This is a genomic window from Tenacibaculum sp. MAR_2009_124, from assembly GCF_900105455.1.
GTDB lineage: Bacteria > Bacteroidota > Bacteroidia > Flavobacteriales > Flavobacteriaceae > Polaribacter.
Map to the genome: position 1 here is coordinate 57672 of NZ_FNSF01000003.1, position 115343 is coordinate 173014.

101 protein-coding genes and 5 tRNA genes (1 of these 106 only partly in view) are annotated in these 115343 nt (G+C 33.0%); 38 read left to right on the forward strand and 68 right to left on the reverse strand.

Annotated features, from left to right (window positions below; translation table 11 throughout):
- The 3 genes from BLW23_RS10250 to BLW23_RS10260 all read right to left on the reverse strand — a co-directional run.
- Positions 1 to 973: the beginning of a TonB-dependent receptor gene (locus tag BLW23_RS10250; protein ID WP_255362778.1), read on the reverse strand. It extends 1814 nt beyond the left edge of the window; only the first 973 of its 2787 coding nucleotides appear in the window; the start codon lies at positions 971 to 973; its stop codon lies off the left edge, out of view.
- 174 nt (positions 974 to 1147) lie between these two features.
- Complete coding sequence (locus BLW23_RS10255) at positions 1148 to 1627, reverse strand: thioredoxin family protein (protein WP_143032145.1); 480 nt, start codon at positions 1625 to 1627, stop codon at positions 1148 to 1150.
- On the reverse strand, positions 1628 to 3859 hold the full coding sequence (locus BLW23_RS10260; RefSeq protein ID WP_093669499.1) for a TonB-dependent receptor: 2232 nt from the start codon (positions 3857 to 3859) through the stop codon (positions 1628 to 1630). It abuts the gene before it with no gap.
- Positions 3860 to 3968: 109 nt separating this feature from the next.
- Between BLW23_RS10260 and BLW23_RS10265 the strand changes: the two genes are divergently transcribed.
- A complete protein-coding gene (locus tag BLW23_RS10265; RefSeq protein WP_093669501.1) occupies positions 3969 to 4637 on the forward strand; it encodes a metal-dependent transcriptional regulator in 669 nt (222 codons plus the stop codon).
- Between the two features lie 19 nt (positions 4638 to 4656).
- A complete protein-coding gene (locus BLW23_RS10270; RefSeq protein ID WP_093669503.1) occupies positions 4657 to 5493 on the forward strand; it encodes a ZIP family metal transporter in 837 nt (278 codons plus the stop codon).
- A gap of 146 nt (positions 5494 to 5639) precedes the next feature.
- Here the strand turns inward: BLW23_RS10270 and BLW23_RS10275 are convergent, their stop codons facing one another.
- On the reverse strand, positions 5640 to 6593 hold the full coding sequence (locus tag BLW23_RS10275) for a carbon-nitrogen hydrolase family protein (protein WP_093669505.1): 954 nt from the start codon (positions 6591 to 6593) through the stop codon (positions 5640 to 5642).
- A 202-nt stretch (positions 6594 to 6795) separates the two neighbouring features.
- Between BLW23_RS10275 and BLW23_RS10280 the strand changes: the two genes are divergently transcribed.
- From BLW23_RS10280 to BLW23_RS10305, 6 genes are all read left to right on the forward strand, one after another.
- Positions 6796 to 9927 carry a UvrD-helicase domain-containing protein gene (locus tag BLW23_RS10280; RefSeq protein WP_093669507.1) on the forward strand — a complete coding sequence of 1044 codons (3132 nt, stop codon included), beginning with the start codon at positions 6796 to 6798 and terminating at the stop codon, positions 9925 to 9927.
- Between the two features lie 49 nt (positions 9928 to 9976).
- A complete protein-coding gene (kbl, locus tag BLW23_RS10285) occupies positions 9977 to 11170 on the forward strand; it encodes a glycine C-acetyltransferase (RefSeq protein WP_093669805.1) in 1194 nt (397 codons plus the stop codon).
- Positions 11171 to 11290: 120 nt separating this feature from the next.
- Positions 11291 to 12649 (forward strand): OmpA family protein, encoded by a 1359-nt coding sequence (locus BLW23_RS10290; protein WP_093669509.1) that lies wholly within the window; start codon positions 11291 to 11293, stop codon positions 12647 to 12649.
- A gap of 179 nt (positions 12650 to 12828) precedes the next feature.
- Entirely contained in the window at positions 12829 to 14340 is a 1512-nt protein-coding gene (gene atpD, locus BLW23_RS10295; protein WP_093669511.1) for a F0F1 ATP synthase subunit beta, read from the forward strand.
- Positions 14341 to 14379: 39 nt separating this feature from the next.
- A complete protein-coding gene (locus BLW23_RS10300) occupies positions 14380 to 14673 on the forward strand; it encodes a F0F1 ATP synthase subunit delta/epsilon (protein ID WP_093669513.1) in 294 nt (97 codons plus the stop codon).
- A 96-nt stretch (positions 14674 to 14769) separates the two neighbouring features.
- Positions 14770 to 15051: a Sec-independent protein translocase subunit TatA/TatB gene (locus BLW23_RS10305; protein ID WP_093669515.1), complete on the forward strand. Its 282-nt coding sequence runs from the start codon at positions 14770 to 14772 to the stop codon at positions 15049 to 15051.
- Between the two features lie 14 nt (positions 15052 to 15065).
- Here the strand turns inward: BLW23_RS10305 and BLW23_RS10310 are convergent, their stop codons facing one another.
- The 5 genes from BLW23_RS10310 to BLW23_RS10330 all read right to left on the reverse strand — a co-directional run bounded on the left by BLW23_RS10310 (position 15066) and on the right by BLW23_RS10330 (position 18072).
- On the reverse strand, positions 15066 to 15707 hold the full coding sequence (locus tag BLW23_RS10310; RefSeq protein WP_093669517.1) for an O-methyltransferase: 642 nt from the start codon (positions 15705 to 15707) through the stop codon (positions 15066 to 15068).
- Positions 15708 to 15821: 114 nt separating this feature from the next.
- Positions 15822 to 16082, reverse strand: coding sequence for a hypothetical protein (locus BLW23_RS10315; protein ID WP_093669519.1), 261 nt, complete (start codon positions 16080 to 16082; stop codon positions 15822 to 15824).
- A gap of 3 nt (positions 16083 to 16085) precedes the next feature.
- Complete coding sequence (locus BLW23_RS10320) at positions 16086 to 16658, reverse strand: sigma-70 family RNA polymerase sigma factor (protein ID WP_093669521.1); 573 nt, start codon at positions 16656 to 16658, stop codon at positions 16086 to 16088.
- 15 nt (positions 16659 to 16673) lie between these two features.
- Positions 16674 to 17597, reverse strand: coding sequence for a TolB family protein (locus tag BLW23_RS10325; RefSeq protein ID WP_093669523.1), 924 nt, complete (start codon positions 17595 to 17597; stop codon positions 16674 to 16676).
- 1 nt (position 17598) lies between these two features.
- A complete protein-coding gene (locus BLW23_RS10330) occupies positions 17599 to 18072 on the reverse strand; it encodes a nuclear transport factor 2 family protein (protein ID WP_093669525.1) in 474 nt (157 codons plus the stop codon).
- Between the two features lie 126 nt (positions 18073 to 18198).
- On the opposite strand from BLW23_RS10330, the gene panB reads away from it, so the two are divergent.
- The 6 genes from panB (at position 18199) to BLW23_RS10360 (ending at position 21719) form a co-directional block, all read left to right on the forward strand.
- On the forward strand, positions 18199 to 19017 hold the full coding sequence (panB, locus tag BLW23_RS10335; RefSeq protein WP_093669527.1) for a 3-methyl-2-oxobutanoate hydroxymethyltransferase: 819 nt from the start codon (positions 18199 to 18201) through the stop codon (positions 19015 to 19017).
- A gap of 63 nt (positions 19018 to 19080) precedes the next feature.
- Positions 19081 to 20013, forward strand: coding sequence for a 2-hydroxyacid dehydrogenase (locus BLW23_RS10340; protein ID WP_093669529.1), 933 nt, complete (start codon positions 19081 to 19083; stop codon positions 20011 to 20013).
- A 30-nt stretch (positions 20014 to 20043) separates the two neighbouring features.
- On the forward strand, positions 20044 to 20508 hold the full coding sequence (locus tag BLW23_RS10345; RefSeq protein WP_093669531.1) for an iron chaperone: 465 nt from the start codon (positions 20044 to 20046) through the stop codon (positions 20506 to 20508).
- Positions 20505 to 20894, forward strand: coding sequence for a VOC family protein (locus tag BLW23_RS10350; RefSeq protein ID WP_093669533.1), 390 nt, complete (start codon positions 20505 to 20507; stop codon positions 20892 to 20894). The genes BLW23_RS10345 and BLW23_RS10350 overlap by 4 nt, the downstream gene beginning before the upstream one ends.
- Positions 20895 to 20924: 30 nt before the next feature.
- Entirely contained in the window at positions 20925 to 21236 is a 312-nt protein-coding gene (locus BLW23_RS10355; RefSeq protein ID WP_093669535.1) for a TM2 domain-containing protein, read from the forward strand.
- Positions 21237 to 21299: 63 nt separating this feature from the next.
- The gene (locus BLW23_RS10360; protein ID WP_093669537.1) at positions 21300 to 21719 is read left to right on the forward strand and encodes a hypothetical protein; all 420 of its coding nucleotides are present in this window, start codon (positions 21300 to 21302) and stop codon (positions 21717 to 21719) included.
- 63 nt (positions 21720 to 21782) lie between these two features.
- Here the strand turns inward: BLW23_RS10360 and BLW23_RS10365 are convergent, their stop codons facing one another.
- The 5 genes from BLW23_RS10365 to BLW23_RS10385 form a co-directional block, all read right to left on the reverse strand.
- The gene (locus BLW23_RS10365) at positions 21783 to 22265 is read right to left on the reverse strand and encodes an acyl-CoA thioesterase (RefSeq protein ID WP_093669539.1); all 483 of its coding nucleotides are present in this window, start codon (positions 22263 to 22265) and stop codon (positions 21783 to 21785) included.
- A 53-nt stretch (positions 22266 to 22318) separates the two neighbouring features.
- Positions 22319 to 22915 carry a TetR/AcrR family transcriptional regulator gene (locus BLW23_RS10370; RefSeq protein ID WP_255362779.1) on the reverse strand — a complete coding sequence of 199 codons (597 nt, stop codon included), beginning with the start codon at positions 22913 to 22915 and terminating at the stop codon, positions 22319 to 22321.
- Positions 22916 to 22964: 49 nt separating this feature from the next.
- Positions 22965 to 23336: a Fur family transcriptional regulator gene (locus BLW23_RS10375; RefSeq protein ID WP_093669543.1), complete on the reverse strand. Its 372-nt coding sequence runs from the start codon at positions 23334 to 23336 to the stop codon at positions 22965 to 22967.
- A 328-nt stretch (positions 23337 to 23664) separates the two neighbouring features.
- Positions 23665 to 24810 (reverse strand): cystathionine gamma-synthase, encoded by a 1146-nt coding sequence (locus BLW23_RS10380; protein ID WP_093669545.1) that lies wholly within the window; start codon positions 24808 to 24810, stop codon positions 23665 to 23667.
- A 131-nt stretch (positions 24811 to 24941) separates the two neighbouring features.
- Positions 24942 to 25397, reverse strand: a complete 456-nt coding sequence (locus tag BLW23_RS10385; RefSeq protein ID WP_093669548.1) for a DinB family protein — start codon at positions 25395 to 25397, stop codon at positions 24942 to 24944.
- A 48-nt stretch (positions 25398 to 25445) separates the two neighbouring features.
- On the opposite strand from BLW23_RS10385, the gene BLW23_RS10390 reads away from it, so the two are divergent.
- Entirely contained in the window at positions 25446 to 25793 is a 348-nt protein-coding gene (locus BLW23_RS10390; protein ID WP_093669807.1) for an arsenate reductase family protein, read from the forward strand.
- Between the two features lie 47 nt (positions 25794 to 25840).
- On the opposite strand, the gene BLW23_RS10395 is transcribed toward BLW23_RS10390, so the two are convergent.
- From BLW23_RS10395 to BLW23_RS10405, 3 genes are all read right to left on the reverse strand, one after another.
- Entirely contained in the window at positions 25841 to 28273 is a 2433-nt protein-coding gene (locus BLW23_RS10395) for a DUF4114 domain-containing protein (protein WP_176829792.1), read from the reverse strand.
- A gap of 390 nt (positions 28274 to 28663) precedes the next feature.
- Positions 28664 to 28734 (reverse strand) — tRNA-Gln (locus BLW23_RS10400).
- A 99-nt stretch (positions 28735 to 28833) separates the two neighbouring features.
- Positions 28834 to 28904 (reverse strand) — tRNA-Gln (locus BLW23_RS10405).
- 168 nt (positions 28905 to 29072) lie between these two features.
- Between BLW23_RS10405 and BLW23_RS10410 the strand changes: the two genes are divergently transcribed.
- Positions 29073 to 32195 (forward strand): glycosyltransferase family 117 protein, encoded by a 3123-nt coding sequence (locus BLW23_RS10410; protein WP_093669552.1) that lies wholly within the window; start codon positions 29073 to 29075, stop codon positions 32193 to 32195.
- A 3-nt stretch (positions 32196 to 32198) separates the two neighbouring features.
- A complete protein-coding gene (locus tag BLW23_RS10415; protein ID WP_093669554.1) occupies positions 32199 to 32840 on the forward strand; it encodes a polysaccharide deacetylase family protein in 642 nt (213 codons plus the stop codon).
- Here BLW23_RS10415 and BLW23_RS10420 read toward each other — a convergent pair.
- Positions 32837 to 33130 carry a thioredoxin family protein gene (locus BLW23_RS10420; RefSeq protein ID WP_093669556.1) on the reverse strand — a complete coding sequence of 98 codons (294 nt, stop codon included), beginning with the start codon at positions 33128 to 33130 and terminating at the stop codon, positions 32837 to 32839. The two genes, BLW23_RS10415 and BLW23_RS10420, sit on opposite strands and share 4 nt — an antisense overlap.
- An 84-nt stretch (positions 33131 to 33214) precedes the next feature.
- On the reverse strand, positions 33215 to 34438 hold the full coding sequence (locus tag BLW23_RS10425; protein ID WP_093669558.1) for a metallophosphoesterase: 1224 nt from the start codon (positions 34436 to 34438) through the stop codon (positions 33215 to 33217).
- A gap of 140 nt (positions 34439 to 34578) precedes the next feature.
- Between BLW23_RS10425 and polA the strand changes: the two genes are divergently transcribed.
- On the forward strand, positions 34579 to 37407 hold the full coding sequence (gene polA / locus BLW23_RS10430; RefSeq protein ID WP_093669560.1) for a DNA polymerase I: 2829 nt from the start codon (positions 34579 to 34581) through the stop codon (positions 37405 to 37407).
- 40 nt (positions 37408 to 37447) lie between these two features.
- On the opposite strand, the gene BLW23_RS10435 is transcribed toward polA, so the two are convergent.
- The 16 genes from BLW23_RS10435 to BLW23_RS10510 all read right to left on the reverse strand — a co-directional run bounded on the left by BLW23_RS10435 (position 37448) and on the right by BLW23_RS10510 (position 54704).
- On the reverse strand, positions 37448 to 38338 hold the full coding sequence (locus BLW23_RS10435; RefSeq protein ID WP_255362780.1) for a hypothetical protein: 891 nt from the start codon (positions 38336 to 38338) through the stop codon (positions 37448 to 37450).
- 19 nt (positions 38339 to 38357) lie between these two features.
- Positions 38358 to 39239 (reverse strand): hypothetical protein, encoded by an 882-nt coding sequence (locus BLW23_RS10440; protein WP_093669564.1) that lies wholly within the window; start codon positions 39237 to 39239, stop codon positions 38358 to 38360.
- A 16-nt stretch (positions 39240 to 39255) separates the two neighbouring features.
- Positions 39256 to 40140, reverse strand: coding sequence for a hypothetical protein (locus BLW23_RS10445; protein ID WP_093669566.1), 885 nt, complete (start codon positions 40138 to 40140; stop codon positions 39256 to 39258).
- Positions 40141 to 40144: 4 nt separating this feature from the next.
- A complete protein-coding gene (locus tag BLW23_RS10450; protein ID WP_093669568.1) occupies positions 40145 to 40996 on the reverse strand; it encodes a hypothetical protein in 852 nt (283 codons plus the stop codon).
- A complete protein-coding gene (locus tag BLW23_RS10455) occupies positions 40993 to 42252 on the reverse strand; it encodes a radical SAM protein (RefSeq protein WP_093669570.1) in 1260 nt (419 codons plus the stop codon). The genes BLW23_RS10450 and BLW23_RS10455 overlap by 4 nt, the downstream gene beginning before the upstream one ends.
- Positions 42253 to 42373: 121 nt before the next feature.
- On the reverse strand, positions 42374 to 42586 hold the full coding sequence (locus tag BLW23_RS10460; RefSeq protein WP_093669572.1) for a hypothetical protein: 213 nt from the start codon (positions 42584 to 42586) through the stop codon (positions 42374 to 42376).
- A gap of 99 nt (positions 42587 to 42685) precedes the next feature.
- Positions 42686 to 45103 (reverse strand): outer membrane beta-barrel family protein, encoded by a 2418-nt coding sequence (locus tag BLW23_RS10465; RefSeq protein ID WP_093669574.1) that lies wholly within the window; start codon positions 45101 to 45103, stop codon positions 42686 to 42688.
- Between the two features lie 359 nt (positions 45104 to 45462).
- A complete protein-coding gene (locus BLW23_RS10470; RefSeq protein WP_093669576.1) occupies positions 45463 to 46029 on the reverse strand; it encodes a uracil-DNA glycosylase family protein in 567 nt (188 codons plus the stop codon).
- Between the two features lie 336 nt (positions 46030 to 46365).
- Positions 46366 to 46728, reverse strand: coding sequence for a Na(+)-translocating NADH-quinone reductase subunit F (locus BLW23_RS10475; RefSeq protein WP_093669578.1), 363 nt, complete (start codon positions 46726 to 46728; stop codon positions 46366 to 46368).
- Positions 46728 to 48086 carry a DEAD/DEAH box helicase gene (locus BLW23_RS10480; protein WP_093669580.1) on the reverse strand — a complete coding sequence of 453 codons (1359 nt, stop codon included), beginning with the start codon at positions 48084 to 48086 and terminating at the stop codon, positions 46728 to 46730. Before BLW23_RS10480 ends, BLW23_RS10475 begins: the two co-directional genes overlap by 1 nt.
- Before the next feature lie 490 nt (positions 48087 to 48576).
- Positions 48577 to 49887 carry an NADH:ubiquinone reductase (Na(+)-transporting) subunit F gene (gene nqrF / locus BLW23_RS10485; RefSeq protein ID WP_093669582.1) on the reverse strand — a complete coding sequence of 437 codons (1311 nt, stop codon included), beginning with the start codon at positions 49885 to 49887 and terminating at the stop codon, positions 48577 to 48579.
- Complete coding sequence (gene nqrE / locus BLW23_RS10490) at positions 49887 to 50624, reverse strand: NADH:ubiquinone reductase (Na(+)-transporting) subunit E (protein WP_093669584.1); 738 nt, start codon at positions 50622 to 50624, stop codon at positions 49887 to 49889. The genes nqrF and nqrE overlap by 1 nt, the downstream gene beginning before the upstream one ends.
- Before the next feature lie 125 nt (positions 50625 to 50749).
- A complete protein-coding gene (locus BLW23_RS10495) occupies positions 50750 to 51394 on the reverse strand; it encodes an NADH:ubiquinone reductase (Na(+)-transporting) subunit D (RefSeq protein WP_093669586.1) in 645 nt (214 codons plus the stop codon).
- 2 nt (positions 51395 to 51396) lie between these two features.
- The gene (locus BLW23_RS10500; protein WP_093669589.1) at positions 51397 to 52137 is read right to left on the reverse strand and encodes a Na(+)-translocating NADH-quinone reductase subunit C; all 741 of its coding nucleotides are present in this window, start codon (positions 52135 to 52137) and stop codon (positions 51397 to 51399) included.
- Between the two features lie 2 nt (positions 52138 to 52139).
- A complete protein-coding gene (locus tag BLW23_RS10505) occupies positions 52140 to 53348 on the reverse strand; it encodes an NADH:ubiquinone reductase (Na(+)-transporting) subunit B (RefSeq protein ID WP_093669591.1) in 1209 nt (402 codons plus the stop codon).
- A 3-nt stretch (positions 53349 to 53351) separates the two neighbouring features.
- Positions 53352 to 54704, reverse strand: a complete 1353-nt coding sequence (locus tag BLW23_RS10510) for a Na(+)-translocating NADH-quinone reductase subunit A (RefSeq protein WP_093669593.1) — start codon at positions 54702 to 54704, stop codon at positions 53352 to 53354.
- Between the two features lie 160 nt (positions 54705 to 54864).
- Between BLW23_RS10510 and BLW23_RS10515 the strand changes: the two genes are divergently transcribed.
- The 5 genes from BLW23_RS10515 (at position 54865) to BLW23_RS10535 (ending at position 59002) form a co-directional block, all read left to right on the forward strand.
- Positions 54865 to 56091, forward strand: coding sequence for a type IX secretion system plug protein (locus BLW23_RS10515; RefSeq protein WP_093669595.1), 1227 nt, complete (start codon positions 54865 to 54867; stop codon positions 56089 to 56091).
- 53 nt (positions 56092 to 56144) lie between these two features.
- Complete coding sequence (apaG, locus tag BLW23_RS10520; RefSeq protein ID WP_093669597.1) at positions 56145 to 56531, forward strand: Co2+/Mg2+ efflux protein ApaG; 387 nt, start codon at positions 56145 to 56147, stop codon at positions 56529 to 56531.
- 4 nt (positions 56532 to 56535) lie between these two features.
- Entirely contained in the window at positions 56536 to 57654 is a 1119-nt protein-coding gene (locus tag BLW23_RS10525; protein ID WP_093669599.1) for a DUF3667 domain-containing protein, read from the forward strand.
- 17 nt (positions 57655 to 57671) lie between these two features.
- Complete coding sequence (locus BLW23_RS10530; protein WP_093669601.1) at positions 57672 to 58472, forward strand: AraC family transcriptional regulator; 801 nt, start codon at positions 57672 to 57674, stop codon at positions 58470 to 58472.
- Between the two features lie 149 nt (positions 58473 to 58621).
- The gene (locus BLW23_RS10535; protein WP_093669809.1) at positions 58622 to 59002 is read left to right on the forward strand and encodes a VOC family protein; all 381 of its coding nucleotides are present in this window, start codon (positions 58622 to 58624) and stop codon (positions 59000 to 59002) included.
- A gap of 30 nt (positions 59003 to 59032) precedes the next feature.
- Here BLW23_RS10535 and BLW23_RS10540 read toward each other — a convergent pair whose 3' ends face one another.
- The 5 genes from BLW23_RS10540 to BLW23_RS10560 form a co-directional block, all read right to left on the reverse strand.
- Positions 59033 to 60535: an alpha/beta hydrolase gene (locus BLW23_RS10540; RefSeq protein WP_093669603.1), complete on the reverse strand. Its 1503-nt coding sequence runs from the start codon at positions 60533 to 60535 to the stop codon at positions 59033 to 59035.
- Positions 60536 to 60603: 68 nt separating this feature from the next.
- Positions 60604 to 61929 carry a hypothetical protein gene (locus tag BLW23_RS10545; protein WP_093669605.1) on the reverse strand — a complete coding sequence of 442 codons (1326 nt, stop codon included), beginning with the start codon at positions 61927 to 61929 and terminating at the stop codon, positions 60604 to 60606.
- Positions 61930 to 61933: 4 nt separating this feature from the next.
- Positions 61934 to 63646: a hypothetical protein gene (locus BLW23_RS10550; protein WP_093669607.1), complete on the reverse strand. Its 1713-nt coding sequence runs from the start codon at positions 63644 to 63646 to the stop codon at positions 61934 to 61936.
- A gap of 96 nt (positions 63647 to 63742) precedes the next feature.
- On the reverse strand, positions 63743 to 64414 hold the full coding sequence (locus BLW23_RS10555; protein ID WP_093669609.1) for a hypothetical protein: 672 nt from the start codon (positions 64412 to 64414) through the stop codon (positions 63743 to 63745).
- Positions 64415 to 64501: 87 nt separating this feature from the next.
- Complete coding sequence (locus BLW23_RS10560; RefSeq protein ID WP_093669611.1) at positions 64502 to 65212, reverse strand: NRDE family protein; 711 nt, start codon at positions 65210 to 65212, stop codon at positions 64502 to 64504.
- 127 nt (positions 65213 to 65339) lie between these two features.
- On the opposite strand from BLW23_RS10560, the gene pruA reads away from it, so the two are divergent.
- On the forward strand, positions 65340 to 66965 hold the full coding sequence (pruA, locus tag BLW23_RS10565; protein ID WP_093669613.1) for an L-glutamate gamma-semialdehyde dehydrogenase: 1626 nt from the start codon (positions 65340 to 65342) through the stop codon (positions 66963 to 66965).
- Between the two features lie 83 nt (positions 66966 to 67048).
- Here pruA and BLW23_RS10570 read toward each other — a convergent pair whose 3' ends face one another.
- The 3 genes from BLW23_RS10570 to BLW23_RS10580 form a co-directional block, all read right to left on the reverse strand.
- Positions 67049 to 68152 carry an Omp28-related outer membrane protein gene (locus BLW23_RS10570; RefSeq protein ID WP_093669615.1) on the reverse strand — a complete coding sequence of 368 codons (1104 nt, stop codon included), beginning with the start codon at positions 68150 to 68152 and terminating at the stop codon, positions 67049 to 67051.
- Positions 68153 to 68324: 172 nt separating this feature from the next.
- Positions 68325 to 68951 (reverse strand): PAQR family membrane homeostasis protein TrhA, encoded by a 627-nt coding sequence (trhA, locus tag BLW23_RS10575; protein WP_093669617.1) that lies wholly within the window; start codon positions 68949 to 68951, stop codon positions 68325 to 68327.
- A gap of 81 nt (positions 68952 to 69032) precedes the next feature.
- Positions 69033 to 70109, reverse strand: a complete 1077-nt coding sequence (locus tag BLW23_RS10580; protein ID WP_093669619.1) for an Omp28-related outer membrane protein — start codon at positions 70107 to 70109, stop codon at positions 69033 to 69035.
- 169 nt (positions 70110 to 70278) lie between these two features.
- Between BLW23_RS10580 and BLW23_RS10585 the strand changes: the two genes are divergently transcribed.
- Together BLW23_RS10585 and BLW23_RS10590 are read left to right on the forward strand one after the other, a co-directional pair.
- Positions 70279 to 70758 carry a TlpA family protein disulfide reductase gene (locus BLW23_RS10585; protein WP_093669621.1) on the forward strand — a complete coding sequence of 160 codons (480 nt, stop codon included), beginning with the start codon at positions 70279 to 70281 and terminating at the stop codon, positions 70756 to 70758.
- 22 nt (positions 70759 to 70780) lie between these two features.
- A complete protein-coding gene (locus BLW23_RS10590; RefSeq protein ID WP_093669624.1) occupies positions 70781 to 72433 on the forward strand; it encodes a DUF6029 family protein in 1653 nt (550 codons plus the stop codon).
- 34 nt (positions 72434 to 72467) lie between these two features.
- Here BLW23_RS10590 and rsmG read toward each other — a convergent pair whose 3' ends face one another.
- Complete coding sequence (gene rsmG, locus BLW23_RS10595) at positions 72468 to 73097, reverse strand: 16S rRNA (guanine(527)-N(7))-methyltransferase RsmG (RefSeq protein WP_093669626.1); 630 nt, start codon at positions 73095 to 73097, stop codon at positions 72468 to 72470.
- Positions 73098 to 73241: 144 nt separating this feature from the next.
- On the opposite strand from rsmG, the gene BLW23_RS10600 reads away from it, so the two are divergent.
- Entirely contained in the window at positions 73242 to 74333 is a 1092-nt protein-coding gene (locus BLW23_RS10600; protein ID WP_093669628.1) for a fatty acid desaturase family protein, read from the forward strand.
- A gap of 22 nt (positions 74334 to 74355) precedes the next feature.
- Positions 74356 to 75543, forward strand: coding sequence for a pyridoxal phosphate-dependent aminotransferase (locus BLW23_RS10605; RefSeq protein ID WP_176829793.1), 1188 nt, complete (start codon positions 74356 to 74358; stop codon positions 75541 to 75543).
- Between the two features lie 57 nt (positions 75544 to 75600).
- Here the strand turns inward: BLW23_RS10605 and BLW23_RS10610 are convergent, their stop codons facing one another.
- The 6 genes from BLW23_RS10610 to ruvB all read right to left on the reverse strand — a co-directional run bounded on the left by BLW23_RS10610 (position 75601) and on the right by ruvB (position 81840).
- Positions 75601 to 75870, reverse strand: a complete 270-nt coding sequence (locus tag BLW23_RS10610; protein WP_093669630.1) for a heavy-metal-associated domain-containing protein — start codon at positions 75868 to 75870, stop codon at positions 75601 to 75603.
- A gap of 61 nt (positions 75871 to 75931) precedes the next feature.
- Positions 75932 to 76312, reverse strand: a complete 381-nt coding sequence (locus BLW23_RS10615; protein ID WP_093669632.1) for a rhodanese-like domain-containing protein — start codon at positions 76310 to 76312, stop codon at positions 75932 to 75934.
- Positions 76313 to 76316: 4 nt separating this feature from the next.
- Complete coding sequence (locus BLW23_RS10620) at positions 76317 to 77726, reverse strand: MBL fold metallo-hydrolase (protein WP_093669634.1); 1410 nt, start codon at positions 77724 to 77726, stop codon at positions 76317 to 76319.
- A gap of 27 nt (positions 77727 to 77753) precedes the next feature.
- Positions 77754 to 79484, reverse strand: a complete 1731-nt coding sequence (locus BLW23_RS10625) for a SulP family inorganic anion transporter (RefSeq protein WP_093669636.1) — start codon at positions 79482 to 79484, stop codon at positions 77754 to 77756.
- Between the two features lie 17 nt (positions 79485 to 79501).
- The gene (locus BLW23_RS10630) at positions 79502 to 80803 is read right to left on the reverse strand and encodes a hypothetical protein (protein WP_093669638.1); all 1302 of its coding nucleotides are present in this window, start codon (positions 80801 to 80803) and stop codon (positions 79502 to 79504) included.
- 14 nt (positions 80804 to 80817) lie between these two features.
- Entirely contained in the window at positions 80818 to 81840 is a 1023-nt protein-coding gene (gene ruvB / locus BLW23_RS10635; protein WP_093669640.1) for a Holliday junction branch migration DNA helicase RuvB, read from the reverse strand.
- Positions 81841 to 82168: 328 nt separating this feature from the next.
- Here ruvB and BLW23_RS10640 point away from each other — a divergent pair, with 328 nt between their 5' ends.
- Entirely contained in the window at positions 82169 to 84847 is a 2679-nt protein-coding gene (locus BLW23_RS10640; protein WP_093669642.1) for a GEVED domain-containing protein, read from the forward strand.
- Between the two features lie 47 nt (positions 84848 to 84894).
- Here the strand turns inward: BLW23_RS10640 and BLW23_RS10645 are convergent, their stop codons facing one another.
- From BLW23_RS10645 to BLW23_RS10685, 9 genes are all read right to left on the reverse strand, one after another.
- On the reverse strand, positions 84895 to 85266 hold the full coding sequence (locus tag BLW23_RS10645) for a hypothetical protein (protein ID WP_093669644.1): 372 nt from the start codon (positions 85264 to 85266) through the stop codon (positions 84895 to 84897).
- A 96-nt stretch (positions 85267 to 85362) separates the two neighbouring features.
- Positions 85363 to 87132, reverse strand: coding sequence for a cytochrome c oxidase subunit I (locus BLW23_RS10650; protein ID WP_093669646.1), 1770 nt, complete (start codon positions 87130 to 87132; stop codon positions 85363 to 85365).
- 36 nt (positions 87133 to 87168) lie between these two features.
- A complete protein-coding gene (locus BLW23_RS10655; protein WP_093669648.1) occupies positions 87169 to 88176 on the reverse strand; it encodes a cytochrome c oxidase subunit II in 1008 nt (335 codons plus the stop codon).
- Positions 88177 to 88205: 29 nt separating this feature from the next.
- Positions 88206 to 89822 (reverse strand): quinol:cytochrome C oxidoreductase, encoded by a 1617-nt coding sequence (locus BLW23_RS10660; protein WP_093669650.1) that lies wholly within the window; start codon positions 89820 to 89822, stop codon positions 88206 to 88208.
- A 22-nt stretch (positions 89823 to 89844) separates the two neighbouring features.
- Positions 89845 to 90393 carry a c-type cytochrome gene (locus BLW23_RS10665; RefSeq protein WP_176829794.1) on the reverse strand — a complete coding sequence of 183 codons (549 nt, stop codon included), beginning with the start codon at positions 90391 to 90393 and terminating at the stop codon, positions 89845 to 89847.
- Between the two features lie 10 nt (positions 90394 to 90403).
- Entirely contained in the window at positions 90404 to 90931 is a 528-nt protein-coding gene (locus BLW23_RS10670) for a DUF3341 domain-containing protein (RefSeq protein ID WP_093669652.1), read from the reverse strand.
- Positions 90921 to 92321, reverse strand: coding sequence for an NrfD/PsrC family molybdoenzyme membrane anchor subunit (gene nrfD / locus BLW23_RS10675; RefSeq protein ID WP_093669654.1), 1401 nt, complete (start codon positions 92319 to 92321; stop codon positions 90921 to 90923). The genes BLW23_RS10670 and nrfD overlap by 11 nt, the downstream gene beginning before the upstream one ends.
- Before the next feature lie 26 nt (positions 92322 to 92347).
- Positions 92348 to 95503 carry a TAT-variant-translocated molybdopterin oxidoreductase gene (locus BLW23_RS10680; protein ID WP_093669656.1) on the reverse strand — a complete coding sequence of 1052 codons (3156 nt, stop codon included), beginning with the start codon at positions 95501 to 95503 and terminating at the stop codon, positions 92348 to 92350.
- Between the two features lie 31 nt (positions 95504 to 95534).
- Positions 95535 to 96830 carry a c-type cytochrome gene (locus BLW23_RS10685; protein WP_093669658.1) on the reverse strand — a complete coding sequence of 432 codons (1296 nt, stop codon included), beginning with the start codon at positions 96828 to 96830 and terminating at the stop codon, positions 95535 to 95537.
- 218 nt (positions 96831 to 97048) lie between these two features.
- Between BLW23_RS10685 and BLW23_RS10690 the strand changes: the two genes are divergently transcribed.
- A complete protein-coding gene (locus BLW23_RS10690; protein WP_093669660.1) occupies positions 97049 to 97411 on the forward strand; it encodes an SPOR domain-containing protein in 363 nt (120 codons plus the stop codon).
- 37 nt (positions 97412 to 97448) lie between these two features.
- On the opposite strand, the gene BLW23_RS10695 is transcribed toward BLW23_RS10690, so the two are convergent.
- On the reverse strand, positions 97449 to 97985 hold the full coding sequence (locus BLW23_RS10695) for a CvpA family protein (RefSeq protein ID WP_093669662.1): 537 nt from the start codon (positions 97983 to 97985) through the stop codon (positions 97449 to 97451).
- A 101-nt stretch (positions 97986 to 98086) separates the two neighbouring features.
- Between BLW23_RS10695 and BLW23_RS10700 the strand changes: the two genes are divergently transcribed.
- Both BLW23_RS10700 and BLW23_RS10705 read left to right on the forward strand, forming a co-directional pair.
- A complete protein-coding gene (locus BLW23_RS10700; RefSeq protein WP_093669664.1) occupies positions 98087 to 98458 on the forward strand; it encodes a hypothetical protein in 372 nt (123 codons plus the stop codon).
- Between the two features lie 183 nt (positions 98459 to 98641).
- Positions 98642 to 100021, forward strand: a complete 1380-nt coding sequence (locus BLW23_RS10705) for a TlpA family protein disulfide reductase (protein ID WP_176829795.1) — start codon at positions 98642 to 98644, stop codon at positions 100019 to 100021.
- 34 nt (positions 100022 to 100055) lie between these two features.
- Here the strand turns inward: BLW23_RS10705 and BLW23_RS10710 are convergent, their stop codons facing one another.
- From BLW23_RS10710 to BLW23_RS10720, 3 genes are read right to left on the reverse strand one after another with little or no spacing between them, the layout of a single operon-like run.
- Positions 100056 to 100415 (reverse strand): YraN family protein, encoded by a 360-nt coding sequence (locus tag BLW23_RS10710; protein WP_093669668.1) that lies wholly within the window; start codon positions 100413 to 100415, stop codon positions 100056 to 100058.
- Positions 100416 to 100417: 2 nt separating this feature from the next.
- Positions 100418 to 101404: a S66 peptidase family protein gene (locus BLW23_RS10715; protein ID WP_176829796.1), complete on the reverse strand. Its 987-nt coding sequence runs from the start codon at positions 101402 to 101404 to the stop codon at positions 100418 to 100420.
- Positions 101404 to 101847, reverse strand: coding sequence for a GNAT family N-acetyltransferase (locus BLW23_RS10720; protein WP_093669673.1), 444 nt, complete (start codon positions 101845 to 101847; stop codon positions 101404 to 101406). The genes BLW23_RS10715 and BLW23_RS10720 overlap by 1 nt, the downstream gene beginning before the upstream one ends.
- 189 nt (positions 101848 to 102036) lie before the next feature.
- Between BLW23_RS10720 and metG the strand changes: the two genes are divergently transcribed.
- The 6 genes from metG to BLW23_RS10750 all read left to right on the forward strand — a co-directional run bounded on the left by metG (position 102037) and on the right by BLW23_RS10750 (position 111818).
- Positions 102037 to 104100, forward strand: a complete 2064-nt coding sequence (metG, locus tag BLW23_RS10725) for a methionine--tRNA ligase (protein ID WP_093669675.1) — start codon at positions 102037 to 102039, stop codon at positions 104098 to 104100.
- Positions 104094 to 104996 (forward strand): histone deacetylase family protein, encoded by a 903-nt coding sequence (locus BLW23_RS10730; protein WP_093669677.1) that lies wholly within the window; start codon positions 104094 to 104096, stop codon positions 104994 to 104996. Before metG ends, BLW23_RS10730 begins: the two co-directional genes overlap by 7 nt.
- Before the next feature lie 245 nt (positions 104997 to 105241).
- Positions 105242 to 107365 (forward strand): Tex family protein, encoded by a 2124-nt coding sequence (locus tag BLW23_RS10735; RefSeq protein WP_093669679.1) that lies wholly within the window; start codon positions 105242 to 105244, stop codon positions 107363 to 107365.
- A 150-nt stretch (positions 107366 to 107515) separates the two neighbouring features.
- The gene (locus BLW23_RS10740) at positions 107516 to 109579 is read left to right on the forward strand and encodes a PAS domain-containing sensor histidine kinase (protein WP_093669681.1); all 2064 of its coding nucleotides are present in this window, start codon (positions 107516 to 107518) and stop codon (positions 109577 to 109579) included.
- Between the two features lie 270 nt (positions 109580 to 109849).
- Positions 109850 to 111106 carry a transposase gene (locus BLW23_RS10745; protein ID WP_093668298.1) on the forward strand — a complete coding sequence of 419 codons (1257 nt, stop codon included), beginning with the start codon at positions 109850 to 109852 and terminating at the stop codon, positions 111104 to 111106.
- 238 nt (positions 111107 to 111344) lie between these two features.
- Entirely contained in the window at positions 111345 to 111818 is a 474-nt protein-coding gene (locus BLW23_RS10750; RefSeq protein WP_093669683.1) for a hypothetical protein, read from the forward strand.
- 139 nt (positions 111819 to 111957) lie between these two features.
- Here BLW23_RS10750 and BLW23_RS10755 read toward each other — a convergent pair whose 3' ends face one another.
- The 5 genes from BLW23_RS10755 to BLW23_RS10770 form a co-directional block, all read right to left on the reverse strand.
- Positions 111958 to 113052 (reverse strand): slipin family protein, encoded by a 1095-nt coding sequence (locus tag BLW23_RS10755; protein WP_093669685.1) that lies wholly within the window; start codon positions 113050 to 113052, stop codon positions 111958 to 111960.
- A gap of 1083 nt (positions 113053 to 114135) precedes the next feature.
- A complete protein-coding gene (locus BLW23_RS10760; protein ID WP_093669687.1) occupies positions 114136 to 114612 on the reverse strand; it encodes a ribonuclease H-like YkuK family protein in 477 nt (158 codons plus the stop codon).
- Between the two features lie 31 nt (positions 114613 to 114643).
- Positions 114644 to 114714 (reverse strand) — tRNA-His (locus BLW23_RS10765).
- A 6-nt stretch (positions 114715 to 114720) separates the two neighbouring features.
- Positions 114721 to 114791, reverse strand: a tRNA-Gln gene (locus tag BLW23_RS23190).
- Between the two features lie 246 nt (positions 114792 to 115037).
- Positions 115038 to 115110, reverse strand: a tRNA-Lys gene (locus tag BLW23_RS10770).
- Between the last annotated feature and the right edge of the window lie 233 nt (positions 115111 to 115343).

Genomic DNA, 115343 nt, shown 5'->3' on the forward strand with positions numbered 1-115343 from the left:
TATCAAATGATCCTACCGCAAAGAAACTAAGTTTAGTATTATCTGATAAGCTATAAGAATCTCCTCCTTTTAAAGATATAGAAGAATTTACTGGAGCTTCTCCTGCTTGTCTATCCCAGCTTGTTGTGAAATTGTAATTATTCAAAGGAAATGCAGGATAATATGTTTTGTAAAATCCTAAATAACCAGGACCGTCAGCTCCATAAAATTGACTCTGGCCGCTAGCTATAGTATTTAATCCCGAACCTATTTTTACCTCGGCAAAACCTTTTCCTTTATATACTTTTGACGCAATATCAATATTTGCACCTCCAAAATCTCCATAATTTTTTGCTGCATAGGTCTTATCAATACCTACATACTCAACAATATCAGTAGAGAAAATACTCAAGTCGATGTTTTTTCTTGAAGGATTGTTAGATGGTAATGGTAAACCATTTAATGTAGTAACATTATATCTATCACCTAAACCTCTTACAAAAACACTTCCCGAACCTTCTTGTTTAGAAACCCCTGTTGTTTTTGTTACAGCCGTTGCAACATCGCTTACACCTTTTCTTGCCAGCTCTTGCTTTCCTATTTTTGTTTCAATAGCAACTGCCTTCTTTTGCTCTAGTAGTAAAGCACTTTCTTTTTCTCTGTTTACAGAAGCACTAATCTTTACTTCCTCAAGCTGAACTCCTTGGTTAGCTCCTAAAAGTTGATTAACAGTAATAGTTTGTCCTTCTTTTACAACAACCGCTTTTTCTACAGTTTCATATCCAACAAAACTAAATACGATTGTTTGATTTCCAGCAGGCACATTCATAGAATACTTACCGTCAATATCTGTAGTCCCTCCAATTGATGTTCCTTTTACAAAAACATTGGCAAATGGTAACGACTCACCGCCCATTTCCTTATCGGTAACCGTCCCTGAAACAACACCTTTACCTTGTGAAAAGACTAGATTACATAGGCTTAAAAAAGCCATGAATAACATTTTTCTCATTACTAACTTTGAATTCTGTTTAATTATCCCGCAAAATTCAACGTAAGCTGTAAAGCTAATGTTAGCTGTAAATTATTCTTCTATTATTAGAATGTTTTTTTAATGTTAAGAACCCTTCTAAATGTTACCTTAACATTAATCGTTAAATAACGATTTTTATTTTTGAAGATACCTTTTCAAGCCCTTTACCAACTGATTATCTGAAAGATAATAGTCAATTTGCTCATCAATTGTGCGGTTAGAGTCTAAGATTACCGTAGTTGGATATGAAATTCCTTTTTCTGTAGTAGCTAATATTTCTGCGAGTTCATGTATTCCTGAAGAAGATGTTGTCTTTCTATATTTAAATTCATGTCCCATATAATTTATGGGCATTTTAAACTCAGCATCAAGCGATATAAAATAAAATTTCTCGTTTAGTAATTTAATCACGTTAAGATTTGTAAATGTTTTTTCTTTCATAGCGAAACAAAACTTACACCAAGCAGTATGAATAAAAACAACAACAGGTTTTTCGTTACTTTTTTGTAGTTGTTGCACCTCTTCAAACGTATACGTAAGAAGCTTCACATCATTCGTTTGAGAGAACAAATGATGTGAAACAAAAAACATTAATATGATGAATACATATCTCAATTAAAATAATTTATATCGCAATCCTAAGAACATTCTTACACCTTGATTGGAAGCATACACATACGCCGGATCAAATGTTAAATTAGGCTTGTTTGGGTCAATATCTTGATCAAAAGGATCAAAACTCCTTAAAATACTATTTGCCGCTGGAGTAAAGTTAAGGAGATTTTTCACCCCTCCAAAAAGCTCAAAGTTATTCGTAAACTTTTTGGATAATTGAATATTTTGAATGCTATACCATGGAGATTTAGGTGCTCTAGGATCATTATCTCCCAACAAGGGCAAATCCATTGGAGCATATACATTTCCGGTATAATCAATTTTTAAATCTATATTAGGCAGTGTATATGAAATACTCCAAGTACCACTAAAACTTTCCGTTAATAATTGACGTTCTGTTACTCCATTTTCAGTTACTGAAACATCCATTAATGTTGCCCCTGCAATAATAGACAATCCATTTTGCCATGTAATATCCGTACTCAATGAAACCCCTTTAGAAACCGAGTTTCCGTCTAAGTTACCATAGATAATTTTACTAGTATCTGTTTCGTAATCAGGGATAATTTTGTTTTCAAAATAGGTGTAAAAAGTACTTGCATCTATATTGATTATTGTACTATTATCTGTTGTAATTTTCTTTACATAGTTAACATTCGCATTCCATGAAGTTTCAGGCTTTAATTCATCTTCAAAGAATAACTCTCTATTCCCTGTTAAAGCAGCATGATCTTCCGTAAAAACATTTGCCACTCTAAATCCATTACCTAAGCTTAATCTTATTACATCGACATTATTCTCAGAATTCCATTTATAATTAATTCTTGGAGAAAAAATCCCGCCATGAACACTATTATAATCGTATCTAGCTCCTAATAGAAGTTTATTGTTAGCAGCCAATGTAATTTCGTCTTGAACAAACACTCCTGGCAAATGCGTTATTGACGGCTCATTATTCAAATCATTAGCTGTCGCTGGTGTGTTATCGTCATAGTACGTATACCTATAAGCTGCTCCCAAAAGAAGGCTATGGTTTTTACCTATTGAAGTATCCCAAAGTAATTGGCCAAAACCAATGTACTGATCGGCTTGATAAAAAGTATCACCATAATAAGAGTTTTGTTCATGACCATTCGCACTAAACTGAATACTTAGCTTTTCATTAGTTGGCAAATCGTAAGTTCCAAAAGTTTCCCATCTACTCGTATAAATACTCTCTCCATAAACTTCACTACCACCTCTATATTTAGGTGCCCAATTTGTTTCACCTCCCCACCTATCTTCATAAAGATAACGACCTGCTACAGTAAAAACCCTATTATTCTTTCTCGAAAAAGAAAACTTGTTAAATATTGAAATTCGATCTTGTAAAGTTAAATCCGTAAATCCATCGTTGTTATTGTCAATTGGGTTTTGATAATTAAAATAGTTAACACCGAGTAAACCATTCGTCTCTCCTAAATTATATTTAAGCCCTAAATCTGCATTAATTTCTCCCCAAGAACTCCCAAAAGACTCTAATGTTAATTTTGGTGCCGTTTTAGCTGTTTTAGTAATAATATTAATAACTCCACCAACAGCCTCAGAACCATACAATGTAGAGGCTGGTCCTTTTACAATTTCCACTCTTTCTATTAAAGATTGAGGCAACCCAGTTAAACCATAAACAGTAGACAGCCCACTAACAATAGGCATTCCATCAATCAACACAAAAGTATAAGGCCCTTCTAGCCCGTTAATATGAATGTCTCCTGTATTACAAACACTGCAATTTACCTGAGGACGAATTCCATTCACATTGGAAATAGATTCGAAAATTGAAGGTGCAGGATTCTTTTTAAAGAAAACTGGCGAATATACTTCAACTGGTACAGGACTATCTAATTTTTTCACTGGCTTCATGGTTCCCGAAACAACAACCTCTTCCAACGCCGAATTAACTTCTTTTAACTGAAAATTCAATTCTAAAGTTCCTCCCTTTATTAACTGAATCCTTTTTAATCGAGTATTAAACCCAATGGATGACACTTCCAGCTTTTGTTTCCCAAAAGAATCAGTTTTTAAGTAATAGTTCCCATTCTTATCTGATAGTGTCCCAATACTAGTTCCTTTTAAAACAATATTAGCCATTTCCAATGGCTCCCCATTAAATGTTATTTTACCTTTTATTATACTTTGAGATAAAACAACCTTAGCACTACATAGTAGCAGTAGTAGCGAAAAATATTTCATTCTATTTTATTCTTATTTTTTGAGCAAAGGTAAAATATTTTTTAGACTAACCTAAAAATATGTTTATATAAAACAAAATTTGTATGTTTGCACAACCCAACAAAGCCCAATGTTTAGTCAATCCGAAGAAAACTATATAAAAACTATATTCCACTTAGGAGGAATATCTACCAAAGGAATTAGCACCAATGCTATCGCGAAAAAGCTGAATACCAAAGCATCTTCTGTTACAGATATGATTAAAAAATTATCTGAAAAAGAAGTTGTACTCTATAAAAAATACCAAGGAGTAAGCTTAACTAAGTTAGGTAAAAAAACAGCGGTAAACATCATTCGAAAACACCGTCTTTGGGAAGTTTTTTTAGTTAAAAAATTGAATTTCTCTTGGGACGAAGTTCATGAAGTAGCAGAACAACTCGAACATATTAATTCTCCAAAACTAATAAACGAGTTAGATGCTTTTCTTGATTACCCGAAGCGAGATCCACATGGCGACCCTATTCCTGATAAAAACGGAAATCTTCATGTTGTTGAAAAAAGTCTTTTAGCAACATTAAATATTAACGAAAAAGGCATATGCATAGGCGTAGAAGATAGCTCTTCTGAATTTCTTCAATTTTTAGACAAACATGAAATAGCATTAGGAAAAAGCATTGAAATAACTGAAAAAGAACCTTTCGACGGTTCGTTTACAATTAAAATGGATAATAAGTTACTCAGTATTTCGAATAAAATTGCTAACAACTTATATATTCAAAAAACACAAAAACAAGATTAAAACACATTATTAAATATTTATGGAGTTATTCGATCAGATAGTTGCATTTTGTAAAGAACACCCTATTCAAGGGGCTCTTTATGCATCATTATTCACATGGGGACTAACTGGGCTAGGAGCTAGTTTGGTGTTTTTCTTTAAAAAATTAAATCGCGCCGTACTTGATGGGATGCTTGGTTTTACAGGAGGCGTTATGGTAGCTGCCAGTTTTTGGAGCTTACTATCTCCTGCTATTGAAAACAGTCCAGGAGAAGGGTTTATGAAAGTAATTCCTTCAGCTATTGGTTTTGCTCTTGGAGCTCTAGCCTTATTTGGCATGGACAAATGGTTACCTCACCTTCATATTAATTTTAAAGACAACGAAGCAGAAGGTGTAAAAACAAACTGGCATAAAACTACCTTATTAGTATTAGCTATTACACTGCATAATATTCCTGAAGGACTTGCTGTTGGTGTTTTATTTGGAGCTGCTTCAACTTTAGTTGGTGTAGAGCAAACTGAAATGGTAATCGCTGCTATCTCTTTAGCAATTGGAATAGGAATCCAAAACTTCCCAGAAGGTTTTGCTGTTGCAATGCCGCTGCGTCGTCAAGGAGTCAGTAGACGTAAAAGTTTTTGGTATGGCCAACTTTCTGCAATTGTTGAACCTATTGCTGCTGTAATAGGCGCTGTAGCAGTATCTTTTTTTGTTCCAATTTTACCTTACGCCTTAGCTTTTGCTGCTGGAGCCATGATTTTCGTAGTAGTTGAAGAAGTTATTCCAGAAACACAGAGAGACAAATATACCGATATTGCCACTTTAGGGTTTATCGGAGGATTTATTGTAATGATGTCATTAGACGTTGGTCTTGGATAATCAATAAGTCAAAAACAATAAAAGTTTAATTTTGAAAAATCATTCCGTTTTAGATTCTTATCTAAGGAATGGTTTTTCGTTTTCGACAATTCACACCCCTATACTAATATATTTTATCAGTTAAAATTAAGGCAAAAAAATAACGCTTAAGTTTTAATAACACTCAACACAGATTGTCGTTCAGTATTTAAAACAAGTTTCGTAACATCTGGTCTAGAATAATGACCTACACCATCGAAATTATGACGTTCTTCTAACACCTTTTGATAATCAACCACCCCAGTAAACAGTCCCTCCTTCCCAATAACTGGTGGAATGATCCATTCTCCATCGGGACCAGCAATACATGAACCACCGTTAGCAAGAATTTCTGGTGAATTCTCAATTATTTTCTCAAAATGAGGTGTTTCCTTTGGAAAATCTTGAATAGACATAAAACCACTAACCGAAACTACAAACGATCTACTTTCCTTAGCAATAAACTTAGTAATATCAAACGTATTTTTGTCCGCACCAGGCCAAACGGCTATATGCAAATTCTCTCCCTGAGCATATAGGGCGGTTCTCGGTAAAGACATCCAATTTTCCCAACAATTTAAACCTCCTACTGTAAATGCTTTTAATGGATGTACCTGCAACCCATTTCCATCACCTGGAGACCATGTTAAACGCTCTTCATAAGTAGGCTGTAATTTTCTATGAACCGATTTTATCTCTCCCTCTTCATTAATATAAACCAAAGAACAATATAAACTATGCCCTCCCCTATTTTGAGCTCGCTCAATAACACCTAAATAAATAGCTATATGGTACTCTTTAGCTAACTGACAAATTTCCTTTAGCTCACCACTTTCAATTTGAATCGAATTCTTTACATAATGTGCATGAATCTGTTTTTGAACTTTTGAATTAAATTCAGAACCGTTGGTTATTGACAACCAAAAAGGATACCCCGGTAACAACCCTTCTCCAAAAACGACTAGGTTACACTCTTCTTTCCCTGCTTGTACAATATACTTTTTCACTTTTTCTATAGTCTTTTCCTTATTAAGCCAAACGGGAGCTATTTGCGCCATCCCTATTTTTATAAGAGTATCCATTTATTGTTGATTTTCAGATAAATATAAAGAAAATGAGTTGATTAAATCTACTATACTTATATTCCGTAGCTCTAACTTAACATATCAGCTATATATATGATTTTTAACTCAGAAAAGATTAACTAAGGATTTGTATCATGCTTTTTGCTAATACATGGAGGAAAAAATAATAAAATAAGTTACTTTGCATAAAACTTATAGAATGCAAAACTCTTCATCTTTTCAAGTTTATAATGCTTCTGCGGGTAGTGGAAAAACCTTTACGCTTGTAAAAGAGTATCTAAAAATATTATTACTATCTGAAGATATTTTTCTTTTCCAAAAAATTCTTGCCATTACCTTTACCAACAAAGCAGCAGGTGAAATGAAAGAAAGAGTTTTGAACAACCTTCAAACTTTTGCCGATCGAAAAGAAAATGACATTTTACCGTTAATTCTGGATGAAACGAATTTAGACAAAGAAATTATTGAAAAGCGTAGCAAAAAAATTGTTGATGCGATTCTACAAAATTATGCTGGTTTTTCCATCACCACAATTGATAGTTTTACCCATAAAATCATCAAAAGTTTTGCTTTTGATCTTGGTCTGAGTCTTAATTTCGAAGTTGAAATGGATGCCGTTTCACTTCTTAGTGAAGCTGTTGATGTTTTAGTCTCAAAAATTGGTAGTGACAACGACATAACGAAACTACTAATTCACTTTTCATTAAGTAAAACTGATGACGACAAATCCTGGGATATTTCCAAAGAATTAAATGATATCTCCAAAATTCTTCTCAACGAAGATGATGCCAAACATATAAACTTATTAGCCTCAAAAGAACTTAGCGATTTCAATGGCTTACAAAATAGATTATCAAAAAGCAAAACCGACCTACTTCAAGAAATTAAAAACAAAGGAATAAAAGCTCTTGACATTATTGAGAATGCAGGACTAGAAGCCAAAAACTTTACACGTGGTACTTTTCCGAAATTTCTAAAAGACCTAAGCGAATTCTCCTCTTCTTTCGATTTCAAAAAAAGGAGCGAGACCATCGATAAAGCTATCGAAAACCATAATTTCTATACAAAAACGGCTAAACCTGAAATCCAAAACTCTATTGAAGGTGTTCTACCTGAATTGATTTCCTTATTTGAAAAGAGTAAAGAAATATATGGACAGTTAATTTTGTGTGAATTAGCTTTAAAAAGTTTAATTCCTCTAGCAGTACTAAATAATATTAACACAGAATTAAACACCATAAAAGAAGATAATAATATTCGTTTAAATGCCGAGTTCAACCAACTAATTGCGAATAACATTAAAAACCAACCTACTCCTTTTATTTATGAACGTATTGGACAACGTTTCATGCATTACTTTATAGATGAAATGCAAGATACCTCGACCTTGCAATGGAAAAATTTAATTCCTTTAATTGATAATGCTTTAGCTCAAGAAAACAGCAATCTCTTACTGGTAGGCGATGGAAAACAAGCTATATATCGTTGGAGAGGTGGAAAAGCAGAACAATTTATCAGCCTAGGCTCTAACGATGAAAACTCTTTAAACCCATTCCAAATACCCAAAGTATCTGAAACACTAGAAACCAATTTCAGAAGCTATGATGAAATCATAAATTTTAATAATGATTTCTTTCAACATTCAGCCAACTTTTTACAAAACACCAGCTACAAGCAATTATTCATTGAAGGTAATAAACAATCAGCAAATAAAAGGGTAGGAGGATGCGTATCGATAACTTTCTTAGAGAAACAAAACGAAAAAGAAACAGAAGTCTTAAAATACCCAATCAAGGTTCTAGAAAAAATAAACGAATTGCAAACACAATTCAGACTAGATGAAATATGTATTCTTGTTCGCAAAAAAAGTGACGGAATTGCTGTAGCAAATTACCTGTCTGAAAATTCAGTACCTATTGTTTCTTCTGAAACTCTGTTACTAAAAAGTAATACAAAAATAAATTTTATTGTTGATGTACTTCAGATCCTGCAACACCCTACTGATAAAGAAACACTTATTAATGTTTTATACTTTCTTCATGGCCATTTAAATATTAAAGACAAAAAACATCTTTTTATTTCCAAACATATTCATTTAACCAATCATAATTTATTTGAAAGTTTAGCTTCTTATAGTACTTCTTTTAATCTGATAGATTTTAACCTACTACCGTTTTATGAAAAAATTGAAAATATTATTAGAGGTTTTCATTTAAGCACTTCTTCTGATGCATATATTCAGTTTTTCCTTGATGTTGTTTTAGAACAGCAAAGAAACGATACGGACATCCAAAGTTTTTTAGACTATTGGGATCGCAAAAAAGACAATCTCAGTATTGTTGCTCCAGAAAGCACCAATGCTGTTCAAATAATGACCATACACAAATCGAAAGGCTTAGAATTCCCTGTGGTCATATTCCCTTGTGATCTGGATATTTACCAGCAGATAAACCCAAAAATATGGCTTAATAAACTTCCAGAAAACTACACTCCTTTTAATGAATTGCTACTTCCTTTTAACAAGAGTTTAAATTTCATTAGTAATAGAGGTAAAGAAATTTATGAACAACAGCGAGAAGAATTAGAACTTGATAATTTAAACTTACTTTATGTAGCTTTAACAAGACCCATTGAACAACTACATATTATAACTGATAAAAGAATTTCAAAAACTGGAGAAAACACTAATTATTACTCAGGAATATTTATCAACTATCTCAAGAAAAATGGCCTTTGGAATGATACTGATCTAGTTTATTTATTTGGAAACGACACGAGGAAAAGCGAAATAAAAATCTTAGAGAATAAAACAAAAACACAAGACAACTTTATCTCCTCTCCTTGGCAAGACCATAACATTTACATGCTGGCAAGCGCTTCCAAACTTTGGAACACAAAGCAAGAAGAAGCTATTGAATACGGTAACCTTATTCATGAAATGATGTCTAAAATCATAACGGCAAAAGATATACCTCATGTTATTACTGAATATACAAATCAAGGTATTATTCAAAAAAAGGACACTCATTTTATAAAAGAAACTATTTCCAATATCGTTAAACATCCTCTTTTAAAAGAATTCTTTGCGGAAGACGTCACTGTTTTTAGTGAACGAGAAATAGTTACTATTGACAATCAAATTATTATCCCAGACAGGTTGATTATTAAAAACAACATAGCCACAATTATAGATTATAAAACAGGGAAGGCTTCCACTCAACATCATCAACAAGTTTTAAAATATGCTAACGCATTAAAAGAAATGAACCTTGAAGTGCATAAAAAACTCTTGGTATATATTGGTGAAGAAATTTTGGTTGAAAAAGTTTAACCCACTAAATTTGACCCTAACAAACATTCAACCTAATAAACAGAATAAAATGTACGGAAAAATAAAGGAACACCTACAAAAAGAAATCCAGGACATAAAAGATGCTGGTTTATATAAATCAGAACGAATTATTACTTCTTCGCAAGATGCCGTAATTAAGATATCTACTGGTGAAGAAGTAATTAATTTTTGCGCAAATAACTATTTAGGCTTATCGAATAACCCTGAAGTTATCCAAGCTGCGAAAGATACTATGGACACACATGGTTTTGGAATGTCTTCAGTTCGTTTTATTTGTGGTACTCAAGATATTCATAAAGAATTAGAAGGTAAAATAGCTGAATTCTATCAAACTGAAGACACCATATTATACGCCGCTGCTTTCGACGCAAACGGTGGAGTATTTGAACCTCTTTTAACTAAAGAAGACGCTATTATTTCTGATAGCCTAAACCATGCTTCCATTATTGACGGTGTAAGACTATGTAAAGCTGCACGTTATAGGTACAATAACAATGATATGGCTTCTTTAGAAGAACAGCTAATTGAAGCTAATAAACAAAATCACAGATTTAAGGTTATTGTTACCGATGGAGTATTCTCAATGGATGGTATTGTTGCTGAATTAGACAAAATTTGTGATTTGGCAGATAAGTACGACGCTTTGGTAATGATCGATGAATGCCATGCAGCAGGTTTTATAGGAGAAACAGGAAGAGGAACCTTAGAACTTAAAAAAGTAATGGGACGTATCGACATCATTACTGGAACTCTAGGAAAAGCTTTAGGTGGTGCCATGGGCGGATATACTACTGGTAAAAAAGAAATTATTGAGATATTACGTCAACGTTCTCGTCCATATTTATTCTCAAATTCCTTAGCCCCTGCAATTGTGGGAGCTTCATTAAAAGTATTTGATATTCTATCTAATGACACCTCACTAAGAGACAAACTTGAATGGAATACCACATATTTCAGAACAGAAATGGAAAAAGCTGGCTTCGAGTTAGTTGGAGCAGATGCAGCAATTGTTCCTGTTATGCTATATGATGCTAAACTTTCTCAGTTAATGGCTAACAAACTTTTACAAGAAGGTATTTATGTTATAGGCTTCTTTTACCCCGTAGTCCCTAAAGAACAAGCGAGGATTCGCGTTCAATTATCGGCCGCTCATGAAAAAGAACACCTTGACAAAGCAATTAATGCATTTATTAAGGTAGGAAAGGAACTGAAAGTGATATAAATGATTGCGACAAAAAACTTGCATTTCTGGTAAGTTTTTGTAGATTTGTTTTTGTAAATAAGTTTTAACAACTTACATTTGCGTTATATATAAACGAACTTTTAATTTAAATTTTTAATAATGAAACAATTAAAATTAGCTGTGATGGCTTTGTTTGCGTTCGCAACAGTGGGAACGGTAAGCGCACAGGATTCAGACAACCCATGGGTAGTTGGTTTCGGAGTTAATGCTGTTGACTTCAGAATTCCTACTGAATTTGGAGACTACGCAAAAGACTATATCGGTACTAGTGACTGGAATATCTTGCCTTCAGTTTCAAGAATTTCTGTTGACAGATATTTAAACGACGGATTCAGCTTACAAGTAGCGGGTTCTTTAAACAAAATCGAAACTTTCAGAGCTGAAGACGATATGGATGAGCTTTATTGGGCTATCGATGCTAACGTAAAGTATGACTTAAACAACTTGTTTGGGGATACTTCTTGGTTCGATCCATATGTATACTTAGGTGGTGGTTATGCTAACCTAGGTGACGCAGGTGAAGGAACTTTAAACGCTGGTTTAGGTTTTAACACTTGGTTCAACGATAACTTAGGTTTAAACTTCCAATCTGGTGGTAAGAAAGAATTTGCTGACAAAGTTCAAGATCACTTCCAACATTCAGTTGGTTTAGTTTTCAAATTCGGAGGAAAAGATACTGACGGTGACGGTATATATGACAAAGAAGATGCTTGTCCAGAAGTTGCTGGTTTAAAAGAATTCAACGGATGTCCTGATACTGATAACGATGGTATTAAAGATTCTGATGATGCTTGTCCAGAAGTTGCTGGTTTAGCTGCATTAAACGGTTGTCCTGATGCTGACGGTGACGGTATTGCTGATAAAGATGACGCATGTCCTTCTAAAGCTGGTTTAGCTTCATTGAATGGATGTCCTGATGCTGATAGCGATGGAATTGCTGACAACAAAGATAAGTGTCCAAACACTGCTGGTCCAGCCGCTAATAACGGATGTCCTTGGCCAGATACTGACGGAGACGGAGTATTAGACAAAGACGATAAGTGTCCAAGCGTTAAAGGTGTTGCTTCTAACAACGGATGTCCTGAAGTTATCATTAAAGAAGAGGCTGTTAAGAAATTAGAGAATTTCGCTAAAGCTATCTACTTTAACTCAGGAAGAACTTCTTTCAGACCAGGCGTTCAAGGTAAATTAGACTTAATGTCTGCTATCATGAAAGAGTACCCTAAAGCTAACTTTAGCATTGAAGGACATACTGATAGTCAAGGTAGAGCAGCTTCTAACTTAAGATTATCTGAAAAAAGAGCTAAAGCAGTTGTTGACTATATCGTTAGCAAAACTGGTATCTCTGCAAACAGATTATCTTCTAAAGGTTTTGGAGAGGATTACCCAATCGCTTCTAATAAAACTAGAGACGGAAGAGCTCAAAACAGACGTGTTGAAATCAAAGTTGTAAAATAATTTTACTTCAACCATATAAAATCAAAGCCTCACCATGCGTGAGGCTTTTTTTATTATAATAAAAAACTAAAAATAGTTAGAAACATTTTTAAAATTGGCTTTAAAAAATTACCTTTGCGCCTTGAAAAAATGAGTTAATTCTCACTTAACAAAATAAATAACTTTAATTACATATAGTAATGTCTACAATAACAGGTAAAGTTTCTCAAATTATTGGTCCAGTTATCGATGTTGAGTTTAATACAGAAAACGCTGAACTGCCAAAGATTTATGATTCATTAGAAATAAATAAAGCCGATGGTTCTACTTTAGTTTTAGAAGTTCAACAACATATTGGTGAAGATACAGTACGTACAATCTCAATGGATGCGACTGATGGTTTACAAAGAGGGCAAGAAGTAATTGCTACTGGTAACCCAATTCAAATGCCAATAGGTAAAGATATTTACGGACGTTTATTTAACGTTACAGGTGAAGCTATTGACGGATTAGGTGATTTACCTAAAACTGGAAAAGATGGTTTATCTATTCACCGTTCTGCACCTAAATTTGAAGACTTATCTACTTCTACTGAAGTATTATTTACTGGTATTAAAGTAATCGACTTAATTGAGCCTTATGCAAAAGGTGGTAAAATTGGTTTATTTGGTGGTGCCGGTGTTGGTAAAACCGTATTAATTCAGGAGTTAATTAATAACATTGCAAAAGGTCACGGTGGTTTATCTGTATTTGCTGGTGTTGGAGAAAGAACTCGTGAAGGTAACGATTTATTGAGAGAGATGTTAGAGTCTGGAATTATCAAATATGGTGATGACTTTATGCACTCTATGGAAGATGGTGGATGGGATTTATCAAAAGTTGATAGAGCTGGAATGCGAGGTTCTAAAGCAACTTTCGTTTTCGGTCAAATGAATGAGCCACCAGGTGCACGTGCACGTGTTGCTTTATCTGGATTAACAATCGCTGAATACTTCCGTGATGGTGCCGGAGAATCTCAAGGAAAAGACGTATTATTCTTCGTTGATAACATTTTCCGTTTTACACAAGCTGGTTCAGAGGTATCTGCACTTCTTGGACGTATGCCTTCAGCGGTAGGTTACCAACCGACTTTAGCAACAGAGATGGGAGCAATGCAAGAACGTATTACTTCTACTAAAAAAGGATCTATTACTTCTGTACAGGCCGTATATGTACCTGCAGATGATTTAACCGACCCTGCTCCTGCTACAACGTTTGCCCACTTAGATGCAACTACAGTATTATCTCGTAAAATTGCAGAATTAGGTATTTATCCAGCCGTAGATCCATTAGATTCTACATCTAGAATTCTTTCTGCAGATGTTCTTGGTGATGAGCACTACGGATGTGCACAAAAAGTAAAAGAGCTTTTACAGCGTTATAAAGAATTACAAGATATTATTGCCATTTTAGGTATGGAAGAATTATCTGAGGAAGATAAATTAGTAGTACATAGAGCACGTCGTGTACAACGTTTCTTATCTCAACCATTCCACGTAGCTGAGCAATTTACTGGTATCCCAGGAGTTTTAGTTGATATTAAAGATACAATCAAAGGATTCAACATGATTATGGATGGTGAATTAGATAAGTATCCAGAATCAGCTTTCAACTTAAAAGGATCTATCCAAGAAGCTATTGATGCAGGAGAAAAAATGTTAGCTGAAGCATAATTCAATTAACAATTATTAATTAAATAATCAATTTAATTTATGTTTTTAGAAATTGTTACTCCAGAAGCTATCTTATTTTCATCGGATGTTGATTCTGTAACTGTACCAGGTATTGATGGTGAGTTCCAAATGTTGAATAATCACGCTCCTATCGTTTCTATTTTAGATAAAGGAACTATAAAAGTTCACGTTCATACTCAGAACAATTTATCTTTTGATGATTTACATGGTAGCATTGAAAGACTTCCAGCGGATGATAAAGTTTTAACTCTAGACATCAAGTCGGGTACTATTGAAATGAAAGATAATAAAGTAATTATTCTAGCGGACTAATTACTTTTAACATAAACAAAAAAGCCAAACCTAATTTAACACGGTTTGGCTTTTTCTTTTATTAAAAAAATAAGTCTTTTTAACTATCTTTGCTACATGAATACTATTTTTTTATTTATCGGAGGTCCTGAAATATTTATTATACTTTTAATTGTAGTAATGTTTTTCGGTGCCGACAAGTTACCTGAAATTGCTAGAGGTTTAGGTAAAGGAATGCGCCAAATAAAGGATGCCACCAACGATATTAAAAGAGAAATAAATGAAAGTGTTCAGGAACATGGCTTGGACTCCAACATTGTTCAAGACATTAATAAAGAAGTTAATGATGTTAAAGATAATATTGACGACTTAACAGGCCCTATTAAAAGAAACAGGTAATAAAACCGATAGTTTTACTTTACCCTACTTATTGTTAACCCATCTCTAATTGGCAATAAAACCGTTTCTAAGCGATTATCTTCATTTAATAAGCGATTATACTCTAATAGAACTTTTGTGTCGGTATCTTTAGGATTTAACTCTTCTACCACTTTACCACTCCATAATACATTATCAGAAAGAATTATTCCTCCTGAATTCATTTTCCCTATGATCAACTCAAAATAGTTTAAATAGTTAGACTTGTCAGCATCTATAAAAACCATATCAAACCTCTCCTCTATTTGAGGTATAATTTCGATAGCATTACCAACATATTGCTTTATTTGATCTTTGTATTCCGATTTTTCAAAGTACTTCGTTTGAAGTTCTTCTAACTCTTCATTCTTATCAATAGTTAACAACAATCCATCATTTCTTAGGCCTTCAGCTAAGCAAAGCGCTGAATACCCAGTATAGGTTCCTATTTCCAATATTCTCTTTGGTTGAATTAATTTAGAAATCATTGACAAAACCCTTCCTTGAAAAGCACCACTTAACATTCTTGGATTTAATACCTTTTGCCAAGTTTCTCTGGTTAATTCCTTTAAAATTGCAGGTTCTTTCTGTGAATGCTCTACAGCATAATTGTCTATTGATTCTGGTAAAAAATGCATGCTTACTATTTAAGTACAAAATTAAAAAAACGGAATTTATCTTTACAACAAATTCCGTTTCAATCTAACAAAAAATCAAAAAATGGTTTTTTTCAAAAAAAACCTAAAAGCTCTTTATATTATTTCTTTAATTTTTTCCTGCAAGGCTAACTTGTCCTTGTCTGTCATTGAATGTTTTTTAGCTCTACACTCAGTGGCTTTTTCCTTATAAACTCCAGTTAACATACCATTCTGTTTTGAATATAATCTACATATTTTACAAAACATGATATGCATATTCAGTTTTATTTTTTCCAATGTAGTAGCCTCTCCATATTGTGCTTTATCACAAATTGTTGTAGCCTCGTCACAAGATATTTTAAACTTTCCAAACATAAATTAATTATTAAACCAGTTCTTTTCCAAACAACCTCTTAATTGAGTTCTAGCTCTATGGATGATTACCCAAAGATTAGACGGAGTAATATTTAGTGCCTTACAAATTTCCTCAGTCTCAAACTCCTGCATAGTTTTCATTCTAAAAACCATAGCGTATTTTTCCGGTAAGCTATCAATGCATTTATCAATTTGTTCCTTCAGTTCTTGGTTTTCAATATACTCTTCAGCCTCATTCTTCCATGTCTGTGGAACTCTTTCTTCTATCCAATTACCTTCATTATCACCCCCATCATAAAAACTCATTTTTACTTCAGCCTGACCTTTCTTCGAATTAATCTTTCTATAATAATCGATCACTTTTCTTTTTAATATAGAAACGAGCCATGTTCTTTCCGTAGATTTCCCTTCGAAATTCTTGGCTGATTTTAAACCTGCAAAAAAAGTTTCTTGAACTAAATCTTTAGCTAAAGCCTCATTATTAACTCGCACAACAGCATAGTTAAACAAATAATCAGCATATTTATCTACCCACTTATCAGGCGATAAACTATTTTTCTCTTTGTTTGGGTTCATTTGGTCAAATATACACTAAATTTTATTTAATGGCGTACAGTAAATTCGACTTAAACCATTAGGTAAAACCTCAATTTTTTTTAGCATGCCCTTTAAATTTCTTTTTGGTTCTAAAACATCAATTGTTTCAGTTCTCACCGACGTAAAATACAGCATTTTATTTTCAAAATCAACAAACGGGCAATATTCTTCTCGTTTTGTATTAATATTATTTCCCATGTGTTTCGCAGTCATCCAACTACCTAAACTATTCTTTTTACTGATATACATATCTCCTCTACCCAAATCATCTTTTCTCCCATATGAAGTAAATATGATGTAATCTTCATTAGGAGAAACAAAAGCGTTATATTCAAATTTGTCGCTATTTACAGCATCATTTAAAGGTTTTGGTTTTAAATACTCTCCATCAACTATTTCGCTAACATATATATCTTCTTTCCCTTTACTATCTTCTCTTTCGGAAGTAAAATATAAATTTCCATTTTTAGAAACGGAAGGATAGAATTCATCCTTATCACCATTTATTGTTTCTCCTAAGTTAATTGGTAAAGACCACTTTTGCAGCAAACTTTCTCTCTCTACATACCATATATCCATATCTTTCTTTGCCCCAGCTCCTATTCTTTCTCGATTAGAAGCAAAAAACAACTTTAGTCCATCTGGTGATAGAAACGGTTCCAAATCCTTTATTCCTTTTTGACCAGAAAAACTGACAATTTCCAATTCCTTCCAATTACCATTAATTTTTTTCGATGAAACTATATACGAATACTCTTTTAAATACCCTTGAGCCGTAAAATAAATTTCAGTACCATCATTACCTATGGATATATCTCGAACATGCCCAAAATCACGAAACAATTCTGGTAAAAAAAGTTTTGATTCTTGACCACTAACCGCAAAAATTAACAGATAAAAAATAGCTACAAATCTCATTCTAATTTCTAGTATTATTACAATTCTTTCGTCTTCTCATATCGACTATATAAATAATCTCCCATTTACCATTATTATTAAACAATTGAAAAGAATTTGCACCACAATGGCTTAATTTTCCATTATAATAAAACTCATAAGGCGTCCAAACTGAAGCCAAATTACCATCTACATGAACTTCGTAGGAAAGTAACTTTTCAAAGTATATATCTTCCTTCTTTTTACTTGCAATAGCCTCCAATAATTCATTTCTCTTTTGGGTTCTTAATTGAGCATTCAACTCTTTATCCATAAAAGTAGTTTGCAGCTTTAACGATGTATGAATAGAAGACTTAACAATTGAACTATCCCCTTTATGCAAGCCTTCAAAAAAAGTATCAATGGTACTTTTTATTTTATTTTCTTCAGAAGAACTTTGCGCTTTAACGACCGCCGAAAGTGTTAAAATAATAAGGACAGTAATTATTTTTTGCATAATTATTGAATTTAGATGTCTAAAACTATTAAAAATTAATATTCAAAAAATTTAATTAACAGAAGATTAACGACATATTAATCTCGGCAAAATGTCTATTTTTACATCATACAAATAGATTATAAAATGTCAACAGCAATAAAACAGTACAAAAGAGTAACGGTAAAATCATTGGTTGAAATGAAAGCCAATAATGAAAAAATATCAATGCTTACAGCCTATGATTATACCATGGCGAAAATTGTTGATGGAGCAGGAATTGATGTTATTTTAGTTGGAGACTCTGCCTCAAATGTTATGGCAGGACATGAAACAACATTACCAATAACTCTTGATCAAATGATTTATCACGCAAGTTCAGTTATACGCGGAATTGATAGGTCATTAGTCATTGTTGATCTTCCATTTGGAACCTATCAAGGAAATTCAAAAAATGCTCTCGACTCTGCCATCAGAATAATGAAAGAATCAGGAGGGCATGCGGTAAAGTTAGAAGGTGGAAGCGAAATCTCTGAATCTATATCACGTATACTAACGGCAGGGATACCTGTTATGGGGCATTTAGGATTGACTCCTCAATCGATTTATAAATTTGGAACTTATACAGTAAGAGCTAAAGAGGAGGAGGAAGCGCAAAAGCTAAAAGAAGATGCTAAACTCTTACAAGAACTAGGCTGTTTTGCTCTTGTATTAGAAAAGGTACCAGCGAAACTGGCGCAAGAAGTGGCCGAAAGTTTATCTATTCCTGTTATTGGTATTGGTGCTGGTGGAGGTGTTGATGGTCAGGTATTGGTTACTCATGATATGATTGGAATGACACATGAATTTAGTCCAAGGTTTTTAAGAAGATACCTAGATCTTTATTCAGAAATGACAAAGGCTTTTCAACAATATATAAGTGATGTTAAATCTCAAGATTTTCCAAACGAACAAGAGCAATACTAACATAGAGTCAAACATACATCCGCTTTACCTAAAACCTTAAATAAGACGATTAAATTCATTCGCATGAAAGTATTACATTTAGATACAAATCATTGTATTTTGATCAACCAATTAAATGAACTTGGTTATACTAATGACGAAGATTACACTTCAAACAAAGAGGAAATTGAAGCCAAAATACATCAGTATGATGGCATTGTTATACGCAGCCGATTTACAATTGATCCTTCCTTTATAGACAAGGCTACCAATTTAAAATTTATAGGAAGAGTTGGAGCTGGTTTAGAAAATATAGATTGTGATTATGCAACTACAAAAGGCATACATCTAATTTCTGCTCCTGAAGGAAATCGAAATGCCGTTGGAGAACATACCTTAGGCATGCTTCTTTCTTTATTTAATAAATTAAATAAAGCTGACAAGGAAGTTAGAGAAGGAAAATGGCTTCGTGAAGACAATCGAGGTATTGAATTAGATGGTAAAACGGTTGGAATTATTGGCTATGGAAACATGGGGAAAGCTTTTGCTAAAAAGCTTAAAGGTTTTGATGTAGAAGTAATTTGTTACGACATTAAAGACAATGTTGGTGATGAAAACTGCCTACAAGTAAACTTAAAAGAATTTCAAGAAAAAGCGGAAATCGTTAGCTTACATACCCCTCAAACGGAACTCACAATGAACATGATTAATTCAAACTTTATTGATGGTTTCAAAAAACCTTTCTGGTTATTAAATACGGCAAGAGGTACATCAGTTGTTACAGAAGACTTAGTAAACGCTTTAGATAGCGGAAATATTTTAGGAGCTGGATTGGATGTACTGGAATACGAAAAAAAATCTTTCGAAAACTTATTTACTACAGAGCTACCAAATGCCTTTAATTATTTAATTAAATCTGAAAAAGTCATACTATCTCCACATGTAGCCGGCTGGACTACAGAAAGTAAAGAAAAACTAGCTCAAACCATTGTAGATAAGATCAAAAAAAAATTTTAGTAAATTGTAGCTTCTAAATTCATCATAAACATGAAATACGAAGCTACTTCTCCTGAAGACTATATCTCTCAAGTACCAGAAGAGAGAAAAGAGGTTTTGGAAAAACTGAGAAAAACTATTCGAAAAAATATTCCTGAGGGGTACGAAGAAGGAATACAGTACGGCATGATTGGTTATTTCGTTCCTTTAAACAGCTACCCAGAAGGCTATCATTGCTCGCCAAATGAGCCACTTCCTTTTATGAGTTTTGCTTCACAAAAAAACTCTATAAATCTTTATCACAGCGGCATTTATGCCATCCCCGAAATTCATGATTGGTTTGTAAAAGAATACCCAAAATATTCATCACGAAAATTAGACATGGGAAAAAGCTGTATTCGTTTTAAGAAAATAGATGAAATTCCATATGTTCTAATTGCTGAATTAGTCAAAAAAATATCCGTAGATCAATGGATTACGGTTTATGAGAATAACATAAAAAAACACAAGAAATGAAAAAAGGGAAAGTAACTGGTATTGGCGGTGTTTTCTTTAAAACAGATAATCCAGAACAAACAAAAGAATGGTATAAAAAGAATCTTGGTCTAAACACTGATCAATGGGGCTGCACTTTTTGGTGGAATCAAGAAAATGGTAAAAAAGGATCGACTCAATGGAGTCCGTTTGATAAAGCCACCGATTATTTTAATCCTTCAAAAAAAGACTTCATGATCAATTATCGTGTTGAGAATTTAATAGAATTACTAGAGGAGCTAAAAGAAAACGGGGTTACCGTAATTAATAAGATTGAAGAGTACGACTATGGTAAATTTGGCTGGATAATTGATTTAGATGGAAATAAAATTGAATTATGGGAACCAAAAGACGAAGCTTTTTTATAATTTTAAAGCAAATTAATAATAACAAACTATATGGAAATTGTAAATGAACACGGAAAACCAGTGGTACCTCAACACATGGAAAGTAAACGAATTGTAGCAGGAGTTCTTGCCATTGTTTTAGGAGGAATAGGCGTACATAAGTTCGTGTTAAATTATAATAAAGAAGGCATCATACTTTTATCCGTAACAGTAGGCTCTTTCATATTAATGTGTTTAATCATTGGCATGTTTACAGTATGGATCCCTGGTTTAATTGGTTTTATTGAAGGGATAATATACCTAACAAAGTCAGATGAAGAATTTATTGAAATCTACCAAAAAAATTATAAACCTTGGTTTTAATTTTATTTTTCACTCAATTTCATTTAGTATAAATAATTAACTAACTCTTAAATCAATTTAACGATGTCAGAAGAAAACAATAAACCATTGGATAATAAAGAATCAAATAATGAGAAAGACTTTGTTAAAAAGGCTGAAGACAAGGTTCAAGAATTTATAAACAGTGATGAAGTTGAAAATATAAAAAACAAAGCCTCGGAAGTTATTGGTAATGCCGGTGAAAAATTAGCCGATTTCACTGAGGATGCAAAAGAAAAGGTTAGTGAATTTCTTGAAAGTGAAGAGGTTCAAAACATAAAATCGAAAGCCAAAGAATTGTCTGAAGACGCTAAAGAAGGGCTAGAAGATGTAACTGAAAAGGCTTCTGAAATTGCAGGGAAAGCAAGTGAGCATATTGCTGATTTCGTAGAAGAGGCAGAAGAAGAGATTAAAGAAGCTTCTAAAAAAACAAAAGGCTTTTTTCAGCGATTATTTGGAAAATAATAAAAAGAGGTTAGAAATACCTTCTAACCTCTACTCTATTCTTATTTAAACAAGAATAGAAACTTACACTTTTTGAAAACGTAAACTTTGCGTTCTTTCTTCAAAAGTTGTTTGTTTAACTGGCAAAACAACATTCTCAAATAAGGTAAGCAGGTCTTCAGGATGTTTATCTGAAGACAACGTTAACAAATTAAAATATACAAAAGAGCTCCACATTATAGCTTTGAGCTCTGTTTTAGCTTCGTTAAACATTCTAATTTCAACGAACAAGTTTTTAGCCCCATAGTTAATCAATTGTGATTCTATAGTAACCGTTTCCATTAAGGTTGCAGGTTTTAAATAAGCTATTTGATGAGAGCCTACAACCCAACTCTTTCCTGTTTCTTTGCCATGATCGTAAATATCAAGCTTATAGTTAGCTAAAACTTGGTCTTCACGAGCATTAATTAAGTAATTAAAATATGATGCATTATTTAAGTGATTAAAAGGATCACAATCTTGAAACCTAATCTTTGCTTTACTTTCTAAAATTTTCAATAATTCCATGAATTTAATTTTAAAATATACCAATTGGTATATTTATGGTTAAAAAAATATTGTTATACTTCTTGTAATTCTTTTTTTATAATTTTCGTCATTGTATCACTCAAGTCCATTAAATACCATTCATCTCTCATAATATGCGACATATAAACTGCTCCCTCAATCATGTAAAAGAACCGTTTGGCATACGTCATACTATCAATTGAATCTGCCACTTCATTACTATTCTTTGCTTTATCAATGAGATCCGCTAGTTTCTCTAAAATTCTATAATTATAGCTTCTTACCAAATCTGAAATTGAACCATTTTGATGATCTGAATCCACTCCAATATTCAATATTGGACATCCACCAAATTTCTTATTGTATTCATAGTAATTCCTATAAAACTTAGGAACATTTAACAACATTTCTAGTGGTGTTTCTCCTTTATTAACAACATAATTCAAGTCTCTCAAAACTCTTCGAACAGAAAACTTAAAAGCCTCTTGAGCGAGTTCTTCTTTATTTAGAAAATGTCCATATATCGCTCCTTTCGTTAAGCCTGTTGCTTCAGTAATTTTAGATAAACTCATTGCCGAATAACCATTCCTATTAAAAATAGGCGCTACCGTTTCAATAATGAATATTTTAGTTCTTTCAGACTTTAACATCAAGTCAAAGGTACTAAAAAAATATACTAATCGGTATATTAATTAAATTTTACTGACAGTTCTTACACAATCCTACTAATAAAACTCTTGCTTCCTCTACCTTAAAGCCATCAGTTTCAGGAGTCTTTAATTGAACTTCTGTACATGACAGCTCTCCACATTTTTTACACTGTTTGTGAACGTGATTATGATTGTGATCATGCTCACTGCATGTAGAACTACATGTAGCATAATAAGTATTGGCATCATTCCCTAATACTGAGTGTATTTCACCCACGTTTTCTAATCTAGTTAACACACGATAAATTGTTGTTTTATTAAATCTGTCAGAAAAATGATCTACTAATTCAACGGCACTAATTGCCACATCTGTGTTTTGCAGGTAATTTCTGATAGCCAATAATGAAGTTGTATTTCTCATGTTATCTGTTTTACGAAGAAATGAATACTAAACCATACACAATATAAAACTGTATATCGTAACGCAAAAATAGTAATTCTATTTTTTTAAAGAAAAACGAAAAGTGCCGACGAGTCGGCACTTATATAAGACAATAAATTTTAATAACTTCAAACCCAAACAAAGCTAATTAATGAGGTGCATTGTCTTTTAAAAAACATTAAATTAAATGATTGCAAATTACTGCAACACTGTTGCAAGATATAACTTATTTCACAATACTGCAAGTAAGTTGCAATAAAAAAGACATGCTATGTAGCATGCCTTTATAACATATTAATTTAACAGTCTAATTAAGAGCCTGTTCTATATCTAAAATTAAATCATCAATATCCTCAATTCCTACGCTTAAACGTATCAAAGAGTCTGTAATACCAATTTTCTCTCTTTCTGGTTTTGGAATTGACGCATGAGTCATAGTACTAGGATGATTCACTAAACTCTCAACTCCTCCTAATGATTCAGCAAGCGTAAAAACTTTCGTACTTTCTAAAAACTTAAATGCAGCTTCCTTACTTTCGTCTTTTAACCTAAACGAAACCATTCCTCCAAAATCATCCATCTGCTTTTTAGCAATATCGTGATTTGGATGATCTTTTAAGCCTGGATAATACACTTCTCCTACCTTTGAATGATTCAAAAGATATTTTGCAATCGCTTTTCCGTTCTCACAATGACGTTGCATACGTATGTGCAATGTTTTTACTCCTCTTAAAGCCAAAAACGAATCCATTGGACCTGCAACGGCACCTCCAGCAAATTGAATAAAATGTAAATCTTCTGCAAGCTTCGCATTTTTTACCATTAGTGCTCCCATTACTAAATCTGAATGCCCTCCTAGATATTTCGTTGCAGAATGCATTACGATATCGGCTCCCAAATCCAAAGGTCGCTGTAAATATGGTGTTGCGAAAGTATTGTCAACTGCTACTAAAATAGCAGAATTTTCATTTTTTACACCCTTCACTATTTCGGTAATATCAGCAATTTTCATTAAAGGGTTTGTTGGAGTTTCCAACCATATTAATTTTGTAGATTCGGAGATCGCATTTGTAACGTTATCAGTATTATTCATATCAACAAACTGAAATTTCAACCCATATTTACTAAACAGCTTAGTAAACATTCTATAAGTACCTCCATATAAATCATCACCTGCTATCACTTCATCTCCAGGCTCCAACAACCTCAAAACACAATCAATAGCCGCAAGTCCGGATGAAAAAGCCAATCCATGCGAACCATTTTCAATAGAAGCAAATGAATTCTCTAATGCAGTTCTTGTAGGGTTTTCACCTCTTGAATATTCATATCCTTTATGCACTCCTGGGCTGGATTGAGCATACGTTGATGTTTGAAAGATTGGAGGCATGACAGATCCTGTTGCTTCTTCATGTTTTTGCCCTCCATGTATGGTTTTTGTGTTAAACTTCATGCGTACTTAAATTTAGTCACTAAATGTGATATTATACTTCAACACTTTAAAAGTGCTAATATTATTATTTAAATATTTCAACGCTTCACTACTCTAAATGAAGCAATTGAACTACTACAAATCTACAAAAGTTATACTAATTTTCTCATTGCCATAATAACTCCTAAATGCAAACCTTCATGTAAGTTGTTAAAGGCAATTGCATGCTCAAAAGAACTTAACACAAAGCCTGTGCTTGTCTCGTACTCTGTATATTCATTAAAAATTCCAGCTTCATAATCTTCTTTTAAAGTGTCTGGCAATCCGATAAGTAATTCTTTAACCTCATCAAACTCTTCTTCTGATAAAGGTTCACTCGGCTTTGTACCTTTTCTATAATTATCAACCAGCTCGTCAGAGACTAAACATTGTAATCCAGATAATTTGTAATGTAGTAACTGTTGAGTTACCACAAGATGAGCAACATTCCAGGCAATATTATTATTAAACCCTTTTGGTATTGTATGTAATTGTTCAAGAGTCAACCCATCAATAAATTTTAAAACTAACTCTCTAGATTTTTTTAATGCTTCAAATTGTATATTCATTTTTCTGGTTATTTTAGCTCAAAGATATTATTAAACATTGTATATAAAATGAAGAAAGTTTATTTTTTACAGACTTGTGACACTTGCAGAAGAATTTTAAAAGAAGTCAATATTGAAGGGTTTGAGAAACAAGAAATAAAAACAAAACCAATTACCATTGAGCAATTAGAAGCTATGCATTCTTTAAGTCATAGCTATGAGGCTTTGTTTAATAAAAGAGCCAAACTTTACAGAGAAATGCAACTTAACACCTCAGAATTATCTGAAACTGACTATAAACAATATATTTTAAAAGAGTATACTCTTTTAAAACGTCCAGTTTTTATTGTTGATGAAGAAATTTTTATAGGTAACAGTAAAAAAGTTATAGAGAGTCTTAAAGAAAAAATAGGATAAAAAAAAGGCGCACAAAGTGCGCCTTCCCATTTTTGTTGTTATATTTTTTAGTTCTTCAACACAAACCTTCCTTTGAAGATATTACCTTGATCGTCTTTTAACATATACAAATAAATACCTGACACCATTGTAGGAGAATAATATTCCACTGATTTTCTATCTGCAGATGTTGGTAAATATTCGTTAAAAACTGTTCTACCTAATACGTCATACACCTCCAGCTTAATCTGGTTTGATTCTTTTGGCAATATAAAGGTTGTACTAGAATTGAATGGATTAGGGTAGTTAAATACTTCATTACTATCTATTGTAAAATCATCAGTAGATAGAGTAGCTGATGGTTTGAACGCAATTTCTTTCACATCTAAGCTAAAATCAATCGGGCTTCCGCTTTCTCCTTGAATAGAAAACATGATCATTTTCACCTCGTTAATAGTCCCATCATTGGCACCGTTTCTACTAGTAAATTCATCAAAATTAATAGACACTAAGTTCTCCTCGTCATTTTCGGAAAGTTCAAACGTCCATCTATCTTCCCAAGATAAATCTGGTGTTACTATTGAAACCGTGAGAGGTGTGTTATTCTTAATATAAAACTGAATTCCTTCAAATTCTTGGGTATTCAAAGACAGGTCTCCAGGTAAAGGATATCTAAATAAATTAAAAGCTCCTTCTGTTGTTCCAGAAATCGAAGCACTTCTTTCTAATTGGTACATATCCGAACTAAGATCCTCGGTTTGCTCGTTTACCGTGTATGTATTCAGTATTGAGTTATCGGAAGAATAATCTATTCCCCAAGTACCATCTGCTAAATAAACATTATCACTCGTGTTGTTATCTGTATTTATTAAAGCAAAACCTCCATCAAACATAAACCCAGTTTCTATTTCTACTGATTCGTAAAAATCACCTGTTAAACTTATTGGCATTTGTATATTGTAAAAATCTGTTTGCTCCGTTTTTCTCACATTTGCATTTAACGTAATTTCATTATTTCCTGATTTATTTACAAAATCAATCTTAAGTTTCTGATCTCTATAAACAGCTGAACTCACAAATACTGTAGGAATATACCTTTCTATATCTTCATCAGAAGTTAGCTCTTTTTCTACCTCTAACTGCTCAATTACATGATTGACTAAAAATGCAACTTGTCCCATTGACTTACCCCATATTTGGAAATTCAAATAATCCCCCTCTGGGTAATCACCTATATTCCAGCGACTAACCAACTCATTTTCAGTCTCTCCTTTTTTCACTGAAAAACTAATGGTATATTCTATATATCCATTATCTCTTTCAATAATAGAAAAAATCATACGATGATTCTTAATCATTAAAGGTCTAACGTCCTGTAATACTGATCCATTTAAACGATCACATATATGTTTAGAGTGATCATAGATCCTTGCTTCAGTAACTGTTAATAAGGCAGCTGACACTCTTTCTTCTTGTAAATAGTAATCTATTGAAAATACGTCATTTGCATTCGAATAATTCACAGGATCAAGAGATGTTGATATAAATGCTTCTTCTACTTCAAACATACCATGCTCAGGAAAATAATTAGCTAACTCTTCACTTGATCTTGACCTTGACGCGAAAGACTGTTGCATTCTTTTTGACGACGCTTCGTTATTAAACTTTAAGCGATTAATATTTTTTAAAGCCATTTTTCCAGTTAAGTCTCCCTTACTTTCAAACCCTCCTAAATTTGCAGAATAAACATCCGTTGATGTATTTGAACTTACAATATTTGTAGTTGTTATGTCAGTATACTCCGTAGCGGTTATATAATAAAGTGCATCATTAAAATCGTGATCACACCAAGAGTGTTCTCTATGGATGTCTTCAAATCCCATTATCACCAATTCATTTGCATCATCTTTTATTAATACATTATGGTGTCTTTTAGAAATATCTGATTCTGGATTAAAGTTTGGGTTAGAATGTAACCTCCAATACCCATTAGTTACTTGAGTTCCGTTCCATCCATTACTCAACACAACAAATCCAATTCCTGTTCCCGCCGTAAAAGTCCCAAGTTTCACTTTATCACCAGCTACTAATCCTCCTCCACTCCCTAGTTTTGAATTGTTTGGAAAAATAATAGTAATATCCTCATCAGCTGGTGCTGAAGAAGGAGGATTGTTTAGATCATAAGAATAAAAACCTAAAACATTGCGAAAACCTGCTCCTTCATCTACGAACGTCATGTAAACATCTGTCGTTGTATTCACAAAAATATCACTATCATATCCTGACGTAATATAATGTGGATTGTATGATGGCACTTGAAAAGTTTCAGGAAGTGCGCTATTAATTAGCTCTAGCGTTGATACTGGAATATTATCACCAGGGCTTTCTAAATAATCTGGAGTTCCGTTCGAACTATATGTTCCTAAGTAATTAAAATTTTGACCTAATGATGTTATAGACATCATAAATATCATTAAACTTGAAAGTAATTTTATCTTCATAATAAATTGGGATTTGGTCATCTTAAAATTACACTCTAACCTTACTTCCAGTATTAACTTTCGTTAAGCTGTGGCACATCTTCTTTAAAACGCTTAAAAACCAAGCTAAACAACTAACAAACAACACCCTAAACAACAAAACCCCTAAATCTCTTATTAAATTATGGTAAAACAGATTTGTTAGATCCAAATAAACATTGTAGTAAATTAAACTTCATTACTTAACAATTCAATGCAGTTTTTAACCGTTAGAAATCGAATGAGGTTTTCACTAAAAAAGTTATCAAGCTCTCGTTTATTTTGACAGTAATAGAACCTACCCAACCGTTAATGTTTGCAAAAAATTTCTAAACAAAAAAAATCTCAGTAAATAATTACTGAGATTTTCTGTTGGCCTACAAGGACTCGAACCTTGAATATCGGTACCAAAAACCGGTGTGTTACCATTACACCATAGGCCAATTTTACTTTTGCAAAGATAAAAATTAAAATTAAAATTCCCAAAATTTGCAACTAACAAATGAAGGAACACAGCTTCTAATCTAGATTTTAACTTTTTGTTGGCCTACAAGGACTCGAACCTTGAATATCGGTACCAAAAACCGGTGTGTTACCATTACACCATAGGCCAATTGCTTTAATGCGGGTGCAAATATAATGCAGAAATTTGTTTTGGCAAATTTTTTTTACGATTTCTTTTAACAGAACTTTATTCAATATAAAAAATCAAAATTATATTTTTGCTACACTTAAAACACACTAGTTATTAGTACATTCGCAACAACTTATTAAAACTAATATGAACGAATTCAACTACAAAAAATGGAACATTATTTTAGGATGGGTTTCATTTGCCGTGGCTTTAATTACCTATACCCTTACATTAGAACCAACTGTGAGTTCTTGGGATTGTGGTGAGTATATTTCTACCTCAGTTAATTTAGAAGTTGGACACCCTCCTGGTGCTCCTCTTTTTCAAATGCTAGGCGCCTTTTTCGCTATGTTTAGTACTGATCCTAGCCAACTAGCTATTATGGTTAACTTCATGTCTGGATTGGCAAGTGCATTTACGATACTTTTTATGTTTTGGACTATCACCAATTTAGTCAAAAGAATTACTGAAAAGAATGGAAAACTTGATAATAATGCAGCTTTTGCTGTTTTAGGTAGTGGATTGGTTGGAGCATTAACTTATACTTTTTCAGATAGTTTTTGGTTCAGTGCTGTTGAAGGCGAAGTATATGCAATGTCCTCTTTTTTAATGGCTTTACTTTTTTGGCTCGGTCTGAAGTGGGAAAGTGAGTTAAAAACACCTCGCGGAAATAAATGGTTAGTTATTATAAGTTTCGTAGTAGGATTATCCTTTGGGGTACATATATTATCACTTTTAGTTATTCCTTCTATTGTTTTATTATACTTCTTCAAAACATATAAAAACATTACGGTAAAAACAACCGCAATAGCAACGGTTATTTCTATTTTTGTTCTCGCTTTCGTATTCAAAATTTTATTTCCGTATACTCTAAAGTTTTTCAGTGCATCTGAATTATTTTTCATTAATCAAATTGGACTCCCTTACAATTCAGGAACCATTATTGCAGCTATTATTTTAATAGGTCTGTTTTATTTTGGACTGTCTTATAGTCGTAAAAAAAATCTTGTTACCGTAAATACATTAATACTTTCGGTTTTATTCATTATGATTGGTTTTTCTTCTTGGTTAATGCTGCCAATTAGAGCAAATGCTGATACTGTAATTAATGAGAATAATCCTTCAAGCGCAAGAGAATTGCTAGCTTATTACGAACGTGAACAATATGGCGATGCCAATGTGTTTTACGATAAGTATTATTCTTTCGCTTATAAAAGAGAGCAAGATAGATTAAATCCGAACAAGGACGACAAACCTAAATATGAGAAAAAAGATGGTAAATATGTTATTGTAAATAAATACAAAAATGTTTTACCAAACTGGTCAAGTAAACATAAAGGATTCATTCCAAGAATGGTTGATCCAGGGGCTCAAGAGCATTACAAACGAATTGCAGGAATACCAGCGAATAGTTCTCGAAGACCAACATTTGGCGAAAACATAAAGTTCATGATTGATTTCCAATTTGGATATATGTATGGACGCTATTTTATGTGGAATTTTGTTGGAAGACAAAATGATATTCAAGGTCACTTAGATTTTGAAAATGGGAACTGGTTGAGTGGTATTAATTTCGTTGATGAGATGCGACTGGGTTCTCAACAAAACTTACCTGATGATATTAAAAATAATAAAGGAAGAAATACCTATTATTTCCTTCCCTTGATTTTAGGATTAATAGGACTATTCTACCAGGCTGGCAAGGACAAAAAAAGCCTTTACACTTTAGCACTATTTTTTGCTTTTACGGGTTTTGCTATTATATTTTACACAAATCCAAAACCCTTTGAACCAAGGGAACGTGATTATGCCGTAGTAGGTTCTTTCTATGTATTTGCTATATGGGTAGGTTTTGGTGTAATTGCCTTATACGATTACTTTAAAAAGTACGCTAATCATAAAACTATAGCGCTCGGAGTTTCTATAATTTCCTTGCTTGCCGTACCCGTTTTAATGGGGGCTCAAAATTGGAATGATCATGACAGATCGGATCGATATTTAGCTCAATTAAATGCTCAGACCTATTTGGAAAGTTGCGATCCAAATGCCATAATTTTTACCATTGGAGACAATGACACTTTCCCATTGTGGTATATGCAGCAGGTTGAGGGCGTTAGAAAGGATATAAAAATTGTAAACACAAGTCTTTTTCAAACAGATTGGTATATTGATCAAATGAAAAAGAAGACTTATGATGCTGATCCAATTCCTTCAAAATTAACGCACGATCAATATAAGTATGGAACGCTTGATTTGGCATATCATATTCCTCATCCAAGATTTAAAGATTCTATCATCTCCATTAATAACTTTATGAGGTGGATAGAGAGTGATCATGAAGCTACATATTATATTGATGAAGAAAATGATGTAAAAGAAAAGTTTTATCCTACAAATCATATTAGGATCCCTGTAAATAGAGCAAACGTATTGAAAACAGGAGTAGTTGCCGCAAAAGATGCTAACAAAATTGTTGATTATATCGACATTACAATTGATGGGCAAGGCATTGCTAAAAACCGAATTTTAATGCTTGATATCTTAAACAATTTTGACTGGAAACGTCCAATTTACTTTACGGGAGGCGCAAGTGCAGATGAAGAGTATATCTGGTTAAAAGATTACCTACAATTAGATGGTATGGCCTATAAACTTGTTCCTATAAAAACGCCAAACAAAGATAAATCGATGTTTGAAATGGGAAGAATTGATCCAGATAAAATGCTTGAGAATGTTAAAAAGTGGAATTGGAAAACCATTAATAACGGAAAGATTTATTTAGATGAACAAAGTAAACGTAATGCTATTTCGTTACGTAATAATTTAATGAGATTATCTGAAGAATATCTTGTTCAAAAAGATAGTTTAAAAGCAAAGGAAGTTCTTGACTTGTCACTGAATAAAATGCCTATTAGAGATTTTGATCACTTTAGCCTTTCTCTTGGTTACCCTGAATTATACTATAAAATTGGTGACACCGAAAAAGCTAGAGAAACAGCAGAAACTTTAATTAATATTTTCAAACAACACTTAAAATATTATAGCACTTTTTCTGAGGCAGACATTGATCTTGTTATTGAAAACATTGACACAAAATTATATATGTATCAAAATGTTGTTAGACAAATAAACCAATACGACTCCAAAGAATATTCCGACGAAATTTTCAAAGGCTTTGTTAATGTAGGTAGATTGTTTAAACATTTAATGCCTGAAGAGGATGAAGACTTAAATCCTTTTATCGATGAATTGGATACTATAAAACCCTAATTAATGAGGTTTTACTTTATAAAAACACCACGTATTATCAAGATTCTTTTTTCGAGATATACGTGGTGTTTTAGCTCTCGCAAAAACGAAATCTATCTTACTTTTGACGATGGCCCTATCCCCGAAGTAACCAAATTCGTTCTCAACGAACTTGAAAAACACAAAGCCAAGGCTACTTTTTTTTGCATTGGAGATAATATTCGAAAATATCCATTCATTTTTGAGAAAATTATTAAGAACGGTCATTCTGTAGGAAATCATACATTCAACCATTTAAACGGCTGGAAGACTCCATCGGAAAGTTATCTGAAAAACACGCTAAAAACAGAAGCTCTCATTCATAAAACTCAAGGTAAAAAAAACATAAAACTCTTCAGGCCTCCTTATGGTAAAATCAAGCATTCTCAAGCCTCTCAATTACTAAAAAAAGGCTATAAAATAATTATGTGGGATGTTCTTTCTGCTGATTTTGACAAAACAACAACCAAAGAACAATGTGCTCAAAATGTACTTCAAAAAGTAAAAAATGGAAGTATTATTGTTTTTCATGATAGTATCAAAGCAAAAGAAAAGCTCTATTATGCGCTACCAATTGTTTTAGCTGAATTAAGTAAAAAAGGATACAGCTTTAAGGGAATTATCTAAACATATTGCTGCACTAGACCTATAAGCGTATTTGCATCCTGCTCACCAGTCTGACGCCATTTCATTTCACCATCTTTATAAATCATAAAAGTAGGATTCCCTTTTACACGTAACGCCTCTGCTAAGATTTCATTTTTTCTAATATCAATCTTAATTACCTTAGCTTTATCTCCTAACGCTGCAGCAACATCTCGAAGAGTCTCCAAACTTGGTTCAGACTCACTCCAGTCCGCATAAAAATCAATTAACACGGGTTTGTCAATGCTTATAATTTCACCAAATTTTGTCATAAAAACAATATTATTTTATAAACTGCTTAAAAATACGAATTTTTATTATTAATACTGTGATATCCCTAATAAAAACAGCTAATCTCACCCTTTTTTCAGTTCTATTACAGAAATTTCGGGCCAAATACCAACTCTACCAGGAAAAGCGTGATATCCAAACCCTCTGTTTACATTTATATACCTTCCAAATTCTTCATATAAACCTGCCCATTGCTTATAAACATATTGAGAAGGACTCCATCTAAAAAAACCAGGAATTTCAATTCCAAATTGAAGACCATGTGTATGTCCACTTAACGTCAAATGGTAATTAAAATCATCACTCTTCACTTTATATTCCCAATGACTTGGATCATGACTCATTAAAATTTTAAAATCTTCCTTTTTCACTCCTTGCGAGGCCTTTTTTAAATCACCTGCTTTATTAAAGCCTTTCCCCCAGTTTTCAACACCGACTAAAGCCATTTTCTGCCCATCTTTTTCAATATACCTATGCTCATTTAGCAATAAATCAAAACCTATTTGTGGGTGAATATTTTTTATTGCTTTAAAGTTATCGTCCTTGGCTTCTTCACTTTTCCATTCCGAATAATCTCCATAGTCGTGATTTCCTAGTATCGAGAACTTTCCCATAGGTGCTTTTAATTGAGAGAAAAGAGGAATCCAGTCGTCCATTTCATTTGCAAAATTGTTTACAATATCACCAGTAAAGAGTATAATATCTGAATTTTGCTCATTAATTAAATCGACTCCGTAGCCTATTTTTTCTTTATTATCAAAACTCCCAGAATGGATGTCCGTAATCTGAGTTATTTTAAATCCATCAAAAGCGTCAGGTAAATCTTTAAAAGTTAGCTGATATTTAATCACTTTATAATTGTACTTCCCTTTAAAAATACCATATAAAATTCCAGCAAAAGGAAGTGAAGCTAACCCTAAAGCTATTTGAGAAATAAATTTTCTTCGACCAGTCAAACTCTTCGTTTCACCAGCAGAAAAATAAGAAATACCTTTCTGGATCCATCTTACAATGTCTTCTCCCAACATAAAAACTAACATAATTAACTTAGGAAGTAAAACCAACAGTAGCATTCCAAAAGCCCATTGAAACTGCCTTGTTTGCCCTGAGCTTCTATCAGAACTCAAGATAACATAGAAGAAATTAATATAAGCTAAGGCCCCTAAAAGAAGCCATCCATAGCGAATCATTTTATTTTTTACTAGCATTTTAATTGTTTGAAAAGCATAAACTTCAAAAACAATAATTAATGTCGATATTACTAACAGAGAAATTAACCAACGAGGCATAAATTTATTTTAAATAACAGGTAAAGATACACTTATTAAAAAAAATGAATTTTTAACTTCTTGTTAAAGTTTTGTAATTTTACCAACCACGATTCTAACTAAGAATACTCAATACTTAATTTAAAAGACTCTTTCAGAAAATGGCAAACAGAAAACGACTTTTTTTACTTGATGCATATGCTCTAATATTCAGAGGTTATTATGCTTTTATTAAAAACCCCAGAATTAATTCAAAAGGGCTTGATACGTCTGCCATTTTAGGCTTTACCAATTCTTTATTGGATGTTATTAAAAGAGAAAAACCAGATTATTTAGCAGTCTGCTTTGATAAAGGAGGAAGTGCTGATAGAGTTGAAGTTTTCCCTGAATACAAAGCAAATCGATTGGAAACTCCAGAAGCCATTAAAATTGCAGTTCCTTATATAGAAAGAATACTGGAAGCAATGAAAATACCTGTTATCGTTAAAGAAGGTTTTGAAGCTGATGATATTATCGGTACTCTAGCAAAAAAAGCTGAACAAGCCGGTTTAGAAACCTATATGGTTACTCCTGATAAAGATTATGCTCAGTTAGTTTCAGAACATATTTTCATGTTCAAACCTCCAAGAATGGGTAATGGATATGAAAAGTGGGGTGTTGAGGAAGTAAAAGCAAAATTTGAAATAGAAAGACCAGAGCAGGTGATTGATTTTCTTGGAATGATGGGTGATTCTGTAGATAATATTCCTGGGTTACCTGGTGTAGGTGAAAAAACTGCTAAAAAATTTCTAGCAGCTTATGGTAGCATGGAGGGTTTGTTTGAAAATACTCACGAGCTGAAAGGAAAGATGAAAGAGAAAGTTGAAGCAAACAAAGAGTTAGGATTACTTTCTAAAAAGCTAGCCACCATTATGCTAGATGTTCCTGTTGAATTGGAAGAAGACAAACTTATTTTTGAGCAACCCGATGTTCAAAAAACTATAGCCATTTTCGACGATCTAGAATTCCGAAGAATGTCTGATAATTTCAAAAAGACTTTTGCTGTTTCTACTACCGATTCACAAGTTGAAAACTCCAGTAAAACTTCGGCAAGTGCAAATTCTCAACAATTTGATTTATTTGCTACACCAGGCGGTGGTAACATCAACTCCACCAATGATGAAAGTATAAGTGGATATAGAACCATAAACAACACCAATCATTTATATCAAATTACCAATACACCTTTAAGTAGAAAGTTGTTGTTAAAAAAGCTACTGCAACAGAACACTGTTTGTTTCGACACCGAAACCACTGGTTTAAAAGCATTAGAAGTTGAACTTATTGGAATTGCCTTTTCATGGGAAATAGGAAAAGGATATTACCTAGTTCTTCCTGACAACCAAGAAGAAGCTCAGGAAATAATTAATGAATTCATTCCTTTTTTCGAAAATGAAACCATCGAAAAAATAGGTCATAATATAAAGTACGATATTAAAGTGCTTTCTAATTACAACATCAAGGTAAAAGGAAACTTATTCGACACCATGATTGCTCATTATCTGATTAATCCAGATATGAGACATAATATGGATGTATTGGCAGAAACATACCTAAATTATCAACCCGTTTCAATTACGGAATTGATAGGTAAAAAAGGTAAAAATCAATTATCAATGCGAGATGTTGATTTGGACAGACAAAGCGAATATGCTGTTGAAGATGCCGATATCACATTACAACTGAAAGAGCACTTTACAAAGGAACTCGAAAGTGGTAATGTAACGAAGTTATTCCATGACGTTGAAACCCCAATTGTTTCTGTACTTACCGCTATGGAAATAGAAGGTATTAATTTGAATACTGATTTTCTTAAATCTTTATCAGGTGAGCTTAGCACAGATATTAAAGATTTAGAACAACGCATATATGAACAAGCGGACGAAGAGTTTAACATTGCTTCTCCGAAACAACTAGGTCCTATTCTTTTTGAGAAACTCAAATTAGTTGACAAGCCAAAAAAGACAAAAACGGGTCAGTATTCAACAGCTGAAGATGTATTGTCATATTTAGCCAACGATCATCAAATTGTAGCCGACATACTTTTATATCGTCAATACAAAAAACTTCAGAGTACCTATGTTAATGCACTTCCTGAAGAAGTTAACCCAAAAACTGGAAGAGTTCATACTGTTTATGCGCAAGCAGTTGCAGCAACAGGAAGACTAAGTTCAAACAATCCTAACTTGCAAAATATTCCTATTAGAACTAAAAGAGGTCAGGAAATCAGAAAAGCTTTTATTCCAAAGAACGATGACTATGTATTACTTGCTGCCGATTACAGTCAGATAGAATTACGAATTATAGCTGCTTTAAGTGAAGAAGAAACAATGATTGAAGCTTTTAAACAAGGGGAAGATATTCATGCTTCAACCGCGTCAAAAGTTTTCAAAGTACCTATTGAAGAGGTTACTCGTGAACAAAGAAGTAATGCAAAAACAGTAAACTTTGGAATCATTTATGGGGTTTCTGCTTTTGGCTTAAGTAATCAAACTAGTTTAGATAGAAAAGAAGCTAAAGCGCTTATTGAGGCTTATTATGAAACTTACCCGAAGCTTAGAAATTATATTTCCAAGCAAGTCGATTTCGCCAGAGACAATGGATATGTCGAAACCGTGCTGAATAGAAGACGTTATTTAAAAGATATTAATTCTAGAAACGCAATTGTTCGTGGGGCTGCTGAAAGAAATGCGGTTAATGCACCTATTCAAGGAAGTGCCGCCGACATTATTAAATTAGCTATGATAAATATCGACAGTCGATTTAATAAGGAAAATTTCAAATCAAAAATGCTACTTCAAGTACATGATGAATTGGTTTTTGACGCCCATAAAGACGAATTAGAAACTATTAAACCAATTATAAAAGAAGAAATGGAAAATGCCTTTAAACTCTCCGTTCCTCTTGATGTAGAAATTGGTATTGGTCAAAATTGGTTAGAAGCTCATTAAACACTAAATTATATTAGCTTTTATTGTTAAACAATAAAAGCTAATGGTTTTGGTGATTAAAATTTCCGAAATAAACCATATTGATATCAAGGCTGGTATTTCCTAGTGTAGAGCCATCATGAAAACAATTGTCTGTTGGAGCAATATAGTACTGATATCGACCTTGTTTAATCTTAATAACAGGGTAATTAGGATAGTACTTAAAAAAACATTCAGCTACATTGTAAACGTTTAATTTACTCGTATCCATTTTCTTCTTAAGCATATTATGAACTTGAATCATTGATAAATTCACATACACAAAATGTCTCGCTTCGGCTCCTAAATTGATACAAATTCTATTACCAAACTTATAGGTTGTATGCAACTTCATAAACTTTGTACCATCATTGTGAAGCCCCATGTACTTGCGTTCCTCTACAGTGAAATTTTCTGGTAATCTACTGATATCACATGCCACCATTTCAAGATTTGGCAGATTCGTTGTGATACAGTTTAAATGAAAAGGTTTAGAATTTGAGATAGAGTTTAAAAATTTATTTAATTCTTCATTCAATTTTTCTGTAACCTCTTGATTTTTGGCAAAACTCTCAATAACATCTTCTCTAGTTTTGCAATGACTAAAATCAATTCTCTTAAGATGTTTTTTTACACTTTCAGGGAGCTCTCCTAGGTAAATATTATTATGATCCTTTAGTTTTGCTTGAGGATGTAAACACTGTTTTTCATTTTTACTCAACATTTTCCAATCTCTCTTCGGAATATAAGCTTCATCAATATAAAGTGGCAAAAAGGAACCTCCTCCATAAGTTATCTTCGACCCTCTATGCTCCGAATGATGGACTACTCCTGAATTTATTTGTATGTTTTCAAAAATATTTGGAAGATTACTATGAATTCCAATACCTTTTTTAATTGCTGTTATACTCACCTTTTCTTTTTTAAGTTTATTAATATTGAAAATTCCCAAAATACACGATACAAACATCTAAGTGTTGAGTACCTAAAGTAGAGCCATCGTGAAAACAATTATCTGTTGGGGCTATGTAGTACTGATAGGGTTTTTGTTCAACCCTTATTACTGGATAATCCGAGAAATGTCGAAAGAAATACTTTGGAATATTCGAAATTGAAACCTGTTTTATTTCTTCTGAGCTCAACTTTTCTCTCAGCATAGCATAGGCTTCCTTTAAAGCCAAATTCACGAACAAAAAATACCTCGAATCCTTTCCTAAGTTAATACTTATTCTGTTTCCAAATTCGTGAGCAGTATCTATTGTCATTACTTGAGTTCCATCATTATGAATTCCAAGAAATTTTTTATCTGATTGTTGATACCCATCGGGAAGCATTGTTGTATTACAGGCTACTAATTCCACATTTGGATAGTTAACTCCCATACAATGAAAATTGAACTTTTTGTTATTCGAAATTGGCTCCAAAAATTGATCGAGCAGCTCGGTTACCTGTTGAACATCTTCGGGGTTACTGCCTAGTTTTGAAAAAACCTCTTCTCTATTGACACTTTCGTCTAATTTTAATCGCTGAAAACAAACTTTCAAATTTTCAGGAATTACTCCGAGATATATTGTATTAAAGTCAGTTCTGTTTTCATCAAACTTTAATAGTTTTAATTCCTTATCTGTTAAACTACGCCAATCTCTTTTAGTAACGTAAGCATCGTCTACAAACTCTGGTATAAACTTTTCTTCTAAGTAGTTCACTAGAGCAGCTTTTTGATTGCTATGGTGTACTGTTCCTGAATTAATCTTTAAAGCCGTTTCACCTTCAGTAAGTGTATTATGAATCATTAATTGCCTTTTCATTTCCATGGATAAATTTTTTAAATTAGTATTGGAATTTCCCGAAGTATATCATCACAACATCCAAATTTTTCATACCATAAGTTGAGCCATCATGGAAACAATGATCCGTAGGAGCAATATAATATTGATAAGGTTTTTGCGGTATTCTTATGACGGGATAATCAGGAAAATGCTTAAAAAACAACTCTGAAATATTTACTAAATTTATTTTTTCTTTTGCTATATTTTTCTCTTTTCGAAGCATGTTGTATGCCTGTGTTAAAGACAAGTTTACAAATAAAAAGTAGCGAGTTTCCGCTCCTAAATTAATAGTAAAACGATTTCCAGATTTATAAGAACCATGAACTGTTGTTGGTTCCGCCCCGTCATTATGAATCCCCATGTACTTTTTATCTTCCTCAGTATATCCTTCGGGTAAAACAGTAGTGTCACAAGCCACCATATCAATATTTGGTAAATTAGCCCCTATAAAATGAAAATGAAATGGTAAATTGTTTGCAAAATCCATCAAATAGCGCTGCATATAACTACTCAATTTCATCGTCAATTCTTGATGCTGCTTCATTTTCCCAAGCACATCATCAGGATACAATGATTCTGCAAACTTTAATTCTTCAAAAACACCCTTTAACTCTCCTGGAAGATCTCCAAAATAAATAGTATTGTAGTAATTTCGCTCTTCACTAGGCTTCGGTTTTAGAACTTCAATTTCTTTAGCTAACAGTTTTCTCCAGTTCCTTTTTGCCACATAAGCTTTATCTTCATAATTCGGAACAAAATTCCAATCCAGATAACTGACACTACTTTTCTCTTGATTTAAATGATGTGTTGTTCCTGAATTTATTCTAATATCATTAAACACATTGTCTATGGTACTGTGAAGTCGTATTCCCTTCCTTATTTCCATTTTTTTAGTTCTTTCTATGCGGTAGTTGATCAAATACCCCTGTATATACTATTGTGACATCAATTTCTTTTCTTCCATACGTTGAAGCGTCATGAAAAAAATTGTCGGTTGGAGCAATATAAAACTGATATGGTTTGATTTCCATTTTTATTACTGGATAGTTGGGAAAGTGTTTAAAGAATACACTAGTAATATTATTTGGGGTTAGTTTTATTTTACTCAAATCTGTTTTCTGTCCTATAAGATTATAAACCTGTATTAGCGTTAAATTTGTAAACAATAGAGTTCTCGTTTCTTTACTTAAATTAATTGATATTCTATTCCCTGATTTATATGCAGAATGGATTTTAAATGGCCTACTTTGATCAATGTGTAAACCTATATAGATAAAATTGTTTTCTATATAATGACACGTAATTGTTTCTCTATTAGGCATTGCTCTTGTTATCCGATGAAATTTGTAATCGTTACTGGAAGAGAAGTCTCCTAGAAAACTATCTAATTCTTCGTTTATATTTTTAACTAAATTTTTATTTTTTTCAAAAGTGGGATATACATCATCAGGATGTTTACATTTTTCGAGTCCTAAATCATAAAATAACCCTTTAATATTTTGAGGTATTTCTCCCAAGTACAAGCTTTTACTATAGTTCGTAAACTTTTCATCCTGTTTAACTAGTAATCGAAGCTCTTGTTTAGTTAAGTTTCTCCAATCTTGATTGGGCACAAACGAGTCTGCATCATATTCCAACCCATTAAGTGAATCTACAGCCCTTACACCGGTATCATTTATACTTAATTGTCCATATACAGGAATTTTATCACCATAAACGCTAATCCCTTTAATCAGTTTCATGCGATTACCTCTTTTTTAAATGAACTTAGTTTTTTCTGAGTTTCTGTAGTTATCTTCAAATCATTATTTCGACTGAAACCTTTTATAATATTCTCATATTTTAAAATATCGACATCCAATTGTTTAATCGTATTTTCAGGTAGCGAATCCAGAATATCATTTTGAATAAAAGAGATAAGTCTTACCATGTCTTTACAATACATTGTAGGATTATCAAAACCGTTTTCATTGGAATATCTATGCCCTAAAAATCCACCTCCACATATATCGTACACTGGACAATTTAAGCATTGCTCGCACACATTGTCATGCGCACTATAATACACTTGAAATGTATCGTTTTCGAAAAGATCTTCTAATTTATTCGAATGAATATTGATTTCGTTCCTTGTTATCCCTTCAAAACAAGCTCTAAGTGAATCTACAACCTCTATACTACCATCGGTTTCTAAAACAAGAACCCCATTGGTTCTTCTTCCAATAAGTTGATTCCCCAAGCCTTCTTCTCCCATTACCATTTTTATCAACGATTCAAAAAAGTATATACTAGGCCTATCTTTATCATATTTCCATATTTTATAAAGTTCTATAAACCAATTCGCATAAGGTGTGTAATCCGCTTCATCAAATCTATTTTCATCAAGTCCAAAAGGAGCCTGATCATAATGACCATCAGGAAGTAGTAAGTTTAATCTTTCAACGCCTAGTTTTTTCATCTCAGAATACAACTCTTCAATAGGAATATGAATATTAACTACCAATAGCAATCCCATTAAGTTATATTTTTTACCAAGCTTAACGGCTTCGACAACCTTATCATATGAACCTTTTCCATTATGAAAAACACGATACTCATCATGATACTTCTTTGGTCCGTCGATGCTTATACCTACGGAAATATCATTTTTTTGAAGTAGTTTATACCATTTTTCATCTAAAGTAACACCATTGGTTTGTACGGTAAAATTATACTCTAAATTAGGCGCTGTTTCTTTAAAAATTGCGATGCAATCCTCAAAATAATCAGGTTGCAATAACAAGGGTTCTCCTCCATGAAATACAATTTGAACATATTCAATAGTTGCCTTTTTACAATAGTCTCTCAGTTTTTCTGCAAAGATTTTCACTGTGTCTAGAGACATAAATTTTGGTTGATTCATATACGTTGAATCTCCCATATTGTACATATAGCAATAAGAACAATTTAAATTACATCTGCTTGCTATTTTTAAAACAAAAGAAGATACTTTATACATAAGCAAAATAATATTGGTTTTCAAGTTTTAAGAAAACTAGATAACCTTTAAAAAGGATACCTAGTTAACATCTTATTGTTTGTTTTCAAATCATATTAATGTATTTGAAATCCAAACAATATTAAAGTGCTGCTTGTAAAAATGTATCATGCTTATCGTAAGCAGACATTCTTTTTGCAGTTCCTCTCACTGCAACAACAGCACATGAACCAGGACCTCTTTTTCCAAAGATTGCTTTGTAAAGATCTAATTTGTCGTCGTTAAAGTCTTCTAAAGTTTTGTTTAAAACTTCTTTTTCCTTTGAACTCGAAGCGATTTTAGATTTTTTTTTCATGATTAAAAATTTAAATTGATAAATATTGCCATCAGTTAGGACATGGCATTCGCCCTTCATTTTATAGTAAAATGAAAACTTTTAAATAAGTTCCACGATTTACAATCGTCTTTGAATATCGCTATTCCCCGTATCTCTATAGCGTTGATCTTTTACTGTTGATTTCCCGAAACTGTAACGCAGTGCCAAGGCTACACTTTGAGTATCATGATAATTGGTGTCTTTTATATTAATATCACCTAGTCGTATATTATATCTGTCCTTATTACTTTTAAAAATATCTCTAGCGGACAAGGATATATTTAAATCGCCCAAACTCTTCCTTAATACTAATTCCGTTTCAAGTCTATTACCTATCTCGGTATTAACGATCGTAACTGGAAATGTGTTTTTTGCAAATACGGTAAGTGACAAATTTTTGGCTTTTGATAAAACGAAACGTTGATTCATAGAAACATTAAACAATAGAGTTTTACTATCAATTCCTATATCATTTTCAGCGTAACTTCCTTTAGTTTGGATATGCCCTAATAAAGAAGAAGAATTCATACTCCACCAAGGTTTTAATTTGGTTGATAACGAGCTGCTCATGAAATAAGCATATTTATTTCCATAATTTATTTTTCTATTTACAATAACCCCTTCCTCAGAATTAAAAGGGAGCGCATAAAACTCATCGAATAACTGGCTTGCTCCTATTTGAGTAGTTAGTCTAATTTTACCATAACTCTGAGTGTAATTAAATTCCTGTCGGTAATATTTTGATGGATTTAAAAACGGGTTTCCTTCGAAATAGGTTTTATCAGTTGTATACTCTCTGAAAGGATTTACATCCCAAAAACTTGGGCGAGTTATCCTACTAGATACGGATAACACATAACTTTCTTTCTTATTTGGCGCAAATCGAACAAAGGAAGTAGGGAATACATTTAAATAATTTCGATCAACCACTTTGTTTCCTTCAAGCCGTCCTGTAGCAATGGTGTTTTCGAACCTACTACCTATTTGGTATGACCATTTAGAATTTAATTCATGATCAATTACCGCATAAAAAGCGCTAATGTTTTCATCATACTCGAAACTATTACTTCTTAATGGATCATTTTCCCAGCTTAAATAATCTATTGTTCTATTCTCAAATTTTACATCATTATAATTTTCCGAAAGTGAAAATTTAACACCAGTTTCCAAAGTTAATTTCTCGTTAAGTGGAAATGTAAAATCTAACTTTATAGTTTTATTCGAGACCGTTTGAAACGCAGAGTTTCTAAACCAATCTCTTGTATAGAGAGTATTTGCAGGGTTGGTTTGGGACAATACATTTGTTTTACTCATTCCATTATTATCAGAGCTAAACTTTAAAAAATCAACATTAACGGATAAATGTTCTCCGCCGTCACCTAACTTTCCTTCGTAATTAAAATTAATAGAATAATTATGATTTCTTTGATTGTCATTATTATCGGTAATTGTAAGTGAGTCACTGAGCATGTAAGAATCTATGCCTTGTGCTTCTCTTTTTTGTTTATCATCCGAACCAGTATACTCAAAAAGCAGTCCTACTACATGATTCTTTCCCATTTCATAATCCACTCCAAAACTGGCTCCAGAATACAATGCTTTTGTTTTATTTTCTCTATCAATAAACCTTGTCATAATTCCGTTAGAAATATCTTCGGCATAAAAGATATCCTTCTCAAAAGATGTTTCCCTTTCTCTATTACTCAGATAGGTTGTTGAATAGAAATTCCATTTCGATTCACGATAATTTAAATAAACACTTCCTGCTTCTGAAAACACGCGAGTTTTCCTTGCACTTAAACCCGCATTACCAACAAGCCCCTCTTGCTTATTTTTCTTAATTATAATATTTAATATACCAGCACCTCCCTCTGCTTCAAACCTGCTAGATGGTGTTGTAATAACTTCAATTGCTTCAAGATTATCTGATGGAATACTTTTTAAATAATTCATTAAAACAACTCCTGAAAGCCTTTTCTTTCTATTATTAATATATACTACGGCTCCCTGCGTTCCAGCAATTTCAATTTTTCCATTTTCCGTCGTTGAAACGAAAGGTGTTTTATTTATTACTTCCCATAAACTACTTCCAATAACTAAATCGGAATTAGTTAAATTAAATCTTAATCTATCGGTTTTCCGTTCAATGATACTTTTATTTGCTGAAATCTCAACATTCGATAATCTATTATCTTCCTTGAATCTGAGATTTAGCTGTTCATTCTGGGTTAACTTCAATTGAATGATTGAATCTTTAAACGATACGTGGTTAAATTGAATAGTATAATTCCCTCGTTTCAGCCCTTCTAGTTTATAACGGCCTGAACTATTAGTTACTGCTCCTTTAAGAAGAAGAGTATCTTTTATTACACTAATAAAAACGTCAGGAATAGGAGTGGAATTATCATCAATAACTTCGCCTTCAATTAAAAATTGGGCGAATATCTCTTTCCCACCAAAAATGGTTAAGATTAGGGTTAGTAGTAGTTTTCTCATTCGGTTTTCATATCAAGTAAAATCGCACTCTCTTGAGTATTACCGAAAATAAACTATACCTAGCCCACACCAAAATTCTATAATCAATACTAGCAACAACTAGCTCCGATTATATACTTCAATAAATGTTATGGATAAGCACTTTTTTCTGGGGGACTCAAAAGAAAGTAGCGCAACTTTACTACGTTTTCTCCGTGTCTAACTTACAACAAATTAACTATAAGACCTAAGATTAATTTAAAAAATTACCTTAAAAAATAACAATATCATATTTTATATATGCAATAACTACAAAAAACACATTACAAAATCCTTTTTACATTCCCTTAAATTACAGACAGTTAGAAGAATTAAGGCTGCTATGATATTACAGTAAGTACTCTACTCTGTATGTCAGGAATAACATGTTTTTCGAACCAAGGGTTTTTACTTAACCAAAACCTATTTCTTGGCGAAGGGTGAGGCAAAACCAAATATTTAGGCAAGTAATCCTTATAGTTATTAACCGTTTCTGTTAACGTCTTTTTAGCCTTGTTTTTAAGATAGTAGTTTTGAGCATACATTCCTATTAGTAGTATTAGCTCCACATTCGGCATTCTTTCAAGTAAAGGTTCATGCCATTTTGGAGCACATTCTTTTCGAGGAGGCAAGTCTCCTGATTTACCCTTTCCAGGATAACAAAACCCCATAGGTACAATTCCAAAATTTTCAGTATTATAAAAATCCTCGTTAGAAACATTTAACCATTTCCTTAATTGTTTACCACTCGCATCATCCCAAGGTATTCCAGATGCATGAACTTTTGTTCCTGGAGCCTGACCTACAATTAATATTTTGGAATTTTCGTTTGCAAAAACCACGGGTCTAGGATTGATATGCTGAATACAGATTTTACAGCTCCTTATTTCTGCCAGAAGTTTTTTCATAAAATAAAGCTAATAAAAAAACACTCGTCTTATCCTAAAACGAGTGTTTTTCTTCAAAATCTTTTTTTAATTTCTTTAGTGATTGATTGCGTATCCCGCGCCTTTACCAAATTCAGCTAAAATTAATGATACATTTTTGAAAAGATTTTGAATCCCCTTAAGTAGTTTTTTTCCCATTTTATTTATATTAAAATTCCCAATTACAAATTTAGCACATAAACACCTGAAAACCACCATGTTTTGTGCTATTTTGTATTTTCGGAAGGGAATTCTATATAAATGGTGTTATATAGACTATAACGAAGCTGAAAAATCGAATAATTGGTCTAAAAACCACTATAAAATCTCAGTAAAACCTTCGAAAGCAAGGTAATAAGGCTTGTTTTTAAACACTGGAAGCTCAGTGCTTTCCGAATTTGCTATTCCAATTTTAGTAAACCAAACTTTAGCATTTTGTTTTTTTGCATGTTCCTTAAAAGTTTCCATCCAAAGCACATCATATTCCTCAGTCGTTTGAATGTTATTCGTAACTTTTACTAAAACAAAAATAGTCGGCTCTCCTTTTTTGAATAAAACGAATTGAGGATGTTTTTTTAAAGTACTATTAATGGCAACAAACTCATAGCCCATTTTTTGTAGTTCTTTACCCGCAATATTCATTCCCAAGTTATGCAATTCTTGCTCAGTAAGTACTTCCATTATTTCCTTTTCTTATTGCGTTTGTTAAAGTTTTTATCTCCTCTTGTTTTAGGTTTTTTATACTTTTTAGCAATCTCCCTACGATACGATCCTCCAAGATTTACCTTTTTGTTTTTTGCTTTTTTCTCATGAAAAGATTCACCAGATACATATTCTTGAGAAGTTCTATTTGTAGATTGTTCTCTATCTTCTTTGGGACGTTCTTCATCCGTCAATTGACTTGATATATCAACCCCCTCAGGAATAGTCAGTAAAGGAATATCAACTTTCATCAATTCCTCAATATTTTTCTTTGCTTCTTGCTCTTTCTCAGTCGCCAACAAAATTGACTTTCCTTTTTTATCAGCCCTACCAGTTCTACCAATTCGATGCATGTAGTTTTCAGGATACTGTGTGGGATTGAAATTAATTACATGTGAAATTTCATTTAAATCTAACCCTCTCGCAATAACATCGGTTGCTAATAAAATTCTATGGTTTCCGTTATTAAACTGCTCAATTGATCGTAAGCGATAGTTTTGAGTTTTATTTGAATGAATCACACAAACCTGACCAGGAAATTCATCTTCAATTAGATCAAAAATTAAATTGGCATTTCTTTTATTCGGAGCAAAAATCAATACTTTACTAAATTCGGACTTGTCAAATAACAAATTATTTAACAGGTTCATTTTTGTGTAAAAATTTGGTACGTTATACGCTACTTGATCAATATTTTCTAGTGGTGTACCGCTAACGGCTATTGCTATCTTTTTAGGCGATATAAAATAGTCATCGATCAAATATTCCACATCAACCGTCATCGTAGCAGAAAACATAATGTTTTGTCTTTTCTGAGGTAATAAATCGAAGATGTTTAATAACTGGAATCTAAATCCTAAATCCAGCATTACATCAACTTCATCAATTACTAACTTTTGAATTGACTTCAATTTCAAAACATTACTCAATGCCAAATCATACAAACGTCCTGGAGTGGCTACCAAAATATCTGAGCCTTGCATCACAGCTTCTTTATGTCGATTTAAATTCACTCCTCCATATACGCCTACTACACGTAAAGTCATGTATTTAGCCAATTTCTCAATCTCATCGACAACCTGTACCACCAATTCTCTTGTAGGCACTAAAATTAACACTCTGGGATGTTGTTGCTTGGAGAACTTTAAGTCTCTAAGAGTAGGCAAGAGATAGGCAAACGTTTTTCCTGTACCTGTTTGAGCAATTCCAACCATATCCTTCCCCGATCTTACTACAGGAAAAGCCTGTTGCTGAATCGGTGTTGGATTCACTAATTCGAGCTCTTCAATTGCATTACGCAAAGCATTCGATAAATCTAAATCTTGAAAAGAAACCATTCAAATAAAAATTTACGCAAAGGTACGCTTTCTATTTCTTAGTAAGATAAAGTTTCTGCCTTATGATGATAGTTTATATGCTTTATTTACAATACCTACATATAAAAACGTAGTTCTACAATTAAAGCATTTATATTTTCTACTAGAAATTATCAATCGCTGAAATGCAGACCTCCTTTCTCTTCTAACATGTTTAGAATGACAATTTGGACAATTCATATTTATTAGTTTTTACCCCCACTAAACTAGTAACCTGAATTAATTTAACGAACACATAGTGCGAGTCATTTAATATAATTCAGATTTAAATACTTTGACCTATTTATTAGTTTGGCTTCATATTTCACGGAATTCAAATTACTTATAACACTATTATCAAAACGTTCCTAAATCCTTAAGTTTATGTTATATTATTTAGAAATTAAATTTAAGGTAATAAAAAAACCGGCACATTTTAATGTACCGGTTTTTAATATTATTTGATAAGATTTTATCCTCCGAAATCATCGAAACGAATATTTTCATCTGGAATACCAAAATCTTCTCCCATTTTTTGAACTGCTTTATTCATTAATGGTGGTCCACAGAAGTATAACTCAATATCTTCTGGTGAATCGTGTTTACTTAAGTAATTATCGATTACACAATTATGAACAAATCCAACAAAACCATCACCTTCAGCTTCCATGCTATCTTTAACTTTCCAATTATCTTCTGGTAAAGGCTCAGATAAAGCAATATGAAACTTAAAGTTAGGGAAGTTTTTCTCTAAATCATAAAAATGATCTAAATAGAATAACTCACGTTTAGAACGACCACCGTACCAATATGATACTGTACGCCCAGTTTTTAATGTTTTAAATAAGTGGTATAAATGAGAACGCATTGGTGCCATTCCAGCTCCTCCACCTACATATAACATTTCAGCATCAGACTCATTAATAAAGAACTCACCATATGGTCCTGAAATAGTTACTTTATCTCCAATTTTTCTTGAGAAAACGTAAGAAGAAGCAACTCCTGGATTTACATCCATCCAACCACCCTTAGCTCTATCAAAAGGAGGTGTTGCAATACGAACGTTTAACATGATTTCTCTTCCTTCAGCTGGAAAAGAAGCCATAGAGTATGCTCTTTCCACGACCTCAGGGTTTTTCATTACTAAAGGCCATAATTTAAACTTATCCCATTCTTCTTGGAATTTGTCTGGTGTATCATGTTCTTCAGGGTGCGCTGTGATATCCATGTCTGAGAATTTCACCTCGCATTCAGGAATTTCAATTTGAATATATCCTCCTGCTTTATATCCCATGTCTTCAGGAATTTCTACTACGAATTCCTTAATAAAAGATGCTACGTTATAATTACGAACAACCGTTGCTTCCCATTTCTTAATTCCAAAAATTTCCTCTGGGATAGAAATATCCATGTCTTGTTTAACTTTAACTTGACATGCTAAACGAATACCGTGTTGTAATTCTTTACGTGTAAAATGAGGAGTTTCCGTTGGTAAAGCTTCTCCTCCACCAGTATTTACGTGACACTCACACTGTACACAAGATCCACCACCTCCACAGGCAGATGGTAAAAAAATCTTTTCATTACCTAACGTAGATAACAATGTACCTCCCGAAGCAACTTCTATTGTTTTGTCACCATTAATTGTAATTTTTACTGGTCCTGATGGTGCTAATTTTTGCTTTACAAATAATAATAACCCTACTAAAACTAATACAATTACTAAGAATGCTACTACAGTTACAGCTACTGTACCTCCAGTATTTACTTCTAAAAATATCATTATTCTGTAATTTTTTTAGTGTTATCAGCTAATTTAGCTTCGGCTTCTTTCTTCGCTTTTTCTAAATCTTCTTTAATAATTTCAGCTTTTGGAGCCTCTTCTTTCTTCGCTTCTTCATCACCTCCTGTTAACATTCCTCCGAAACTCATAAATCCAATTGCCATTAATCCAGTTGTAATAAAGGTTATCCCTAAACCTCTTAAGGCTGGAGGGACTTGAGAATAACGAATTTTCTCGCGAATTGCAGCAATTGCAAGAATTGCTAAAAACCATCCAATACCTGAACCAATTCCATAAACAAGAGAAAGTCCTAGTGTAGGTATTTCTCTAGATTGCATGAATAATGATCCTCCTAAAATCGCACAATTTACCGCGATAAGTGGTAAGAAAATTCCTAAAGAGTTATATAATGCTGGTGCAAATTTCTCAACAATAATTTCTACCAATTGTACCATGGTTGCAATCGTTGCAATAAACATGATAAATGACAAGAAACTTAAATCGTAGTCAGCATATTCAGCTCCTAACCAACTTAACGCTCCAGGTTGTAATATATATTGATCTAACAACCAGTTTATAGGTACTGTAACCGCCAAAACGAAAATTACAGCGGCTCCTAAACCTACAGCTGTAGATACTTTTTTAGATACTGCAAGGTACGAACACATCCCCAAGAAGGTTGCGAATACCATGTTATCTATAAATATCGACTTGAAAAATAATTCTAAATGTTCCATATTTTTTTCAGTTATCAGTGCTCAGTTATTAATTATCAGTTTTTCAATTATAAATATTCAGTTATCCCTGCATATCTAGAATTGTCTTATTTACTTTTAATTGATCTCTGTTCACTGCTCATTGATTAATCTTCAATTAACGCTTTATTTCTACTACGTTGCACCCAAATTATAATTCCAACAACTATTAATGCCATTGGAGAAAGTAACATGAATCCATTGTTTTCATATCCTAAAGCATACAATCCAGTTTTTTCAATTGGATCACCTAACACTTTAAATCCTAATAATGTACCAGAACCTAATAATTCTCTAAAGAAACCAACAATAATTAATATTACTGCATATCCAAGAGCATTTCCAATACCATCTAAGAACGACTTCCATGGTCCGTTTCCTAAAGCAAAGGCCTCAAAACGTCCCATGATAATACAGTTTGTAATAATTAATCCTACAAAAACCGATAATGTTTTACTTAATTCATAAGCAAATGCCTTCAGTACTTGATCAACAATAATTACTAAAGCTGCTACTACGATTAACTGTACAATAATTCTAATTTTAGAAGGAATGATGTTTCTCATTAAAGAAATAACTACATTTCCTACTCCAAGTACAAACAATACAGAAATAGACATTACGATAGACGCTTTCAATTCTGCAGTAATTGCCAAAGCTGAACATATACCTAATACCTGAATTGTAATTGGGTTGTTATCCGCTAATGGATCTTTGATTAACGCTATATCTTTTTTTGATAATAATCCCATAACTATTTTAATGTTTTAAAGTAAGGTACATATAATGCTAATTCTGATTTAATCATTGCAGCTACACCGTCACCAGTAATTGTTGCTCCAGCAATTGCATCAACCTCATTATCATTTTTATCTTCATTCTTAGGGTCTGCATTCGATTTAGAAACAGTGATTCCTTTGAATACACCATTGCTCATTAAATCTTCTCCTGCAAAATCATCCATAAAGAAGCGTTGCTTAATGTTTGCTCCTAATCCTGGAGTTTCACCTTTATGATCAAAGAATACACCTTGAACTACCATGTTTTTATCCATGGCAACATATCCCCAAATAGCATCCCAAAGACCTTTACCTCTAATTGGTGCTATATAGAAAGTTTTACCTTCTTTTTCACCAATAAACAATGGTAATTTTCTTGTTTTACCTTCTTTTGCTAAAGTTTGCTCTTTTTTAATATCAATCAAATAAGCCTTGTCATTTTCAGTAACATCAGATCCGCTAATAACAAGTTGCTTTTTTATGTTTTGAGTGAATGCCTCAGCTACTTTATCTTTTGAGATAAATGTTGCACTGGTTTCATCATTTTCGTTTACTCCCATAGCATACAAAATATTTTGCTGCTTTTCAATACGCTTGTTAGCGTTGATCATTGGGCTAAGAGACGATGCTGTAAAAGCTAATAACGCCCCTACTACTAATACCATTCCTATGGCGAATAGTAGCGTATATCCATTACTATCTGTCTTTTTACTCATAATTAGGCAGTTTTAGCTTTTAAACGTTTTAATCTTTTCTTTACATTTCCTTGAACCACATAGTGATCAATAGTTGGAGCAAAAACATTCATTAATAAAATTGCTAACATTACTCCTTCTGGATAAGCTGGATTGAATACTCTAATCATAATTGAAATAAATCCAATTAAAAATCCGTATATCCATTTTCCTTTTATTGTTTGCGCAGCTGTTACTGGATCAGTAGCCATATAAACAGCACCAAAAGCAAAACCTCCAATCATTAAATGTTTCCAGAAATCTAAACTCATTAATCCATAAAACTTACTTGTTTCTGTAATCCATCCCATATCTACTACTTGATTGAAGATGAATCCCATTACTAAAGCTCCTATTACAGATGAAAGCATAACCCTCCAACTACCAATTTTAGCAAAGATTAAGAATAGTGCTCCTAATAAGATCAAGAAGGTTGAAGTTTCTCCAACCGATCCAGGGATAAACCCAAAAAACATATCCGAAACAGAGTAATTTAGAGGCTGTGATTGAGCCAAGCTCCCTAAAATTGTTTCTCCTGAAATTGCGTCAGCGGTACCAGCTCTTTCTACTGCTTCATGAATCCATACTTTATCTCCTGACATCCATGTTGGATATGCGAAGAATAAAAATGCACGAATTGTAAGTGCAGGATTTAAAATATTCATTCCTGTTCCTCCAAAAACTTCTTTACCAATTACAACTCCAAATGCTACCGCAACAGCAAGCATCCAAAGTGGTAAATCTACAGGAACAATTAAAGGCACTAACATTCCAGTTACCAAGTAACCTTCTTCTATTTCATGTCCTTTAATGATACAAAAAACGAATTCAATAGCTAAACCAACAACATAGGAAACAATTACTAACGGTAAAATTTTAATGGCACCGATTAGTAAGTTATCTAAGTTCCAGAAATCTGTACTAAAGAAAGACATTCCTGAAACAAAACTATCGTTAATAGCTGCGTTATGTTGATACCCTGCGTTAAACATACCAAAAATTAAACACGGCACTAATGCCATGATTACGGTATTCATAGTACGTTTTAGGTCATCTGCCGATTTAACATGAGTTCCTCCGTGAGTTGTCTCATTTGGCATATATAAGAACGTATGAAAACCATTAAATAGCGGAGCCATTTTAGTTCCTTCATACTTCTTTTTTAAATTATCTAATTTTTGTTTTAAGCTCATGTCTTATCCTAATTCTGCTCTCATTAAATCTAATCCTTCACGAATGATTTTCTGATGAGGCTGTTTTGAAACACAAATAAATTCGGTTAATGCAAAATCTTCTGGTGCTATTTCATAAGCTCCAAGGCCTTCCATTTCATCAAGATCTTTATACATACATGCCTTTAATAATTGCATTGGGTATATATCAAGAGGGAATACCTCTTCATAAGCTCCAGTCACTACAAAGGCTCTATGCTCTCCATTCGTATTTGTATTTAAATCATACTTTTTCTTTGGAGTTAACCATGAGAATGTTAAAGCTCTAGTAGTAGATACTTTATTGAAAATAGGCTTATTCCATCCAAAAAGTTCGTAATCGTTACCTTCTGGTATCGCTGTAAACTGATTCTCATAGTATCCTAAGAAACCATCTTCCGCCACTTGCATTCCTGACAACACGTTTCCGCTTATTACACGCGTATTATCTGAATTTAAATTACCTTTTACAACGTCAGCAACTTGTGCTCCTGCCAAAGCAGTAACATATTGAGGCTTTTCAAATTTAGAACCTGTTAAAGCCACAGTTCTAGTTAAGTTAAAGTTTCCAGTTAACAATAATTCTCCAATAACCACTAAATCTTGCGGAGTAACAACCCACACAACTTCTCCTTTGTTAAGAGGATCAATATGCGCAATTTGTGTACTCACATTACCAATTGGGTGTGGTCCTGAAACTTTATGTAGTTCAACGCCTTTCACATCTCTAAATGGAGATATATTTGAGCTTTTTGCAACAGAAACATGCACTTTTCCAGATGTTAACTTTGTTAACGCTGTTAATGCAGTTTGAAGCTCAGCTTCTTTTCCTTTGAGCGCATAATCATAATCAGCGGCCAATGGTGCACTTGCATAAGCGGACACAAAAATTGCTTTTGGCTCTTGATTTGGATTGGCTACCACATCATATGGACGTTGTTTGATAAATGGCCAACATCCAGAAGTAAACAGGTGATTTTTCACCTCTTCTCCCGACATTGAATCAACGTCTTTTTTACCAAAATCTTTGTATTCCTGCTTTCCATCAGCAGTGATTTTAATTGATAAAACTTTTCTTCGTGCTCCACGAACGATTTCAGAAACTTTTCCGCTTACAGGACTAGGAAATAACATACGTTCATCACTTTTGTTATAAAAAAGTGCTTCTCCAGCTTTTACTTCAGTACCCTCTTTTGCTATAATTTTTGGAATTACGCCGTGAAAATCATCTGGTCTAACAGCAAAAACACTACCTAAAGGAAGTTCGGTAGTTACTTGTTCTGCTTCACCAACAAGCCTGATATCCAGACCCTTTTTAATACGGATGTCTTTTGACATAGTAACAGATTAATTTGATTTTCTTAAAAAACATGCAAATTTAAATATTTTGAAAACCACTTAAGAGCAATTCCTTTTTTATCTTCCTTAAAACAGTTTATTTATATTTGTTCTAAATAAAATAAGGTATTTTGGCGTATATTTTGATATTTTTGTCATCATGAACAAGATTATACTTTCTTTTTTAAGCCTTGGTTTTGCAACTTTTTTAAATGCTCAAAACATAAAAAGCATACTGCTAAGACCTGCCAATAATCCGAAGCAATACAACTCAATTGTTCGACTTGGCAATGTGTTAGAATTATCGTTTGACGACCTCGAAGCAGACAACAAAGATTACCACTACAAAATAGAACATATGACCTATGACTGGAAGCCCAGCAGCTTAACCAGTAGTCAATACATTGATGGATTTGATCAAAACTCAATTATCGACGTTACCAACTCTTTCAATGCACTACAAGCGTACACACATTATTCGGTTCGTTTACCTAATACAAATACTGTTATTACTAAAAGTGGGAATTACCTAATCTCAATTTTAGATGAAGATTACGAAACTGTATTCACAAGAAGATGTATATTTTATGAAGATAAAAGCATTATCGGTGTGACAGCCCTGAGAAGCAGAGCTGTTAACACAAACCAAACGCATCAAACTGTTCAATTTCGAGTAAGCCACCAAGACATTGTTCTCAACAATCCCAATCAGGAAATTAAAGCTACTTTAATTCAAAATAACGATTGGAACACCATGATAAACGACATTCCGCCTCTATTCATTCAGCCAAATCTTCTGGTATACAACCATGTTAATTACACTAATTTTCCAGGAAATAATGAGTTCTATTTTTATGACACAAAGTATGTCAGAAACACAAGTTTAAATATTAACAAAGTTGAAAGAGAAGACATATATCACACATATTTGTTTACGGACGAACCCAAAGCCAACAGATCTTATACATTCAACCCCGATATCAACGGTCAATTTGTAATTAATTCGCTAGATCCAAATACACGCGATTCTAGAACTGAAGCCGACTACACCTTGGTTCATTTTTCTTTAAAGCTAGACGCTCCTATTAAAAGAAAAGAGCTGTTTGTTTACGGTGCTTTCAATGATTTTAAGCTTTTGGAGGAAAATAAAATGACATATAACGAAGAAGCCGGAGTTTATGAAGCTTCTATTCTATTAAAACAAGGCTTTTATAACTATACTTATGCTGTAGTCGATGAAGAAAATAACATTGACTTAAAAAAGATTGGCGGTTCCTTTTTTGAAACTGAAAATGAATACACTGCCATTATTTATTATCGTCCAATTGGTGGTTTTTACGATAGAGTTATTGGTGTTGGATATGGCTATTTTAATCAAAACAGGTAAGAAAACCGCAGTATTTCTATAAGAATTCAAATTTTATAAGTATTTTTATTTTCATGTTTCAACAAATAACTAAAGGAATAAAAATTTCAGTCAAGACCAAATACATTGGAACGAGGTATAGAGGCCATATGACATACTATGCTTTTAGTTATTTTATTTCAATAGAAAACTATTCTTCACAAACCGTACAATTACTCGAAAGATTTTGGGTTATTTTTGACTCTTTAAATACTATTGAAGAAGTTAACGGCAAAGGTGTAGTAGGTGAAACCCCTACGTTAAAACCGCGTGAAGTACATAACTATCAATCAAATTGTTTTTTAGTTTCTTCGATTGGCGCTATGAGCGGAAAATATAAAATGATGGACACCTCAACCCTAGAGGAATTTTTTGTTACAATCCCAACTTTTCAACTAACTACAACTCCTAGGCTTAATTAATATAATGATTAAGAAAAATAAAGCTTTAACAGTAAAAGACCCTAATTGCTTAAACTGCGGGCATCCATTTACTGGACACGAAAAATATTGCCCAGAATGCGGACAAGAAAACAAAGGAAGCAAAATTACTTTTGCTAATTTTATGACCGAAATGTTTCGCGGATTCTTTTCATGGGATGCCAAATTCTGGAGGACTTTGTTTCCATTATTGATAAGTCCGGGTAAAGTTTCTTATAATTATATTTCAGGTAAACGGAATCATTACTCAAACCCTTTTCGTTTCTATCTCACAGTATCCATTATGTTTTTCTTACTACTGAGCGTTAACGAAACTTATAAAAAAATAAACAAACTAAACACAGCTGGTCAAAACAAACAACAAAGCTTCAATATCAATTTAGATACCGATAAAATTGATAAAGATTCATTGACCCAAGCAATAATCCATGATATTCAGAATCAAAAATACATTGACCTCCCAGAAGATGCCGAAAAAAATATTCAAGACTCTTTAAAGAAAACGGATTCTATTGTTAAAAACACAAAAGACGATATTAACTTTTTTACGGGTAGTAAGTACATAAATAAACTTACCATGTACAACAAAGTAAACCCTGATATTAGTCCTGACGAAGCACTTAAAAATTTAGAATTACCTCTAAATTTTTCCAATCGCTTTTGGTATTCAAGAGCAGTTAAAATAAATAAAATAGCCAAAGACAAAGACGAGCTGAATAATTTCTTAAAACAAATGATTTCAATGGGCTCTATTTCTCTATTTGTGTTACTACCACTTTTGTCCTTATCTCTAAAATTTATCTACATAAGACGAAAATACACCTATGTAGAACATCTTGTTTTTGTTTTTCATGTTCAAACCGTATTCTTTATTCTGCTCACCATATTCCTAATAATTAGTATGGTTAGTTCAGCAGAAATTGAAGACATTAGCATAATCTTTTTCTGCTTATTTGCTATCTATTTATATTTAGCAATGAAGAAGTTTTATAAGCAAGGGTATTTTAAAACATTTTTTAAATATATAATTGCAAATTTCTTCTTCATGATTCTAACCGTTCTGGGTATCAGTTTAATTTCTGCAATTGCCTTTGCTATTTATTAGAAACCCAACAATTAGCCTTGAAAGAACTAAACCTTATAAGAAATTACTACACTCCTATACAACCAAGTGTTAAGAGTATAAGCAACGTTTCTTATAAAGAAATAACACCAAACCCAGCACTAAAGAATTATATTCATTGCTTTTGGTATTTAAAAACAAAAAACCGCTTAAACAAACCCTTTAGTTATCGTGTGGTATCTGATGGGTGTATTGACATCTTTTTCAACTTAAACAATACCGAAGAAAACTTTATAATGGGTTTCTGTAAGGGATTTAAAGAATTTTCTATAGCTTATGAATTCAGCTATATTGGTATTCGATTTTACCCTTCAATCTTTCCTTTCTTATTTAAAACAGCAGCTAAAAATATTAGTGATTTAGACACCTCCTTATCTAATATAACTCCTGAATTTTCCTCCTTTATATCATTACTTCGAAACAATGATTTAATCAACACAATTAAAGAACTAGAAGATTACATTTTTTCAATTATTAAAGCCTCGAAAACAAGTATTGACCTGCGTTTCTTTAATGCTTTTATTGCTATACTTAGAGCAAACGGAAATATAGCTACAGACAGTGGATTAAATACAGGATTAGGACCAAGACAGCTACGGAGATTATTTAATTACTATATAGGCACAACTCCAAAATCGTTTTGCCTAGTTGTTAGATTTCAGTATGTTTTAAATCAACTCTTAAACTCAAAAACTCCTAAAAATCATTTTTTTTTAGATGTAGGATTTTACGATCAAGCACATTTTATTAAAAACTTCACTCAATTTTATGGTATTTCTCCTATGAAAGCGCTTCTATAAAATGACCGTTTTCTACAATACTCTACTACTTTTCAGTAATAACTTTGTCTTTAAGAAAAACCTATATTATGAAATATATAAATATTCTTATATGCTTATCACTTACTCTAATGACGGGTAATAAAACAAACACTAAAAACAAAAGACATATGAAACTTAATGCTGGTATAATTACAGAACATTTTACTGAAACAAAGAAGTTTTACACAAAAACCTTAGGTTTTGGGATTTCCTTTGAAAATGAGTTTTACCTACTATTACACACTCCAAACCACGAAGCAGAAGTAAGTTTTTTAAAACCAAATCATGAAAGTCAAAAACCTATTTTTCAACCTGCTTTTCAAGGAAAAGGAGTATACTTTACTATAGAGGTCGATGACGTAGATTCACTGTATAACGAGCTTCAAAAGAAGGACACAAAAATAATAACACCCATTCGAAACGAACCTTGGGGCGACAGGCATTTTACAATTGTTGACCCTAATGGAATCGGAATAGATATCGTAACCTATACAGACCCCAATAAATAATAAAAAGGTGCTAAAAGCGCCTTTTTTATCTTATAATCTCAGTTTATTTAAAAACTCATTTGTAACTCTATCAACTTGCCTTGAATTTTCACCAAACCAAATGAAATGATTCGCGCCTTTTACGACATGCAGCTCAATATCATTCCCTATCTTTTTCATTTCGTCATAAAAATATTGTGTAGCCTCTAGCTCACATCTTCTATCATTTTCTCCATGAATTAATAAAAATTTAGTTGATGTTTTCGCTACTAAATGATTTGGAGAAATAATTTTAATCTCATCCTTATTATCCAACTTCTCACTAACCCAACTATTACTTCTAGTTGTTAAATCGTATACACCTCCGTTAATAATTACCACATTTGGAACTGGGCTTATACTTAAATCATCATTTGACTCATTCCAATCTTTATTTAACACAGAAGTCATTGCCAGATGCCCTCCAGATGAGTTTCCAGTAACCACAATTTTATCAGCATCAAATCCGTATTTTTGAGCGTTTTTCCTCAACCATCGCAATGCAGATTTTGCATCTTTCACAGCTTCAAAAGGATAAGTTCCATGCCTTCCCTTTAACCTATACTCAACTGCTGCGACTACCCAACCTTCCTTTTTATAATCTTGCGCTGTTGTAAAAAACCAATCAGGTTTACCATAATCCCAACTTCCTCCATGAAAATGAACTAATAAAGGTTTTTCTTTCTTTATATCTGGCTTTTCAGGCAAAAACAAGTGCATTTCTAATTGATGACCATCTACTAATTTATAGATTTCAATTAAGTGCTGCTCTCTTCCTTTTTTATGATTATCATATAATTCCTTAACCTCATTCAAATACTCGCTATTCTCACATGATAAAACAAACTCGTCATAAATACTCTCAATATTTTCAATTCCAAAATCTCTTATCTGCTTTAACAAATACTCTTTTCTCCAGTAATCTTTAACCGTATTGTTTTTAAATAAGTTATTAATGAGCTTCCAATTAGCTCGTAATTTTTGGTTATCCAAACCTAAGAATTCATTTTTCTGTAAAATCTCATTAGACTCAAGCTCTATATACGCTCTAAGATATCTTTGGAAATCTTGATTTTGAATACTACTAAGTTTATTAAATTCGGAAAGACTATTGTCTATTCTCAATTGATTTTCTATTGATAAAACTAGCTGTTCTCCTGTAAAATTATAATGAAGACTAGGGTACCTTAAAATAAACCAATCAAAAAGCGATTGTATCCCTAACTTTTCACTTGCGTAGAGTTTTTTACTGATAATTTCTTTGTTTGACTTTCTATGATTTTCATAAACCCTTCTTAAAGAATCTATTTTAAAAGTAAATTCCTTTTGGTTTAAACTATAAATCTTCACAAAATCTTTTCCCAAAAATTCATCGACCCCTTTTGCAAGCTTAAATTGCTCCTTTAAAAAAGCCTTATCATTCAGCACATAATCGGATGATTCTTTCTTACAAGAATGCACGATTGCAAGTAATAACAATAAAATAATTAATTTTGGAATGGTTAAAGCTCTCATTTTTAGGTTTTAATTGATAACACTAAAAATACACATTATTCTATTAGTAAGCGTTTTAGCAGAAGACTTTAAAACGGACTTCCTTTCAGTAAGGAGTTAATCGGTGTTTCTGAAAAAGACAAGTTTACTTTAAACATATTGTTCATGTCTATTTTAATAGAACCTCTTTTAAGATTCTTTAAAACATTGTTTCTGAAAGAAAACTCCTCGTTCAGGCTCTTAAAATCAGTCTGAAGTATAAACTTTGTTTCTGCTAATTTGGTTTCTTGAAACGCATACAAACTATCAATCTCCCCAGAAGTCAATAAAACCCCTGTATTTGACGGCATTACTTTCGTTTCAAAAAACGGATTCAATGTTAACACTTCTGTTGCTTCAATACTTTTAATAAACGACTTTCTTTTTAAATAAGAATAAAGTTCAACTCCTCCTAAATAAGCCTTAGAAATTGGCACTTTCTTTTCCTGAACCTCTTTCTTTTCTACCTTATTAAAATCATCATCGTAGTCGTAACTAACAATAGTATCATATTGACTTTTTATCTCTAAAACTTGAGTTTTTAACTCGCCGTTCCAAAACTCAGTGATAGAATCTAGCTCTATTGTTGTAATTTTTTTTAGCTTCTTTTTTTGCTCGTCAGAAATTAATTTAGCAACCTCTTTTGCGTTAATTTTACCATAAAGACCGACTATGGTATTTTCAGAAGCCTTCACTCTTTCAGGATATAACAGACTTTCAAACTTACTCCACTTTCCAGTAAGATTAAGACTAGTCCCATCCTTTAACAACTTAATAAAATCACCTTCAACCGTACCTCCTGAAATCAACACTTCATTACTTTGGATTGATTCTAGCAGCAAATCTTTTTCACCTAGATATTCCTGTTGACTTAAGAGCCTTTTTAAAACTTCACTTACATCGCTTTGTTCGGTTAAAATCAACACCAATTTATCTTTATAGACTGTATAAATTAGTCTTCCTACTCTATAGGTTAAAATGTTATTATAAGTAGTTTTTTGTATGCTTTGTTCCTTAAAAAAAGCTTCTAACTTCTTTTTATCATTAATAACAATCTCGCTACTATACCACGCATCATTCAATTGATTTGAGAAACTGTAAAAAAACAAGTTTGGAGGAATTTCAATTTGCTTAAACAGTGAAATCTTTTTCTCTTTTTTCTTCCCTCCTTCTCCCTTTTGAAAAATTAAAGAAGGGTTGAAAACATACTCCATTAACAAAGTATATTCTAACTCACGTAAATTCATCCGTACAACTTTCTTTGCTGCTTTCGGTATTGTATTACTAATATTTACGGTTGGATTATATCTAAAATATCCAACCGTAAATACTATTATAATTATAACAAATAAACTATATGTTATTTTCTTAATCATTGATTTATTTAGCCACTTGATTGATAAATTCAAACAACAATTTTAAGGTATTTTCTTCTATTCCCCTTGTATTTAATTTTAACTCAGAAGATATAGTACTCCCTTTTATTCTCGACACTCTTAATACCGCATCTTTTAAATTTTCTTTCGAAAAATTAAGCATTTTCTTTTCACTTCTACCAACGTATTCTTTAGGAAACTTATCTAACAAAGCATTAACATCAGCATACAATACCGAAGTATTGTTTCTTATTAATTTTCCATATTTATTTGACTTTCCTAATGATCTTCCCACAGCAAAACTAACGGCTCCAAGCTTAGATGTTGTAATATACAGAATGTCATTTTTAACAACAGCATATATTTCAAAAGGTAAATCTTTTGTTTTTTCTATGAATTCATAGACATTATTATTAGCTCTTAATACTTTGTATTTCTCTCCTATTTTCAAGGCCTTTTTCCAAACTCCTTGTTCTTTAGAACCAATCATTAACGTAAAATCAGGAACAACAGTTTCTTTAGTTTTAGTAACCTCCTTACGTTCATAATTTTCGTCATATTTATATGATTTATAGGATACTTCTTTTTTTCCAAAATCGTTCAATACAAATAACGCATCACCAGTAATTAAATCACCAACAGCCTCTTCATCAATTAGTATTGATAATAAATCTCCAACAATATCGATCTCATTTTTAAAAGAAGGAATAATGCCTCCGTACATTTTAGTAAGCATATCAGGATATTGAAGTAACATTTCTTCTGTATTTATTGACATACTCCAGAATGCTAAAGCCTTTTCATGATCAAAACCATTAATTAACTTTTTATCCAATCTTTTGTTATAGATCTTCTTCATATATTTCTTCATGTCAGGATTTACTTCCATATCTAAAGATATACTAGCATTGTCTTTATCAAAAAACAAGTTTGCCGAAACCTCATTAACTCCATAAATATTCGAATCATTTAAGTTAATCAGATTATTCGAAAGAAGCTTTTTATACGACTTCATAAAATTTCCCATTAAGGAACCATAGCTAGGCAACCACAACGTCACAACAGAGTTTTTCTTTTTACTTTTTTGAAACGATGAATTAGAACTTAGATTATTACTAATATTTCCTTGAAAAATATTCTCGGCATAATCTCTAGCCCAACCATTTGCTACTCTTCTCTTAAACTTATAACTAGCTTCTCCTTCTTTTTTTTGCTTTTCTAATCGCTCTTTATGTTCATTAAAATAAGAATACGAGCGGTCGCCGTTTACCAAAAAGAGCATTTCATCATTCCAAATGGTTAAATTACTATATCCTTGAAGAATGTTATATCCATTTTTTCTTTCAATATCTTCGCGCTTAGACTCTTTAAGTGTAGACTCAAATTGTTTTCTATCTTTTAATTCAACCATAATGTTATGATAAGAAATACTATCTGTTTGCTTAAAGAAATAATAAGCATTCGATTTCAAATCAATTCCGACATTATCAAGTGAGTTAACCTGGTTATTGTCTTCTCTTTTTCTATTAATATCTTTTAATATTTCTTTGCCTAAAGCACTTGAATTAATTTCTGAAAAGTTAATCAGTTTAAATACGTTATCAGCATTTCCAGCAACAACCACACTTGAATTGCTTGGTATTTTATTCTCAATTTTTTGAGCTTTTCCAGTTAAAATTGCACCTAGTAAGGCTAAGGTGGCTAATGATTTTTTCATTTCTATTATTTTTTCGGTAAGGTGTCGCTTTTTAGTTCTAGTGTTATTAAGGGGTTGTCGGATAAACTATAACGCAAAAGCTTCGATTTTTGGTTTTTAATTATATAATTGAATACTATTTTTAATAGTCTGTTTATTCGTAATAATATCTTGAGCCATTAATCTTAGCATAACAGCTTTTTTATTCTTGGAAATTCTTGATTGTTTGTTTGTACAGGAGGCTACAGGAGTTGAAAAACGATATATTCCAGTATAACTTGCCTTTTCAAACACTTCTCTATCTTGGGATTTCGTTTTCTGAAATTCTCTTCCTATATTAAAATGATGACTTCTAACAAACTCATTTTTTGCTTTATTAAAACTAAAATGTTTATGATTTTTAATTTTTTGAGCTTCGGTTTTTGAACTAAAACTTACTAATACCGAATTTATGGCTTCAACATTTTTAAAATCGCATGAAATTGTCACAATAAACTCATCAAAGTCTATCGATTTTTTAACATTGCTAATCCCTGAAATTTTATTGATTTTTGTAACAGCTTTAGACACATGATTCTGAATATCTGCTTTAGAAGGAATCTTATATCCATTAACACTATCTAAAAGCATTATGGAAGCCAACTTTGTTTTACTTTGACTTAAATTAACGGTGATCACCGCACTTCCTGTACCATCTTTATTAAACGTAATTTCTTCTACAAACTCAAAACAGCTTGTAAACAGGAATAAGGTTAAAATTGAGATTATAGTTAATTGTTTGTAACTCATAATAATTTTTTACAAACATACCAAAATTTGAAATCATTACCTCAACAAACCCATAAGTGTTCTTTAAAGTTTATTATTCGTTATAGATTACAATTGCAATTCTTTTTCTAGCAGTTCTGAACTAATTTCTGAAATATATTCAAATGAAATTTTAGCGTCGCTTTTTAACACACATGTTGTGCTCACAGTTTCTACTAAATCTCGTTTCATCTTAACTGCTATTTCAGGGGTTCCTTTCGAATCATCTTGATGAAAGGCTATAATATTTTCTTTTTCAAAAGCTTTATTTTCATTTAGCCATTCCGTAAACCATTCTTTTCGCTGTCCTTTCATTACCTCGTCATACAAGGTTGATGATGACCATATATGTGGCTTATTATCAATTTTTTCGAAATATTTCTTACCTCCATCCCAAACCAATTCATATATTTCAAGCGCACTTGACCATTCTACCAAAACAATCGTGAAAGGCTCTACTCCATCAAATGAAAATTTATTTACTTCACTTATTGCATTTTCACTGGCAAGCAAATGCTTTACAATAACACCACGACTCATCTTATAAGATTTCGCTCTGCGATGTTTTTTAAATCCACCGTTTAAAAGACAAATTAATCGATTCTTTTCACTTAACCCAATCCAGGTACCTCCAGCGATTTTATCTTTTGGATATGTCAGCTCAACTCCGTTTTCTAAATAGTCTTTAGGAGGTACTGTTTCTCTCTCAGGATTTTCATCTCTATTTGAGGTTAAAATAAAATTATTTCCTCCTAAAGGCAAAAAGGTTACTGTACACATATTGCATCGTTTTTGGGTAAATAAGACGTATAAACCACTCTATTATTACTAAAAATAACCGTAACTTTGTTGTTTCTAAACAGAATACAAACAAAGGAATAATTTTAATAACAAACAACACATAAAAATGGGAAAAGGTTTTTTTCATGTACCAACTGCCATTAACGAACCTGTGAAAGGATATGCTCCAGGTTCTCCTGAAAGAGAAGCGGTTTCAAAACAGTACAAAGAATTTTTTAACGGATCAGTTGACGTACCAATGTATATTGGTAGTGAAGAAGTAAGAACTGGAAACACCCAAAACATGACTCCTCCTCATGATCACCAACATGTAGTAGGTCAATATCACATAGGAGGTAAAAGTCATGCAGAAAAAGCTATTGAAGTAGCTTTGGAAGCGAGAAAAGAATGGGCTCAAATGCCATGGGAACAAAGAGCTGCTATATTTTTACGCGCTGCCGAGTTAATTGCTGGTCCTTACCGTGCAAAAATAAACGCAGCTACAATGATTGCTCAGTCAAAAACTGTTCACCAAGCTGAAATTGATGCTGCTTGTGAGTTAATTGACTTTTTACGTTTTAACGTAGAGTATATGACTGACATTTACAACGAACAACCAAACTCTGATGACGGAATTTGGAACCGTGTTGAATACAGACCTTTAGAAGGTTTCATATACGCAATTACACCATTCAACTTTACAGCAATTGCCGCTAACTTACCAGCTTCTGCTGCTATGATGGGGAATGTTGTTGTTTGGAAACCATCGGATAGTCAAATTTTCTCAGCTAAAGTAATTGTTGATGTATTTAAAGAAGCTGGAGTTCCTGACGGAGTAATTAACTTAGTTTATGGTAATCCAGTTGAAATTACTGATGCTGTATTAGCTTCGCCTGATTTCGCAGGAATACATTTTACAGGGTCTACCTATGTATTCAAGGAACTTTGGAAGAAGATTGGAGAAAACATACACACGTATAAAACTTACCCAAAGATTGTAGGTGAAACAGGTGGTAAAGATTTTATCATTGCGCACCCTTCTGCGAATCCTAAGCAAGTTGCTACGGGTATTTCAAGAGGAGCCTTTGAATTCCAAGGTCAAAAATGTTCTGCTGCTTCAAGAGTATATCTTCCAAAATCAATGGCAGACGAAGTTTTAAATTATGTAAAAGAAGATGTAGCTTCATTTAAAATGGGATCTCCAGAAGACATGAGTAATTTCATTACTGCTGTTATTCATGAAGGTTCTTTTGATAAATTAGCTAAATACATTGACCAAGCAAAACAAGACACCGATGCTGAAGTTATTGCTGGTGGAAACTATGATAAATCAAAAGGATACTTTATTGAACCTACGGTTATCTTAACTACCAATCCAAAATATACTACTATGGAAACTGAATTATTCGGACCTGTAGTAACTATTTATGTATACGAAGATGCTGATTGGGCTGAAACTTTAAAGTTAGTAGACAGTACTTCTGAATATGCTTTAACAGGAGCTGTTTTTTCAACAGATAGATATGCCGTTGCTGAAGCTACAAAAGCTTTAGAAAACTGTGCTGGAAACTTCTATGTTAACGATAAGCCAACAGGTGCCGTTGTAGGACAGCAACCATTTGGTGGAGCAAGAGCTTCAGGAACTAATGACAAAGCAGGATCTGCACAAAACTTATTACGTTGGGTATCTCCACGTTTAATCAAAGAAACATTTGTTTCTCCATCTGATTATCGTTACCCTTTCTTAGGTTAAGATACTTAATTCTATAAAAAAAAGAATAGCTATTCAGAAATGAGTAGCTATTTTTTTATAGTATGTATATATACTCTAAAGTATTAATTTAAAAATTCAAATTCGTTACTTTCACCAGCCTTAACGAACCTAGCATTAAGTACTTCATTTGTCTCTGAATCCAGCACCATTGCAACAAAATTAACCTTAGAAAGGTTATTTATGTTTAAAGGAACTTCTATTTGAAAATTCCTTTCAAAAATATTGTTACTTATAAATTGATTATTTTTCATTTCATCTCCCCTAACATCTGTAAGAGCGTACCTCAAAACATAATCATGAACAAAATCTTTGGCTATACCTTCTGTAGTAATTTCAGGATAATAGGCTGTGTAATTTGCCTGATCTTGAACAATACCATCCTCCGTAGCAAAAACCACGAGTTTTGTTTTGTTAGAATACATGTTACCAAACAATACGTTTATATTTAAAAGAATATTATTATGGTCTATTCTCGAAATAAGTTTTAGCCCAAGAAAAGATTTTCCTTCTACTCGATTTGTTATTTTATCTAACATCTCTGTTTCATCGATATCACCGGCCTCTCTCCAAACCCCTTTCCTATCAATCATAGCTGAAGGGAACCCTATAATATCGAAATATCTAATTAGCTGATTTCCGTATGCGTTAGTCATAACATCGTTGTCATGAACGGCAATCGGAATAAATTGATCTGTTTTCGACTTTAATAATTCCATTGCATACGATACTCTCGGACAATACCCGCACCAATCTCCTGTATAATCTTCAATAACAATATTCTTCTTAAAGCTCACATTCCCTCTAAGTTGTGCTCCTAACTGTAAAACCATACTTTCTTCACCTTCATAAATGGCTTTTACCTTATAAGTACTGACATCTGTAGGGATAAACTTATTCCCTTGAATTCTTTCTTCATTAACATAAATAATTGCCTCCTCTGAAATATCTTTATCAATGTAATAAGGCGTATTTCCTTGAGGACTCGTTTTCACCTTCTTTTTAACTTCCAGTACTACTTCTTCACCTACAAAAACAATGTTTCCAGAATTATAATTTACTACCTTCAATTCAGTCTTGTCTTTTTGGATGTTCTCATTAGAACAGGAAAACATAATAATTACAATAGCAATGATTGCTACACCTATATTTTTCTTTAAGAATTTCATGCTAATCTATTTTTCGTTTATCAAACAGCAAACATAAAATTCAACTACAACCGAATTAGTTAATAATATTTAAATTACTCCAAAGAGATTCCCTAAATTTCGACTTTAATCAAAATTTCAGTTAATAAAATTCATTTTTAATAATGCTTTTTAACACAGCACAATTAAATTGTTATCTAATTACGTAATTCAATATCATGAAGTAATGACAAATGGCCCCACCCAAAACAAAGAAATGCCAAATAACATGGTGGAAAGGAATCTTTTCTATTGCATAAAAGATGATACCTATTGTGTAAAAGGCTCCACCGGCCCATAAAAGATGAATTCCATCAGGATTCATTAGTAGTTTTAATGCCTCAAAATCCAAAACAATTAGCCATCCCATTACCAAATATAGCAGCGTTGATAAAACCCCAAATTTACCCGTAAAAAAAAGCTTTAATACGGTTCCTACTGCCGCTATCCCCCAGACCAAACAAAACAACAACCATCCTTTACTTTCAGGTAATAACAACAAGAGCACAGGTGTATAAGTTCCAGCAATCAGAAGGTAGATACTAATATGGTCTACTATTCTAAATTTTCTCTTTTTATCTTCTGTTTTCGTCGCATGATATAAGGCCGAAGCACTAAACAAAACGATTATCGACACTCCATAAACAACAATACTGAATACACTCCATGGTTTGTTTGTATTATACAAAAACAATACAACTAATCCGAACAACCCCATAACGGCTCCTGCTGCATGGGAAATCGTGTTCCATTTCTCTTCTAATCGTGTTTGAACTACCATAAAACAAAAATAAAAAAAAGTGCGCATTACGGCTATCGTATGCGCACCTTATCTCATTATTTAGATGAATTTGACTAAGAATTATTTTAATTGATAGTCATTAGTTTCATTAGCCTTAACGCTTCTTGCATTAACAGAAGCCTTTGTATCAGCATAAGAAACAATTGCTACAAAACTTAATTTTGTTTTATCATCAATTGAAGCTGGAATATCAGCTTTAAATTCTTTCTCGAAAATAGTTCCTTTTACAGTTTCAGAGCTAGCAATCGCATCTCCAAGCACATTTGTAAAAGAATGTCTTAACACGTGATCATGAACAAAATCATTAATTTCGTCTACTCCTCCGTAAAAATCAGTATAATTAGCCTGTTTTAATACGATACCGTCCTCTAAAGCAAACACGGTAAGTTTTAAGTTTTTTCTAACAGAATTTCCAAATTTTACAGATACATTAACTTTCATTTCAGTATCAGTAACATTAGATGTTAGCTTAATTCCAGAAGGAACTCCATTTTCAGTTAACTTCGTTACTTGAGTTAAGTTTTGAGGTTCAGGATATGTCCATGTATCTTTTCTATCAACATACGCTGTAGGAAAACCATCCACATTAAACGCGCTTGCTAAAGCTCTCGAGTAATCGTTTTCCATAGGATCGTTATTCGCCAAATGAGCCGCCACCGTAACTATATAATCAGTTTGCTCACTTACTTTTTCAATTGCATACGATACTCTTGGACACCATCCACACCAATTTCCAGTATAGTCTTCAATTAAGGCAAACTTTTGAAATACCTCTCCTTTTTCTTCTGAATATGCATTTATTCTATTACTACTTTCAACTCCTTTATAAGTTGCTTTAATTACATATTCTTTTTCTGAGGTTGGTGTAAACGTATACCCTTCAATTTTTTCATTATTTACATAGTATTCAGCTCCCGAGTTAACAATGGAAAATCCGTTTACAAGAACAGAGAATTCCACTGCCTCACCTATATAAAACAGGTCTTGTTCCTTATCCATTCGAAGTTCAACACTAGTGACCACTTCGCTATCCGAACCCGGATTATCTGAATCTGATCCTGAACAGGATACAAAAAACACAGTTAAAAAAACTAAGATTAACTGGCTTAAATTTCTTTTTTTAATAGTTTTAATCATATTATTGCTTTTTTTTAAATTAAGTTAAATAGTTGAGTTAAAATAAAACAAAAAAATACAACTTTACCCTAAAAAAATATCAAAGAAATAAAAAAGAAGTAAAAAGAAATTTAGGGAAAACCCTTTGCTTTTTGTTACAATAAATAGAACAATTAAAACTATAGAAACTATGAGATCCTTTTTAATCGGTTGTTTGTTATTAACAACCATCAATACTTTTTGTCAAAAAAAGCTTCCAAATAAAAATGTCTATGACCTCAATAATACTTCTGTTAGCATTTTAGATGAAATTGACAATAGTAAAATAACGATTGTTAGCTTTTGGGCGACATGGTGTGTACCTTGCTTAAATGAATTGGATACCATAAGCGAAGTATATGAAGAGTGGCAAGACGAAATAAATGTTGAATTAATTGCTATTTCCACAGATGACTCAAGATCCCAAAAAAGAGTAAAAGCACTAGTAAATGGGAAAGGATGGCCATATAAAGTGTTATTAGATAAGAACCAAGAACTTAAAAGAGCCTTAAACATTCATACTATTCCTGAACTAATTATTATTAAAGATGGGAAAATAATTTATCGTCACTCAGGATACTCTCCAGGTTTTGAAGATGAGCTTTATGATATTATAAAGAAAAATTCCTAATCCATAACACACTTGCTACTTAATGAAAAAACTATATATAACGCTTTTAAGCTGCTTTTCTTTCAGCTTTATACTAAAAGCACAGGATGAACATAACCTTTCCATAGGCTTTGAATCGAACTCGCAATATTACGTTGATGATTCAAAAACGGGTCCTTTTTTGGAACCTGAAAGATTTAGATCCAATAACTACTTAGCAGTACTATATGAATATAAGGATTTTTATGCTGGAATTCAGGCTGAAAGTTATTCACCTATGGCTTTGTTAAATTATTATTCGGGATTTGAAAAAACAAATTTAGGTCTATACTATGCGGGATACAAAAACAAAAAATTTGAAGTTACTTTAGGTCATTTTTATGAGCAGTTTGGCAATGGTCTGTCGTTAAGATCCTGGGAAGATCGTCAATTAGGAATCAATAATGCTTTACGAGGTGCAAGAATAAAATACTACCCGACTGATTTTATTGAATTAAAAGCTATTTACGGTAAACAAAGAGTAGGTTTTGAACACTCTAAAGGAGATATATTTGGATTCGATTCTAACATCGGATTATCTGACCTTCTTAACCTTGAAAAATCTTATCTATCCTTTGGATTAAGTTTTGTTGGAAGAAACGATAAAACAGCAGTAACAGATTTTGAATTACCTGAAATGACTTCTGTTTTTGGAGGAAGGATTGATTTCTCTTCTGGTAACTTCTATTCTGGAGTTGAATTCTTGTCAAAAAATAAAGATGCAATTTACGTTATGAACCAACCCAGAGGCGCCGAAAAAGGAAACGCCTTTCTATTAAATTTTGGATACACAAAAAGAGGTTTAGGCATAGACGTAACTCTAAGAAGATTGGAAAACATGGGATTCTATTCTGACAGAGAAGCTACTGGAAATGTTTTCAATCAAAATATTATAAACTATTTACCTGGGCTAACGAAACAGCATGATTACTTACTTACGAACATATACGTATATCAAGCACAAGCACAAGGAGCCTTTAGTCCGATCCCTAAATTTGGTGAAATAGGTGGACAGTTAGACCTTTTTTATAAATTTAAAAAAGGAAGTTCTTTAGGTGGTAAATATGGAACCAAGATTGCCTTTAATGCTTCTTATTGGTCAGGACTTAAAGGTGAAGCAGATTTGAGTAATCCTTCTCAGTTTACTTATAATACATCAACATTTGGTTTTGGAGAAAAGTATTTTTCAGATTTCAGCTTAGAAATTCGTAAGAAATGGTCGAAAGAATGGAGTAATATTTTCTACTTTGTGAATCAATACTATAACAAGAGATATATTGAAGAAACAGCAGGTGAGGTGAATGCTAATATTTTGGTTGGAGAAACAACATACAAAATTGGTGGTGGAAAATCTCTACGATTTGAGGCTCAACATTTATGGACTGAAGATGATAGGAAGAATTGGGTTGGTGGAACTATAGAATACAATCTTTCATCACGTTTGGCCTTTTACCTAAATGATATTTACAACTACGGAAGTGACGACACTGACGAAAAAATTCATTACTACAATTTTGGAGGTAATTATACTTACAAGTCTTACCGCTTTAGTTTAAACTATGGAAGACAACGTGGTGGTCTTATTTGTGTAGGTGGTGTATGTAGAAATGTACCAGAAAGCACAGGGCTTACCGCCAATATAAGCATGAGTTTTTAAAAACTAAAAAAGCGAGCATTGAATGCTCGCTTTTTTATGGTTTATATTTTATTGGTAAATGAACTACTTTTTTTGTCTCGAAAAAATCTTCATCAAAATAATCTGGTAAATCATAAATAGTAGCTTTCGGAAATCCGATCAATTCTTCTGTTAAATCACCTCCTTTTAAATACAAAATTCCATTTTTCAATTCATGGTTTTGTTTCTTATGTACTTTTCCTTTTATCCATCTGTGGAAGGTTTCCATCTGAGCAACTGCTCTACTTACAATAAAATCATAAGTATCTTTCACCTCTTCCACTCTTCCATGAGTAGTTTTAACATTTTCTAACCCTAATCCTTCAACCACCTCATTCACTACTTTAATTTTCTTTCCAATTGAATCAACCAAATGAAATTTAGTTTCTGGAAATAAAATTGCTAATGGAACTCCAGGAAAACCACCTCCAGTACCAACATCCATCACTTTCGCCCCTGGCTCAAAATTCATCACCTTGGCAATTCCAAGCGAGTGCAATACATGTCGCAAGTACAACTCATCAATATCCTTCCGAGAAACCACATTAATTTTTAGGTTCCAATCTTCATATAGCTCTTGAAGTTTTGCAAACTTATTTTCTTGTTCTTCTGAAAGATTCGAAAAGTATTTTTTGATGATTTCCATGAATGTTATTTTCCATGCAAAAGTAAAAAACTAAATTGGTATTGTTAATTTTTACGTAAAAGATATTATTCTAGTTAAAAAGTCGTTTTATACACGAACAGTCAAGTAAAAACATTTATTTTTGCTTTTCTTAACAAACAACAAATGAAGACAATAAACTTCTCACGGATTGACAAACAAAAGTTCTTTAGAACTTTAAATAAGCGCGTAAACAATTACTTTAAAGAAAACGATATTAAACGCACTGGTAATTGGAAGCTTTACAGTAAGGCTGTTATTATGTTTGCCATATTCATTATCCCCTTTATTTTAATTTTAACGGTTGATATGTCTCAATGGATTAAATTAATTTTAGCTGTTGTTATGGGAGTTGGAATGGCAGGTGTAGGAATGAATGTAATGCATGATGCAAACCATGAATCTTTCTCAAGTAATAAATGGGTAAATAAATTAATGGGCAGTAGTATTTACTTCCTAGCAGGAAATGTATATAATTGGAAAGTTCAGCACAATGTACTTCATCATACATATACAAACATTAAAGATCATGACGAGGATATTGACGCTGGAAGAATTATTCGTTTTTCCGAGCATTCAAACTGGTTGTGGATTCATAAATTTCAAAAGTATTATTCTTTTTTCTTATATGGATTACTCACTATTAACTGGGCTATAACTACTGATTTCAAGCAGATGAAAAATTACTTGAAAAGAAAACTTTCTTATGGTAAGTTTCCTAACCCAGCAACAGAATGGACGAAATTAGTTGTTTCAAAGCTTGCCTATTACTCATTATGGGTAGTACTTCCTATACTCGTGTTAAATGTTGCTTGGTGGAAAGTAATAATTGGTTTCTTTGTTATGCATTATACAGCCGGAATTATACTAAGTGTTATTTTTCAATTAGCGCATGTTGTTCCTAAAACTGAAATGCCATTACCCGATGAAAATGGAAATATGAAAAACACTTGGGCTATACATCAGTTATACACAACCTCTAATTTTGCTCCTAAGAATTGGCTAATTAATTTTTACACAGGAGGATTAAATCATCAAGTTGAACATCATATTTTCCCTAACATTTCTCATATTCATTACAAGAAGTTAGCTAAGATTGTAAAGGAAACAGCAATAGAGTTTAACCTACCATACAATGAGTACCAGACAACTAGAAGGGCTATTATTGAACACTTTAAACATTTAGCTGAATTAGGAAAGAAACCACAGCTAGCATAGAATCAACAACACAATTTATACAATGTCAAACGAACTATCAAACAGAATTAAAAGTTTACCTGTTTCGCAAACTTTAGCTATGGCTGCAAAAGCTAGAGAGTTAAAAAATGCAGGTAAAGACATTATTAGTTTAAGTTTAGGAGAGCCAGACTTTAACACTCCTGATTTTATTAAAAATGCCGCAATTGAGGCTATTAACCAAGATTATAACTCTTATACTCCAGTTGACGGGTATGTGGAGCTTAAAGATGCTATTTGTGCAAAATTTAAGCGTGATAATAACATAGAGTATACACCAAATCAAATTGTTGTTTCAACAGGAGCTAAACAATCTATTGCAAACATAGCTCAGGTTTTATTAAACCCAGGAGATGAAGTTATCTTACCTGCTCCATATTGGGTAAGTTATTCAGCAATAGCAACACTTTGTGAGGCTAAATTCGTTGAAATCCCTTCGAGTATTGATAGCGATTTTAAAATTACTCCAGAGCAATTAGAAGCGGCTATTACTCCTAAAACAAAAATGATTTTCTTCAACTCGCCAAATAACCCAAGCGGATCTATTTATAATGAAGAAGAATACAGAGCTTTGGCTGCTGTTTTAGAAAAGCACCCTCAAATTTATATACTTTCAGATGAAATTTATGAGCATATTAATTATGGTAGTAAATTATTCAGTTTTGCAGCTATTGAAAGTATGTACGAAAGAACGATTACTGTAAATGGTTTGGCAAAAGCATTTGCAATGACTGGATGGAGAATTGGATATATCGGCGCTCCAGAATGGATTGCTAAAGCTTGTACAAAAATGCAAGGGCAAATTACTTCTGGTACAAACTGTATTGCCCAGAGAGCCGCAATAACTGCTGTTTCTGCTGATCCTTCTGAAATTAAATACATGGTAAATGAATTTAAAAACAGAAGAGATCTTGTATTACAATTGCTTGGTGATATTGATGGTTTTAAATTAAATATTCCTCAGGGAGCTTTTTATGTATTTCCTGATATTTCTGCATTTTTTGGAAAAACATTAAAAGGGAAAGAGATTAAAAATGCTAACGATTTTTCTATGTTTTTACTAGAAGAAGCCAATGTTGCAACAGTTACCGGAGATGCGTTTGGCGCTCCTGATTGTATTAGAATGTCTTATGCAGCTTCTGAATTACAATTAAGAGAAGCTATCAAAAGAATTAAAGAAGTAGTGAGTTAATAATACTTAATCACATTCAATATTACAAAAAAGCGAGATGAAATTCATCTCGCTTTTTTATTCTTTACTCATTTTACCAGTAGCACAACTTACAAACGATTTTGCTTTATGCAATACTGTATTTTTATCTCCTACTTCGGGGTAACCAAGTTTTGACAACTTTTCCTTTATCTTAGTTAAACTACTATCAGGTGATTCAAACGCGACTAAGGACTCATCAACGTTGATTTCAATATTAGTTACTTCTTCAATAGATGAAATTCCTTTTTTTATCGTGTTAGCACAACCTCCACACTTTAAATTCTCTATATATATCTTCTGTATCATTTGTCTATTTTCATTACTAATCAATACTCACATATTACCTACAGGTTCCATGTCTTTTGATTTATTTATTTTCTTCTTTCCAGTTCAAATACCCGCCTTCCAAGTTATAAATTTCAAACCCTTTTTCTGCTAACATCTCAGCGGCGATAATACTTCTACCTCCCGATCTACAATATAAATATACTGGAGCGTCTTTCTTTAATTCTCTAAGTGCTTTCTCCTCAAAATCTGGGGAAGTAACATCAATATTTATCGCTTTATTGATCATCCCATTTTTACATTCTTCTGGAGTTCTTACATCTACCAATTGTATTTCTGAATGTGTACTCGTTACCGTCTGTAAATCCGACACTCTTATATCTACAATATTGTTATTTTGTTTTTTACATCCTATTACTAAAAGTAATAGAGCCACAGAAAACATCTTTATCAGTTTTGTCATACATTTATTTTAACGTCGAAGGACAAACATATTCTGTTCTCGAAATAGAGGTTTCTTTAATATCTTTATATCCTCCAGCAATATCAATTACGTGGTGATAACCTCTCGCTTTTAAGATTGACGCTGCAATCACAGAGCGATATCCTCCTGCACAATGTACATAAAAATCCTGATCCGTTGGAAATTCTTGAATATGTTTATTAATAAAATCTAATGGAGTATTTGGTACATTTTCAATGTGCTCGCTTTGGTACTCACCTGGCTTACGCACATCAAAAACTTGTATGTTACCAGCTAACTTTTTTTCTAATTCTGTAGCCGAAATGGATTGTAAAGTATCTATTTCTTTCCCTGATTCTTTCCAAACATCAAAACTACCATCTAAATAACCTAAAACATTATCAAAACCAACTCTTGATAAACGCGTAATTGCTGTTTCTTCTTCTCCTTTTGGAGTAACTAACAAAATAGGTTGAGAAACATCTTTTATTAAAGCGCCTACCCAAGGCGCAAATGTTCCTTTTAAACCAATAAAAATAGATTGAGGTATAAATCCTTTAATGAATTCCGATTGATGTCTTACATCCAGAATTATTGCATTACTTTCATTTGCTCTTTTTTCAAATTCATCTACTGAAAGAGCTTTCGTACTATCTTTAATTACATCATCTATGGACTTATATCCTTCCTTATTCATTTTTACATTCAAAGGAAAGTATTCAGGAGGAGGTAATAAACCGTCTGTAACTTCTTTGACAAACTCCTCTTTGGTCATATCATCACGCAAAGCATAGTTCGTTTTCTTTTGTTCTCCTATGGTACCAACCGTTTCCTTGCTTAAATTTTTACCACAAGCCGACCCAGCTCCATGTGCAGGATAAACAATAACATTGTCTTCCAAAGTCATTATTTTATTTCGAAGACTTTCATATAACAATCCTGCCAACTCTTCCTGAGTTAAACTCGCTGCTTTTTGCGCTAAATCTGGTCTCCCTACATCTCCTAAGAACAGCGTATCTCCACTAAAGATAGCATGATTATTTCCATCTTTATCTTTTAATAAATAGGTTGTGCTTTCCATGGTATGTCCAGGAGTGTGTAACACCGATATAGTAATATCTCCTAATTTAAAAACCTCTCCATCCTCTGCAATATGCGCTTCATATTTTGGATTAGCGGTAGGTCCATAAACAATTGTTGCTCCTGTTTTTTCAGCCAATGTAACATGGCCACTTACAAAATCAGCATGAAAATGTGTTTCGAAAATATACTTGATCTTAGCGTTTTTTTCTTCCGACTTATTTATATAAGATTGAACTTCTCTCAAAGGATCAATAATGGCAACCTCTCCTCCACTCTCAACATAATATGCTCCTTGAGCCAAACAACCTGTATAAATTTGTTCTATCTTCATAATATAATTATATTCTAATCTTTTATTTTATTTGTACGCTTGATGAATGTATTGAGCGTATTTTTTTTGATTTAAATTATCTCCTGTTTTAAAATAATGTACTGCGCCATTTGCTCTCATAAAAAAATGATCAATAGAGATTTCCTCTAAAACTCCACCTCTGAAAAACGCATCTCTAACTGGGCCTTTAACTCCAGCTAAATAAAAAGTAATTCCTTTTTTCTTATAAAACCTAATACGTTCTATCAACATATCTACTCCTGTGCTATCCACTCTATTAATACTTTCTGCATCTAACACAATTAATTTTAATGCCTTCCCTTTTGCTTCTGCCATTTCCTCCAATTTGTCTCTAAAATACCCAGAATTAGCGTAAAAAAGTTGCGCATCAAATCGAAATACCAACACTTCTTCTTCCATAAGAACTTCTTTAAATCTATTTTTATTTCTATAAAAATCTGAGTCGGGTACCTTACCTAGTTCTGCTACATAAGGCCTAGATGTTCTAAATATTAATAGAATTAACGACAACCCTACTCCTACTAAAATTCCATATTCAATTCCAAAAAGTAATGTTGAAAAAAAAGTAGCTACAAGTAACCAAAAATCAAGGTTATTTGCTTTCCATAAACGCTTTGCTTCCTTTACATTCACCAAATTAAACACGGCAACAATAATAATAGACGCAAGTATACTTTTGGGTAAATAATAAAAGATAGGAGTCAAAAACAACAGTGTTAGTACTACCAAAATAGAAGAGACTATCGCAGAAACTCCTGTTTTCCCTCCCGATTCGGCGTTAATGGCGGACCTTGAAAAACTTGACGCAGAGGGATAAGCCTTGAAAAAAGACCCAAAAATATTACTCAATCCTAAAGCGATCAATTCTTGATTAGGTTGGACTCTATACTCGTCTTGTTTCGCTTCTAATGTTTTACCTATTGAAATAGTTTCAAGATAACCAACCATGACCAGTGTTAATGCAATTGGCATTAATTCCTTAATTAAAGGAACATCAATAGTTGGTATGGAAAAAGCAGGTAATCCCGATGGAATATCCCTTACAATAGCCACACCAGTCCAACTTTCTCCGAAGTATTTAATTAAAACAATTCCAAGAGTTACAACAATTAAGGCATTGGGGATTTTTTTATTTAGTTTTCTAAAGAAAATGATAACAGCACAAGCAACAACGCCAATGATAGTGGTATTCTTGTTAAAAAACTGAATTCTATTAACAATGTCTTCAAGTAAAATATGAATCTGATCACTTTGAAGAAACTCTACTCCTAATAAATTTTTAAATTGATTTAAACCAATAATCAAAGCTACCGCAGAGGTAAACCCAGTGATAACTGGCCTCGATAAAAAATTAACAATGAAACCCAATTGAAAAACTCCCATGAGAAGTTGAATACTACCAACAACCAATGCTAACAATATTGCTATAGCTATATAGCTTTCAGATCCTACCAATGCAAGAGTAGAAACTCCTGTGGCAACAATTAAAGAATCCATAGCTACAGGACCAATTGCAACCTGACGTGAAGAACCAAAAACTGCATAAACAACTTGAGGTATTAACGCCGAATACAAACCATAAATAGGTGGTAATCCTGCAATAAGAGCATAGGCTATACCTTGAGGAATGAGAACAATTGCAACGGTAATACCAGCAATTACATCATTTTGCAGGTACTCTTTTTGGTAATTGGGCAACCAACTAAAAATGGGTATTAACTTTTTAATCAACTTCATGCCTCAGTTATATAATTCTAATTTTTAGGTGCGTAATAAAAAGGAATATTCCATTTTAAAAAGGCTCCTTCACCATTTATCTTTTCAATTTTAAGTGCATTTAAACCAACAGGTAATTTTGAAATATCAATAAAAGCTATGATTCCAAACTGATTTGTTCTATAATGATTATTATATCTTAAAAATGTTACCTCTATCTTTTCTTCATTTAAAAACACTTTGTGATACTTCTTATAGCATTCTTCCAAATAAATGGCTCTATTCTTGCTTTTCTCCTTTCTTGAGTTACTTGATATTTCCTCAAACGTTCCGCATACGACATCTCTCATAGAAGATTCATAGTCAAATATTGGAATAAAAACTTCTAATGTATTACGTTCAATAAAATCAGATTCAATTTCCGGGCTAAGTAAAAACTCTATTTGTCGATTACTATCTTTATAGTAATCAGCATAAGTTTTATGAATATCATAATTAGCAGCGACACGATTCCTAACTAAGTATAAAATGTTAGTTTTTGGAAGTTGAATTACAGCGACCAACATGGCCGAAATCAAAAAGACAAAAATCAGATATACTAATGACTTTTTCTTCTTAAAATTAGAACCAAAAATCATAGTAACCTGTAAAATACTCTTATAAATAGGCCCAAAAGAAATCATGGAAACAAATTTCACCACTTTAAAACTTAAAAGCTGTAACTTTTCTTTTTCTTGGTTCTTTTTTAAATTAGCTATAACGGAAATTATAATCTGAACAAATAAACTCAACCCTATAAATATGGCTGGAACCATCAAAATATAGCTATTTATATATTCTGAAAGCATATTGTAAATCAATAAATAAAGACTTGAAAAAAAAGCTATATAACCATATAGTAAGAGAAATGTAAAGGCTATAGAAAAAATAACACTACATAATTCATCAACTTTTTGAATTGAATCTTTAAGTTTCGGTAATATTGATAAAATCTTTTCTGTATAAATTTTAGAATACGCACTATCTTCAAGGCTATAATCTGGAAATACAGAGTTTAATCCAACTAGTCCAACCCAATAGGCTCTCAAAAAAAAGTGTATTACAAACATTGCAGCCAAAGCACTAACCGCGATCAATCCAAAAAAACAAATAAAATAAGCAACAAAATATTGATTTGGATTAACTGTATTTATAAAAAAGTTCGTTATCCAATTAATACCATCGAAAAGCTGAAACGTACCAAAGATAGCTACAGCTGATACTAAAAGTTCGGCTTCCCAGCTCTCATCTTTTAATCTCTGTAACCAATTTTTGGCTTCTTTATGTGATCCACTTTCCATAATAATGTTAACTTTTAAAATAACTCACTTTGTGAAGAGCCTTTTATTCTTCCCAAATGTTTATAAGCAAAATCGGTAACTTCTCGACCCCTTGGAGTTCTCATTATAAATCCTTGTTGTATCAAAAAGGGTTCGTACACCTCTTCAATAGTCTCGGCATTTTCTGCAACAGCAGTGGCCAATGTTGAAAGACCAACGGGACCTCCTTTAAACTTATCAATGATTGTACTCAAAATCTTATTATCCATTTCATCCAATCCATGAGCATCTACATTCAACGCTTTTAAAGCGTATTTCGCAATTTCAATATTAATACTACCATCTCCTTTTATCTCCGCAAAATCTCGTACCCTTCTTAGTAATGCATTGGCAATACGTGGTGTACCTCTACTTCTTCCTGCTATTTCTATAGCGGCTTCTAACGAAATTGGCACCCCTAATATGTATGCGCTTCGCTCAATAATTGTACTCAACAAATCAGTAGAATAATAATGTAATCTACTACTAATACCGAATCTCGCTCTCATCGGAGCCGTTAAAAGTCCCGAACGAGTTGTAGCTCCAACCAAAGTAAATGGCTCTAAATTTATTTGTACGGTTCTTGCATTCGGTCCAGACTCTATCATAATATCTATTTTAAAGTCTTCCATTGCTGAATACAAATACTCTTCAACTATTGGGCTTAATCGATGAATTTCATCAATAAATAAAACATCTCTTTCCTCTAAATTGGTCAATAACCCTGCTAAATCACCAGGTTTATCCAAAACAGGGCCCGACGTTACCTTAATTCCTGCATTTAATTCATGTGCTAAAATATGAGCCAATGTAGTTTTTCCTAATCCTGGTGGACCATGAAATAATGTATGATCCAAAGCTTCGTCTCTTCTATTAGCCGCCTCTACAAAAATTTGCAAATTTTCTATTGCTTGATCTTGTCCTGTAAAATCACTAAAGGAAAGAGGACGTAGTTTTTTTTCTACATCTAATTCGTCATTGGAATAATTATTCTTGTCTGGATTTAAGTGTTCGTTCATACTCGTACAAATATACTTCAAATATCGTTTTTACTTTGTAATAAATGTTACTCTGATTGTATTAATCTATTATCCGTTTAATTATTCCAATTCAACAGAACTAATAAAAGTTTTCGTATATGTTTCCTTTAATTTTACCTGTGCTTTAACAAAGCTTGAAACCAAACACCATACAACTACATAAATACAACAAAACATTATTCCAACCAAAAAACACAAAAAAATAACATTTTACCAATATTTGTGAATAAATTTTTAACTTTACACAAAAATTACACAATAATTATATATTAGGTAAATTACCTATATCATACAAACTAACCCTATAATGAAACTTAAAAACATACCCTTCATAATAGTAATGTGTTTTTCGTGCGTCCTTTTTGGGCAGAAAAGCAATCAGGATGGAGCCCAGAAAGCAACGTGGAATGGACAATTGAAATATCGTTATGTTCCAAGTATTAAAGAACAAATAAAAAACGGAACTTTTGTTCATGCAAAAGTTGATGAAAGAAACCTTTATGCTAAGGATAAAAGAACAAAAGGTAACAAAGTGGTTCCAGGAAAGGGCTTACCACACGGAAAAGATCCATTACTAGACACACAAAGAAGATCTACTCCAAAAAGAATAAGGTCAACAAGTCTCACCTTTGAGACTACAAATCAAACTTCTACTCCCTCAGATCCAACAGGTGCTGTAGGAAGAGATTATTATATTGCTGCTTGGAATACAGCGTTTAGAATTTTTAATAAAGATGGCACACCAGCAACGGATGCGGCTGATTTATCTACATTATTTCCTGGGGGTGCAGATGGCGATCCCATTGTTCTATATGATTCACAAGCGGATAGATATATTGTTACTGAATTTGAAGATAATCCTAATGGATTTCACGTGGCAATATCACAAACAAATGATCCCGTGAATGGAGGTTGGCATACCTATAGCGCTGACTCATTTCAAACTGGTACTTTCCCTGATTATACCAAGTTTTCAATTTGGTCAGATGGTTATTATGTAACCGCTAATATTTCAGAAAGTAGTGGCGGTAATACAAGAACTGGTCAGGTATGGGCTTTGGAACGAGACAAAATGTTAACAGGAGGCACCACTGCTAGCATTCAAGCATTTACTTTAACAGGAATGGTTACTAGTGGTTTTTACAGTCCTCAAGCTTTTAATGTAATTGATGACAATTTACCTGCAACAGGCCACGCGACCTTAGTATATATGCAAGATGATGCTTGGACGGGTGTGACATCCGATCATTTAAAATTATGGGATGTTAATGTTGACTGGACTACGCCTGCTAACTCAACAATATCAGCTCCAACTGAAATACCAGTTTCAGCTTTCACTGGAGTATTTGATGGAGGTGGCTTCTCTAACTTATCTCAGCCTTCTGGCCCTGATATCGATGCCATGCAAGCCACTATTATGAATCAAGCGCAATTCAGAAAGTTTGATACTCATAACTCCGTTGTGTTTAATTTTGTTGTGAATACAGATACAGCCAGTGAATTGGCTGGTATTAGATGGTATGAATTAAGACAAAGTGGTGATGGTCAACCATGGTCGATTTATCAAGAAGGTACCTACACTGCTCCCGAGGGAAGGCATGCCTTTGGTGCAAGTATGGGAATTGATGGAGCGGGAAATATAGCCATTGCTTATTCATCTGTAAGCACTAACGAAAGTATATCTTTAAGATATACAGGAAGATTTCATGATGATCCACTAAACACAATAACCGCCTTAGAGGAATTAATTGTTCTAAGTACTACGGATAATCCAGCAAATCGATATGCCGATTATTCACATTTAACCGTTGACCCGTCTAACGACTCAGATTTTTGGTTTGTGAGTGAATATTTCAATAATGGCGCCCGAAGTAATATGGTTGGTGTTTTTCAACTAACAGAGCCTTTAAACAATGATATAGGTGTTACTACAATATCAGCTCCAACTGATGGAAGTCTGACAGACTCTGAATCGGTAACAATTAAAATTAGAAATTTCGGAACAAACGATCAAACAAACTTCCCCGTAAGTTACACCTTAGATGGCGGAACAAAAATTACCGAAACCTATACCGCAACCTTAGCTGCTAATACAACGGCTGATTATACATTTAATACTACGGCCGACTTTTCAGTACTTAATAGAACTTATGAATTAATTGCAGCCACTGAGCTTACCACTGACGAAAACCAGAGTAATAATAGTAAAACGGTTAACATCATAACATCGATTCAACATTGTACTCCTGTTGCTACTTCAGGTTGTAATATAGATGGCATCAAACGCTTCGTTTTAGGTACAATTGATGCAGATAATGGAGCAAGTGGTTGTAATACTACTGGTGATGCTCAAGGGTATGTAAATCGTAAGGATTTAATGACAGATTTAGACAGAAATGACGAACATATTATGAAGGCCCAGCACAACTGGACGAATAATCCTGATGGTGAAACTTTATCTGCGTGGATTGACTTAGATGATAATGGAACGTTTGAAACAAGTGAACAAGTTATCACCGCAAATGTCTTTTCTGTTGCCAATGCTTTAGAGGATTTCACTTTAACCCTGCCACAATCGGCTAATTTGGGGAAACATGTATTAAGAGTAAAAGCAATGGATAATACAGGTAGTGGAGACATCAATGATCCTTGTAGCAACTACGCTTATGGAGAAGTACATGACTACCTTGTGAAGATTATCGATAGGACTTTAAGTATTGACAACGTAATTTTAAACAATGCTGAATTAAAAGTTCTTACATTACCAAACAACCAATTTAATTTTCAACTTACAACGGATTACTCTGATATATTATCCTTTAGAGTATATGATATCTTAGGAAAAACCGTTGTCTTCAATAATGTTTCTAAAAATGGCAATAAATATGAATATTCTTTAGATATGTCATATGCTAGTGCGGGAGCTTATATAGTAAAAATAGGAGGAAAAACTAATTACAAAGAGTATAAAATACTTGTTGAATAAATAATATTTAGATTATAAAAAACATAAAGAAAAGAGAGGAGTAATGATTACTCCTCTCTTTTCTTTATGTCAACAATATTTACAGGTCTTGCCTCATCACATCTATTTTTCATTCTCAAGGAAGTATATTTAATCCAAATCTTTGAATTCTTTAATTCCGAGTACTTGTCATCCATATTTATAGGATCCAACATCTCACTTTGCTTGTTATTCACCAATTTAATCATGGTAGCGCAAGTTTTAGCCTTAGACTGGCTATTATCAACGAATTCTGCCTTTACGTACCCCTTATCTACAAGCTCTTTAGTCGTTTCCTTTATCGAACTTTCATTTTCTTTTGAAGTTACTTGCTTTGTACTGTTACATCCCATCAAAACACATAGAAATGCACTCGCACTTATTTTAAAAAACTGTCGCATAATTAATTAATATTTTTAAACAATATAGTCAATAAAACAAAAAACCTTCGCAAAATTGCGAAGGTTTTTTGTTTTATTGTTTTGTAAACTAAATATTTAAGAAGGCTCTTCTCCTTCTAATAAAGGAGTGTCTTGAGACACGAAATCTTTTCCGTGTACATATTCTCCATTTTCATCAGTTTTACTATAATCATAAGCCCACCTATGAACTTCTGGAATCGCACCTGGCCAGTTTCCATGGATATGTTCTACTGGTGTAGTCCATTCTAATGTATTAGATTTCCAAGGATTCTGAGTTGCTTTCTGCCCTCTGTAAATAGAGATGAAATAATTTGCTAAGAAAATTAATTGTGCTAAACCTCCAATGATAGCCATTACTGTAATAAACACATTAATGTTAGTTAAATCATCAAACATTGGGAAGTTCGTATTTGTATAATAACGTCTTGGTAATCCTGCTAAACCAATAAAGTGCATTGGAAAGAATACCCCATACGCAGATATAATTGTTATCCAGAAGTGCCAGTAACCTAATGTCTTATTCATCATCGTTCCATACATTTTAGGGAACCAATGGTAAATACCAGCGAACATTCCAAACAATGCTGATACTCCCATTACTAAGTGGAAGTGAGCAACCACAAAATAAGTATCGTGTACGTTAATATCTAATGCTGAATCTCCTAATACAAGACCTGTTAAACCTCCAGTTACAAACGTAGATACTAATCCAATTGAAAACAACATTGCTGGGTTCATTTGCAGATTACCTTTCCATAATGTTGTTATATAATTAAATGCCTTTACCGCCGAAGGAATCGCAATTAATACCGTTGTAAATGTAAATACCGATCCTAAGAAAGGGTTCATACCTGATACGAACATATGGTGACCCCATACAATAGTAGATAAAAATGCAATTGCTATAATAGATCCAATCATTGCACGATAACCAAAAATAGGCTTACGGGCGTTTGTTGAAATGATTTCTGAAGTTAATCCTAATGCTGGTAATAGAATAATATATACCTCCGGGTGACCTAGGAACCAAAATAAGTGCTCGAATAATACTGGTGATCCTCCCTGGTAGTGTAATACCTCTCCTGAAATAAAAATATCAGAAAGATAAAATGATGTACCAAAGCTTCTATCAAAAATTAACAATAAAGCCGCAGATAAAAGTACTGGAAACGAAATAACACCGATAATAGCAGTAATAAAGAAAGCCCACATAGTTAAAGGCAATCTTGTCATTTTCATACCTTTTGTTCTAAGGTTTAACACCGTAACAATATAATTCAATGAACCAATTAGTGACGACGCAATGAATATTGCCATAGAAACTAACCACAAAGTCATACCAGCACCAGAACCAGGAATAGCCTGAGGTAAAGCAGATAATGGTGGATAAATTGTCCAACCTGCTGATGCCGGTCCAGCCTCAACAAATAACGAAATAACCATTATTACAGAAGAAATGAAAAACAACCAATATGATACCATGTTAAGGAAACCTGACGCCATATCACGCGCTCCAATCTGTAATGGAATTAATAAATTAGAGAAGGTACCGCTTAATCCTGCTGTTAAAACAAAGAATACCATAATAGTACCATGAATTGTTACCAAGGCAAGGTACATATCTGGATTCATAACTCCGTCCGTTTGATGATGACCTAAAAAAGCCTCTATTATTGAAAACGAAGTCTCTGGCCATGCAATTTGTAAACGGAATAACATTGACATGAATACTCCAATAATCCCCATGAACATACCAGTTATTAAAAACTGCTTTGAGATCATTTTATGGTCTGTACTGAAAATGTATTTCGTTACAAATGTTTCTTTGTGATGATGATCTGACATAATCTATATCTTTATATTTTCTTTTTTAAAAATATCTTACTTAATAACTTGAGCTAAAGTTTTTTGCTCTGATAACCATTTTTTGTACTCAACCTCTTCTACAACTGTAATTTTCATTTGCATATTGTAGTGAGACTGTCCACAAATTTTGTTACATAACAATAAGTAATTAAACTCATAAGGCTCTTCACCTTTAGCTGTACGAATTTTATTAATTCCTTTTGTTTTTGCAATTACCTCAGAGTTTTGACGCATTTCCTCAGTAGTAAATTTCGGAGTAAATGCGAATTGAGTAACCATACCAGGAACACAGTTCATTTGTGCTCTAAAGTGAGGCATATAAGCCGAGTGTAACACATCTTGAGAACGGAATTTGAACAATACCTTTTTGCCTTTTGGTAAATACAATTCAGTAACTTGCTTGTCGTCTTTAGCATTAGGGTCAGACATATCGACTCCTAGTGTGTTTATTCCTTTGATGAAATTAACATTTCCAAGACCCAATTCATTGTCTTCTCCTGCATAACGAGCATCCCATCTAAACTGTTGAGAATATACCTCAATGATAATAGGATTTTCATCATCTCCAATCGACATTATATTATTCCATTGCCATAATCCGTATCCAATTAATAATACGATTGTAATGGCAGGAATAGTTGTCCAAATTAATTCTAATTTATGGCTATCTGCAAAGAATAAAGCCTTGTTTTCTTTACGTCCTCTATATTGATAAGAGAAGTAAAAAATAAGAAACTGCATTGCAAACTGAACAATTCCAATTAACCAAAACGTAATATCGAATAAGTTATCGTCATGTTCTCCTTCTATTGAAGCAGATTCAGGTAATAAATACACATTCATTCCTATAAGACAATAGATCATCATTGCGTATAAGAATACTAAAAATCCTATAGCGATCTTACCTTGTGTATCGTTATCTTTATCTGTAGCAATTACAGAACGAAAATTCATAATACGAGTTATTTGCCAAAAGCTAACTCCTATTGCAACTGCTATAAAAATGTAAAATAAAGCGAGCATAATATCTAAACTATTATTGTTTTAATTAATTAATGATGACTATTATCTTCTCCTCTGTGCTCAATCACATAGTAATGATGAGTTTCACTTTCATGAAGGAAAGGATTTCCTTTTGGTAAAACTGCTGCTTTACTAACTGCACTAAAGGTTGCAAATATAAATAAACCGATAAAAAACAATATCGCACTTATCTCACCAATTCCGAATCCCCATTGACCTCCTACTGTTCCAGGCATAATCATGACGAATAAATCCACGTAGTGTCCAACTAATATTGCAACTCCTCCTAAGATAACCAACCAAGGTATACTCTTAAAATCACTATTAATAAGTAACAAAACAGGGAAGGCAAAGTTTAACACAACCATTCCTAAGAAAGGCAACTTGTATTCGTTAAAGCGTTGCGCGTAATAAGTTGTTTCCTCTGGCATATCAGCATACCAAATTAACATGAACTGAGCGAACCACAAATATGTCCAAAATACAGAGAAACCAAACATGAATTTTGCTAAATCATGAATATGACTATCATTAACAAAAGGTAAAGCACCTTTAGAACGTAAATAAATAGTTACAATAGCGACAACTGTTAACGCAGATACTAAGAAAGTAGCTAACACATACCATCCAAATAAGGTAGAAAACCAGTGTGGATCAATTCCCATGATCCAATCCCAAGATGCCATAGATTCAGAGACCATAAAGAACACTACAAACCCAACACTAATATTGTATAAGTTTTTATGTAACTTCAAGTCTCCATTATCTTGCTGAATAGATTTCCTTCTAAGAATAAATCTGAAAACATTCCATCCTGTTAAATAAACAATACTTCTTATTGCCCAACCAGGAACATTCATCCACCAGTGCTTCTTATCTACGATAGGATCGTAATTAGGACTTTGAGTATCAAAAACTCCATCCGCCATCCATGGGAATAAATGATTTTGATGCATTACTGTTAGTATAATGAAAATAATCATGAATATACTTACATAATGAATATTGTTCGAAATAGCTTCCATTACTCTAAAAAGCACAACAGACCAACCTGCATGCGCAATTCTTTGAGCTGCATAGAACGCCAATACTAATAAACTTACTCCTAAAGAAAATAACATAGCTACATAAAATGCCGACCAAGGTCTATTTTGCATTTGATGAAAAGCATGTTCAGCATGATGATCTCCGTGATCCTCTCCATGAGCATTATCATGATGGGCAACTGGAGCCTCAGCGTGCGCCGTTTCTTTATGAGTTTCCTCTTTAGTTTCATGAACAGCATCTGCAGATTCATGATGTGTAGAATCAACTTTCTCTGTATGAGCTTCAGACTTGTGATCTGCTTCTTTGTGTTCAGAACTAGCAGCATCTTTATGATCAGCGGCTGCAGCACCTACATGCTCTTCAGATTTCTTCTCTTCTTTATGCGATTCAGATTGAACATCAGCGCTATGGTGAGTATCATCACCATGAGCATTCGCTGCACCATGACCTCCATGATGCGCAGCTTCTTGCTTTGCTAATATTTCCTTTGCTTCTTCAAGAGTACTAGGAGCTGACATAAAATTATATACAGTACCTAACAAACCTACTACCATTAAAGCAAGCGCAAATATTTTTAATTTTCCTGTAAACTGATACATATCTTTAAATATCTATATAGACTTATTTTAATAATTCGCTTCTTAAACTTTCAACGTACTGCACAACTTGCCAACGCTCTTTGTATCTAAGCTGTGATGCATGTGATCCCATTAGGTTTTTACCGTGCATAATAACATGGTAAATATTACCTGAATTTAAATCTCTGTCTTTGTAATTCGGAATACCCTCAAACTTCTCTCTTTGTGATAATACTCCGTTACCATCACCTTTCTTTCCATGACAGGAAGAACAGTAAATAGTATACAACTCTTTCCCTTTTGCAAGGTTTTCCTCAGTAGCATCGATAGGATTCTTTAACTCAGCTTTCGCCTTTTCATATCCTTCATTTGTATTAGGAATGTCATAAGCTATAATACCATTTCTACTAACAGTACCTGCAACTGGTTTCCTGTTCACAGGAACATTTCCAGCTGATGTTACTCCATTTGCATCATAAGGAACTGACACATACATATCAGGCATATACTGTACTTGTGGTTTTCTTTTATCTTTACAAGAAACTATACTAGCGCCTACTAATAAAGCTAAAACTATTTTTAAACTTTTCATACTTTCCTAATTAATGCTTTTCTACTACGTTAATTTCAACTGCTCCGGTAGACGCCAACAAAGCCTTTAATTCGTCTTCATTATCGTGTACTGCTACTTCCATTAAGAAGTGATCATCCGTTGTTCTTGGATCTGGGTTTTCGGCTTGTTTAAACGGCCATAACTTACTACGCATGTAAAAAGTGATTACCATTAAGTGAGCTGCAAAAAACACCGTTAATTCAAATAAGATTGGAACAAAGGCAGGCATATTTTCAGCCCAAGAAAAACTTGGTTTACCTCCAATATCTTGTGGCCAATCAGCAATCATAGTGTACCATGTTAGCCAAACAGCTACAGCCGTACCAGTAATCCCGTAAAAGAAAGCAGTAATCGCTAAACGAGTTGGTGCTAATCCCATTGCTTTATCTAAACCGTGAACTGGAAAAGGTGTAAAAACCTCTTCAATATGATGATGATCTGCTTTTACCTTCTTAACAGCATCCATTAAGATATCATCATCATTATATAATGCGTGAATTACTTTACTAGTGCTCATTGTTCTTGTCTCTTAATTTTTTAAAATTCTCTCCAGATGATTTCAAGATTGTTTTTACTTCCGCAGTTGGAATTACTGGGAATGTTCTTGCATACAACAAGAATAAAACTCCAAAGAAACCTATTGTTCCAACAAATATTCCTATATCAACAAAAGTAGGTTCAAAACGCCACCATGTAGATGGTAACTGTCCTTTACTTAATACAATTGCAATAATATCAAAACGCTCAAACCACATTCCAATGTTAATTGCGATAGAAACTAAGAAAGAAACAACAAAACTTCTTCTTAACTTTTTAATCCATAAAATTTGTGGAATGATAATATTGAAAGTCATTAATGACCAGAATGCCCATCCATAAGCACCAGCTTCTGCACCAAATGACAAGTATGTATAATTTTCATAAGGAGAGCCAGTATACCAAGCGATAAAGAATTCTGTAGCGTAGGCTACAGCAACGATTCCTCCTGTAAGAATAATTACGATATTCATATACTCGATATGTAAACGAGTAATGTATGCTTCTAAATTAGTAACCTTACGCATAACTCCTAAAAGTGTTTGTACCATGGCAAATCCTGAGAAGATTGCTCCAGCAACAAAGTAAGGTGGAAAAATTGTAGAGTGCCAACCTGGGTTTACCGAAGTTGCGAAGTCAAATGATACAATTGTATGTACAGAAAGTACTAAAGGCGTTGCTAAACCAGCTAATACCAACGATACTTCTTCAAAACGTTGCCAATCTTTTGCTCTTCCCGACCATCCAAACGACAATAATGCGTATATTTTCTTCTGGAAAGGTTTTACAGCTCTATCACGAATAGTTGCGAAATCAGGTAATAACCCAGTCCACCAGAATACTAACGATACTGATAAATACGTAGAGATTGCAAATACATCCCATAATAATGGCGAGTTAAAGTTTACCCATAATGATCCGAACTGGTTTGGAATAGGTAGTACCCAGTATCCATTCCAAGGACGTCCCATGTGAATAATAGGGAATAATCCTGCCTGAAATACTGCGAAGATTGTCATGGCTTCCGCTGAACGGTTAATTGCCATTCTCCATTTTTGACGGAATAATAATAGTACTGCCGAGATTAAGGTACCTGCGTGACCAATACCTACCCACCATACAAAGTTGGTGATATCCCAAGCCCAACCAATGTTTTTACTTAATCCCCAAACACCGATTCCGGTACCAACGGTGTAGAAGATACATCCAAATCCCCATAACATGCCTGCTAAAGAAATATAGAATGCTATATACCAATTTTTGTTTGCCTTTCCTTCGATAGGTCTAGCAATATCCTCTGTAATGTCATGGTAACTTTTGTTACCCAACACTAAAGGCTCTCTATAAGATGATTCGTAATGAGACGACATAATCTGTATACTTGTTTATTTTATTATTAAGCTTCGTTTGTATTTCTTACTTTCACTTGATACACTACATTTGGTTTCGTACCAATATAGTCTAATACATGGAAAGCTCTTTTATCTTCAACTAACGGTGTTACTGGATCTTCTGGATTGTTTACATCTCCAAATACCATTGCTCCAGAAGAACATGCTGCAGAACAAGCACAAGCATCGTTAAACTCGTCTTTTCTTACTGCTCTACCTTCTTTCTTAGCTTTTAAAATAGTTGCTTGAGTAGATTGAATACAGAAAGAACACTTTTCCATAACCCCTCTTGAACGAACAACTACATCAGGGTTCAATACCATCTTACCGTACTCATTGTTCATGTTGAAATCAAACTCGCTATTATCTGCATAATTAAACCAGTTGAAACGACGTACTCTATAAGGACAGTTGTTTGCACAATAACGAGTACCTACACAACGGTTATATGCCATTTGGTTTTGCCCTTGACGACCGTGAGAAGTTGCAGCTACAGGACATACTGTTTCACATGGTGCGTGATTACAGTGTTGACACATCATTGGTTGAAAAGACACCTGAGGGTTCTCAGCTGGATTTTCTAAAGCATCAAACAAATCTCCTCTACTTAACTTTAATATTTTTTCTGTATAAAGTCTTTCAACTTCTTGATTCGCCACATTAGGATTCTGAGCTTTAAACTCTTCAAGAGTCATTTCAGCTTGCTCCTTATCAAATTGCTTATCTTGAACAGTAGAAGAATAGTAACGGTCAATACGTAACCAAGCCATATCTCTACCAACTCTTAATTCATCTTTACCTACAACAGGCACATTGTTTTCAGCGTGACATGCTACAACACATGCTCCACATCCTGTACATGAAGTAAGATCAATAGATAATTTAAAGTGATGTCCTAACTCTCTATCGTGATCATCCCATAAATCAATTGTACTACCTTCCACTTCTTGGTGATCATATGATACCATGAAAGGTTTGTTCCAAGTGTGTTTTGGGTCTAAACTTCTATCATTAACTTCTTTTAATGATGCTTCTCTTAAAATATCATGACGTCCAGCTAATGTACTTTGAACCTGCATACAAGCAAACTTATGCCATCCAGCAGCTTTTTCAATTGTTACATTATACTGTACATTGTTTCCATCTTTATAAAATGGGTAAGCATTAACACCTACCTGCATTTCTTCTTTCAATCCATGTTTTCTACCATACCCTAAAGCAAGTCCAAATGAACCTTTTGCTTGACCAGGTTGTAAAATAACTGGAATATTGTTAATTGTTACTCCGTTTACAGTAATGTTTGCGTAATTACCATCAATTGCGCCATTATCTTTAACTGGGTTCTCAAAACCTAATTCTTTCGCATCAGCCAAAGAAACGGTTAAATAGTTATCCCAAGAAGCACGAGTAATTGGATCTGGTAATTCTTGTAACCAAGGGTTATTTGCTTGTTTACCGTCTCCCAACGCAGTAGAACTAAATAAATTTAATTCATATTGAGAAGGCTTTGTTGCTTTTAACAAATCTGCTGCAACTAAAGTTACATCAACTGTTGATTCAAAAACCGTTGCTTCAGTTTCTTCAGCCTCAACGTTGAAATATCCATCATGCAATGCTTGATTCCATGATTTACCTCCTAAAATGTTTGTTGCCCAAAATTCTTTTAAAGTATCGTAATAATTTACTGTACTACCCGACCACTTTAACAACGTATCTTGAACTTGACGTGTATTAAATAAAGGTTGAATTGTTGGTTGAACTAAACCATAATTTCCTTCTTTCACCTTAACATCACCCCAAGACTCTAAATAGTGTGGTGTAGGTAAACTATATTCCGTAATAGCTGAAGTATCGTCATTTTGAGTCGATAAAGCCACTGATAGCTTTAATTTCTTAACACCGTCAACAAAATCTGCCGCATTCACATGTGAATAAGCTGGATTTACATTATACGTAATTAATCCAGAAACCTTACCGGCTTTCATATCAGCTACTAGTTCAGCAACATGAGCATCATTACCTTGTCTTGTATACAAAGGATTTTGAACATCCGCTACTTCACTACTTAATGCTTTATTAATTGCCAAAGCAATAATTTGAGCATTCTTATCATTCAATCCAGTAACTACAACACCTTTAGAACCTGCCTTTTTTAACGCAGCTGCTAATTCTTTAACTTCTGCATCTGCAGGAGTCGCTTTAGAAGGTAGGTTACCTCCAGTTACTTCATTATATAGATTGATTAATGCAAAAACTTGATCAGATGGTTTTATAACCACACGTTTATCTGCATTTGCACCAGTTAAAGAAAGGTTACTTTCAAGCTGAACATGGTAAGACATTTTACCGCTATTCACTCTTCTTCCATCTAAATAACTCTTTTCAAAACCTCCATGCCAATCTCCTAAGAAGTCAGCACCAACAGAAGCAATAACACCTGCTTTTGAAAAATCATAATTTGGTAAAGCTCTTTTACCATACATTGCTTCAAAAGCTTCTAATGCTCCATTTTCAGAAATTGTATCATAAACAACATGCTTTACATTTGGGTAAGCAGTTACAAAATCAGCAATTACTTTTTCAGTTGAAGGACTTGCTAAAGTACCTGTTAATAAAACAACAGGTTCATTAGTTTCTTTCAACTTTGTAAGCTTTTCGACAATCTCTTTATCTAAATCATTCCAGGTAATATTAGCATCACCTTTCTTTGGTTCTTTAATACGTAATTTTTCATCATATAATGATAAAACAGAAGCTACAGTTCTTGCATTAATATCAGCACCTGCTTCTTTGTTCGGCATCACCAAAATTGGTCTACCTTCTCTAGTTTTAACTAAAACGTTCGCAAAATCAAATCCGTCTGCCATTGTAGTTGCATACCAATCTGCTATTCCAACTACTACATCATTCGGTTGTACTACATAAGGAATTGATTTTCTAACAGGACCTTCACAGGCCGCTAGCGAAGCTGCTGCTGTTGTAAATCCAACATACTTTAAAAAATCTCTACGTGAAGTTGAAGAAGTCTCTAATGTTTCTTTATCCCCTAAAAACTCATCAGTAGGTATGTCTTGAACGAACTCTTTATTACGTAGCGTTTCAACAATAGAACTATCATTTAGTTCCTCAACACTTTGCCAGTATTTTTTGTTTGAAGCCATTTATATACGTGTTTTTCTACTTTCTAATTAATTAATAGTGGCACTTACCACACTCTTTTCCTCCTAATTGAGCAATTGTTACTTGCTCTACTCCGAACTTCTCTGCTAATTCTTTATGAATCTTAGCATAGTACTCATTACCCTTTAAGTCAACCTTAGTTTCCTTATGACAATCGATACACCACCCCATAGTTAAAGGAGAATATTGGTACACTTCATCCATCTCTTCAACAGGTCCGTGACATTTTTGACACTTTAATCCTGCTACAGTTACGTGCTGAGAGTGATTATAATATGCAAAATCCGGTAAGTTGTGAATTCTCACCCACTTAATTGGCTTTGTATTTCCTGTATACTCTAGTTTATCAGCATCCCATCCAGCAGCATCATAAACCTTTTGAATTTCTCCATCTAATTCTTTTTTAGATAAAGCAACTCCATCCATGATTACTTTCGTATCATCAGCTACTTCAGAAATATTTTTATGACAGTTCATACAAACATTCACAGAAGGAATTCCTGAATGCTTACTATGTTTTGCTGCAGAGTGACAGTATTGACAATCAATTTTATTGTCACCAGCGTGAATTTTATGTGAAAATGCAATGGGTTGAATTGGCTGATATCCTGTTTCAACACCTACTTTAAACAAGGTACCGAATAAGAAATAAGCAGTTACTAAAGCAGCGAAGATCACAAACAACACATGTAAAAACGTATTCTTTTTGATACCTGCCCATAATTCAGCTGCACTACCTAGTAAACCAGGTGTTTTTGGAGCTCCTTTTAACTCGCTAATTGTTTTTAATAAACTTCCAATAATTAAGAAAGCCACTATAATAGCTGCCGCTAAAATATAGATCAACCATTTTGGTGCATCACCTCCATCATCATCTTTCTTGTCATCCTCTACTACCTTCTTACCACCAATCTCACCAACAGTAGTATAATACAGAATATCATCAATATTCTTATCAGTTAACTGAGGAAACGCAGTCATGTTTGACCCGTTATACTCTTCATAGATTGCAATCGCGTCCTTGTCTCCTGACTTTCTTAAGGCCGCATTATCTCTTATCCAAGCCTTTAACCAATCGTTCTCTCTTCTTTCTTCAACCCCACCAAGTGCAGGCCCCACAAGTTTTTTATTCAACTTATGACATGAAGCACAAAGAGATTTAAATAATTTTTTCCCTTCCTTTTGTCGAGCTTCATCAACCCCACTTTCTTGCGAGTAGACTGAAAAACTAACTAAAAAAACTAAAAAGAAAGCTAAACCCTGTAAGAGTGTTCGAGTTAATTTACTGTGATGATTCACACTTTTCATACTATAAAATATAAGTTTTGTATCGATTTTGGTACAATTATTTCCGTAAAGCCAGCAAAAAACAGGGATTACGGAAAGTTGCACAAAAGTACTACTTCTGTCTAAATTGTGAAATGTTAAGAGATTTGTAATTGATAATTTATATTAATTCTAAATAAACGAGAGCAACAATGTATTATTCCACAAGTCGTTACTTTTGTAGAAAGAATATTAGCCACATGAAAAACATAAGAACCATTTTCTTTTTAGCTGTTTTTACCTTTATAGTAGGACTTCAAATGAATGCTCAAGAAGCCTATAACAACACTGAAGCAATCAAAAAACTTATAGAAAAGAAAAAAGAATATAATAAGACAAACAAAACAGGATACCTTATTCAACTGTACAACGGACTAGAGCGTACTGCAAAAAGCACACGTTACCGCTTTAAAATTGAATTCCCAGGGGTCTCTACTGAACTTGAATATAAAGCTCCTGAATGGAAAGTTCAAGTAGGCAATTATAAAACTCGACTAGAAGCCGACAGAGCGCTAAATAAAATAAGAGAAAAATTTTCAGGTGCTATAGTTATTCCTATGTAATAACTTTTCACATTAAAAATCAAAAAGAGGAAGTTGTTTAAACAACTTCCTCTTTTTGATTTTCTTCATTATCATTATCTTCTTTTTTTTCTTCATCTTTAATAATAGAAGGAAAAATAGTAGGCGCGATTTTCTTAACAGGTGCGTACAAAATTGACTCTTCAAGATTTTCTTGTTTTACAAATGGTATAACACTATTCATTTTCCCAAAGAAAATAAAAATAACACTCAATATTAAACCTATTTTTAAAGCTCCAAAAACGCCTCCTAAAATCTTATTAAGTATCCCTAAGGAAGCAAAATCTGCTACCTTTGTTAAAATTTTGCCCAATAATGCAATAATCACAATAATCACAACAAAGGTTCCAGCGAAAGCAGCTAACGAAACATACTTTTCATCCCAACTAACACTTTCTTTCAACCAGTCCGCTATGAAATAGGAAAAATGAATGGCACCATAAACTCCGGCAACCAAAGCAACCAATGAAGCTATTTCAACAAAAAGCCCTTTCATTAATCCTCGAACAAAGCCGAATAATAAAAGTGCTGCAATAATAATATCGAATGTGTTCATTTCTATTTATTTTTTTTCTAGATAAGCTATAAAATACTAATATAAATATTCATAAAGAACAAACATAACCATCTCGTTCGTATCTTTGCGCATTTAAAGAAATGAGTAAAAAAGAAGACTTAAAAGAAAAATGGGATATAATTATTAACAGATTATCATCTCAATTTGCAGATGGCGATGTTTTAGATGTCGATGCCATTATCTATTTAATAGGAATTCAAGAACTTGGAAAAGGTCACCAAACCTTTAAAAAGGATGAAAAAATTAACCTAATGCATATTGCCATATGTAAGCTTTTAGAACCTTATGGCTATTATGAGTTTGAATATTTTGATGATGATGGCTGGCCTCATTACAAAACTATTAATGAGTTACCCAATTTAAAACCTGGCGAACAATCTGTTCTTATTAAAGAAGCTATTATTCATTATTTTAACAACCTTGGTTTTTTTAATAATGAAAAAAGCCTGTGAAATTTGTCTTAATAATAAGGTCAATTCTATTGTTTTTCTGATAAACTATTTTATATTTACTGAGTAAATTTATTGTTTTAAATTTGAAACTTAATAGATTGTCAACTTTGGTACACTTCTTGAAATGAAGTTATTAGACAACATATTTTGACCCCTTATAATAACTTTATCAAAACACTTATGATGAAAAATTTTCTAAGTTTAATCGTATTAATAAGTTCAATAGCTAATGCTCAATTTTCGGTAAAGGGAACTATGACTCCTCCTGAAGATAGTAATTGGGTTATGCTTCATAAACTTCAAGGTGTAAAACCAAAATACATTTCAAACGCCACAATTCAATTTGACACAATTGCAGTAGGTTCTGACAAGCAAATTTTGGGTAAATTTTCATTTGAATTACCGGAAGATACTGAACCTGGTGTATACCGAGCTACCTATAGAACGAAAGGAGCCGGTTTTATTGATTTTATATTTAATAAAGAAAATGTTGAATTTATTTACAATCCTAAATATCCAGAGCAATCTATAGTTTATACTAGCTCTCGTGAAAACAAGCTTTATTCTGAATATTTAGAATCGTATGCTAAAGCTCAAAATAAGGTAAACGAACATCAAATGGAATACTTAAAAAACCCATCAAAAGATGTAAAGAAAGCCTATAAAAAGGAATTAGGATACTTAGAAGATTTACAAGAAAAATTCGAAAACAAATCCGAAGGAATGCTTTCTCATAATTTCATAAAAGCTTCTCAGCGTTACAACCCATCAGGTGTTATTGACGAGATGCCTGAATATGTAAATACTACCGTAGAAAACTTTTTTGAATACATAGATTTTGAGGACGAGGCTTTATATAATTCATCTTTTTTAATTGATAGTGTTAACGATTTTGTTTTTCTGTTGAACTATTCTGATGATCAGGTTACCCAGCAAAAACTTCACAAAGAGTCTATTGAAAAAGTAATGGATGTTATTTCAAATAAGAAAGTAAAAAAAGAAATTATTGAGTTTTTAGCTTCAAGTTTTACAGACAAGAGAAATTCCGAGATTGTAGATTGGCTATTCACAGAGTTTTACGACAAACTTTCTAACAACGACGAAGAATTCAAAAAGAAAAAACTAGATCAGTTAAGTGTTTCCGTAGGAAGAGAAGCTCCTGATTTTTCTTGGAAAGAAGGTGAGCAAGAATACACGCTTTCTGAATTATCTGATGGCGAAAACTATCTGTTGATTTTCTGGAGCACAGCATGTCCTCACTGTACTAGAGAAATTCCAGAAGTGCACGAGTTTATGAAAGATTTTAACACAACCTCTGTACTTAGCTTTGCTATTGAAGACAATGATGTTGAATTCAATAAATTTAAAGAAAAACTTCCTGGATGGCATAATACTTTCGGAACTCATCCTGAATATAAATTTGATAATGAAGTGGTAAGAAAGTATAAAATTGATGCAACTCCGACATATTTTGTGTTGGATCAAAATAAAAAGATCATCGCAATTCCAAACACCATAGACGATGTACACAAGTTTTTTGAAAACCTTAAAAAGATAAAATAATATAAAAAGCCCGCTTTATGCGGGCTTTTTCTTTTTAAAAATGTAGAAAAGCATCCTCGATATGTTCTACTGAAAACTTATTTTTTTCAAATACTATCGCAACAATATCAAAGCGAATCTCTAAATCAATATCATTGTCATCTACATATTTATTGATAGCTTTAACTAGAAGTTTTATTTTCTTTTCATTCACAAAATCTTGCGGATTCCCATAGTAAACGGAGGTTCTCGTTTTTACTTCAACAACCACAAGCAGTTCTTTTACTTGAGCAATAATATCAATTTCAGCCTTTTGAAAATGATAGTTTCTAGAAAGAATTTCATACCCTTTTTCTAATAAAAAGTCGCATGCAACTTGCTCGCCTTTCTTTCCTAATTCATAGTGATCAGCCATTTTTATTCAAAAGACAATTCTGAAGTTCCTACTTTTTTTATAGTCACCCTAACATTTCTTCCCATTATTAAAGCCCTGTTATCTGGTTCATGACCCGCAGGAAAATTAAAAACTATCGGTACATCTTTCGGAACTACTTCTAAGATTAGTTTTTCAATTGAACTACCCCAAGGCGTGGTATTTTTCTTAACCTTCGTCATATCTCCTACCACTACCGCTTTCACTTTTGTAAAATAGCCCGCTCTTTTTAAACTTTGTAGCATTCTATCTATTGAGTATTTGTACTCGCCTATTTCTTCGATAAACAATACTTTTCCTTCTGTAGAAATTTGACTATCCGACCCAAGCATTGAAGCCAATATCGCAATATTCCCTCCTATTAATTGACCTTGTACTGCCGCTTCTTTATTATATTTAGAAGAAGATATTTTATAATTTAACGTTTCTCCAAAAAGCGCCTTTTTAAAAGTTGCAATGGTATTAGGAATATCTTCTGGTTTGTCTTGCATACTAGTTCCCATCATTGCATGAAGGGTTTCTACTCCTAAATTATGAATGTGGTTATGAAAAGCAGTAATATCAGAATATCCAATTATCCATTTAGGATTTTCTATAAACTTCGTAAAATCTAGTAAATCTAAAATTCGTACTGAACCATATCCTCCTCGTGCACTCCAAATTGCCTTTATATTAGGATTATCTAATGCATCTTGAAAATCTTGACAACGCTCTTCATCAGTTCCTGCGAAGTGATGATTTTGATTAAACATATTTTTCCCGTAAACTACTTTTAATCCCCAGCTCTGTGCCAGTTTTTTCGCCTTATCAATTACGTGCTTTCTATTTTTTAAAATTCCTGCTGGTGCAACAATGGCAATAGTGTCTCCTTTTTTCAATGCAGGAGGTCTTATTAATTTTGAAACTTCCGTTTGACTCTGAACCATTATACTAATACTGATTAAAAATAAAGTGATTAGTTTCTTTCTCATTATTCTATATGTTTAGACAATAATAGCACTTTTTTTGCGTAACCTCCATTTGTATTACACCATAAATGCTTTTCTGAAATCTCTTTTGGAAACGAAGTTTTAGGATTATCAAACCCAAAATCATTATAAAAGCCTTTTAAATCTTCAAATGGTAAACACCAAATAATTTTACCAGTTAGTTTACTTTCATTACATAAAAAAGAAACCACTTTTGTTGCCACTCCCAATCCTCGATAATTATCATCTACAAAAATCCCTCCTAATTCTAAATTCTCTTCATCTATTGTAACCAAACGTCCAAGACCACAGTTTACCCCATCAACTTCAGCTAAAACAATGAACTCATTGTGAAAATTAGATGTTTTAAAGCCCACTTTCTCATAGCATGAATTTACCCAGGATAGTTCATCTTTTGTAATTTGTCTTACTTTAATATTCTTCATTATTATAATTTCAACTAGTTTATTCTCTTAAAAAGTTAAGAATCCCTTAATAATAATTAAGGCATTTTTTACACCTATTAATTTAGGAATGATTATAAATTCTGTGGTATAAGTAAATGTATCTAATTTTGATCAGTCTAAAAAATAGCTTTTTTGTATTTTTGCTATTTAATTTTTAGCGTAACATACATGAACAAACCAAAAAGATATACAATAACAGCAGCATTACCTTATACTAATGGACCGATTCACATTGGGCATTTAGCAGGTGTTTATGTACCAGCAGACATTTACGCACGTTTTTTACGCGGTACTGGTAAAGATGTAGCTTATATATGTGGCTCAGATGAACATGGTGTAGCCATTCCTATGCGCGCTAAAAAAGAAGGAGTTTCTCCAAAAGATATTATCGATAAATATCATGGTATTATTAAAAACTCTTTTGCTGACTTTGGAATTACTTTTGACAACTACTCTCGTACTTCGTCGGAAATTCATCATAAAACAGCATCAGATTTTTTCCAAAAACTTTATCAAGACGAAGAGTTTATTGAAGAAGTAACAGAACAATTATACGATGAAGAAGCAAATCAGTATTTAGCGGATAGATTTGTTATCGGTACTTGCCCTAAATGTGGTAATGAGGAAAGTTATGGAGACCAATGCGAAAAATGTGGTACTAGTCATAATGCTACCGATTTAATTAATCCTAAATCTGCAATTACTGGAAACGTTCCAACTCTTAAAGAAACAAAACACTGGTTTTTACCTTTAGATAAACATGAGGACTTTTTAAGACAGTGGATTGTAGAAGGTCATAAAAACGATTGGAAACCTAATGTATTAGGTCAAGTAAAATCATGGATTGATGACGGTCTGCGTCCTAGGGCCGTAACTCGTGATTTAGATTGGGGAATTCCTGTACCTGTAGAAGGCGCAGATGGAAAAGTTTTATACGTTTGGTTTGATGCCCCAATTGGATACATTTCTTCTACTAAAGAATGGGCAGAAAGAGAAGGTAAAAACTGGGAGGATTACTGGAAAAAAGATGACACTAAGCTAGTTCATTTTATTGGTAAGGATAATATTGTATTCCATTGTATTATTTTTCCTGCCATGTTAAAAGCTCATGGTGATTATATTTTGCCAGAAAATGTTCCAGCTAATGAATTTTTGAACTTAGAAGGAAATAAATTGTCTACTTCTAAAAATTGGGCCGTTTGGTTACATGAATTTTTAGAAGAATTTCCAGGACAACAAGATGTATTACGTTATACACTTACCGCCAATGCCCCTGAAAATAAAGACAACGATTTTACTTGGAAAGATTTTCAAGCAAAGAATAATAATGAATTAGTTGCTGTTTTTGGCAACTTCATTAATCGTGTAGTTGTATTAACTAACAAATATTATAATGGGCAGGTACCACCTGCTGGGAATTTTTCTGATATTGATGAAGATGTTTTAGAACAATTAAAACAATTTCCTGATGTAATTGCTAAATCTATTGAGCGTTATCGCTTTAGAGAAGCCTCCCAAGAAATGATGAATTTAGCACGTTTAGGAAATAAATATTTAGCTGATGAAGAACCTTGGAAGGTAATTAAGAAAGATGAAGAGCGTGTAAAAACGATCATGAATGTAGCTTTACAAATCGCTACTGGTTTAGCTGTTATATCTGAACCATTTTTACCATTTACTTCTTCGAAATTAAAAAACATCTTAAATATTAATTCGGACGAAGTTAAGAGTAGTTGGAACGACGTTTCTGAAAAAGAAGTCCTTTTACCAGCTAATCATCAAATTAATAAAGGTGAGTTATTGTTCTCTAAAATTGAAGATAAAACAATTCAAGTTCAGTTAGAAAAATTGGAGGCTACCAAAAAAGCAAATGAGGCTGCCAATAAAGAAATAGAACCTCAAAAAGAAACCATTGAATTTGATGATTTCACTAAAATGGACATTCGCGTAGGAACTATTATTGAAGCCGAAAAAGTAGCAAAAACTAAAAAGCTTTTAAAACTTACTGTTGATGTAGGTATCGATACTCGTACCATAGTATCAGGAATCGCCGAAAGCTTTAAACCTGAAGATATCGTCGGTCAGCAAGTTACTGTACTTTGTAATTTAGCGCCAAGAAAGTTACGTGGTGTTGAGAGTCAGGGTATGATTTTAATGACAGATACTCCTGAAGGAAAACTAGCGTTTATGGAACCTAAAGGAAAGGTTATAAACGGATCTCTGGTGTGTTAAAAATAGCGTATCACGAAATATACAATCATCCGTTACCTGACAATCACAGGTTTCCGATGATGAAATATGATTTATTGCCTCAACAATTGCTCCATGAAGGAACTTGCGTTGAGGCAAATTTCTTTACTCCTGAAATCCCCAATAACAAACATTTTTTTTCAGTTCATACTCCAGAATATTTCTTTGACCTATTAAATATTACACTATCAAAACGAGATGAGCGTAAGGTTGGTTTTCCTCTTACCGAGCAACTCGTCGCTCGAGAAATGATTATTGCCGATGGCACCATGAAAGCAACTCATTATGCTTTGGAAAATGGTATTGCCATGAATATTGCTGGAGGAACGCATCATGCTTTTTCCGATAGAGGTGAAGGTTTTTGTTTATTAAACGATCAAGCAGTTGCCGCAAAATATTTACAGCAGCAAAAATTAGCGAACAAAATTCTAATTGTTGACTTAGACGTACACCAAGGAAATGGTACCGCTGAGATTTTTAGCAATGATGATTCTGTATTCACCTTTTCAATGCATGGAAAATCGAATTACCCTTTTCATAAAGAACAATCGGATTTAGACATTCCTTTAGAAAACAATACTTCTGACAATGAATTCCTTTCTGTATTAAAGAAAACACTTCCAGAATTAATCAAAACAGAACAGCCCGATTTTATTTTCTATCAATCGGGAGTTGACATTTTAGCAAGCGACAAACTTGGAAAATTAAGCTTGTCACTAGAAGGCTGCAAAGAAAGAGATCGTTTTGTTTTACAAACTTGCTATGACGAAGAAATACCGGTTGTTTGCAGTATGGGAGGAGGATATTCTGAAGATTTAAAAATTATTGTGGAGGCTCATGCAAATACCTATCGATTGGCGCAGGAGATTTATTTTTAATTCTTAAACTTCCGTCCTTTATTTCTTTTGTTATTTAATACCACTTACCTTTCAAAATTACCGGTATAACAATTCTAAATAATTCGTGGGGCCAGCATAGTTTTACAAACAAAAAACCATACCGCACATCTTCGCTTGTATATTTTACAGAATTATTGATTATTTCAAGCTTTACCAAAAACAATATTATTTTATCTTAGCATCCTCGTTTTTCGACGAGGTTCTTTTTTTAAATACTATTCTATATGCAACTCATTACTTATATTTCTTCAAACGTTCAAATTTCTCAAAAATCAATTGAAAACACCATCGAGTTACTGAATGAAGATTGCACCGTTCCGTTTATTGCCAGATATAGAAAAGAGAAAACTGGAAATTTAGATGAAGTTGAAATTGGACAAATAGTTCAATTGAAAGAGCAATTTGAAGCTTTAGAAAAAAGGAAAAAAGCTATTTTAAAGGCAATTGATGAGCAAGGTAGTCTAACAGATGAATTAAAGGCTAAAATTGAAAGAACGGACAATTTAACTGCTTTAGAAGACATTTATCTTCCTTTTAAAAAGAAAAGAAAAACGAAAGCGGAAACCGCTAGAAAAAATGGGTTAGAACCACTAGCTAAAATTATTATGAGTCAGCGTACTAATGATTTGGAACATGTGGCTTCAAAATATATCAAAAATGAAGTAGAATCAATGGATAAAGCTTTGGAAGGAGCACGTCATATTATTGCCGAATGGATAAACGAACGTACTGATGTTCGTAATATGGTTCGTAGAGAATTAGAACGATATTCAACGATAGCTACTAAAGTTATTAAAACAAAAAAAGACGAAGAAGAAGCGCAAAAATATAAAGACTATTTCGACTGGTCGGAGAATTTACGTCGAATTCCTTCTCATAGAATGTTGGCGATTTTACGTGCCGAAAAAGAAGGCTTTATTAGAGTTAAAGTCGAAATTGACAATGCTACTATTCTAGAAAAAATTGACCGCAAGCTCATTAAGGCTAATAATGAAAGTGGTGCAGAAATTCAATTAGCGATTGACGACTCCTACAAACGTTTGTTACTTCCTTCATTAACTACCGAAGCAATGAATCTTGCCAAGGCAAAGGCAGACGAATCTGCCATCAATGTATTCGCTAAAAATCTTCAACAATTATTACTGGGCTCTCCTTTAGGTGAAAAGCGTATTCTTGCTATTGACCCAGGATTTCGAACGGGGTGTAAAGTAGTTTGCCTAAACAAGCAAGGTGACTTATTGGAAAACGAAACTATATTCCCACACCCACCTCAAAATAAATCTAGAGAAGCTTCATACACTCTTGAACACTTAGTTAAAAAACATCAAATAGAAGCCATATCTATTGGAAATGGAACGGCTTCGAGAGAAACAGAACGATTGATAAAAAATATTTCATTTTCTAATCCTATTGAAATTTTTGTAGTCAATGAAGCCGGCGCCTCTATATATTCAGCTTCAAAAATTGCCCGCGATGAATTTCCTAATAAGGATATTACCGTTCGGGGGGCTGTTTCTATTGGCCGCCGTTTGGCTGATCCTTTGGCTGAATTAGTTAAAATTGACGCCAAATCTATCGGCGTTGGGCAATATCAGCATGATGTTGATCAATCTAGCTTAAAACAATCATTAGACACTGTTGTGGAGCATTGCGTAAACAAAGTTGGGGTTAATATAAACACGGCAAGCGCCTCTCTTTTAAGTTATGTTTCGGGAATTGGACCAAAACTGGCTGAAAACATCGTTAATTACAGGAATGAAAACGGTGCGTTTGACAACAGGACTGCCATAAAGAAGGTTCCTCGACTAGGAGGTAAAGCCTTCGAACAATCTGCGGGTTTCTTGCGTATAAAAAATGGAAGCAATCCTCTTGATAATTCTGCCGTGCATCCTGAACGTTATAGTTTAGTAAAACAAATAGCCAAGGATATTGGTAAAAATATAAACGATTTAATTGGAAACTCAGGTACCCTTAAACAAATTAAATTGCAGGGTTACGTTACTGAATCATATGGACTACCCACTCTTCAAGACATTGTAAAAGAACTAGATAAACCAGGACTAGATCCCAGATCTAAGGCCAAGGCCTTTAGTTTTAATGAACATATTAAATCCATTGAAGACGTTAAAATTGGTATGATACTACCTGGTATTGTAAATAATATTACCAATTTTGGCTGCTTTGTTGATATTGGAGTTAAGGAAAGTGGTTTAGTTCATGTATCGAATCTTTCTAACTCCTTCGTAAAGGATATTAATGAACATGTAAGTTTACAACAGCAAGTAGAGGTAAAAGTGTTAGAAGTAGATTTAGCAAGAAAGCGAATTCAACTTAGCATGAAGTTCTAACTAATAAGATTCATTTAAAATAAAATATTTTTCAATACCAATTAGTATAATTGGTTAGTTTTCATTATATTAACTCCAGTTTTAGAACAACTATATCTTCAGCCCCCACAAGCTAAGAGATAATTTATAACTAAGTCTAACTAACCAAAAATGAACCACAATAAGAGACAGTTTTTGGAAGCTTCTCTGGCGTATGAAAAAATGGCTCGTAAGGAAACGGAAGTTACTTTACAAGAAACCTCTAGAGCTCTCCAAAACAAGAATCAAGAATTAGAAAGTGCCAAAACGAAAATTATAAAGCTTGTCAATGAGAAACAAATAGAACTCGATAATTTGTTTCGATCCATTATCGATCCTTATATTTTAATGGACTTGTTTGGCAATGTAATTAAAATGAATAAAGCGGCAGAAGATTTTTTTGGGCTCTCCCAAAAAAAGAAATCTTTTAATGTTATGACTACGGTATATGAGGAAGATATTGAGTACACTCACGATGCTTTTCAAGAATTTTTAGAAACAGGGAGTTTTAGAAACTTTCAAGCGCGCCTCTACAACAGTCGAAAAGAACTAAAGTGGGTAGATATTAACTGCAACCTCATCTATAACTCAGATGGAAAACCTCATCTTGCCCAAGGAATTATCAGAGACATTACCGAACAAAAAAAACAGCAAGAATATTTCAATGAACAAAAAAAACAACTCGATGCAATCATCGAAAACTCCTCCCTGGGTATTGTATTAACCGAGGATGGAAAAATACTTAAAACCAATAAAGCTTTTCAAAATTTCTTACGCTACACCGAAGAAGAATTATTAGAACTTTCAGTTGCTGATATTTCTATAAAAGAAGATAAAGAAAAATCGTACGAACTCATGAGAAAATTGGATAACGGGGAAATAAATAGCTTTTCTATTGTAAAAAAGTATAAAGCGAAAAATGACAAAATTTTTCGTGCCAAAACTAATGTTTCATTAGTGAAGAATAATAAAAACAAAGATTATCAGGTAGCTGTTATAGAGGACTTTACTAAAGAATACAAAAACCAATCTTTATTAAAAGCGTTAAATCACTTGATGTCTTCAATAATGGGTAAAACCAATATTAAAGAAATTGCTTGGGAACTGGCCGCAATACCAGCCAATTTGTTACAATTTGAAAACGCTACAATATATTTACTAGATTCGAAAACAAAAAACATTGAATGCGTTGCTGCTTATAGAACTAAAAAAAAGTACTCTTTAAATTTTACTATTGCCGATGAAATATTAAAATCGGGGAAATCACAAATCATTAACAATGTATTGGCAGATGAGCGATACGAAAATGATCAAAAGACTCACGCTTCAGAGATTTTCATTCCAATAATTGATAAAGGAGTAACCATAGGTTTTATAAGCTCAAAAAATACAGCTAAAAGCTTTTTCACTAAAAAACATCTAAAAACGTTAGAAACTATTGCCAATTTAGCAGCAACTCAGCTACAAAGTGCTATGAACTTGCGCCTATTGATGGAAACTGATAAAACTAACAAAACACTTGTTAGGAACCTGAAGATAAGTAATAAAGAGTTAAATGATTTTGCTCAAGTTGTTTCTCATGATTTGAAGTCTCCTCTAAGAAGCATGAATGCACTCATAAACTGGATAAAAGATGAAAATGAGACCAGTCCTAATGCCATTATAGAAGAATATATCAACTTGCTTTTTAAACAAGTTGACAAAATGGATCACTTAATTAATGGAATTTTGAAATATGCTAAAATTGATCAAGTAAAATCAGCAAAACGAAAAACAAGTTTAAAAGTTTTAATTCCTGAATTAATAGATACCATCTACGTTCCTGAACACGTTACCATAACAATACCTAGCAGGTTACCATTTATTAAAATGGACAAATTCAGGCTACATCAACTTTTTCAAAACTTAATTGATAATGCCATTAAATACAGCAACAAAGAACGTGGAATTGTTATTCTCGATGCTATAGAACGTAAAACTTGTTGGGAGTTCAGTATTTCAGATAATGGCCCAGGGATACCAGAACAGTATCATGATAAAATATTTAAAATTTTCCAAACGCTCGGAGATGAACATTCGTCAACTGGGGTAGGTCTATCCATTGTGAAAAAAATCATTGATTTACTAGGTGGTAAAATATGGCTTCGATCGAAAGAAGATGAAGGCACCACTATATATTTCACATTGCCAAAATAATACTAACTGGTTATTACTATTAGTAAAAACACTGAGTACATTTCTAGGGAGGCACTGTCATAAAATAGCTAAACCCTTGTTTTTACGAGGGTTTTGTTGTATCTTATATTCATAATAAACCCCGAAAATCACCAAAAAAGGTAAAAAACGGGGTTTCCATTTGTGTAATTATGAAAATACGAAGAATTTCTGAAATGCAACACCGCATTTCAATTTTTTCCCCTCAGTGAGAATTATGATGCTCATTACACACGTTTTTTAGAGGGAGATTTGGGCAAAATCTATTCTGCTATTGATTGGGATGACTTGGTTACTACTTTAAATATTACTGAACAAAAAAAAGGGCGTAACTATCTTTTTAGCCCTAAAGGAAGACTTGGCTTGATGTTTTTAAAGCATTATGCCAATTGTTCGGATAGGAAAATGATTGAACAACTCAACTCAAATTTAGACTATCAATTTTTCTGCGATATAGAATTAGGTTTTGAACGTTTAACAAACTATAAAATAATAAGTCAAATACGTTGTGAATTAGCAGAGAAACTAGATATTAATTTAGTAGAAAAAGTTCTTTTTAATTCTTGGAAAAATCATATTGATAGTACCGACCAAATCGTAATGGATGCTACTTGTTACGAAAGTGAAGTTCGTTATCCTACCATCCAGAAATTACTTTGGGAATCTGTTCACTGGTTGTACAATCAATTACGTAAAACTTGCTCCATCTTAGGAACTAAGATGATCAGAAGTAGATATAACAAGTGGAAAAAACGTTACCAAGGATTTAGTAAAATGCGAAGAAAAACCAAGTCTAAACGTACTTCATTAACCCGAGCTTTACTGAAGCTATTAAGTAAGTTTATCGATTTTGAAAAGGAATTATCCAAGGCCTACAATATCGAGTTTAAGCCCTTGTATTATAAGCGAATCGACACAATCCAAAGAATTTACAAACAACAAAAAGATCATTTTGATACAGGAGAAAAAATCAAAGATAGAATTGTAAGTATTCATAAGGATTATATCCGTCCTATTGTTCGCGGAAAAGAAGTAAAGCCTGTTGAGTTTGGAGCAAAAGTTAACAAAGTTCAAATTGATGGAATTAGCTTTATAGAACATATTAATTTTAATGCGTTTCACGAAGGAAACCGTTTTATACAAACAGTTCAAAAAGCGCAAGGGTTAACTCGAAAAAAGGTAAAAGTAGCCGGTGGAGATAAAATTTATGCTACCAATAAAAACAGAACATATAGTAGCTCAAAAACCATACAGACAGACTTTATCCCCAAGGGTAGAAAACCTAAAAATCATAAAGAGAAAAAGCAACTTAGGGCTATCATTGCTAAAGAAAGAGCAACAAGATTAGAAGGCTCTTTTGGTAAGGATAAAGAACATTATCACCTACGGAAAATAAAAGCCAAAACAAAAAAGAATGAAATTCTATGGATATTCTTTGGTATACACACAGGAAATGCATTAGAAATTGGTCGAAGAAAAATAGCTCAAACAGACCAACAAATAGCCTAAAATAAAATCTTAGTATTTTTTTCATGGGAGAGCTACGTCTTGTAGGTACGTTTTTAGGAGATTCAATCAATAAAACCTCTTTTAAACAGAAATAGAGGATAGAATTTATATAATTTTATCCTCTATTTTCAATGTATTTTAAAAAATAGACTGTTTTCTGAAAGTGCCTAGGGAAAGTAGGGATTTACTTTTGAGTTTTATCTTTTTAAATTTAAATAACCAGAACTCGTCTTTAACCATGAAAATTCTCCCCAAATTTTTAAAACTTACACTTACTTTACTACTTTTTTTAGCTTGTATTTCAGACGAAGAACTTAATGTCATTCGAAGTAAATCAATGTCATTTAGCGAACTTTTTCAAATGGTTTCTTCAATGAGTTTTCAACTTTCAAATGATCAAATCGTTTATATAAACTACGAATATGTTGCTAAAAACAGAAATGTTATTTTTTTAAACCTAGAAGCGAAGGAACCTGATTTTTTTCTCTTAGGGAATCCCGCTGATGTAAAAAATAGAATATTAAACAATAGTTATGAAATAGCTTTTGCCTGTGATAAAAAAACCAAAAATGACGTTCTAAGGAGGTCCAGTATCTATAAAGATCAAGAAAAATTAATTTCATCTTTTAAGAAGCAAATTGAAAAAACTAATAAAAATAAACTCAGTATTGTTTATACTCCTCAAAACAGATCTTTTTATCTTAACAAATAAATTTAATCTTTGTTTAGTATTTCCTTTTTCACTAAAAAAAAGAGCAAGAACTAATATATAAACAGTCAATTGTAATTTATAGTAAGCCTTAATTTTACCATAAATTACAATTGACTGTTTCTCTAAAAACTATTCAACTTTAATGTGTAAAAATTTCCTTTAATTGTTTGATTACGTTTCCATTCCCTGATACCGTAATTTCACCAATTTTATCAGCAATTTTCTCCACATATTCCATCTCCTTTAATTTGAACAACATTTCGTTGTTTTCCATTAATTTAGCAGTATTCAACAAGCTTCTTGTTGAAGCTGTTTCTTCTCTTCGGGTAATAATATTAGCCTGAGCTTTTTTCTGAGCTACTAAAACTTGATTCATGATCTCTTTCATTTCACCAGTTAAAATAACATCTCTAATTCCACAGTTTAACACTTTAACACCTAGAGCAGTTGCTTTATCTTGAACTTCATTAAATACTGAGGTCGCAATATCTTCTTTCTTTTCTAACAACTCATCTAAAGTATATCCACCAACATAAGCTCTTAAAATTAATTGCATAGCAATATATAACTGCTTTTCATAGTCTTTATTCACTAACAACGCTTTTTCAACATCAACAACCTTATATTGAGTATAGAAGTTTATTCTAATGTTTGCTTTGTCTTTTGTTAACAATTCCTGACCTGAAATCTCCAATTGTAATTGACGCATATCAACTTTTACTAACTTAATCGTGGTGTCATTTCTCCAGTATCTGTAAACACCACCCGTTAAGGTTTTTTCGTAAACATCATTGATAAGCAATACAGCTTTTTCATAAGCTGCTACTTCAAAAACTCTAATATTTTTGTTTACCTCAAAATTGTTAAACAAAGTCTTGTCCATATTCTTTGGCATTTCAATTTCTGAAGTATCAAATAACTCTATCTTTCTGTTCACTAAACCTTTCCAGAAAACATACCTACCTGCATACAAAACTCTTTTAAAGTTGTTGTTTTCATAAACAAAAGCCAATTGGCCATCTTTTACTTCAACCACTTCTATCAGTGTTGCCAAATATTCATCTTTAAGTAAAATCTCTAAAGCTATTGGAGCGTAAAAATCTCTAGTTAAATCATACATTTTTACTTCATGATTAAACCCTAACCAATACACACCTTGTGTAATTACCTTAAGATAATCACCATTTTTGAACACCAATCCAACATATCCTTGGTTAATTCTTACTCTTTTCATTTGTTTTAATTTTAGTTATACTTCTCCTTTATCAATTTTTAAATTGAATTTTTAATCTTTTTTATTATAAAAGCATTGAATGTCCATGCTTATCAGCATACGGAAATACTAAGTCTTTGAAGTAATATCGAAATTGTTTCTCAAATGGATTATCATTCTTTTTCTGAACAATAATTGATTTGCAAACATCAAACGTATTTCATTCAAACAGTTTACTATTTCAAGGTATTTTGATAAGTGTTTTTTAATCATTCTAACGAAAACAAAGAATAAACTCTTGGTATCATCTTGTGATTTAAAAACTCATGTAACACCCATTACTTTTATCATCAGTTTTAAAAGATGATGCGCTTTTCAAAAATAAACCTACGTTATGAGCGTAGTGCTCTACCCAACTGAGCCACACAGCCTAGTTTTGGTAGCTGTGACAGGATTCGAACCTGTGCAAAAAAATACAGACGTGAAAGGTCTGTGAGTTAAAGGATTTTCACTCCTTCGCATTCGACCGCTCTGCCATCCTAATTTCTCAGGAGTGGGATTCGAACCCACGAACTCTAATCTATTGCTCTAACCAACTGAGCTACTTCCCCTTTTTTCTTATTTACTTTGCGGGGAAGATGGGATTCGAACCCATGACACATAGAACTTGTGACTGTTTTTTGGCTAACAATCAAAACCTTCAAGTAAAGTTGCACATAAAACACTAATACATTACTGCAAGGTTTTATACAATGGTGCTATACAGAAACACGCAACAAGACTCGCTTGATATTTTAACTTCATTATAAATGATGACTTTTTCTTTTACTTTGTTTTTCTTTTGCAATCCTCCCGCTTTTAACGGCGTTCTTTTTCAATTACATTACAAATATTTCATACTATTACGCAGTGTTTTTGCGCAACTATAAATTCTTTATTTTTTATATCAGCTCAAGTGAAATCATGCGTTATCAAACAACATAATTTTGTATCGAGAAGATTTTAAATTCCAATTATTAACTTGTTCTCAATACAATTTTTACTCCGTTCCATTCCATAAAAACCACTCGAACTGATAGTGAATCCTTGGCTATCGCCCTGCGATTAAACAACCTTATCTGCACAAGAAGAACTTGCAAAGGCATGTGGCTTTGCTTTAAATTCAAACCCCATTCCTAAAATGTAACCCATAGCATCTTTTAAAGCCACATTCGATTGAAACTTAGGGTCTGTGTTAATATCCGCATGTACTTCCAATCCTACATTATAGCCATCAAGTAAATCACATATTGCATACGCCACTTCCACAGACATCGTTACTTCCTTTAGCATACGCTCTTTAAGAGATACCTTTTTGGGTCCTTTATGATTTCTAATAAACATAAAACCTCCTTTTCCTTCTCTTAAAACAACAATTGCTGTTGCATACTCTACATACGATTTGTAAGCCTGAGAATCAGAACCCACACAAACTTTTAAACGATATCCTTCTTTTTGTTCTTTAGAGATGGCTTTTTCTAGCACCTCAACAATAGAACCTTCGAATACTTTTCCACTAAAATTTCTCCATTTTTGTTCCACAATTTCTACTTTTTTTCATTTACTTTTTTTGGGTGACTTCGGGATTCGAACCCTGTTCTTCTCAACCACAACGAGACGTTTTACCAAATAAACTAAAGCCACCATATGTAAACCTGATAGGATTTGAACCATACAACAAGAGTCAAAGTCTTGTATGCTAACCATTACATCACAGGTTTAATTGTACAGGAAGAGAGACTCGAACTCTCAAGATTCTGATTACAATACCATTTCCAACTTAATATTACTCATGAAAAATTGATCTTTTCCGTTTACACTTCAAAATAAAAAGAAGTTATAACTGAGGCTATGCCTTAATTTTCTTTTTTGTCTAAACAAAAAATATCTGCTTTTTATTTGTGGAATATTAAATCAGAACTGGTATAAGTCAGACGCGTATACCATTTCCGCAATTCCTGCAATTGTTGAGGCGTTGGGATTCGAACCCAAGACTCCCGTGTTAAAAGCACGGTACTCTACCAGCTGAGTTATACCTTAATTTAAAGACTCAGAACAGTACAATTCTTTTTACAACCATGCGATTTGTATTATCCCAAGTCTTTAAACACACTCCTTTCTAGTTTTAGTCTGGGAAGCAGGATTAGTTCATTGTTCTTTTTTATTTCCATTTCGGTGTTCATGAATACTTCGTATTTCGAACCTACAACCTTTCCGATATACGGAATAAACAACCAATCGCTATCTTCCCTGTTTTATAATCAACTTTGCAA

Bases quoted from the DNA above. Each gene is read 5' to 3' on its own strand.
- BLW23_RS10260 (WP_093669499.1), bottom strand. From the start codon at position 3,859: ATGAAATATTTTTCGCTACTACTGCTACTATGTAGTGCTAAGGTTGTT.
- BLW23_RS10265 (WP_093669501.1), top strand. From the start codon at position 3,969: ATGTTTAGTCAATCCGAAGAAAACTATATAAAAACTATATTCCACTTA.
- BLW23_RS10270 (WP_093669503.1), top strand. From the start codon at position 4,657: ATGGAGTTATTCGATCAGATAGTTGCATTTTGTAAAGAACACCCTATT.
- BLW23_RS10275 (WP_093669505.1), bottom strand. From the start codon at position 6,593: ATGGATACTCTTATAAAAATAGGGATGGCGCAAATAGCTCCCGTTTGG.
- BLW23_RS10280 (WP_093669507.1), top strand. From the start codon at position 6,796: ATGCAAAACTCTTCATCTTTTCAAGTTTATAATGCTTCTGCGGGTAGT.
- kbl (WP_093669805.1), top strand. From the start codon at position 9,977: ATGTACGGAAAAATAAAGGAACACCTACAAAAAGAAATCCAGGACATA.
- BLW23_RS10290 (WP_093669509.1), top strand. From the start codon at position 11,291: ATGAAACAATTAAAATTAGCTGTGATGGCTTTGTTTGCGTTCGCAACA.
- atpD (WP_093669511.1), top strand. From the start codon at position 12,829: ATGTCTACAATAACAGGTAAAGTTTCTCAAATTATTGGTCCAGTTATC.
- BLW23_RS10300 (WP_093669513.1), top strand. From the start codon at position 14,380: ATGTTTTTAGAAATTGTTACTCCAGAAGCTATCTTATTTTCATCGGAT.
- BLW23_RS10305 (WP_093669515.1), top strand. From the start codon at position 14,770: ATGAATACTATTTTTTTATTTATCGGAGGTCCTGAAATATTTATTATA.
- BLW23_RS10310 (WP_093669517.1), bottom strand. From the start codon at position 15,707: ATGCATTTTTTACCAGAATCAATAGACAATTATGCTGTAGAGCATTCA.
- BLW23_RS10315 (WP_093669519.1), bottom strand. From the start codon at position 16,082: ATGTTTGGAAAGTTTAAAATATCTTGTGACGAGGCTACAACAATTTGT.
- BLW23_RS10320 (WP_093669521.1), bottom strand. From the start codon at position 16,658: ATGAACCCAAACAAAGAGAAAAATAGTTTATCGCCTGATAAGTGGGTA.
- BLW23_RS10325 (WP_093669523.1), bottom strand. From the start codon at position 17,597: ATGAGATTTGTAGCTATTTTTTATCTGTTAATTTTTGCGGTTAGTGGT.
- BLW23_RS10330 (WP_093669525.1), bottom strand. From the start codon at position 18,072: ATGCAAAAAATAATTACTGTCCTTATTATTTTAACACTTTCGGCGGTC.
- panB (WP_093669527.1), top strand. From the start codon at position 18,199: ATGTCAACAGCAATAAAACAGTACAAAAGAGTAACGGTAAAATCATTG.
- BLW23_RS10340 (WP_093669529.1), top strand. From the start codon at position 19,081: ATGAAAGTATTACATTTAGATACAAATCATTGTATTTTGATCAACCAA.
- BLW23_RS10345 (WP_093669531.1), top strand. From the start codon at position 20,044: ATGAAATACGAAGCTACTTCTCCTGAAGACTATATCTCTCAAGTACCA.
- BLW23_RS10350 (WP_093669533.1), top strand. From the start codon at position 20,505: ATGAAAAAAGGGAAAGTAACTGGTATTGGCGGTGTTTTCTTTAAAACA.
- BLW23_RS10355 (WP_093669535.1), top strand. From the start codon at position 20,925: ATGGAAATTGTAAATGAACACGGAAAACCAGTGGTACCTCAACACATG.
- BLW23_RS10360 (WP_093669537.1), top strand. From the start codon at position 21,300: ATGTCAGAAGAAAACAATAAACCATTGGATAATAAAGAATCAAATAAT.
- BLW23_RS10365 (WP_093669539.1), bottom strand. From the start codon at position 22,265: ATGGAATTATTGAAAATTTTAGAAAGTAAAGCAAAGATTAGGTTTCAA.
- BLW23_RS10370 (WP_255362779.1), bottom strand. From the start codon at position 22,915: ATGTTAAAGTCTGAAAGAACTAAAATATTCATTATTGAAACGGTAGCG.
- BLW23_RS10375 (WP_093669543.1), bottom strand. From the start codon at position 23,336: ATGAGAAATACAACTTCATTATTGGCTATCAGAAATTACCTGCAAAAC.
- BLW23_RS10380 (WP_093669545.1), bottom strand. From the start codon at position 24,810: ATGAAGTTTAACACAAAAACCATACATGGAGGGCAAAAACATGAAGAA.
- BLW23_RS10385 (WP_093669548.1), bottom strand. From the start codon at position 25,397: ATGAATATACAATTTGAAGCATTAAAAAAATCTAGAGAGTTAGTTTTA.
- BLW23_RS10390 (WP_093669807.1), top strand. From the start codon at position 25,446: ATGAAGAAAGTTTATTTTTTACAGACTTGTGACACTTGCAGAAGAATT.
- BLW23_RS10395 (WP_176829792.1), bottom strand. From the start codon at position 28,273: ATGAAGATAAAATTACTTTCAAGTTTAATGATATTTATGATGTCTATA.
- BLW23_RS10410 (WP_093669552.1), top strand. From the start codon at position 29,073: ATGAACGAATTCAACTACAAAAAATGGAACATTATTTTAGGATGGGTT.
- BLW23_RS10415 (WP_093669554.1), top strand. From the start codon at position 32,199: ATGAGGTTTTACTTTATAAAAACACCACGTATTATCAAGATTCTTTTT.
- BLW23_RS10420 (WP_093669556.1), bottom strand. From the start codon at position 33,130: ATGACAAAATTTGGTGAAATTATAAGCATTGACAAACCCGTGTTAATT.
- BLW23_RS10425 (WP_093669558.1), bottom strand. From the start codon at position 34,438: ATGCCTCGTTGGTTAATTTCTCTGTTAGTAATATCGACATTAATTATT.
- polA (WP_093669560.1), top strand. From the start codon at position 34,579: ATGGCAAACAGAAAACGACTTTTTTTACTTGATGCATATGCTCTAATA.
- BLW23_RS10440 (WP_093669564.1), bottom strand. From the start codon at position 39,239: ATGGAAATGAAAAGGCAATTAATGATTCATAATACACTTACTGAAGGT.
- BLW23_RS10445 (WP_093669566.1), bottom strand. From the start codon at position 40,140: ATGGAAATAAGGAAGGGAATACGACTTCACAGTACCATAGACAATGTG.
- BLW23_RS10450 (WP_093669568.1), bottom strand. From the start codon at position 40,996: ATGAAACTGATTAAAGGGATTAGCGTTTATGGTGATAAAATTCCTGTA.
- BLW23_RS10455 (WP_093669570.1), bottom strand. From the start codon at position 42,252: ATGTATAAAGTATCTTCTTTTGTTTTAAAAATAGCAAGCAGATGTAAT.
- BLW23_RS10460 (WP_093669572.1), bottom strand. From the start codon at position 42,586: ATGAAAAAAAAATCTAAAATCGCTTCGAGTTCAAAGGAAAAAGAAGTT.
- BLW23_RS10465 (WP_093669574.1), bottom strand. From the start codon at position 45,103: ATGAGAAAACTACTACTAACCCTAATCTTAACCATTTTTGGTGGGAAA.
- BLW23_RS10470 (WP_093669576.1), bottom strand. From the start codon at position 46,029: ATGAAAAAACTTCTGGCAGAAATAAGGAGCTGTAAAATCTGTATTCAG.
- BLW23_RS10475 (WP_093669578.1), bottom strand. From the start codon at position 46,728: ATGGAAGTACTTACTGAGCAAGAATTGCATAACTTGGGAATGAATATT.
- BLW23_RS10480 (WP_093669580.1), bottom strand. From the start codon at position 48,086: ATGGTTTCTTTTCAAGATTTAGATTTATCGAATGCTTTGCGTAATGCA.
- nqrF (WP_093669582.1), bottom strand. From the start codon at position 49,887: ATGATATTTTTAGAAGTAAATACTGGAGGTACAGTAGCTGTAACTGTA.
- nqrE (WP_093669584.1), bottom strand. From the start codon at position 50,624: ATGGAACATTTAGAATTATTTTTCAAGTCGATATTTATAGATAACATG.
- BLW23_RS10495 (WP_093669586.1), bottom strand. From the start codon at position 51,394: ATGGGATTATTATCAAAAAAAGATATAGCGTTAATCAAAGATCCATTA.
- BLW23_RS10500 (WP_093669589.1), bottom strand. From the start codon at position 52,137: ATGAGTAAAAAGACAGATAGTAATGGATATACGCTACTATTCGCCATA.
- BLW23_RS10505 (WP_093669591.1), bottom strand. From the start codon at position 53,348: ATGAGCTTAAAACAAAAATTAGATAATTTAAAAAAGAAGTATGAAGGA.
- BLW23_RS10510 (WP_093669593.1), bottom strand. From the start codon at position 54,704: ATGTCAAAAGACATCCGTATTAAAAAGGGTCTGGATATCAGGCTTGTT.
- BLW23_RS10515 (WP_093669595.1), top strand. From the start codon at position 54,865: ATGAACAAGATTATACTTTCTTTTTTAAGCCTTGGTTTTGCAACTTTT.
- apaG (WP_093669597.1), top strand. From the start codon at position 56,145: ATGTTTCAACAAATAACTAAAGGAATAAAAATTTCAGTCAAGACCAAA.
- BLW23_RS10525 (WP_093669599.1), top strand. From the start codon at position 56,536: ATGATTAAGAAAAATAAAGCTTTAACAGTAAAAGACCCTAATTGCTTA.
- BLW23_RS10535 (WP_093669809.1), top strand. From the start codon at position 58,622: ATGAAACTTAATGCTGGTATAATTACAGAACATTTTACTGAAACAAAG.
- BLW23_RS10540 (WP_093669603.1), bottom strand. From the start codon at position 60,535: ATGAGAGCTTTAACCATTCCAAAATTAATTATTTTATTGTTATTACTT.
- BLW23_RS10545 (WP_093669605.1), bottom strand. From the start codon at position 61,929: ATGATTAAGAAAATAACATATAGTTTATTTGTTATAATTATAATAGTA.
- BLW23_RS10550 (WP_093669607.1), bottom strand. From the start codon at position 63,646: ATGAAAAAATCATTAGCCACCTTAGCCTTACTAGGTGCAATTTTAACT.
- BLW23_RS10555 (WP_093669609.1), bottom strand. From the start codon at position 64,414: ATGAGTTACAAACAATTAACTATAATCTCAATTTTAACCTTATTCCTG.
- BLW23_RS10560 (WP_093669611.1), bottom strand. From the start codon at position 65,212: ATGTGTACAGTAACCTTTTTGCCTTTAGGAGGAAATAATTTTATTTTA.
- pruA (WP_093669613.1), top strand. From the start codon at position 65,340: ATGGGAAAAGGTTTTTTTCATGTACCAACTGCCATTAACGAACCTGTG.
- BLW23_RS10570 (WP_093669615.1), bottom strand. From the start codon at position 68,152: ATGAAATTCTTAAAGAAAAATATAGGTGTAGCAATCATTGCTATTGTA.
- trhA (WP_093669617.1), bottom strand. From the start codon at position 68,951: ATGGTAGTTCAAACACGATTAGAAGAGAAATGGAACACGATTTCCCAT.
- BLW23_RS10580 (WP_093669619.1), bottom strand. From the start codon at position 70,109: ATGATTAAAACTATTAAAAAAAGAAATTTAAGCCAGTTAATCTTAGTT.
- BLW23_RS10585 (WP_093669621.1), top strand. From the start codon at position 70,279: ATGAGATCCTTTTTAATCGGTTGTTTGTTATTAACAACCATCAATACT.
- BLW23_RS10590 (WP_093669624.1), top strand. From the start codon at position 70,781: ATGAAAAAACTATATATAACGCTTTTAAGCTGCTTTTCTTTCAGCTTT.
- rsmG (WP_093669626.1), bottom strand. From the start codon at position 73,097: ATGGAAATCATCAAAAAATACTTTTCGAATCTTTCAGAAGAACAAGAA.
- BLW23_RS10600 (WP_093669628.1), top strand. From the start codon at position 73,242: ATGAAGACAATAAACTTCTCACGGATTGACAAACAAAAGTTCTTTAGA.
- BLW23_RS10605 (WP_176829793.1), top strand. From the start codon at position 74,356: ATGTCAAACGAACTATCAAACAGAATTAAAAGTTTACCTGTTTCGCAA.
- BLW23_RS10610 (WP_093669630.1), bottom strand. From the start codon at position 75,870: ATGATACAGAAGATATATATAGAGAATTTAAAGTGTGGAGGTTGTGCT.
- BLW23_RS10615 (WP_093669632.1), bottom strand. From the start codon at position 76,312: ATGACAAAACTGATAAAGATGTTTTCTGTGGCTCTATTACTTTTAGTA.
- BLW23_RS10620 (WP_093669634.1), bottom strand. From the start codon at position 77,726: ATGAAGATAGAACAAATTTATACAGGTTGTTTGGCTCAAGGAGCATAT.
- BLW23_RS10625 (WP_093669636.1), bottom strand. From the start codon at position 79,484: ATGAAGTTGATTAAAAAGTTAATACCCATTTTTAGTTGGTTGCCCAAT.
- BLW23_RS10630 (WP_093669638.1), bottom strand. From the start codon at position 80,803: ATGGAAAGTGGATCACATAAAGAAGCCAAAAATTGGTTACAGAGATTA.
- ruvB (WP_093669640.1), bottom strand. From the start codon at position 81,840: ATGAACGAACACTTAAATCCAGACAAGAATAATTATTCCAATGACGAA.
- BLW23_RS10640 (WP_093669642.1), top strand. From the start codon at position 82,169: ATGAAACTTAAAAACATACCCTTCATAATAGTAATGTGTTTTTCGTGC.
- BLW23_RS10645 (WP_093669644.1), bottom strand. From the start codon at position 85,266: ATGCGACAGTTTTTTAAAATAAGTGCGAGTGCATTTCTATGTGTTTTG.
- BLW23_RS10650 (WP_093669646.1), bottom strand. From the start codon at position 87,132: ATGTCAGATCATCATCACAAAGAAACATTTGTAACGAAATACATTTTC.
- BLW23_RS10655 (WP_093669648.1), bottom strand. From the start codon at position 88,176: ATGCTCGCTTTATTTTACATTTTTATAGCAGTTGCAATAGGAGTTAGC.
- BLW23_RS10660 (WP_093669650.1), bottom strand. From the start codon at position 89,822: ATGTATCAGTTTACAGGAAAATTAAAAATATTTGCGCTTGCTTTAATG.
- BLW23_RS10665 (WP_176829794.1), bottom strand. From the start codon at position 90,393: ATGAAAAGTTTAAAAATAGTTTTAGCTTTATTAGTAGGCGCTAGTATA.
- BLW23_RS10670 (WP_093669652.1), bottom strand. From the start codon at position 90,931: ATGAGCACTAGTAAAGTAATTCACGCATTATATAATGATGATGATATC.
- nrfD (WP_093669654.1), bottom strand. From the start codon at position 92,321: ATGTCGTCTCATTACGAATCATCTTATAGAGAGCCTTTAGTGTTGGGT.
- BLW23_RS10680 (WP_093669656.1), bottom strand. From the start codon at position 95,503: ATGGCTTCAAACAAAAAATACTGGCAAAGTGTTGAGGAACTAAATGAT.
- BLW23_RS10685 (WP_093669658.1), bottom strand. From the start codon at position 96,830: ATGAAAAGTGTGAATCATCACAGTAAATTAACTCGAACACTCTTACAG.
- BLW23_RS10690 (WP_093669660.1), top strand. From the start codon at position 97,049: ATGAAAAACATAAGAACCATTTTCTTTTTAGCTGTTTTTACCTTTATA.
- BLW23_RS10695 (WP_093669662.1), bottom strand. From the start codon at position 97,985: ATGAACACATTCGATATTATTATTGCAGCACTTTTATTATTCGGCTTT.
- BLW23_RS10700 (WP_093669664.1), top strand. From the start codon at position 98,087: ATGAGTAAAAAAGAAGACTTAAAAGAAAAATGGGATATAATTATTAAC.
- BLW23_RS10705 (WP_176829795.1), top strand. From the start codon at position 98,642: ATGAAAAATTTTCTAAGTTTAATCGTATTAATAAGTTCAATAGCTAAT.
- BLW23_RS10710 (WP_093669668.1), bottom strand. From the start codon at position 100,415: ATGGCTGATCACTATGAATTAGGAAAGAAAGGCGAGCAAGTTGCATGC.
- BLW23_RS10715 (WP_176829796.1), bottom strand. From the start codon at position 101,404: ATGAGAAAGAAACTAATCACTTTATTTTTAATCAGTATTAGTATAATG.
- BLW23_RS10720 (WP_093669673.1), bottom strand. From the start codon at position 101,847: ATGAAGAATATTAAAGTAAGACAAATTACAAAAGATGAACTATCCTGG.
- metG (WP_093669675.1), top strand. From the start codon at position 102,037: ATGAACAAACCAAAAAGATATACAATAACAGCAGCATTACCTTATACT.
- BLW23_RS10735 (WP_093669679.1), top strand. From the start codon at position 105,242: ATGCAACTCATTACTTATATTTCTTCAAACGTTCAAATTTCTCAAAAA.
- BLW23_RS10740 (WP_093669681.1), top strand. From the start codon at position 107,516: ATGAACCACAATAAGAGACAGTTTTTGGAAGCTTCTCTGGCGTATGAA.
- BLW23_RS10750 (WP_093669683.1), top strand. From the start codon at position 111,345: ATGAAAATTCTCCCCAAATTTTTAAAACTTACACTTACTTTACTACTT.
- BLW23_RS10755 (WP_093669685.1), bottom strand. From the start codon at position 113,052: ATGAAAAGAGTAAGAATTAACCAAGGATATGTTGGATTGGTGTTCAAA.